Origin of the sequence: Wenzhouxiangella sediminis, assembly GCF_003410055.1 — a bacterium.
Lineage (GTDB): Bacteria > Pseudomonadota > Gammaproteobacteria > Xanthomonadales > Wenzhouxiangellaceae > Wenzhouxiangella > Wenzhouxiangella sediminis.
Genome location: NZ_QUZK01000022.1, coordinates 56,366 through 170,955 on the forward strand (window position 1 = coordinate 56,366; position 114,590 = coordinate 170,955).

Consider the following 114,590-nt stretch of genomic DNA (forward strand, 5'->3'; position numbering starts at 1 on the left):
CAGGTCACTTTCAGGCGCAGACTCTGCTCGTCGTGATCGATCAGTTCGAGCTCGTGGATCACGACGGCGCGCGGCGGCCGCTCCACCGTTTCGCCCTTGCGCGCCAGGTCGTAGAGCCGCTGACCCTTGTGCTTGAGCGCCGAATGCATGGGCGGGACCTGCTCGATGGCACCCCGAAAGCGCGCCAGCACGGCTTCGATGGCGGCCTCGTCCAGCGCCGGCACTGCCTTGCGCTCGAGCACCTCGCCTTCGGCATCCTCGCTGTCGGTGGTCACGCCCAGGCAAGCTTCGGCCTCGTAGGTCTTGTCGGCGTCGAGCAGGAACCCCGCTACCTTGGTGGCCTGTCCGAAACACAGCGCCAGCAGTCCGGAGGCCATGGGGTCGAGGGTGCCGGTGTGGCCGGCCTTCTTGATGCCGATGATGCGTTTGGCACGGCCCAGCGCGGCGTTGGAGGTGATGCCGGCAGGCTTGTCGAGAAGCAGGATGCCGCTGGGTGCCTGTTGATCCTTCATGGAGCGCTTGGGAGTCGGGAGCGGCCTGGAACTCAACCCTTCTTCCGGGCGGAGGCCAGGAGTTGCTCGATGCGGTCGCCGGTCTCCGAGGACGTGTCGTGCAGGAACTTGATCGTGGGAGTCACGCGCAGGCGAATGCGCTTGCCCAACTCGTGCCGAACCTGGCCGGCGTGCTCGTTGAGGAATTCGATGATTTCCGGGGCCTGCTCGATCTCGAGCACGGCGACGAAGACTTTGGCGTGCGAGAGGTCGCGCGCGACCTCCACGTCGGTGACGGTGATCAGGCCGCGCGGAATTTCGTACTCGAACTCGCTGTGGACGATGTCGGCCAATTCACGCCGCAGCAGTCCCGCGACGCGTTCCGAGCGGGGCGTGCTCATCAGTCCAGCGTGCGCTGCACTTCAATGCGCTCGAAGCACTCGATCTGGTCGCCCGGCTTGACGTCGTTGTACTGCTTGACGCCGATACCGCACTCGGTACCTGCCTGGACTTCCTTGGCGTCGTCCTTGAAACGACGCAGCGATTCCAGTTCGCCCTCGAAAATGACCACGTTGTCGCGCAGGACGCGAATCGGATTGTCGCGCTTGACAACGCCTTCGACGACCAGGCAACCGGCAACGGCGCCGAGCTTGGAAGAGCGGAACACGTCCTTGACCTCGGCCAGGCCGATGATCTCTTCCTTGGTTTCGGTGCCCAGCAGACCGGAAATGGCCTTCTTGACGTCGTCGATGGCGTCGTAGATGACGCTGTAGTAATTCAGGTCGAGATCGGCTTCCTGGATGATCTTGCGGGCCGAGGCGTCGGCACGCACGTTGAAGCCGATGATGATCGCACCCGAGGCCTGTGCCAGGCTGGCGTCGGACTCGGTGATGCCGCCCACGCCCGAAGCGATGACGTTGACCTTGACCTCCTGGTTCGACAGGCGGGTGAGCGAATCGCGCAGGGCTTCGACCGAACCCTGAACGTCGGCCTTGATGACCAGGTTGACGTTCTGCTGTTCGCCGGTCGACTCGCCCATCTGGTCGAACAGGTTCTGCAGCTTGGCGGCCTGCTTCTCGGCCAGGCGGCCCTCGCGGGCGGACTGCTTGCGCTGCTCGGCGGCTTCCCTGGCCTTCTTCTCGTCGGCCACGGCCAGTACGTCGTCGCCGGCGTTGGGCACGCCCGACAGGCCCAGCACCTCGGCCGGAATGGAGGGCCCGGCTTCGTCGATGGCCTTGCCCGTTTCGTCGAACATGGCACGAACGCGGCCGTACTCCTCACCGGCCAGGATCATGTCGCCGCGATGCAGCGTGCCGTCCTGGACCAGGATGGTCGCGACCGGGCCGCGCCCCTTGTCGAGCGAGGACTCGACCACCACGCCGCGGCAGCGACGCTTGGGATTGGCCTTGAGCTCGAGGACCTCGGACTGCAGCAGCACGGACTCGAGCAGCGTGTCGATGCCGTCGCCGCTAATGGCCGAAACGGGCACGAAGATTTCTTCACCGCCCCAGTCCTCGGGCACGACTTCCTCGGCGGCCAGTTCCGACTTGACGCGGTCGGGATCGGCCTCGGGCTTGTCCATCTTGTTGACGGCGACGATCAGCGGCACGCCGGCGGCGCGGGCATGCTGGATGGCTTCCTTGGTCTGCGGCATCACGCCGTCGTCGGCGGCCACGACCAGGATGACGATGTCGGTCGCCTGCGCGCCGCGGGCGCGCATCGAGGTGAACGCCGCGTGGCCCGGCGTATCCAGGAAGGTCACCACGCCGTTGTCGGTCTCGACGTGATAGGCGCCGATATGCTGCGTGATGCCGCCCTGCTCGCCGGAAGCGACCTTGGCGCGGCGAATGTAGTCGAGCAGCGAGGTCTTGCCGTGGTCGACGTGACCCATGACGGTGACCACCGGCGGACGCGTGACCAGGTCCTCCTCGTCGGCGGTCTCTTCAACCTCGGCAACCAGTTCCTGCTCGATGTCCGTTTCCTCGGCCGGCTTGGCCGTGTGGCCCATCTCCTCGACCACGAGGATGGCCGTGTCCTGATCGAGCGGCTGGTTGATCGTGACCATGGTGCCCATGTTCATCAGCACCTTGATCAGCTCGCCGGCCTTGACGGCCATCGCCTTGGCCAGTTCGCCGACGGTGATCGTCTCGGGCACTTCGATCTCTCGCTTGACCGGCGCGGTCGGCTTCTGGAAACCGTGCTCGCCGCTGACGCTGCTGGCAACCTTGGCCGCGCGTGCGCCGCCCTTGCGCTTGGGCTTGCGGCGCTTGGACTTGGGCGCGATGTGCAGTTCATCGCGGCCGTAGCGCGTGCCGGATTCACTCTTGCCCTTGGCGGCCTTGCGCTCGGCTTCCTTCTGGGCGGCCTGGCGGGCGACCTTTTCTTCGACCTTCTTGAGGGCCTCGGCCTCGGCGCGCTGACGATCTTCTTCCTTGCGCCGCTCTTCTTCCTCGGCCTCTCGCTTCTTGCGCTCTTCTGCTTCGACGCGTGCCTGCTCCTCGGCCTCCTTCTGGCGGCGCTCGGCCTCTTCGCGTTCGGCGCGTTCGGCTTCCTCGCGCTGGCGCTTGGCCTCCTCGAGGGCCTTGGCCGCGGCTTCGCGTTCGGGATCGCCCTTGTCCTGATCGGCGATCTCGCCGCGCTTGACGTAGGTGCGGCGCTTGCGCACTTCCACGTTGACCGTTCGCGAAGGCGCGGCGCCGCGCGAACGCGTGCGGCCGGCTCCGCCGGTGGGCACCTTCAACTCGCTCACGCTCTTGCGCGTCAGCGTCACCTTCTTCGGCTGGGTGGTGTCGTCGGTCTCGCCCTTGCCGTGGCTCGAGCGCAGATAGGTCAGAAGCTTGATCTTGTCCTCATTGGTCACCGCGGCATCGGGTTCGCTGACCTCGATTCCGGCCTCGTTGAGCTGGGTGATCAGGCGCTTGACGTCAACGCCCAATACGTCAGCAAGTTGTGAAACAGTGACCTGAGACATTTGTATTCCTCGAATCTCGTTTTATTCCTCGGCAAACCAGTGCGCGCGAGCCTTCATGATCAGGTCGGCGGCCAGCTCGGGATCGAGCCCTTCGATTTCCTCGAGCTCGTCGGTGGCGCACTCGGCCAGATCGTCGCGCGTGCGGATGCCCTTCTCGGCCAGGCGGTAGGCAATGGTATCGGTCATGCCTTCCAGATCAAGCAGATCCTGCTCCGGCTTGTGCTCCTCGAGCTCTTCCTCGGAAGCGATCATCTGCGTCAGCAGGGCATCGCGGGCGCGCTGGCGCAGTTCGGAGACGACGTTCTCGTCGAACTCCTCGACGTCGAGCAGTTCGCTCTCGGGCACGTAGGCCACTTCCTCGACGTTGGTGAAGCCTTCCTGCACCAGGATCGTGGCGACTTCCTCGTCGACGTCCAGCTTGGTCTTGAACATCTCGAGGATGGTGCGCGCCTCGGTCTCGCTCTTCTGCTCGGCTTCCTCGATGGTCATCACGTTGAGGTTCCAGCCGGTCAGTTCGGAGGCCAGGCGCACGTTCTGGCCGCCACGGCCGATCGCCTGCGAGAGATTCTCTTCCTCGACGGCGATGTCCATGCTGTTGGTGTCCTCGTCGACGACGATCGAGTGGACTTCGGCCGGCGCCATCGCGTTGATCACGAACTGCGCCGGGTTTTCGTCCCAAAGGATGATGTCGATGCGCTCGCCGGCCAGCTCGTTGGAGACGGCCTGCACGCGCGAGCCGCGCATGCCGACGCAAGCGCCGATCGGGTCGGTGCGGTCATCCAGGGCGTGCACGGCAATCTTGGCGCGCCGGCCCGGATCGCGGGCCGCGCCCTTGAGCTCGATCAGGTCCTGACCGATCTCGGGCACTTCGAGCTTGAACAGCTCGATGAGAAACTCGTTCATGGTGCGGCTGACGAACAGCTGCGGACCGCGCACTTCCGGACGCACCTCGTAGAGGTAGCCTCGGACGCGATCGTTGATTCGCGCAGTTTCGCCCGGAATCGTGTGCCGCGACGGAATGAAGGCTTCGGCGTTCTCGCCGAGGTCGAGCATGATGCCGCCCTTTTCCATGCGCTTGATCTGTCCGCTGATCAGTTCGCCGACGCGTTCTTCGTAAGCCTCGACCACCTTGGCGCGCTCGGCCTGGCGCACGCGCTGGACGATCACCTGCTTGGCGGCCTGGGCGGCGATGCGGCCGAACTCCGGCGGCTCCATCGGCTCTTCGATGTAGTCGCCGACTTCCAGATCGGCATCGTGCTTCCTGGCGTCAGCAAGGCGAATCTGGCGGTCTTCCGATTCCAGCTCGACCTCTTCCTCGTCCTCGCCCTCGCCGACGGTCTCGCCTTCGTCGGGAATCACTTCCCAGCGGCGGAAGGCCTCGTATTCGCCGGTCTCGCGGTCGATGGCGACGCGCACGTCGACGTCCTCCGGGTGGCGACGACGCGCAGCCGATGCCAGCGCGGCCTCGATGGCCTCGAAGATCGTCTCGCGGTCCAGGCCCTTCTCGTTCGAGACGGCCTCGACCACCTGCAGGATTTCCTTGCCCTTCTTCATCATTGCCAAGTTCCGCAAAAGCTCGTTACGAATCGGTTCTTAATGTCGCTTCTCCGCCAGCAGCGCATCCACGTCGGGAGCGAGGTTGGCGCGCTGGATGTCGGCGACGACCAGGGTGTGACGCTCACCGTCGACCTCGAGAATCACCTCGTCGTCGTCGGCGCTGACGATCACGCCCTTGAACTTGCGCCGACCCTCGACGGGCGCGGCCAGCATGACCTTCGCCATCTCGCCGACGAACTGCGCAAACTGCGCGCCGGTAAACAGCGGCCGCTCGATGCCCGGAGAAGAAACTTCCAGCGTGTACTGACCGCTGACCGGGTCTTCGACGTCGAGCAGGGCCGACACCTCGCGGCTGACACGCTCGCAGTCGTCGATGCCGATGCCGACTTCCGGCCGGTCGATGTAGAGCCGGATCAACCGATTCTTGGGATTGGACTGGTACTCGATGCCGACGAACTCGTAACCGAGATCCTCGACCAGCGGTGCCAGCAACGATTCCAGCTTGTCGCTCACTGCCACGGCTATCTCTCCGGCCCTGAAACGGCTTTCTTCGGCCCTGAACGAAAAAAGCCCCTTTGACCAGGGGCTTTTTTCTACTCCAAAAACCTGGTAGCGGGGGCAGGATTCGAACCTGCGACCTTCGGGTTATGAGCCCGACGAGCTGCCAGACTGCTCCACCCCGCAATCGAATTCGCAATTATAGGATCGACTCCGTTTCTTTGCAAGCCCGATCCCGAAAAATCGCGTGTCGGCCGGAGATCAGCCGCCCCGGTCGTCGACTTGCTCCGACTCGGGACGCGAGAGGATATCACGAAGGCCACCGACGATGTAAAGACTCCAGGTGACGGCGGTCACTTGGCCGATCATCGCCAGGCGCCGAGCCATCCCGCGCCGCCACCCGAATTTGCTCTCCTTGGTGCGATGCGTCACGCCAGTGACCAGATCGAAGCTCATGCCGCGCCCGTATCGCTTGGCGGTGTGATTGAGCGCCACTTCGATGCGATAGCCGCGCTTGTGACGCTCGGGCACCAGGTTCCAGATGCGCCGCGTCACCGCCCGTTCACCGCCGATGATGGGAAACACGTGCAGCAGGCGGTTGAGCCACAACGTCTTTCGGGCCCGCAATCCGACGTGCATGTCCACCCTGCCCTCTGCAACGGGGCGCACGATCCGCGTGATCGCTTCGTGGGTCAGTCCGGTCACGTCGGCGTCGAGGAACAGCAACAGGTCGCTGGCGGCTTGCGCCACCCCCGCCTCGAGCGCGGCCGCCTTGCCGCCGTTGTCCTTCAGGCGCAGGACCCGGGCGCCCGCCGCGGCCGCGCGCTCGGCGGTCTCGTCGCTCGAGCCGTCGTCGACCACGATCACCTCTTCCACTTCCGGATGCCCGATCACGTCGGAGACCGCCCGGCCCACCGTGGCCGCCTCGTTGAAAGCGGCGATCACGACCGAAACCATCGCTTCCTCATCATCGTTCCGACCAGCAGGTAGGCCGCAATCGCCAGAAGCAGGAACAGCAGGAAAGCCACCTCGATGTGCTCGACCAGTTGTTCGAGATGCTGCGCCGTGCCGACCACGCCCCAGGCCAGGCCGGCCATGGCCAGGGTGATGGTGACGACCGCTGCGAAATTGACCATGACCCACGTGCGAAACGGCATGTTCAGCGCTCCGGCCAGGACCTGGGCCGCAATCCGAGTGCCATAGACGAACTTGGACAGGAAGAGGAGCCGCGGCCCGTTGCGCGAGAAAAGGCCCTGCAGCCGATTGACCACCCGGCTGGAGTGCCGCTGCCGCATCTTCTCCACGGCGCCCGAGGGCGACCATCGGCCGATCATGAACCAGGCCAGGTCGGAGAGCATGGTGGCGACCACCGCCACCAGGATCACGGCGACGGGGTCCAGTCGACCGGTGGTCGCCAGGTAGAGCGCAGGCAAGAGTACGACTTCGCCGGCCAGCAGCAGGCCGACGAAAAGCATCAGGTAAGGATATGCGGCTACAAGGTCGAGCACCGGCTGGAAGATTCCGGCCGCCTCCTGCATCCCTCTCTCCCCGGAATTCACTTGTCGTTGATGACTGTCAACGGATTGTAACCGGCCCGTCACGGGGCGCAAGCGCGAGCAACCGGGCGTCGATCCATGTCAGGACCCCGACCCGGTCAGGCGGACGCCCCCGCCATCCCGTGTAGAATCCGGATTCGGAACTCAACACACCGCAATGATTCGATGAAGCGACTTTTCCTTGCAGCCGTTGCGCTGCTGGCCGGCAGCGCGCTGGCCGAGACCCCCGAACTGAAACAGATCATGGCCGACCCGCAGTGGATCGGGCCGCCCGTCGAGGCCGCCTGGTGGCAGCTCGACGGCGAGGCCGTCTACTACCGCGTCGAACGCGACGACAGCGAGCTGTTCGACATCCACCGCGTCGACCTCGACAGCGGCGAGGACAGCGTAGTGGCGTACGCCGACCAGGCCGACATCGATGGCGCGAACCCGATCCTTCATCCGCATACCGGCCGCATCGTCTTCGTGCGCGAGGGCAATCTGTTCGCCCGCCTGCCGGGCCGCGATGAACTGCTCCAGCTGACCCGCAATACCGAAGCCGACACCGACCCGGACTTCAGTCCCGAAGGCGACCGCGTCATCTTCCGCCGCGGCAGCCAGTGGTGGGTCCACGACCTGGTCGATCGCCTGAGCTGGCCGGTGACCGACCTGCGCTTCGAGGAAATGCCCGACGCCGAGCCCGAGGACGAACTGGCAAGCATGCAGCTTCGCCTGTTCGAGAGCCTGCGCGACGAGCGCGAAGACAAGCGGGAAGCGCGAGAGGCTGCCGAAAAGGCCGCCCGTGAGGATTCCAGCCGCGCCGCCGCGCCCTGGTACCTGGGCGAAGGCATGGAAGCGGCCGCCTCGAGCCTGTCGCCGAATGGACGCTGGCTGTTGCTCGCCGTGCAGCCGGCCGGCCACGAGGGCGGCCAGACCGGCCAGATGCCGCACTACGTGACCCAGTCCGGCTACATCGACGTCGAGGACGTACGCACCCGCGTCGGACGAAACGCCCCGGCCCCGCACAAGCTGTGGCTGCTGGACCTGGAGAACCGCGAAAAGCACGAACTGGCCCTCGACGGCCTGCCGGGCATCGACACCGACCCGCTGGCCGATCTGAAGAAGGAACAGGACATCGACCCGCTCGGCGAAGACGAAATTCGCGACGTCAGCCTCAGCGGCGTCGAATGGCACGCCGATGGCGAACTGGTCGCCGTGCAGCTGCGCGCCATCGACAACAAGGATCGCTGGCTCGCAGTGGTCGATACGACCGCGGAAGCGCCGGCCCTGGACGCCCGCCACCGCCTGACCGACGAAGCCTGGATCAACTGGTACTTCAACGAGTTCGGCTGGCTGCCCGAATCCGAGACTCTGTGGCTGCTGTCCGAGCAGAGCGGCTACAGCCACTTCTACACCGTCGACGCGCGATCCGGCGAGCCCGTGCAGCACACCAGCGGCGACTTCGAGATCTTCGACCCCGTCGTTGCCAGCGACGGCGAGACGGTGCTGATGCTGACCAACCGCTCGCACCCGACCGAGTACGACCTCTACCGCCTGGATCTGGGCAGCGACGAACTCGAACGCATCACCGAACACAAGGGCATCGAGTCCTTCACCGTCCTGCCGGGCGACAGCGAACGCGTGCTGGTTCGCTACTCGGAGGCCTACCTGCCGCCGCAGGCCGCCCTGGTCCGCCTCGATTCGGGCGAACTCGAGCCGCTTACCGACACTCGCACCGAAGCCTTCAGGAACGTGGACTGGCAACAGCCCGAAGTCGTTGCCGTGCCGTCGAGCCACGTGGACCGGCCGGTCTGGTCCAAGTTCTACCCTGCCCGCGCCGAGCCGCCGCAGGGCGGCGACCAGCATCCGGTGGTGCTGTTCGTGCACGGCGCCGGCTACCTGCAGAACACCTGGCTGCGCTATCCCAACTACTTCCGCGAGCAGATGTTCCACAACCTGCTCACCGAACGCGGCTACCACGTGCTCGACATGGACTTCCGCGCCAGCGCCGGCTACGGCCGCGACTGGCGCACGGCCATCTACCGGCAGATGGGCACGCCCGAACTGGAGGACCTGATCGACGGCGTCGACTGGCTGGTGGAAAACCACGACGCCGACCCCGAGCGCGTCGGCGTCTACGGCGGCTCCTACGGCGGCTTCATGGCCTTCATGGCGATGTTCAAGGCGCCCGATGTCTTCGAAGCGGGTGCCGCCCTGCGTCCGGTGACCGACTGGGCGCACTACAACCACTTCTACACCTCGAACATCCTCAATACGCCCGAGGTCGACCCGGAGGCCTACCGGCGCAGCTCGCCGATCGAGTTCGCCGATGGCCTCGAAGGTCACCTGCTGATCGCCCACGGCATGCTCGACTCCAACGTGTTCTACCAGGACGCCGTGCGCCTGGCGCAGCGCCTGATCGAACTGGAAAAGAACCACTGGGAAATGGCGTCGTATCCGATGGAAGGGCACGGATTCACCCGTCCGGACAGCTGGCGCGACGAATACTGGCGTATCCTGAACCTGTTCGAACGCACCATCGGGAGGGAATAAAAGACAATGAACGTGTTCATTACGGGTAACAGCAGCGGCCTGGGACTGGGGCTGACCGAAGCGCTGCTCGACCGCGACGCCATCGTCTGGGGCATGAGCCGACGGGGCTGCCCGCTGGCCGAGCACCAGGACGACGGCATCCGCGACCGCAAGCAGGACATCGGCAACCTCAATCATCTCGAGGAAGGGCTCGACCGCCTGCTTTCCGACTGCCTGCGGCTCGACCTGGTCGTGCTCAACGCCGGCATGCTGGGCCGCATCCAGGAGATCGCACACACCGACGTGCACGACCTCGAGCACATGATGCGCGTCAACGTGTGGGCCAACAAGATGATCCTCGACTGGTTCATCGAGCGCCAGATTCCCATCGACCAGGTGGTCGCCATCTCCTCGGGCGCGGCGGTCAACATGAACTACGGTTGGGGCGGCTACTCACTCTCGAAGGCTGCCCTCAACAACCTGATCAAGCTCTACGCGCCCGAAATGCCGGACACGCACCTGATCAGCCTGGCGCCCGGGCTGGTCGAAACCGGCATGCAGGACTACATCCGCGACGAGGTCGACAGCGAGGAATTTCCCTCCGTGCAGAAGCTCAAGGAGGCGCGCGGCACCGAGAACATGCCCAAGCCGCGCGAGGCGGCCGATCGCATCCTCGACCTGCTCGACGACCTGCGCGAAAACCACGAGTCGGGCGACTTCGTGGACCTGCGCAACCTGTAGCCGGCGAACCACGGCTTTCGGCGCGCCCGCCCCCGGGGCGGGCGCGCTGCGCTCCAGCGCGCCAGCCCAAAACACAAAAAAACCAAAGCACCAAAAAACAAACCCGCCTGGCACGATCCAGGCGGTTTTCCCGTAATATCAGGAACGACCCAACCTGGCTCAACGAGGGATACCGCCATGATGGATTTCAAGATCGGTGACGTGCTCGGCCTGATGGCCAAAACGCTGCCGTTTCTCGTGTTTCGCTTCCTGATCTACTTCGGCATCACGCTGGCCTACGTGCTGGTGACCGGCGTCGGGGCGGGTATCGGTTACTTCATCGGCCATATCGGCGACGATCCGGGCGCCTTCAGCGTCTGGGGCGGCCTGTTCGGCTTCGGCATCACTTCGGCCATCCTCTACTTCCTGCGCGAATACCTGCTCTACATGGTCAAGGCCGGCCACATCGCCGTGCTGGTCGAGTTGCTTGAGGGTCGGGAACTCCCCCAGGGCAAAGGCCAGATCGACTACGCCCAGGGCATCGTGCGCGAACGCTTCGTCGAGTCGTCGGTGCTGTTCGGCATCGACCAGCTCATCAAGGGTGTTCTCAAGGCGTTCAATCGCGCCTTTTTCACCATCACGTCCTTCCTGCCGATTCCCGGCATCCAGGGCCTGGTGAGTTTCATCAACACCATCATCAACCTGTCGCTGACCTATCTCGACGAGGTGATCCTGGCGCACAACATGCGCACCAAGGCCGACAACCCGTGGCGGTCGGGCCAGACGGCGCTGATCCTGTACGCGCAGAACTACAAGACCTTCCTGAAGAACGCCGTGTGGCTGGCCTTCTTCATCTGGGCCATGACCTTCATCGTCTTCCTGGTGGTGCTGCTGCCGGTCGCCGGCCTGGTCTCCCTGTTCCCGGGCACCGCCGGCATCCTGACCCTGGTCATCGCCCTGGTGTTCGCCTGGGGCATCAAGCAGGCCGTCATCGAGCCGATCGGCATGACCGCCCTGATGCAGGTCTACTTCAAGGTCACCGAGGGGCAGGAACCGAATCCCGAATGGGACGACAAGCTCAGCGGCGTCTCCAAGAAATTCGGCGAAATGAAGACCAAGGCCATGGACTGGGACCGCGAGAAGGGCACCAAGCCGCCCTCGTCCGACGAACCGCCCCAGGGCGGCGCGCCGCAACCCGGCCAGGGCTAGTTTCCAACAACAATAGCGATGTACCCGCGGGGTTCGTTCCCTGCACGACAACAAGAAACCGCACTGCCCGCAGCCCCTCCGGTTGCGGGCTTTTTTTGTGCGCATTTGAGTGTATCTGTCATGTCCGGCGGGAAAGTCTCGTAGGGTGGGAGACGCTTCAATCAACCAAGAGGACAACATGCCAGGATCTTCACCCCGCCTCCGCCGAATCGCAGCAAGCATTGCCCTGACCGCCGCGATACCGGTCGCAGTCGCGGAGACATCGCAACCCCTGCCCGACCCCTTCGGCGGCGGCTCGCCGACCGAGATTCGCTATGTCGGCCCGGGCACCGGCTGCGACCATGTCACGATCCAGGCCGCAGTTGACGCCGCGGCATCCGGCGCCGAAATCCGTGTCGTCGGCGGCTCGGGCTACGGCGCCGTGGATATCGGCGATGCCGGAAGCCTCGCCATCCGCGGCGGCTACGACGATTGCTCGGCCACGGCGTCCACCGGCCAGAGCATCCTGGACGGCGGCGGCAGCGCCACCGTCATGGACGTTTTCACCTTCCAGGATCCCGTCACGCTCGAACTCGAGAACCTCACCCTGCAAAACGGCGCGGGCGTGAGCCTCGCCGGCGGCCTGCAGATCGAGGGACCCGCCCACAGCGTGCTGCTGCGCGATGTGCGCATACTCAACAACGCCGCCAACGAGAGCAGCGGCGACGACACGACCGGCCACGGCGCCGGCATCCGCATCAAGAGCACCGCCGGCGCCCAGGTCTTCCTGGTCGACACCAGTCAGGTCTCCGACAACACGGCCGCGGGCGACGGTGGCGGCATCTACTGCGACGCCACCGGCGGCACGCCGGCGCTGGTCGTCTTCGGCGACGGCGCCATCCAGGGCAACCTCGCCGACAACGGGGGCGGGGTGCACGCATCGAACTGCGAATTCGTCTCCCGGGCGGGCGGATTTCTGCAGGGCATCTACAACAACGAAGCGCGATTCACCGGGGGCGGCATTTACGCCACCGCGGGAAGCGCCATCGGCCTGCTGGGAGACGCGCCGGGCGTCTATGTCGACGGCAACCCGGAAGCGCCGGCCAACCTGATCTCGAACACGGCCGGCGGATTCGGCGGCGGCGCCTATCTCGACGAGGCGGGGACCACGATGGTCTCGGTCGACGGCGTGATTTCCAACAACAGCGCGGGTGGCCCGGGCGGCGGCGTTTTCGTCGACTTTCAGGCCGCCTTCGAGATGCGCCGCGACAACGGCACCGACTGCGTCTCCTTCGACACCGCGCTGAGCCCGCCGCCCTGCTCGCGACTGGAGAACAACAGCGCCACCGGCGAAGGCGGTGCGGTCGGTGCCGCCGGCGCCACCGTGGACATCAGCCAGACCTTCATCTCCGGCAACAGCACCGACGCCGACGGCGCCGTGCTCAGACTGAGCGCGACTGATTCGATACTGGAAGGCAACGTCATTCACGATCACTCGGATGCATCGCTGTTCCTGGTCGAGAACAGCAGCGACCTCACCCTCGGCTGGTCGACCGTCGCGGGCAACACCCCCGGCGCCGGCAACCCCATCATCCGGGCCAGGGCCGGCAGCGGCGACAACACGCAGCTTGATCTGTACTCGAGCATCATCCGCCAGTCCGGCGGGAACATCCTCGGACAGGAAACCAGCGACGGCGGCCTGATCGACATTCAAACCGCCGACTGCCTGATCACGCACGAACTCGCCAGCATCCCCGGCGACACCCGCAGCCAGGTGGCCGACCCGCTGTTCAGGAACCCGGCCGCCGACGACTACCACATCGGCGCCGGCTCGCCGGCCATCGACTACTGCGACGACACCAACTCGCCCACGCGGCCGGACATGGACGCCCAGATCCGCGGCGTGGACGAAATCGCCGGCGGATTCCGCTGGGACGTCGGCGCCGACGAACTCCACGACGCGCTCTTTTCCGACCGCTTCGAGTCCTGAAGCCGCAGCCGGAACCCGGGCACCCCGCGGTGCGAGCCGCGGGGCGCCTCGGCCCCGGGAATACCTCCGGAGGTTTCGTTATCCCGCCCGCAAACGCCGCTTGTGCTCGTACATGTCGGCATCGGCCCGACGCACCAGTGAATCCGGCAACTCGCCGTCTTCCGGGTAGAGCGCCTGTCCGATACTTACCGAAAGCGAGACTTCCTGACCATCCAGCATCAGGGGGGCGCTGAGCGCCGCCCGAACCTTTCCGATCACGACATCGATACCGGAAGAATCGCTCAAACCGGCCAGCAGGATCGTGAACTCGTCCCCGCCCATGCGCGCCACGGTGTCCGATGCGCGCGTACACGCAACAAGTCGATCGGCGAGCTCGCACAGCAAGCGGTCGCCCGCCTGGTGACCCAGGCTGTCATTGACTGTCTTCAGATCGTCCAGGTCCAGGTAGAGCAGGCCCAGGCATTCCGCTTCGCGTCGGGCGCGGTGTAGCGCCATTCTCAGCCGATCGTAGAAGAGCGCGCGATTCGCCAGGCCGGTGAGGGCGTCATGATTGGCCATATGCAGCAAGCGCTCCTGTGCCTGCTTGCGCTCGATCGCTGCCGCGATCTGCGTCGATACGAACTGCAGCAGATCACGATGCTTGTCGGTATAGGGCTCAACTTGCGAGGCATTCTCGAGCACGACCACGCCCATCACGTCCTTGCCCGATACCAGCGGCACGCCCAGCCAGTCCCCCAGGGCATCCGACGAGGCTCGAACCGCGCCGGGCTCCAGGGATTCACTGCCCCGTCTGGCAAGCAGCGCGCCCCCGCCTGAGATCACATTGGCGATCGCCGAACCCGGGTCCAACGGCTCGGGCACGCGAGGCAGCTGCCGGTCATCGGCAAAGTAGGGCCAGGAGATCGTGTCGCCGGACGCGTCGTACAGCGCCACATAGAACTTGTCCGCCGGCAGCAAGTCCGCAATCACCCGGTGGATTGCCCCGCACAAGGTCGGCAGACTGTCGGCCGCGTGTGCGGCCTCGGATATCCGGTACAGCGCGGACCGCACGTTCTCCGCCCGCTTCAGCGAGCTCACGTCCCGCGCCACGGCGATCCGGACCCGATGTTCCTCGGACCAGCGGGCCGACCAGAGGATATGGACCACGCCACCGTCCTTGCGGAAATACCGGTTCTCGAAATCGATATGCGAGCCTCCACGCATGATGCGTTCAGCCGCTGCACGCGTCCGTTCCCGATCTTCCGGGTGTACGTGATCGAGCACCCTGGTACCCACCAACTCATCCGGTTGGTATCCAAGCAGACTCCGGCAGGCATCACTCACAAAGACGATCTGCCCCGTTTCATCCACGACAAAGACAGGGTCGAGGAGCAAATCCACGATCCTGGGGAACAGAGCTTCGAGGTCGATGGCCATCACTCGATTCTAGCAGCGGCCGGAAGGCATCTCGAAGAGTTCGTCCGACGCAGGACGCCTCGGAGGCCGGGACAGGGCTACCCCTACGAACTGCTGTTGGCGTTGCATGATATCGAGCACCGAGCCAGCAAGGTCAGGTCGCCGCGAACCAATGGCTTTGTAGAACGGACAAATAGGACGTTGCTCGACGAGCGCTTTCGGATCAAGGGGCGAGACAACTGGTACGAATCAGCCGAGCAGATCCAGGCTGATCTGGAGGAGTTCCTAGCCTTCTACAACCTCAAGCGCACCCACCAGGGCTATCGCTTGAAGGCCGAACACCGGCTCAGGCGTTGCGCGATGCGCTGGGCCGAAAGAAGTTGCCGCCGATCATTCCGAAGGAGCCTACAAGCGAGGTTGCAGAGCCGGCATAATCAGGGCTAATGGAGACCCGAGTGTCGGGAAATCACTCAACTTGTACGGTGAATGAATCCCTTTCACCACCCTAGCAATTAGCCGATACCATTTCTGAGAGCCGAGTATGTGCATTTTCATTTGTTGCATACTGATCCATCAAAGCAAGCAATGCAGCTGCGTTGTTGCACTCATGACCATGCCAATTCATGCGGCGCTTGCTAGAATAGATGGCGTCAACAATTTCGGTAACCCGAAGCTTTAACGAGCCAATCGCTAGATCAGGCGAATCACTATTAAGCTGCAGGATGGCGTTTGACATATGGATAGCACTCTGAAAGCCCAGGGATTGAACTGAAACACTGTTTCGACTTGGCACCAACTCTCTTAATGGCCCCGCACCCATAAACACTCCACCCGCAAACGCAAGGATTACTATCAGAGAAAAAACGCAGTTCTTTTCCCAGCTTCCAGCATCAAGGAATTTCCAAATAGACATCAGCACTCACGCTCCAAGTTACGCAACCCCTATCCCTCAAAGACAGTACGTGCACTTGTCTTCAGTACATTCCCTCAAACACCTATCGTATTCCTTGTTACAGGATACAAAATCAATGGCTGTCTTGGGAACACATATCAGCGCCTCACAGCCAAGCGCAACAAACGGATTCCAGAAAAAAAACCCGAGACCTAGGCAACCGGCGGTGCACCAGCCGGCACCGTACGCAACGTCATACGCACAAATAATGACCTCATCGCAGTACGTGTTACAGACCGTACCTGCACAAAACGTATCGACTACCTTTTCTTCGTTGGATCCGCAACACTCCGATCTCTTAAGGCCATATTCATCGAAGTAGGAAACTGGACTCGCCCGAACGTAAGCAAACGTCGTCAGATCACCGCGAACCCCAATCGGATCCCGCCTAGAATAACGCCCAACGTCCGGGCTGTAGTACCTCATGTAGTTGTACGCAAACCCATTTACTTGATCGTAGAGCTGCCCCGGAAACCGCAACCGATCCTCGACTCCCGCCTGTTGCGTCTCCCCGAAAGCCCTCATCTCCCTACTGTGAGAAACCGAGCCCGCCCCATCTACCAGCTGCTGCGGCGTCCCCAGATGATCTACCTGATAGTAGTAAAAGCTCGATCCAGATTTTCGCAGGATCGGATCAGTACTCCATAGGCCGTTGGGCGGGAACAGATAAAAATCGGATGAGTTTCCGAGTTCGTCCAACTCGGCCATCAGACCCTGATCGTTGTAAGCGTACCAGGTGGCTTCGGGGTTGTCTCCATCAGACTCGTAGATGATCTTGCAGACGCGCCGCCCAAACGGATCGTACAGGTACTCCGCGATCAGATCGTTATTCTCATCTCTGACCGCGCTCATCCGGTTCTCGGCGTTATACTCGAAGGTGCGCCCCAACCTCCCGCCTGGACCGTACTCGGCGACGAGGCTCCCGTTTTCATCGTATTCGTGGCTTTTATCGACGCTGTCGAGCAACTCGTTGTTGTCGTTGTACTGCCACTGTTCATCACCTGTTCGCAAATCGGTTAAACGGTTCCCCAGCGGATCATAAGTCCATTCCTCCGCCGAGAATGTGGGGTAGCTTGCTTCGGTCAGACGATCAGCATTATCGTAGCCATAGGCGTACGTGCCGTGCTCGGTGTCCTTTTTGGTGATGTTTCCCGTATCTTCCCAGGTGTAGTCGTAATCCATCAGCACCTGGTCACTGGCATTCACAACCTCAATCGTCCGGTGTCGCTGCAGACCGTCGTAGGAGGTTGTTCGAACCGTTCCGCCCGGGTACTCGACGCGGCTGGGCTGCTGCCAATCGTAGTCTGTGTAGGCAATCACGCCTTCGCCCGGGACGGTGACTGACTCCATCCGATTGGCATCATCCCAGGAAAAGCCATATTCGGTTCCGTCAGGTGCCGTCAGGCTGGCTTGGCGCCCGTTGGCGTGCCAGCTCTGCTCGTGGGTCTTGGAAAAGCCGGGATAATTGACGGTCTCTTCGGTTTTTCGCCCGAGGTCGTCATAAGTGTAGCTCCCGCTGAGCGTGCCGTCGTCGTAGCCGGTCAAGCGGCCACGCTCGTCGTAGCTGAAGGTGACTGTGCGTTCCGGAGTATTGAGGTTGCCAGCGGCGTAGTGCCGCACCTCGGTTCTGCGGCCGGCGTCGTCGTAGTCGTATTCAGCGCGGTTGCCGACGGGATCAGTGCGGGCAAAGAGTTGGCCTGCGTCATCATATTCATAGACGGTCGTCTCGCCCATTGGTCGGGCTTCGGTGTTCATCCGGTCCGCCCGGTCGAAGGTAAACACGTGGGTGTTGTCGTTGGCGTCGGTGAGGCCGATCAGGTTATCGCGATTGTCATAGTGGTAGGTCGTGGTGTGATCCAGGGCGTCAGTAGTCGTGATCATCCGTCCGAGCGGATCGTAAGCGAATTCGGTGGTGCGCTGGGCGGGGTCCTCGGTGGCGATCTGGTTGCCCCGGTCGTCATAGGTCGTGCGGGTGGTCTGCTCGCGCCACTGCGCGCCTTCGAGCCAACGGTCGGTCTGGGCGACGACGCGGCCGCGGCGATCGTAGGTCAGCAGTCGCTCGAAGGTTGGGTACTCGATCTTGACCGGTTGGTGGCGTGCGCCCTGCCCCGACCCGGGTTCATCTGGATAGTGGAAGGTCGTCTCGTTCCCGGCCCCGTCTGTGATCTTCTCCAAGCGGCGGTCGGCATCGTAGGCGTAGTGGGTCTGCTTGCCGGATGGATCGGTCTCCCGGGTCCGGTTTCCGGCCGCGTCGTAAGTGTAGGTCTGCTCGCCGCCGAGCGCATCGATCACCTTCTCCAGCCGGTCGGCGTCATCTTAAACCTGCTCGGTTTCGGTCAGGTCGGGGTGGATGATACGCACCCTATTACCGACTTCGTCGTAGATAAAGGTGGTGGTTTCCAATTCCGGGTTGGTTTCGCTGGTGAGATTGCCGGCTTCGTCGTAGGTGTAGGTCGAAGTCCGCTCCAGGGGATCTGTCCGCGTGAGCACGTTGCCCATTACGTCGTGCGTGCGGCTCTCGACGCCATTCTCCGGGCCCGTAATCTGCTCGAGATTACCCTTGTCGTCGTAGGCGAAGCTCGTCTCGGCGGTCTGGGTCTCTTCGTCACCGAGACGGCGGATGACCTCGAGGCGGCCTAGCGCATCGTATTCGAACTCGGTAACCCGCTCGACGGTGGTGCCCTCGGCTTCGATGGTGCGGATTCGGTTGCCGTTGGCGTCGTACTCGTGACGCGTGACAACTCCGGCCTCGTCGATCTCGCGGATGACGCGCGAGTGCGAGTGCTCATACTCGGTCACCGTCTGGCTGCCGTCGGGGAAGGTCATGCCGGTGAGGTTGTCGAACTCGTCGTAGTGATAGGTCGTGGCGTGACCGTTGAAATCGAAGTGAACGCGGTCCCGGCCGTCCTTTTCGACACGCTTGTCCAGTTGGCCGTTGACTTGGCGTCGGACCAGCTCGCCCTCTCGCTCCTACCAGGCCGAAGTCGCCCGCGTCAGCAATACGAGCCAATGCGCACTGGCTGTGACTTGACTCTGATCATCGTTCCAGCGCAGCCAGCGCCGTCCGCCAAGGTAGAAGAGCATTTCGGACACGGGCCGGAAATCCGCTCACCGCGCGCAGATGGTTGATGTCGCCCAAATCGAGGTCATCAGGCAGGGAGGAATCCCCGAGCAAGCGCTCGAACCGGCTGCACCCGAACTCGATGTCGCGCGCGGATTTACCCGGCAACCAGTCCATCAGCATGGAGGCACTGGCCGTAGTAATCGCGCAAGCCTCGCCGGAGAAAGCGGCTTCCTCAATCGTTCCGCCCGCCACGCGCAGCTCGACCAGGATATCGTCCCCGCACAGCGCGTCCTGGCCGCGGGCGCTGTGGGTTGCGCCTTCCAGGCGGCCGTAGTGGTGCGGGGAGCGGTTGTGGTCGAGGATGACCTGCTGGTAGAGCTTGTCGAGCGCCATGGGGCGGAATTCTACCAGCGGCCGGCGCGGGCCGCCGGATGATCAGGCCAGCATGTCGCGGGCCTTGCCCAGGGCCTCGAGGAAGATGTCGATTTCGTTGCGGATGTTGTAGGGCGCGAAGGACAGGCGGGCGGTGGCCGGCACGTTGAAGAACTGCATAACGGGCATGGCGCAGTGGTGGCCGGTGCGGATGGCCACGCCGTAGTGATCGACGATGGTGCCGATATCGTTGGGGTGGGCGCCTTCGAGGGTAAAGGAGACCACCGGGCCCTTGTGCTTCGCGGTGCCGATGATCTCGAGGCCGTCGACGGCCTGCATCTTCTCGGTGGCGTATTCGAGCAGGCGTTCTTCCTGCCATACGATGCCTTCGTAGCCGGTTTCTTCGAGGAACTCGACGGCCTTGCCGAAGCCGATGGCGCCGGAGATATTAGGCGTTCCGGCCTCGAACTTGTGCGGAAGGTCGTTGTAGGTGGTGCCCTCGAAGCTCACCCGGGTGATCATCTCGCCCCCGCCCTGCCAGGGGGGCATGTCCTCGAGAATGGATTCCCTTGCCCACAGCGCGCCGATGCCGGTCGGGCCGTACATCTTGTGCGCGGAGATGCAGTAGAAGTCGCAGCCCAGGGCCTGCACGTCGACAGCCATGTGCGGCGTGGCCTGGGCGCCGTCGACCAGCACCGGCACGTCGTGCTTTTTGGCGATGCGGCAGACGTCCTCGACCGGGTTGATCGTGCCCAGGGCGTTGGAGACGTGCACCATGCCGATGAGCTTCGTGCGCTCGTTGATCATCGAGGCCAGTTCGTCGACCAGCAGTTCGCCCTGCCTGTTGATGGGCGCGACCTTGAGCACCGCGCCGGTCTGTTCGCACAGCATCTGCCAGGGCACGATGTTGGAGTGGTGCTCCATGTGCGTAATCAGGATCTCGTCGCCTTCTTTCAGGCGCGGGCGCAAGTAGGCCTGGGCAACCAGGTTGATCGCCTCGGTGGTGCCCCGGGTGAACACCACCTCGCGAATGGAATCGGCATTGAGCAGCCGGCGCACGGATTCGCGCGCGCCCTCGAACTGCTCGGATGCTTCGACGGAAAGCTGGTGGACCCCGCGGTGAACATTGGCGTTGTAGCGGCGATAGAAGTCGTCCATCGCCTCGATGACCTTGAGCGGGCGCTGGGCCGTGGCTGCGTTGTCGAAGTAGACCAGGGGCTTGTCGTCGTGCACGCGACGCTCGAGCACGGGAAACTGCTCGCGCAGGGCGAACACATCCAGCTGGTCTTTTACCTTCGATTCGACTGTTTCCATCGTCTCTTCTCTGCCTTCGGACGGGAAAAGGTTTCAGGTTTCAGTGTTCAGGTTTCAGGCTGGCTCCGATCCAGTCTTTCCTGAAACCTGAAACCTGAACCCTGTAACCTACCCAGGTTCACAACTGCCCCTGCAATTCAGCCAGCAGCCAGTCCCGGACCGGAGCCTCGGCCTGCCCTTCGAGCGGCTCGGCGGCGAAGCCGTACTTGAGGAGGGTGTTGGCTTTCTCGGTCGGCAGGCCGCGCGAGCGCAGGTAGAACAGGGCGTCGTCGTCGAGCTGGCCGATGGTGGCGCCGTGGCTGGCGGTGACATCCTCTGAATAGATTTCCAGCTCCGGCTTGGCGTTGATGCGCGCCATCTCGCCGAGCAGCAAGCTGGCGGTGTTCAGGTCCGAGTGGCTGTCGTCACTGTCCTCGTGGATGTGGATGCGACCGTTGAACACGCCCACGCCCGTGCCGTCGGCCAGCAGGCGGAAGGCCTCGCGGCTGTTGGTGTGGCCGGTGCAGTGGTCGATCGAGGTGTGATAGTCCACGTGCTGTTTCGAATCGAGCACAACCGTGCCGTCGATTTCACCATGCGCGCCGGCTTCCTTCAGGTATACGTTGAGATCCTGCCGGCCGAGCCGCGCGCCGGTATCGAGCACGAAACTTCGGTACTCGGCGTCGCGAACGACGTCCACGCGCGTTCGGGACACGCGCACGATATCGCCGCCGGAGCGGCGCATGACGTGGTTCAGGGCCGCCCCCTGCCCGACCCGGATTTCATTGACGGCATTAACCATGCCTTCGCCGCCACCGGCCTGCCATTCGACCAGGGTGGCGCGGGCGTTGTCGGCCAGCTCGATGAACAGTCGCGGGTGGACGGCCGCAGCGAAATCATCCGCCGTTGTCGTGGCCAGAACCAGCGGCTTGTCCAGCTCGCCCTCGATCCTAATCTTCCAGGCCTGGCCGAAGCGGGCCAGGTTGAGCCAGGCAAACGCATCCTCTCGCCCGCCGTACTCGATGCCTTCGAAGTCGTCGCGCGTGGCCGCCTCCAGCTTCACGCCCGCGGGCAACTCGGCCGTGTCGGCGTTGAGAATACCGTTGTCGAAATGCAGCAAACAGGCGTCGAACGGCAACTCGGGCGCTTCGGCGCTCGAGGCGGCCCCGGTCTGAAACTCGCGCTTTTCAAGCAGGCGGATCGGCGTGTACTTCCAGGCCTCGGTCTTGAGGTCGGGGAAGCCGTGCTGCATCAGCGCCCGCTGCGCGGCCTGGCGCAGGTCGCTGAAATCGTCAGCGGCCAGGGCCGATTCAGGCGCGAGTCTTTCGGCAAGCTCACTCATAAACTACGCCTCGGCTGCTTCCGTCTTCAGGTGCTCATAGCCTTCCTTCTCGAGCCGTTCGGCCAGTTCCTTGCCGCCGGACTCGATGATGCGGCCGTTGGAGAGCACGTGCACATGATCGGGGGTGAGGTGTTCGAGCAGGCGCTGGTAGTGGGTGATCACCATAAAGCTGCGCTCGGGATCGCGCAGGCGGTTGATGCCTTCGGCCACGAGCTTGAGCGCGTCGATATCCAGCCCTGAATCGGTTTCATCGAGCACGGCCAGCTTCGGTTGGAGGATCGCCATCTGAACGATCTCGTTGCGTTTCTTTTCGCCGCCGGAAAAGCCTTCGTTGACGGCGCGCTTGAGCAGGGTGTCGTCCATCTTGAGCTGCTTGAGCGACTCACGCACGGTCTTGAGGAAAGTCATCGAGTCGACTTCCTCCTCGCCGCGCGCCTTCTTCTGCGCGTTGAGCGCCGAGCGCAGGAAATAGGCGTTGTTCACGCCCGGGATCTCGACCGGATACTGAAAGGCCAGGAACAGGCCGGCGGCGGCGCGCTCTTCGGGCTCCATGTCGGCCAGATCCTTGCCGTCGAACTCGATCGAGCCTTCGGTGATCTCGTAGCCTTCGCGGCCGGCCATGACGTAGCCGAGCGTCGACTTGCCCGAACCGTTGGGCCCCATGATGGCGTGCAGTTCACCGGCACCGATCTCGAGGTTCAGGCCCTTGAGGATTTCCTTGCCGTCGATGCTGACGTGGAGATTCTTGATCTTGAGCATAATTAGTCTAGGTTTCAGTTTTCAGGTTTCAGGTTTCAGGGCAGGCCTTTCGGACCTCAGGCGGCAAATCACGTAAAACAATGCCGTCCCTGAAACCTCGTTCACTAGCCGACCGCGCCTTCCAGGCTGATCTCCAGCAGCGCCTTCGCTTCCACCGCAAATTCCATCGGCAGTTCCTTGAAGACCTCCTTGCAGAAGCCGTCGACGATCAGGGCCACCGAGTCTTCCTCGTCCAGGCCGCGCGAGCGGCAGTAGAAGAGCTGGTCTTCGCCGATGCGCGAGGTGGTCGCTTCGTGCTCGACCTTGGCCGTGGGGTTGAACGACTCGATGTAGGGGAAGGTGTGTGCCCCGCAGGTCTTGCCGATCAGCAGGCTGTCGCACTGGGTGTAGTTGCGCGCGTTCTCGGCGCGCTTGGCCATGCGCACCAGGCCGCGGTAGCTGTTGTTGCTGTTACCGGCCGAGATACCCTTGGCGATGATCTTGCTGGTGGTGTTCTTGCCCAGGTGGATCATCTTGGTGCCGGTGTCGGCCTGCTGGTAGTTGCGCGTCAGCGCGACCGAATAGAACTCGCCGGCCGAGCGATCGCCGCGCAGGATGCACGACGGGTACTTCCAGGTAATGGCCGAGCCCGTTTCGACCTGCGTCCAGGTGATGCGCGAGTCATCCTCGCGGCAGTCGCCGCGCTTGGTCACGAAGTTGTAGATGCCGCCGACGCCGTTCTCGTCGCCCGGGTACCAGTTCTGGACGGTCGAGTACTTGATGTGGGCGCGTTCCTTGGCCACCAGCTCGACGACCGCGGCGTGCAGCTGGTTCTCGTCGCGCATCGGGGCGGTGCAGCCTTCGAGATAGCTCACCTGGCTGCCGGGCTCGGCAATGATGAGCGTGCGCTCGAACTGGCCCGTGTCGCGGGCGTTGATGCGGAAATAGGTCGAAAGCTCCATCGGGCAGCGCGTGTCCTTCGGGATGTAGACGAAGGACCCGTCGGTGAACACGGCCGAATTGAGCGCGGCAAAGTAATTGTCGGTGTGCGGAACGACCGAGCCCAGGTACTCGCGCACCAGGTCGGGGTATTCCTGCACGGCTTCGGAGAAGCTGCAGAAGATGACGCCGGCTTCCTTGAGTTCCTTCTGAAAGGTCGTGCCGACCGACACCGAATCGAACACGGCATCGACGGCCACGCCGGCCAGGCGCTCACGCTCGTGCAGCGGCACGCCGAGCTTGTCGAAGGTCTCGAGCAGTTTCGGATCGACCTCGTCGAGGCTCTTGGGCCGGTTTTCCTGCTTGGGCGCGGCGTAGTAGTGAATCTTCTGGAAGTCGATCGGCGGCAGCTTCAGGTGCGCCCAGTTGGGCCCGACCATCTTCTTCCACTGGTGAAAGGCTTTCAGGCGCCACTCCAGCAGCCACTCGGGCTCGTTCTTCTTCGCCGAGATCATGGCGATGATCTCTTCGTTCAGGCCGGCGGGTACCCGATCCTCGTCGATGTCGGTGTAGAAACCCGCCTTGTAGCGCTGCTGGATGTATTCCTGCACCTGTTCGGTGGTCTGACTCATGACATTTCCCGTTGCGATGAGGCCGCGACTTCCGCGCGGATGGCGATTCGGCGCGAGGACGGCTCGGCCAGGTCGGCGAGACTCAGGCCGGCCAGCGCACTCTCGACGGCCCGGCCGATCTTCTGCCAGTTGCCGCGGAGACTGCAGTCGGACTCGTGCGAGCAAAGGCCCGGCTCGAGCCCGCATTCGGTCAGGGCGATGGGCCCTTCCATGGCGCTGACGATGCCGGCCACGGAAATCTCTTCGGGCGGCTCGGCGAGCTTGTAACCGCCGTTGACACCGCGCACCGAAGTGACCAGGCCGGAGCGCGCCAGGGTCTTGAGCACCTTGGCCACCGTCGGCGTCTCCAGCTTGGTCAGTTCGGCCAGTCGGCTGGCAGGAACGCACTCGTCGGGGCGATGCGCGAGAGCCGCCAGGAGCACCGTGGCGTAGTCCGTCAATTTGCTGATTCGAAGCATTTTTCGCGCCCCGTCGAAAGCTCTTGTTAATTATGGCGTCGGAAGGACCTCGAAACAAGACCGATTTGGTATTAATTACTCGACGAGCCGGCCCCACGGCCGCTGTATCGCCGGGGGCGAAAGACTGCCAGACTGCTACACTCTTCGGCGTGAATCGACCGATTGGAACGCCGTGAGCAACGACAGCTTCAGTTTCTCCATGCCGCTGAGCGCCGGCACATCCTCAGGCACCGACGCCCCGCGTTATCTCGCGCCCCCATTTGATGCGCGCATGGCCGATTCGGGCCAGGCCTTGCTGCTGATTCAAGGCGATGCGGCGATCCGACGCGTGCCGGTACAGCTGGTGCAGGTCTTCGGTCAGTGCAACCGCTTTCGCAGCCTGGAAGAACACTCCCGGGAAATCGCCCGAGCCTTGCGCGTACCGCCCCAGCAGACCGGAGCCGTCCGCCAGGCGCTCGAGGAACTGGTTCGGCGGCAACTCCTGCTGACCGAGGAAGAGGCCCTCCAGCGGCTGCAGGCCTCGGCGAACGCAAGCGCCGGGCCCGCGAACGACTCGATCAGCTGCCTGTTCATCCGAACCTGCCAGCGGCCCGAAACGCTCGATCGCTTGCTGGCCAGCCTGGCGCGACGACCGCTACCGGATGGCCTGGAACGAGTGGTCGTCCTGGACGACGATGCCGATCCCGAAGGCCGCCGAGCGACGCGCGCGGTGGTCGAAAGTCACCGCGACGGGTTTCCCTGTGCTTTGACGCTCGTCGATCAAACCAGGCGACAGGGCATACTCGACCGGATTGCTCGCGAGGCCGGCGCAGAACCCGCGCGGCTGCGCTGGTGTATCGAGGGCGACCCGGAAAGCCCGGAGACCTCCTATGGAGCCAGTCTCAACTTTGCACTGCTGCTCGGCGCCGGCAAGCTGATTGCCTTGATCGACGACGACGCCACGCTCGACGCCTTCGAACTGCCCGGCAGCGACGAACGACCGGCCTTCCGCCGGCAGCAGTCGGCTCGCCTGCAATTCCCGGAGCCCGACGAAGACCTTCCGGGCGAGCGGTTCAACGCCGTCGATGGGCACCCGCTGGCGCTGCACGCTCACCTGCTCGGCGCGGGCACTCGCCGGCTGGGCGAACTGGCCGGCGACGACATCGCCGGGCTGCTCGACGACCTCGACCCCCAATTGCTGTCGGAACTGTCCGGCGCCAGCCGCATACGCCTGACGAGCAGCGGAACGCTGGGCGACCCGGGCACCGCCGGCCTGCAGTGGCTTTTCGACGAACGCCCCGAACATCTCGAGCCCTTGTGCGAGAGCGAAGATCGCTACCGGAGACTGATCGAGCAACGCCGCGTGGCCCGCGCCACGGCCCGACCGGAAGTCACCACGGCCTATGCCCTGATGACCACGACCTTGACCGGCATCGACAACCGCGACCTGCTCTTGCCAACCCAGCCAAGAGGCGCCAACGAAGACCTCTTGTTCGGCGCACTGGTGGACTTTCTCCACCCCGGCAGCCTGCAGGCCAACCTGCCGCATATGCTCTTCCACATGCGCCCGGAACCGAGACGATGGCAAGCTTCGGACGTCGATGAGCCGCGGGGCGTCAACCGCGGCGCGTTCCTGACAGCGAAGGTCGAATCGCTGCGTTCCCGCCTGCCGCAAGGGGACACCAGATCGCGCGTTAACCTGCTGGCCGGCGCACTGAAAGGGCTGGCGCAGGCCGGCCGCGACGAGATCGCCTGGCAGCTCCGGCAGGAATTGCTCGAGGTCCGCTCGCAGATGATCGAGCGGGTCACCTCGGTACGCGAAGCGCTCGAGCCGCCACCCTGGCTGGACCGCGACTTCGCGCGCGTGATCGAGCGTCACGGGCAAGTCGAGGAGGCACAGGATCGGCGACTGGTCGAAATCGCCGAACAACTGCCAGGCTTCCTGCGCCACTACACCGACGCCCTGCCCGACTGGACGGCCGGCTGGGAGCATTGCCGAAAGACAGGCATCGACAACCTGCTGGAGGGTGGCTCTTGAGCCCGCAAGACGAACGAAGGCGAATCGCCGAGACCTGGGCCGCAAAAGCGCTCGGCTGGAACGACTGGGACAGCGAAGCCATCTCCAGCGACGCCAGTTTCCGGCGCTACTTTCGCCTGCATCGCGGCGACGACACTCGGGTGGTCATGGACGCCCCACCCGAGCACGAAGACACCGGGACCTTCGTCGATGTCGCCGCCCGGCTCGCGAGCACCGGCGTGCACGTTCCGGAGATTCAGGCCCACGATCCCGGCCAAGGCCTGGTTCTGCTCGAGGACCTGGGATCTCGGCCCTTCCACCACGTGCTCGACGAGGACAATGCCGACGAGCTGTTCGGTGATGCCGTCGAGGCCCTGATCCGCTTCCAGCGCGAGGCCGACACGACAGGACTCCCGGACTACGACCCCGCGCTGCTGATGCGCGAACTGGCGCTGTTTCCCGACTGGTTTCTCGAGCGCCACTGGCGGGTCGAGGCCACCGACGGCGAACTCGACGCCTGGGACCTGGTCTGCGCGACGCTGATCCGCTGGGCCCTGGACCAGCCGCAGGTGTTCTGCCACCGCGATTACATGCCGCGCAACCTGATGGTGGCCGACCCCAATCCCGGCATCATCGACTTCCAGGACGCGGTTCGCGGGCCGATCAGCTACGACCCGGTCTGCCTCTACCGCGATGCCTTCCTGAGCTGGCCGAACGAACGCGTCGATGCCTGGCTGGAGGACTACCGGCGCAAGGCCGTCGCCGCCGGCTTGCCCGCGCCCGAAGATCCCGACCTCTGGCGCCGCACCTGCGACTTCATGGGCGTCCACCGCCACCTCAAGGTCATCGGCATCTTCGCGCGCATCCGCTACCGCGACGGCAAACCCAAGTATCTCGAAGACGCGCCGCGCTTCTTCGCCTACCTGGAACAGTCCATGGCGCGCAATCCGGAACTGGACGAGCTTGACCGTTTGCTCGAAAGCTGGCGACAGCGTCGGGTGGTGTGAACATGCGCGCCATGATCCTGGCGGCCGGCCGCGGCGAGCGGCTGAAACCGCTGACCGACACGACCCCGAAACCGCTGATCGAAGTCGGCGGCAAACCGCTGATCGTCCGTCACCTGGAGCGGCTGGCGGCGGCCGGTTTCGAGGAAGTGGTGATCAACCTGGCCTGGCTTGGCGAACAGATCGCCCGACATCTGGGCCGGGGCGAGGCTTTCGGGCTCGACATCCGCTACTCGCAGGAACCGCCCGGCGCGCTCGAGACGGCCGGCGGCATCGTGCAGGCCCTGTCCATGCTCGGCGACGCACCCTTCCTGGCCGTCAGCGCGGATGTACTCACCGACTATCCTTTCGAACGCGCCCTCGAAATCGACATCACCGACCCGGCACACCTCGTGCTGGTCGACAACCCGCCACACCATCCTTCGGGCGACTTCTCGCTCGATGCAGGACGAGTTCGCGCCGGCGGTGCCCAGCGGCTGACCTACAGCGGCATCGCGGTGTTCGACCCGGTGCTGTTCGCCGGCCTGTCGCCCGGGCGCCGGGCGCTACGCCCGGTGCTCGAGGAGGCTATCGCAGAAGGCCGGGTGGGCGGCGAGCGCTATAGCGGCATCTGGGCCGATATCGGCACACCCGAGCGCCTGGCCGAGGCTCAGCAGTCGGTGGCCGACGACGACTGAACGCGGCAGTTCAGCTTTCCGACATCGGGCAAGCCGTCTTCGCCGGCCAGTGAAGCGGCCGTTTCGCGCAGGGGCGCGACGGCCTGCACGATGGCATGAAAGATCGCGTTCTGCTCGAATACGCCATGGATGACACCGGCACCGGGACCCTGGGCGTAAACGGGCACGTCCTCGCCCGAGTGCGTTCCCGACCACAGGCCCACGGCCGATTCCTGCAGGTAGTCGGGATCACGGGGATCGATCTCGTCGAAGTCCGGCCGCTCGCCGTCACGGTAACCCGGGCCGTTGGCGTAACCGAGCACCGTCATCGGCCTGTCGTTTTCGTCGCGCAACAGGCCGCCGTCTCCCTTGCCGTCCTCTTTCGGGCGCTCGGCCAGCCCGACGATGGGATTGCCGCGTTTGCCGTAGCCGCCGAAAGTCAACGCATGGCCGTGATCGGCGGTGACGATGATCAGCGTGTCCTCGCCGGTCATCTCGTCGGCGGCCTGCACCGCCTCGGCGAAGGCGACGGCGTCGGTCAGGGCGCGCCAGGCGTTGTTGGCGTGGTGGGCGTGGTCGATACGACCGCCTTCGACCAGCATGAAATAGCCATTTTCGGAATCTTCGAGCAATTCGATGCTCTTGACCGTCATCTCGGCAATCGAGGGTTCGCCGGCCACATCGTCCGGCCGGTCGTGCTCATAGTTCATGTGGCTGGGTTGGAACAGACCCAACACCGGCCCGTCGGCGAAATCCGGCAGCGTCTCGAAGCCCTCGCGATTCCAGACGTAGCGGCCGTTTTCGTGCATGGCCTGCCATTCGGCGATCAGGTTACGCCCGTCGCCACGATGCCCGCGCTGGTCGGGATCCTCCGGATCGGTCTCGTCGGAGGGCAGGAATGCCCGGCGGCCGCCGCCGAAAACCACATCGATGCTGCCCGGGCGGTATTCGATGAGCTGGCGCGCGATATCTCGGCAGCCGGAATCGCGCTGCGAAGGCGGAATGCCGCGGTCGGTTTCCCACTCGCGGTCCACCGAGCGCGAGAAAAGGGTAGCCGGCGTGGCGTGCGTTATGCGCGTGGTCGTCACGATGCCCGTCTTCAATCCACCGAGTTCTGCGAGATCGAGCAGGGAGACGCGCTCGTGGCCGGCCATGGAAGCACAGTCGCCACGCACCGCCTCCGAATCCACCGAGATCGCCCCGGCAAAGCTCTTCACGCCGGTGGCCATGGCGGTCATGGTGCCGGCCGAATCGGGCGTCTGCTGGTTGGTGTTGTAGGTCTTCGACAGCCCGGTGTGGCGAAACCGCTCGAAATAAAGCAGGTTCTCCTCGCCGGTCTCGCCGCGAAGCTGCCCTTCGAGGATGCGCGCGGCGGCCACCGTGGCCAGGCTCATGCCGTCACCTACGAACAGGATCACGTTGCGGGCCTCGCCGGGCTCGTCGAGGGCGGCGCGACGCTCGGCAACCAGGGTCTTTCCGTCCTCGTACCAGCGTGCCGGGGATTCCTCGGCCGGGGCGGCCGCGGCGATCAGGGAGGCTGAAAGGACGAAAAGGCCGAAAAGCGAGAGGGAAAGATTCGTCTTGTTCATCTGTTTCAGTTTAAGTCATCCGAATGACGATCGGGTTGCGAAAACCAACTTCCAATCCCACCTCAATTGGACCCGTCAGGTGTGACGGGATACACTCCCCGGCAGCCATCGGAGAGAGTCCAACGTGCCCGTCGAGAGACACCAGGACAACAGCCGCCGCTTGACAAGTGTGTTGGTGTTGTATAACACTAGCACCACAAATCGACCGAAATCCCCGGGAGGGAACTGATCATGATCCGCAAGTTTGCCGTCATCGGCTTTTGTACCCTGCTCGTCGCCGGCTGCGGCCGCGATGAAGCGGAAACCGCGCCGCAGGCTGCTGCCGATTCCGGTGGCGGGCAGGCCGACGCCGCCTCTGCACTGTTCGAGCGCATCGACGCCGACACCCCCTGGCTGATGGCCAACGTCGAGACGATGCCCGAGGAGCTCGCCGAGAAGCTCTGGGCGCCGCTGTCTTCGATGTCGGAGCTCAATCGCCAGACCTACACCGCCGTGGCCGAAGAAATGGACGAGGCGCCGGTCGTCGCCGCCCTGCTGCGCGAGTTTGCCCAGATCGACAGCCGCGAGGCCTTCGAGGAGCGCGGCCTGCAGCCCAACGGCCACTGGGCGATCCACGCCGTGTCCATGTATCCCTTCATGCACTGGCAGCTGTCCGATGCGGAGGCCTTCCGCGCCACCATCGAACGCATCGCCAGCGAAGGCGGCGCCGAGCCGAACTGGCGCAGCGTCGAGGACGCCGAAATCCTCTGGATTCCCATGGAAGAACTGGGCCTGGCGCTGTCCTATGACGACAACTTCGCCACCGCCGCCTTCGTGCCCGACAACGCTGCCCTGCTGCGCCGGGTGGCCAACCTGGACCAGCCGACCACGGCCTACGACATCGCCGACCTGGAGAGCTTCTCCGACGAGCGCGGCTATACCGCCTACGGCAGCGGCTTCATCGACTTCGGCAAGGTGGTCGACCAGCTGCTCGACAGCGACGACGCCCTTCTGGCGGCCGCGCGCGAGTCCACGCCGCTGGGCGAAATCGCCGGCAACGAAGTCTGCCGCAATGAGCTGGGTGCCCTGGTCAACCTGTTCCCGCGCGCCAGCCTGGGCTACACCGACATCAGCGAGACCTTCATGGCGTTCGACATGACGCTCGAAACCGAGCCGTCCTTCGCCCAGCGCATGCAGGTCATCGCCGACACGCCGGTCGACCTCGAGAAGGCCGAGGCGGGCCTGCTGGAATTCGGCCTGGCGCTCAACATCGTCGGCGCCCGCGACTTTGCCCGCGAAATCGTGGCCGGCTGGGTCGAGGCGCCGCCGCAGTGCCAGCTCTTCGACAACATTCGCGAGAACGCCGAGGACTGGCAGCTGGCCCTCAACCAGCCGATTCCCCCGGTGGTGACCAATTTCCACGGCCTGCGGCTGAACGTCGAGGACGTGACCATGGGCGAGAACTCGCAAGTCGAATCGGCCGAAGGTTCCCTGGCCCTGTTCATGCGAAACCCGCAGATGATGCTGGGCATGGCCCAGATGTTCTCGCCAGAGCTGGCCTCCCTGCAGCTCGAACCGGGCGGCGAGCCACAGCCGGTGCCCGCCGGCGTCATCCCCAACATGCCCGAAGGCGTTTCCGCCTGGATGGGCCTGGGTGACGCTGCCCTCGGCCTGGCCGTTGGCGAGAACCAGAAGGACCAGCTCAGCGAGACGATGGATCCCGGCGAAGGCGGCGACGCCATCCTCAGCTACGGCATCAACTTCGAAAACTACGGCGACATTCTCGGCGGCGTGCTCGAAGACATGCAGAAGAAGTTCGAGGAGATGGGCGAGGAGCCCGCCATGAACAACCCGTCCGAAGCCATGAGCGCCATGGGCGAGGTCTACGAGTACACTCGCGCCAGCATGCACCTGACCGAGCGCGGCATCGAGTTCCGCAGCACGATGACGCTCAAGGACTAGCCCCGGACACCGACCACCATGTGCTCGATTCTCGGGCTCTTCGAGATCCCCGCAGGCCGCACCGGCCTGCGGGGTCTTGCGTTGAAGGCCTCGCGAAAGCAACGCCACCGAGGCCCCGACTGGAGCGGCATCTACGTCAACGACCGGGCGATCGTGGCCCACGAGCGGCTCGCCATCGTCGACGTCGAGTCGGGGTCCCAACCCCTGCTGTCCCCGGATGGGCACCAGGTACTCGGAGTCAACGGCGAGATCTACAACCACCGCCAGCTCCGCGCCGAATGCAGCGACTATGCGTTCCGGACGGGTTCGGACTGCGAGGTCATCCTGGCCCTCTACCGCCGGCACGGCGCCGATTTCCTGAACAAGCTCAACGGCATCTTCGCCTTCGTCCTCTACGACGAAGAAGCCGACCGGTATCTCATCGCCCGCGACCCCATGGGCGTGATGCCGCTCTACCACGGCCGCGACGAGGACGGCATGCTCTGGGTGGCCTCGGAGATGAAAGCGATCGAACCGTGGTGCCGGCAAGTCGAGATCTTTCCGCCCGGCCACCTGCTCGACTCCGCCGACGGCGAGATCCGCCGCTGGCACGAGCCGGCCTGGCGCGACTTCGAGAATGCGAACCGACCGCCCGATCCCGCCGCGTTGCGGCAATCGCTGGAGGATGCAGTCCACCGGCAGATGATGGGCGACGTTCCCTACGGCGTGCTGCTGTCGGGCGGACTGGACTCCTCGCTGATCGCCGCCATCGCCAAACGCTATGCCGACCACCGCGTCGAGTCCGACGACACCGAACAAGCCTGGTGGCCGCGCCTGCACTCCTTCGCGATCGGGCTGGAGGGCTCGCCCGACCTGGCCGCCGCGCGGGTCGCCGCCGCGGCGATCGGCACCCAGCACCACGAATTCCACTACAGCGTCCAGGAAGGCATCGACGCGCTCGACGACGTCATCGCCCATATCGAGACCTACGACGTCACCACGGTGCGCGCGTCGACGCCGATGTTCCTGCTCGCACGCCGCATCAAGGCGATGGGCATCAAGATGGTGCTCTCCGGCGAGGGCGCCGACGAGATCTTCGGCGGCTACCTGTATTTTCACAAGGCGCCCGATGCGCGTGCTTTCCACGAGGAAACCGTGCGCAAGCTCGACAAGCTCCACCAGTTCGATTGCCTGCGCGCCAACAAATCCATGGCCGCCTGGGGCGTTGAAGCGCGGGTGCCGTTTCTCGACCTGGAGTTCCTGGATGCGGCCATGTCGATCGACCCGACCGCCAAGATGGCCGGCCCCGGCCGGCCGGAGAAGGCCATCCTGCGCGAGGCCGGCGCGGGGCTGCTCCCCGACGAGATCCTTTGGCGCCAGAAAGAACAGTTTTCCGACGGCGTCGGCTACGGCTGGATCGATGCACTCAAGGCTTTCGCCGAACAGCAGGTCAGCGACCGCGAACTGGCCGAGGCGGCACGCCGCTTTCCGCTCAACCCGCCGGCGACGAAGGAAGCCTGCCTGTATCGGCGCCTGTTCGAACGCCACTTCCCCTCTCCGGCCGCGGCCGCCACGGTACCCGGCGGACCCTCGGTGGCCTGCTCCACGCCCGAAGCCCTGGCCTGGGATGCCACGCTCGAGAAGATGGCCGACCCCTCCGGCCGCGCCATGCGCGGGATTCACAACGAGAGCTATTGAACGATTGCAACCGGCCGGGTCAGCCGGCGCGGTCGTGCAGGATATCGCGCACCAGCGGCACCGAGAGCGTGCGCCTTTCGGTCAGCGCGCGATGGGCGGCCGCGACCGCCAGTTCGGCCATGCGCCCGGCGTTACGCGGCGCACGGCTGAGGATGTAGTCCACCACGCCGCGCCCCAGCAGCACTTCGTGCTCCGCCGCCAGGCTGCGCACGAGGTCGGCCAGTTCCGCTTCTTCGAGCGGCCTTAGCGTCAGGCGCGTGGCCTGCCCCAGGCGCGAACGCAAATCGGGCAACTCGAAGCCATCTCGCCCCGCACCGCTCATCAACACGCCCGTGCGTTCGGCGCGCCAGCGGTTGAGTGCATTGAACAGGGCCAGTTCGCCGGCTTCGTCGCCGGCGAGCCGATCAACGTCGTCGATCACCACCCAGTCGCCGTCGGCATGCTCGAGCAGCATCCGTTGCTCGGGTTTCCCGAGGGCGATGTAGTGCGCCCGCTCGCCGCGACGGCAGCGGTCGGCGAAGAACGCGGCCAGCAGGTGCGTGCGGCCCGTTCCCGGCGGCCCGGCCAGGAAGGTCCAGTCGCCCGGCTCGAGGCCCTGCGACAAGGTCGCCACCACCGCCTGATTGGGCCCGGCGATGAAGTTATCGAAGCGCGGTCGTCTTGGCGGCTTGAGCGCCAGGGGCAGCTGGGCACGGCTCACGACAACGGCCTCAGGAGTCGGAGCCCCGATCGTCGTCGCGACGCGAGCGGCTGACGCGGACCGCCCTGCCCGACCAGATCCAGACGTACTGGACCAGTGTCAGGAATGCCATGACGGCGACCAGCCAGACCAGCCCGATCTGGGCTTCCGGCGGCAGCGGAAACCCGGCCAGGCGAACCAGCACGAACCAAACCAGGAAGACCTGGCAGAAGGTATTGAAGCGCGACAACTGGGTGGGTTCGGCTTCAAAGCGCTCGAAACGAGTGTAGTAAACGTAGCCACCAACGACGATGACGAGATCGCGCAGGATGACCAGTCCGATCAGCCACCAGGGCAACTCACCCAGCCAGCCCAGGGTGAGGTAGCTGGCCATCATGAGCAGCTTGTCGGCCAGGGGATCGAAGATACCGCCCCAGCGCGACTGCCAGGAGAAGCGGCGCGCGAGCCAGCCGTCGAGCAGGTCGGATACCCCGGCGAAAACCGCCAGGGCCAGCGCCCACTGGTATTCGCCGGTCAGCAGCAGCCAGACGATGGGCGGCACGACCACCATGCGGCCGATCGTCAACAAGTTGGGGATAAAGCTGAGGTTCAACGTGCAAACCGGAAGTGAAGGTGTCGGTCCTCGCCGCGACGCTCCAGCTCCAGCAGTCCGCCCAGGCCGAGGTAGGTTTCGATGTCCTGTCCACCGGCGACGACCTCGAAGGTGACCTGACGACCCGCGGCGGAGACGACGCGGACATCGTCGACCACGCTGAGATTGCCGAGGTAACCGAGCACCTCGGCGTATTGGACCTCATCGACGATACCGTCGACCGTGACCAGCCAGGCGGACGACTCACCGCCAAGGTCGGCGACCGCGTAGCGGGCCGCCAGGGCCGAAGCCAGGCGCTCGATGCCGCTGCGGATCAGCCCCTCGGGATCTTCACCACTGTGGTTGAGTCCGGATTCCTGGCCCTCGACCCGCCAGCGCCATCGACCCGTCCACCACGGCGACTCCGGGTCGCTCTCCTGCAGGCGCAGATCCAGCATGGCAACCACGCCCGCGCCGTAGCGCCGAGCACTCGCCTCGGCTGAACCGAGAAATCCGCCGCGAACGTCCTGCAGGGAGATCTCGCCGAGGTCCATGGCGTCGCGCAAGGGCCGGACGAGATCCAGACCCACGCGTCGCGCCTCGTCACGAATCACGTACTCCAGGCGCGGCGCCTCGACGAAACGCGTGCCCGTATCGTCCTCGATCACCGCCCAAAGGAGCACCGCCGGCCGCTCCCGGCCCCAGCGCGGCAAGTCGTTGCGCTCGAGCAGCTCGTTGATCGAGGGCTCGTCGAAGTCCACCTGCAGTCGAAGCGACTCGTCCGGTTCACCTTCGGGATCGATCACGTTGCGTCGCACGAGCTGCTGCGAGAGCACCAGGTCGTCCAGGTCGCCGGCGCCCAGGCCAAGCTCGGCGACCAGCGAGCTGCCGAAACGGCCGGTCAGGCGCGCCAGCACCAGGTCGAGGGCGTCGAGCTGCTCGGCCGCGCTGGTTCGCGCATCGGTTTCGACCGGGACTTCACCCGTGTACAGGGAGGCCGTCGCTGCCGGGGCGGCGAACAGCAGGAAGCAGGCGAGAAATGGCAGTAGTCGAGGCATCACGCCGCAAAGATAGCACAGCGATTTGCTCGGAGTTGACCGGAACGCGCCGGGCTCAACCGCGCTGTGCGGCGAAGGCTTCGCGGGCTTCGGCGAACTGCCGCTGCGCTTTCTCCAGGTAGGCCATCACCTCGTCCACGTAGCCGTCGGCCGAAGCCGTCCAGACGCGGTTGATGTAGCGCTCGCCGGCGGCAAAGGCGCTCATGATGTCGGCATAGGCCTGAAGCCCGAAGGCATGCTGCATCGACTCGCGCGAGGCGGCGAAGGCGGTCAGGTCATTCCGGAAATGCCGGTCGATCTCGAAGCGGAACTCGTGCGGCGGAACTTTCTCGCGCCGCCCCACCAATTCGTCGAGATTGCGGCAGATACTGTCCAGCGAGGTCTGGAGGGTGTCGATGTTGCCGGCCACGTGATGCTCATCGGCGGCGCCGGCATACTTCGCCTTGCGGAAAAGCACGATGCCGGCGAAGCCGAGAAACAGCGAAAGGCCGTAGGGCAGCCAGTCGACGGTTTCGACCGAAAGCACGGCGAAGACGGCGCCGAGAATGAATCCGGCCGTGATCAAAAAGATTGCGAAAGCCTTCATCAGCCCATCCCCTGGTAGATCTTGGCCATGGCGAAACCGACGCCGACCAGCGCCTCGCCGACGATCAGGCCGGCGGCGACCGGAATGCCGACATCATCGGCGAATCGATGGCCCAGCCGCCAGTCGGTAATGACGCGGGCCAGCGTGCCGAGCGAATAGGTCAACACGATGGCGAACGGCAGATAGAAGCCCAGCCCGGCCGTGATGCCCAGGCCCGGCGAGGCCACGCTGAGCAGCGCGCCCAGGCCGGCGCCGGCGAGATACTTGTCGATCGGCACGTCGCCGCCGAGGATGCCCGACACCATGCTGGCCAGGGCCTGGCCCTGCGGCGCCGGCAGCTTGTCGCTGCCCAGGCCGTAAGCCTCGTGCAGGATGAAGATCAGCGACACGATCAGGATCGGTCCCAGCCAGGCGCCGAGGAACTGACCCATCTGCTGCACCCGGGGCGTGGCCCCGATCAGGTAGCCGGTCTTGAGGTCGAGCATCAGGTCGGTGGCCTGGCTCATGGCCACGCAGACCGCCGCACCCACCATGATCGCGGCGATGATGGCGGACGAGTCGTCCATCCCGCGGGTAATGAAGATCATGATGGTCACGGCGATCAGCGTCATCCCCGACAGCGGCGACCAGTTGGTGCGACCGATGGCCTCCGAAAGGATCACGCCGGCAATCCAGATCCACAGCGTGCCGACCACGCCCATGGTGATGCCGCGCACCCAGCCGGTCTGCTCGGTGGAGGTGACCGCCATGAAAACCAGCAGAAGGGTCGCGCCGGCGATGGCGAAGTAAAGCAGCTTGATCGGCATCTCGTCGCGCGCCAGCGCCGCCTCGCTCTTGGCGGCGTTCTGCATGCTCTTGATGGCGGTCACGATCAGCGGCAATGCCAGCAACACACCGGCGACCGCCCCGCCGATGAGCATGCCGATACCCACCGGCCGGTAGAGCAATCCCTGCAGGTTGCCCGGATCGCTCAGGGCCTGCCCGGTCTCGGGGTTGAGCGGCATCAGGCCGCTGATGCTGAGGAAGGGCGAGAGGATCCAGTAGCACAAGAAACCGCCGATGATGAAGGCCACACCGCCGCGCCCGGCGATGAAGCCCACGCCGACGGTCAGCAGCGACAGGTACCAAACGCCGTTCATGTATTCGGGCATGCCGATCCGGCTGCCGAGATCGTAATAGCTGGTGCCGCTGAGCTGGACGATGACATGGATGCCGGCGGCGAACAGCGCGGCGCCGATCAGATACATCGCCTTCTTCATGCCCGCGCCCGGCGACTTGAGGATGGTGGCCACGGCCACGCCACCCGGATAGGTGAGGCGCTCGTAGTCGATCATCTGTTTCCTGAGCGGGATGATGAACGCGATGCCCAGGAAGGCGCCGGCGATGCAGCCGAAGGTCAGCAGCAGCGGGTCGAAGTCCGTCTCGCCCAGGATGAAGAAGGCGGGCACCGAAAACATCAGGCCCGAGGCGGCTCCGTTGACCGCGCTGGCGACGGTCTGGACGATGTTGTTCTCGATGATGGAGTTGCGCCGCAAAATCCCCCGCAGGATGGCGAAGCCGAGAATGGCGGCCAGTTCGGAACCCTCGATCGAGAAGCCGAGGATCAGCGCGGCGTAGCCGATGGAAACGGCGATGATGGCGCCGAGGAAGTAGCCGACCAGCACGGCCGTGACGGTCAGTTCCGGATAGGGCCCGTGGCGAACGACGGGTTCAGCTTTCGAATTCAATGGCGTTCTCTCCGCTTGCTGGACGCGGCCGCCGGGCAACAGGTCCCCGCCCGTCGGCGCCGGGCAAGCCTAGCGCATATGAGGCCGCGGCTCAACGACGGTGTCAGTCGCGTGCGCGATCCGTCATAATACGCCCTTTCATTCACCCAACCCCGGCGACACGCGATGAGCGAGCGCAAATCCCCGTCCCTGAGCTACCGCGATGCGGGTGTCGACATCGACGCCGGCAATGCCCTGGTCGACCGCATCAAACCGCTGGTGGCGGCCACCTCCCGACCGGAAGTGCTCGGCGGCCTGGGCGGCTTCGGCGGCCTGTTCCATCTGGGCGAGAAGTACCGCGACCCGGTGCTGGTGTCCGGCACCGACGGCGTGGGCACCAAGCTGCTGCTCGCCCGCCAGCTCGGCCGGCACGACACCATCGGCATCGACCTGGTCGCGATGTGCGTCAACGACATCCTGGTCTGCGGGGCCGAGCCGCTTTTCTTCCTCGATTACTTCGCCTGCGGCAAGCTCGACGTCGATGCCGCCTCCGACGTGGTGTCCGGAATTGCAGAGGGCTGCAAGCAGGCCGGCTGCGCCCTGATCGGGGGCGAGACGGCCGAAATGCCCGGCATGTACGGCGAGGGGGAGTACGACCTGGCCGGCTTCGCCGTCGGCGCGGTCGAGCGCGAGCGCATCATCGACGGGTCGGCCATCGACACCGACTGCGTGGTGCTCGGGCTGGCCTCCAGCGGTCCGCACAGCAACGGCTATTCGCTGATCCGCAAGGTCATCGAACTCGGCGCCGAACCGCTCGACACGCCCTTTGCCGACGTCACCCTCGGTGATGCCCTGCTCGCCCCGACCCGCATCTACGTCGACGCGGTGCGCAAATTGCTCGGCAATCGCGATATCCGCGGCATGGCGCACATCACCGGCGGCGGGTTGACCGAGAACATCGTGCGCGTCCTGCCCGATGAATTCGGGTTGGAGATCGACACGCGCGCCTGGCGGGTGCCGGGCGTGTTCGAATGGCTGCAGAAAACCGGCGGCATCAGCGATGCCGAAATGCGCCGCACCTTCAACATGGGCATCGGTTTCGCGCTGATCGTGCCCGCGAACGACGCCGAGGGCGTGACCGAGCTGCTCGGAGAGCCGGCGCCGGTGATCGGCCACGTCGTTGCACGCGGCGACGGCGACCGCGTGCGCTATCTCTGACGTGCCGGCCGCCGACCTGCCCCGCCTGGTCGTCCTGCTGTCGGGCCGCGGCAGCAACTTCAAGGCCATCCACGAAGCCGTCGGGGCCGGCCGGCTCGATGCCCGCATCGCCGGCGTCGTCTCCGACCGGGCGCAGGCGGCCGGGCTGGCGCTCGCGGAGGCGGCCGGCATCGACACGGCCTGCCTCGAGCGCAGCCGCTTCGCCTCCCGCGAGGAATTCGAGGACAGCCTCACGACGACCATCGCCGGCTTCGCGCCGGACTACATCGTGCTGGCCGGATTCATGCGGGTGCTCGGCACCCCCTTCGTCGAACGCCATCTCGGGCGCATGATCAACATTCATCCGTCCCTGCTGCCGCGCCATCGCGGCCTGCGCACGCACCAGCGCGTCCTCGACGCCGGAGAGCGCGAGCACGGCGCGAGCGTACACTTCGTCACGCCGACCCTGGACGCGGGACCGGTCCTGAGCCGCGTGACCATCGAGGTCGGCGCCGACGACACCGCCGAAACCCTGGCCGACCGGCTCCTGCCCCTGGAACACGAGCTCTACCCGGCCACGCTGGCACTTTTGCTCAATCACCGAGTCGAACTACGCAATGAATGCATACATATCGACGACAAGCCGCTTGATCGTCCGCTGGAGCTTGGCCGCGACCTGGATGCTGGCGGCCGTCTGCACTGGCGCGGCGATGGCGGCTGACACGCCTCCCATTCCCGCCCATGAGGCGACCTACGAAGTGCTCCGCCACGGCAAGAAAGTGGGCGAGCTGTCGGTCAGCCTCGAGCAGCTCGACAACGGCGTGTGGCATTACCGTTCCGACACTCGCGCGACGGCCTGGTGGGTCAGGGCCCTGAACATGTCGGCCGAAGAGGCCGCCCACTTCGTCTGGCGCGGCGACCGCATCGTGATGTTGACCTACCATCACGCCCAGCACGCCCCGGCCAACAACCGCTACTTCCAGCACCGCACCGACTGGGAAGCGGGCACGACCAGGGTGCGCACCGAGGAAGGCTCGCAGACGATCGAGCTGGTCGACAACATGGTCGACCCGCTGAGCCTGCGCCTGCAGCTCGCCGCCAACCTGGCCGACGAGACCCGCCGGCGGGACACGCACGATTTCACCCTGCTCGACCGCAACGAGGTCAAGCACAAGCAGTACACATTCGACGGAGAAGAAACCCTGGATCTGCCCGCCGGCTGCTTCGAGACCGTCCGCCTCCGGCGCATCGAGGATCCCGGCTCGGACAAGAACAACCTGTCCTGGCACGCCGAGGACTTCAGTTGGATGCCGGTGCGCATCCTCCGCCAGGAGGACGGCAAGGACAAGCTGGATATCCGGCTTCTGAGCACCGACCTGCCCCTTAACGGTTGCTGACGGCCGTCGGTCGGGGATGCGACCCCGACCCACGGCTTCGTTCGGAACTAAGCGCGCCACGACCGTATAATCGAGGCCACACTCACCGCGGAGATCCCGATGCAACGTCTCGCCAGCATCACCGCCGTCCTTCTCCTTCTCGCCGGCTGCGCCACCAACCCGGTGACCGGCGAGCGCGAGTTCAATCTCTACGGTGAAAACTGGGAGCGGCAGGTCGGCGAGCAGCAATACGCGCCGATGCGCCAGGCCCAGGGCGGCGACCTGGTGATCGACCGGTCGGTCGTCGACTACGTCCAGTCGGTGGGCCAGCGTGTCGCGCAGCACGCCGACCGCGAATTGCCCTATGAATTCCAGGTCATCAACAGTTCGGTGCCCAACGCCTGGGCCCTGCCGGCGGGCAAGATCGCCGTCAACCGCGGCCTGCTGACCGAGCTGGGGTCGGAGGCGGAACTCGCCGCCGTGCTCGGCCACGAAGTGGTTCACGCCGCCGCCAGCCACAGCGCCCAGTCGGCTTCGCGCGCCGCGCTGGCCCAGGGCGCCGTCATCCTGGGCAGCGTCGCCGTGGGCGCGGCAACGGAAGACGATCAGTACACGCAGGTCGCGCTGCTCGGCGGCATGCTCGGCGCACAGCTCATCCAGCAGCGCTACTCGCGCGACGCCGAACGGGAATCCGACTACTACGGCATGCACTACATGAAGCGCGCCGGCTACGACCCGGCTGCCGCCGTCGATCTCCAGGAGACCTTCGTGCGGCTTTCGGAAAACCGCCAGCAAGGCTGGCTCAACGGCCTGTTTGCCTCACATCCCCCTTCGCCCGAGCGCGTCGAGAATAATCGGGAGACGGCCGACGAACTCGGCCGCGGCGGCCGCATCGGGCGCGAGGAGTACCAGGAACAAATGGCGTATCTCCAGCGTCTGCAGCCCGCTTATGAGGCGCATGACCAAGGACGCAAGGCCCTGCAGGAAGGCAACGCCGACGAAGCACTGAGAAAGGCCGAAGAGGCGATCTCGATCGAGGACGGCGAAGCGCTCTTCTACGCCCTGCGCGGCGACGCGCTGGCCACGCGCAAGGACTTCGGGGCCGCAGAGCGCGCCTTCACCGAGGCGCTGCAGCGCGACTCGACGTGGTTCTACCATCACCTGCGTCGCGGCATGGTGCGCGAAGAACGTAGCCGCTGGTCCGGTGCCCGCGCCGACCTGCAGGCCAGCCTGGAACTGCTGCAGACCGCCGACGGCCACCTCCACCTGGGCAACGTCGAACGCGCCAGCGGCAACCGGCAACAAGCGATCGAACACTACAAGACCGCGGCCCAGTCCGACACGCCGGCCGGCCAGAAAGCCCGCCAGCACCTGGTCGACATGGGCGTCGCCGAACCCGCGCAGCAGTAGACATTTCCGGGTTCAGGAAAGAAGGTTTCAGGTTTCAGGTTTCAGGTTTCGGGTTTCAGGAAAAACACGGGGTTCGGTGCTCGGGGTTCAGGGTTCCGGAGAACACAGGGCAATTCCGGGGCTAGGAGCTGGTGTCTTGCTCGTTGCTAGCGGCGAGCGAGGCATTCGGGTTATCGGCATCGGATGCTCGGCTTCGCCAAGCGCCCCTGAAACCTGAACCCTGAAACCTGAACCCTTTGTTCCTGTTCAGAAGGCCACCATCAACCCGACGCCGGAAAACGTCAGGCAGATGCCCGCCACGCGCCGCCAGTTCATCTCTTCTTTCAGGAACAGCCAGGCGAAGAGCACGATGAAGGCCGCGGCGGTTTCGTTGAGGACGGAGGCCACCGAGGCCTGGGTCAGCTTGTAGCCGGCCAACCACAGCATCATCGACACATAGCTGCCCAGCAGGCTGCCGACGACGATGACCGTCCACGGCTGCTTCGAACGATAGTGCAGCATGGCGCGCGCCCAGCCGCGGGTCATGTAGAGGAACAGGAACATGCCGATCGTACCGGCAGCCAGGCGCACGCCCATCGTCCACATGAACGACTCGCTCTCGAGCACCGGTTTGACCATGACGATGCCGGCGGCCATCATCAGCACCGAGCCCGCTCCGAAGGCGACGCCCAGGCGAATGGCCCGCAGCGAAACATCGCGCCGGTTCTGCCGCCAGGTCACCAGCAGGATCCCGCCGAGCACCAGCACGAAACCGAAATACTGCCACCAGATCAGCACTTCGCCGAGGAACAGGATCGACAGCACGATCACGAACGGCGAATAGAGGCTGGCGACCACGCCGGTGCGCGACGCGCCCATCAGGTTGAGCGCGCGCAGGTACCAGGTATCGGCCACGGCGATGCCGACCACGCCCGAGACGACCACGACCAACCACTCCATCGACGAGTAAGCGGGCCAGCTGACGCCGTCGACCAGCAGGATCGTCGGCACCATCAGCCCCGTCGCCAGCACGTTCTTGAACAGGTTCAGCTCGAACGCCGGCAGACTTTCCCCGGAGCGCCGGAACAGGACGACCGCCAATGCCCAGCAGGCCGCGCAGGCGACCGAGAAGAACTCACCCACGTCGAGCCACCACGCACCAGGGGACGAGAAGCGCCAGGGCGATGGCCACCTTGACGCCGTAGTCGCCGATGGCCAGCGTGACCCAGGGCATGGCGGTGCCCCAGAAAGCCAGCGCGAAGAACAGCGCCGTGTCCACCGCCGAGCCGATCACGCTCGAGAACAGCGGCGGCTGCCACCAGGCGCGCCTGCGCAGTCGGTTAAAGATGGCCACGTCCATCAACTGCGAAACCAGGAAGGCCGTGCCGGAGGCCATCGCGATCCGCGGGCTGGCCAGCCAGATCGAGGCCAGCACCGCCAGCGCGAAACCGATGTAGACCACCTTTCTCGCCGCCGCGGGCCCGAAGCGGCGGTTGGTCAGGTCGGTCACGAAATACGACACCGGATAGGTCAGCGCGCCCCAGGTCAGCCAGTCGTTGACCGGAAACTGGACGAGATAGTTGGCGCTGGCGACGACCAGCACCATGGCGAGAATCAGCAGGGGCATGATATCTGGGCACGGACGATCCGACAGGCGGCCATTCTACCGGCCCGCGCAGCGCGCCATCCAAGGGAATTCCTAGGGACGATCCTAGGGACGATGCGGTATCCTCGGCATGAGAACCGAGGGAAGGTTGACCACTGCCATGACGAACTGGCTGATCGTGTTGCTGGGACTGGTTGCGGCCTGGGTCCTGTTCTGGCTGCTGTGGCCGCGCCCGCTGGCGCGCCTGTTCATGGCCGCTGAGCGCAAGCAGGGTCGCCTGTCGATCCGTCGCGTGCGACAGGACGGATTCGACTGGCACGTTCTCGAAGGCGGCCACGGCGAGCCGCTGGTGCTCCTGCACGGTTTCAACGGCGACGGCTATCATTTCGCCCGCGTCTCGCGTCTGCTCGGCGCTCATTTCCGCGTCATCGCACCCGACCTGCCCGGCTTCGGCCAGACCACCTTCCAAGGCGAACTCGACTACGACGTGGAATCGCAGGCCCGGCGGGTCCTGGCCCTGCTCGACGAGCTGGGCATCGAACGCTTCTACCTCGGCGGCAATTCCATGGGCGGCTATGTGGCCTGCGCCCTGGCGAGACTTGCGCCGGAGCGGGTTCGCGCGCTGTGGCTGATGAATCCCGGCGGACTCCAGACCGCGACGCTTTCACCGCTTTTCGAGGTCGTCTATCAGGGCGGCCACAACGCCCTGGTCGTGCGGAATCGCGAGGACTTCCAGCGACTGATGGACTACTGCTTCGTGCGCCCGCCCTGGCTGCCCCGACCGCTGGCGCGCGAGCTGGCCGATCGCGCCGCGCGACACGCCGAACGGGCCCAGGACATATTCGACGCCATTCGCTTTCACTCCAAGCCGCTGGAGGACCTGGCCCGGGGCCTCGACATGCCGGCCCTGATCGTCTGGGGCCAGGCCGACCAGGTGCTGCACCCCGACGGCCTCAAGCTGCTTTCGGAGTGCATGCCCCAGGCTCAAACGCTGCTGATGCCGGCCACCGGCCACCTGCCGATGATCGAACAGCCACGGCCGACGGCCGAGGCCTGGATCAGCTTTGCCGAGTCGGCGGCCCGGCGGGAGACGCGCGAAGCGGCGCGAGTGTAGTATGGCCACAGTTCACGGGGGATTGGAGAACACGGGAGGCAACATGAACAAGCATAAGGGAAGGGCGTAACGTGGCCCGGCACGCGATTCCACCGGAACGCCTGCGATGGCAGCCCGACGGCAACGACATTCCCGGCGACTCGACCCGCGACATCCCGGTACTCGACGGCACGCTCGGCCAGGACGCGGCGCTCGAGGCCCTCCACTACGGCATCGCCAGTCCGGGCCACAACCAGCATGTGTTCCTGCGCGGCCCGCGCGGCAGCGGTCGGCGCAGGCTGCTCGATAGCCTGTTCGGAAGTTTGCGCCCCAAGGCGCGCCAGAATCGCGACTTCTGCTTCGTCCACAACTTCTCCAACCCCGACCGCCCCCGATTGATCATTCTGCCGCGCGGCGAAGGACGCCCTTTCCAGAAGCAGATGCATCGCATCGCCCTGTTCGTGCGCGAACGGCTGCCCGACATTCTTGCCAACGACCCGATTCGCGGCCGCCGCGAAGCCCGGCGCGAGGCGGCCGAGCGCGACATCCGTCTGTTGCTGCGGCCGCTGGAGAAGAAACTCGAGGCCGAAGGCCTGGCCCTGATCCGCAGCCAGGCCGGCCCGAACGCGCGCCTGCAGGTTTCGGTTCGCATCATGGGCAAGCCCGTCTCCCAGGAAGAGTTCCGCAACATGGTGGCGCGCAAGCAGGCCACCGAGGAAGACCGCAAGAAATTCGAAGAGCGGATCAAGTCCTACGACGAAGAGATCAACAAGATCTCGCGGCAGATCCGCAAGAAGTGGCAGCAGGCCCAGCAGCACATCGAGCAGATCGACATAACCGAAACCGCCCGCATCATGGGCGAGATGACCGCCGAGGTCTCGCAACGCTTCAAGGCCGACGGAATCGAGGTGTACCTGCGCGAAGTCATCGACGACGTGCTGGAGAAGCGCATCGGGCACGAAACCAGCCAGCTCGCCGATCCGACCGTGCTCTACGGCGTCAACGTGCTCAACATGGGCCGCGAGGACAGCGGCGCTCCCGCCATCTCGACCAGTTCGATCTCTCCGGCCAGCCTGTTCGGCACCGTCGATCCGGCCTGGCGAAGCGGCGGCAGGGCCGTCGCGTCCTTCCAGGGCATCCGCTCGGGCACCCTGATCCAGGCCGACGGCGGTTTCCTGATTCTCGATGCCGAAGACCTGGCCAGCGAACCGGGCGTATTCCGCCAACTGCTGCGCATCCTGCGCGCCGGCGAGGTTTCCATTGCCGCGCCGACGGCCGACTGGAGCCAGGCCGCCCAGTCCCTGCGGCCGGAGGCCGTGCCCATCGACGTGGGCGTCATCCTGGTCGGGGATGCGGCCGCCTACGCGCAACTGGAATCCATCAGCCGGGAGTTTTCCCGGCGCTTTCGCCTGCTGGCCGATCTCGAAGCCAGCGTTGAGCGCGACGGCGACGGAATCGACCGGACCTGCCGGTTCGTATCCGCCGTGGTGCAGCGCGAAGCCCTGCTGCCGCTGACGCGTCCGGGGCTGGCCGCCGTCGTGGAAATCAGCGCCCGTCTGTCCGACCAGCCGGGGCGGCTGACCACGCGCGTCGGCAGGCTCGCAGAAGTCATTCGCGAGGCCGCCTTTCTCGCTGCAGGAGACGACGAGACCGAAATAGGCCGCGAGCACGTCGAAGCCGCTTTCGGCAGGATTCGACACCGGGCCGGCCTGCCGGCGGCGGGAAGAATCCAGCACAGCGTCGACAGCGGCCTGATCCGACTGCGCGGCCGCTCGGCCGGCCAGCTCAACGTGATCAGCCGGGAGCGCCTGGCCGACGAGATGTTCGGCGCACCGGCCCGCCTGAGCCTGACCGCCGCAAGGGGCGCCGGCAACGGCATCTCCCTGGAAAGCGGCGAAGGCGAGTTGCCGGTTCGGCAATTCCTGCTGCCGATGCTCACCGAACTGTTGCACCTGGACGCCCTGCCCGACCTGCGCGTGGCGATGACCCTCGATCCCGCCGTGCTGCCGGATGATGCGGCATCGACCCTGCTCGGCCAGGCCTGCGGCCTGATCGCCGTGCTGGCCGGCCTCTCCGTCCGGCAGGAGCTGGCCGTGATCGGCAGCATCGACGCCCGCGGCCAGGTCGGACGGGTCGATTACCTGAATGAACGAATCGAAGGTTATTTCGACGCCTGTAACCGCGTGGGTCTGAACGGCCAGCAGGGCGTCATCATCCCGGCTGTGGACAAGGATCGGCTGGCCCTGGACAAGCGCGTCATCAAGGCCTGCACCAACGACCAGTTCCACATCATGGCCGCCGCCAGCATCGCCGAGGCCCTCGAACGCCTGACCGGCAAGACCGCCGGCATCTGGAAGGACGACGGCTTCCCCGAAGACTCCGTGCTGGGGATGGCGCGGGCGAGCCTGCAGGCCTAGCAGACTTCCAGGCAGCGCCCAGCCGAGTTATTGCGGAGCTCTCTCAGTCAATCTGACGCAAGAACGTCCGCTGGCCCGACACACCCAGCTTGTCGAGCGAGCGCTCGAGGCGTTTGAGCATCGGTTCGGGATCGACGGGCTTGTCATCGATTCGGGCTCGGTCGAAGTCGATGACGTGCCAGTGGCCGTCGCCGTCGATGAGCAGGTTGTGGGCGTTCAGGTCGGGATGGACGACGCCGGCGGCGAAGAAGCGGTGCAGGGTTCGGCCCAGGCGGCGCCAGTGGAATTCCTCGAGGATGTCGGCCGCCTGGGGCAGGCTGATGGTGTTCTCGATCAGTCGGGTCAATATGGCAGCGCGATAGGTCAGGCCCAGGCGTTGGCAGCCGGCCATCAGCGGTGTCGGCACCGGCAGATCCAGCTGGCGCAGGCGTGCGAGGATCCTGAACTCCCGGAAGCTGCGGCTGCGCGTGTAGCCGGTGAAGAAATACCGGTCCTTGCTGACGCGCGCCACCATGCCGCCGCGCAGGTAGCGGCGAAGGACGGCCGGGCCCGCCTCGGTGGTGACCGCCAGCGCCCGGCCTCGCCCACCGAATTCCGCCAGCACGGCGTCCCGTAATTCCCAGAACCGGGGTTGGAGCCACTCGGGGCTGACCGCGTCGAGGGCCGACGCGTCATATAGAATATGCAGTGAGCCTGCTTGCAGTTCCGATTCCGGCATATCGCCCCGGTCGCATTTCGATTGAGTTTCGCCGTATCGTGCCCGATCCACAGACGAACGAACCGCCCGGATCCCTCTGCCTCTTGCGCCTTTCGGCGCTCGGCGACGTCTGCAACACCGTGCCGCTGGTACGCGCCATCCAGCGCGCCTGGCCTGAGACGGCCCTGACCTGGATCGTCGGCAAGGCCGAACATCGGCTGGTTCACGATCTCCCCGGTGTCGAGTTCATTGTATTCGACAAGCGCGGTGCTTTCGCCGGCTTCAGGGACGCCCGCAGCCAGCTAGCGGGACGCCGCTTCGATACGCTGCTGCTCGCCCAGGTCTCGCAGCGCTCAACGATTCTTGCCAGCCAGGTGCGCGCCGACCGGCGCATCGGCTTCGACCGGGCGCGAGCCCGGCCGGGACACGGCCTGGTCATCAACGAGCGCATCGGCGCGGTCTCCTTCCAGCACCAGATGCACGCCTTCCTGGAGTTCGCCCGTTACCTGGGCTTGCCCACCGAGGGCGTCGACCGGCGCCTGCCCCTGCCCGAGGAAGCCCGCGCTTTCGCACGGCAGCACCAACCCGAGGCGCGCCGCGCCGTGATCATCAGCCCGGCTTCGAGCCACACCGGGCGCAACTGGCACGCTGAAGGTTACGCTGCCGTGTCCGACTGGATCGTGGATGAGACGGGACGCCCCGTGATCCTGATGGGCGGACCGGGGCCGGCGGAACAGGAACTGGGACGAGCCATCGAGGCGAAGGCCCGCAATGCCGTGCTCAACCTGATCGGGCAAGACACGATAAAGCAGGCCCTGGCGATGTTCGAGCGGGCTGCCTGCGTGATCGCCCCCGACTCCGGTCCGGCCCACTTCGCCGATGCCATGGGCACACCGGTCGTGGGGCTCTACGCGGCCACCTGGGCCCGGCGCTCGGGGCCCATCGACAGCCTGGAGCACACCGTCGACCGCTTTCCCCAGGCGGCCCGCGAATTCGCGGGCCGGGAACCGGAAGAACTGCGCTGGGGCAAGCGACTCGAGCGTCCCGGGGTGATGAGACTCATCACCCCGAAAATGGTGATCGATAGGCTCAAGCGCCTGCTCGACGCCTGACTACTGGCTGATCACCAGTTGCCGCACTCGATTTCCGACTGGGTCGTCTCGCCGCCGTCGAGGCGCGTGACCTCCACGTTGGCGGTCGCGGTGGCACCCGACGGGTCGCTGATCGTGTAGCGGAACCGGTTGCGGCCGTTGCAGGTTTCACTGACCTGGAAAGTGATCGTGCCGTCCCCGTTGACGGTATATTGCGCCGGACTTCCATACCACTGCTCTACGGAGATGATCTCCAGCGGGTCGCCGTCCGGATCGAAGTCGTTGGCCAGCACATCGACAGTCACCGCCTGGCCGGCGGGCGTGCTGGCCTGGTCCGGGTTGGCCACCGGGGCGCGGTTGGCGAAGGCGACATCGATGGTCACGGTCGCCGTTGCTTCTCCACCCCGACCGTCGCTGATCGTGTAGCTGAAGCTGTCGCTGCCGACGAATTCGTCGTTCGGCAGGTAGCGCAACGCGTCTCCGGACTGCGAGACAGTGCCGTTTCCGGGCTGCGTGAAGCCGGCAATGCTCAATGCGTCGCCATCGGGATCGCTCGCCGCTGCGAGCACGTCGATGTCGACCGGCTGGTTGCGCAGCGTCGCGGCGGTCAGGTCGCCCACCACGGGCGGCTGATTGGGCGACTGGACGGTCACGGTCACCGTCGCACTCGCCTCGCCGCCGAAGCCGTCCTCCACCGTGTAGCTGAAGCTGTCGGTTCCGGTGAAGCCTTCGTTCGGCGTGTAGAGCACCTGCCCGCCGCTGGCCGAAGCCTGGCCGTTGGCCGGCTGCGTGACTCCCACGATGGTGAGCGTGTCGCCGTCGGCGTCGCTGTCGTTGGCAAGCACGTCGAGCGCGTTGTCGGTGGAGTCGGTGTCGACCGTGTACTGGTCGTTACCGGCCTGCGGCGCCTCGTTGGCGAACTCGATTTCGCCCTCTGTGACCGTCGCCGTGCTTTCCTGGTAGCGGTAGTAGTCCACGATGCGCTTGTGGCGGACCGGGTTGCGCAGAGCGCGACGGATCCAGGGCGCTTCGACCGGCACCTCGACCTGGCGGATTTCGGTGGCCGGTTCATCCGGTCCGACGGTCACGGTCTCGGTGCTCGAACGCTCGGTCACGAAGCTGATTTCGACGCGGCGGTTCTTCGAACGGTTCTCGGGGCCGTCGTTGGGGAAGCGCGGCTCGGTCTCGCCTTCACCGCGCCAGTCGATCCGGTCGGCCTCGACACCGCGGGAGGTCAGGTAATCCACAACCGAGCGGGCCCGACGCTCGCTCAAGCCCTGGTTGTATTCCTCGGTGCCGATGTTGCAGGTGTGACCGACGATCTGAATGTCGCCGACCAGGCCACCGTCGTCGACCACGGCCAGGATTTCGTCGAGCGTATTCTCGGCCGCGGGCTTGAGGACCGAGCTGTCGAAATCGAAGGTCGTGCGATCGGTCAGGGTGACCTCGTTGACGACCATGCGTTCCTCAGTGCGCGATTCACCGGCGACCTCGACCTCCACGTCACGATACTGGCGAGACGGGCGGAAGGAATTCTCGGAGCCGCCGAAGCTGAAGCTGTAGACGATACTGCCGCGCAGGTCGTTGTCGTCGACCACGAAGTCGCCGTCCTTGTACGCATAGCTGGTGCGCAGGCTCAGGCTGTGCGGCGAATTGCGGAAGTGCTTGTCAAGAGAGAGCGAGGCGGTCGTCTGCGAGGAGCTGTAGTCACCCTCTTCATAGTCCAGCCCGCCGCGCAGGCGGATCAGGGGGTCGTCGAAGAATCGCTCGGCGCGCAGGCCCAGGCCCCACTCGTACGGCTCTTCAAACCACTCGGTGACGGTCTCGATCGTGTCCACGCGCGAAAATGCCCGGCCTTCGATCTCGCCGGTGACCAGCATTTCGTCGATGGTGGTGGCGCGATCGACCAGGCGCTCGTCGGACAGGGCGGTCATGCCGTAGCCCGAGAACGCCCAGTTGCGGCCTTCCCAGCCGGCGCCGAAGGTCAGCTTGCGATCCTCGAACTGGTTCTGGTCGGCGGCGATGAACAGCTTGGCCACGTTGCCGTCGGTGTACACCGGCCCGTCGGGGCCTTCCTCGGCGGTCTCGTTGATCAACCAGTGGTAATTGAGCTTGACGCCGCCGGCGCCCTCGCTGCCCAGCCAGCCGTCGCCGATGAAGCTGGAACGCTGCGACTCGTAAAGTGCGGCCTGGAACTCACCGACAACGTCGAACTCGCTGTCGAGCCCGATGCCGATACGGTAGCGGTCACCGATGAAATGGAAGGTGGGCGTGCCGGCCTGGCTGCGGGGTTCTTCCCCGTCGTCGACCTGGGCCACGGCCACGGTGGCGAGACTCTGGGCAAGCACCAGAGATAGTAGCAATTTGCGAAACATCGACCGCCCCTGCTGTTGTTATCGGGAAAACGGGAGCAATTCTACTCCCCTGGCAGGAACAAGACCACGGAAAGCGGGCGAAATTCCGATGTATTTCGCCTTCTTCTAGCGATAGTCGCTGTAGGACTTCTCCTCCACGATCTCGGAGCCGAGGCGCTCGTTGACCCGCTTCTTGAGCGCGGCACGCTCGTCGTTGCGGAGATAGACCGAACGGGCCAGCTCAACGAAGTGGTCGCCGAAACGCCCGTCGCGTTCTTCCTCGCGGATGGCGTCCTCGATTTCCCACAGGGCCTCATTGACCTCGCGCAGGCGCCCGCGCAGGGCGTCGATGTCGCCGTCCTCCAGCCCGGCGTCCTGCCAAACGCTCCAGAGCAGTTCATGCTCGCGCCGCACGTTGGCGAGCTTGGCCTCGTCGTCGATGCGCTCGAGCTTGATCTCGAGAATGGAGAGCTTGTCGAGCAGCTCACCCGGCGAGACGGGAATCAGCAATTCCATGGAGAATCCTCGGCTGTTCTGGCGAAAAAGCTAACGCAGAAAAAGAGAAACCGCAAAGACGCAAAGAGCGCAAAGTGTCATGAATGAAATCTCATCCATTATCCCTTCTTTGCGTTCTTCGCGCGCTTTGCGGTTAACCGATTTTCAGTCGAGCGACCGCCCGGTGTCCGAGCGGTCGTCAGAGCTCGATCAGGACTCGCCTTCTTCTTCCTTGAGCGCCTTCATGCTCAGGCGAATACGGCCCTGCTTGTCGACTTCGAGCACCTTGACCTTGACCTTGTCGCCTTCGGCCAGTTCGTCGGTGACGTTCTCGACGCGCTTGTCGGAGATCTGCGAGATGTGGACGAGGCCGTCCTTGCCCGGCAGGATCGTCACGAAAGCACCGAAGTTCATGATCTTGGTGACCGTGCCTTCGTAGACCGCGCCCACTTCGACATCGGCGGTGATCTGCTCGATGCGCTTGCGCGCGTCGTCGGCAGCGGCCTGGTTGACGGAGGCGATGGTGACCGTGCCGTCGTCCTGGATGTCGATCGTGGTGCCGGTTTCCTCGGTGATCTGGCGGATGGTCGCACCGCCCTTGCCGATCACGTCGCGGATCTTGTCCGGGTGCACCTTCATGGTGAACAGGCGCGGCGCGTACTCGCTCATTTCCTCGCGCGGCTTCTCGATGATCTTGTTCATCTGCTCGAGAATGTGGCCGCGGCCGGCGTTGGCCTGCTTGAGGGCGACTTCCATGATCTCCCTGGTGATGCCGGTGATCTTGATGTCCATCTGCAGGGCGGTCACGCCCTCGGCGGAACCGGCCACCTTGAAGTCCATGTCGCCGAGGTGGTCTTCGTCACCCAGGATGTCGGTCAGCACAGCGAAACGATCGCCGTCCTTGATCAGGCCCATGGCGATACCGGCAACAGGCGCCTTGATCGGCACACCGGCGTCCATCAGAGCGAGCGAGCCGCCGCAGACGGTGGCCATCGAGCTCGAGCCGTTGGATTCGGTCACTTCGGAGACCAGGCGCAGCACGTAGGGGAACTCCTCGCCCTGCGGCACCACGGCCGACAGCGCGCGCTTGGCCAGCTTGCCGTGGCCGATTTCGCGGCGCTTGGGCGCCAGCATGTGGCTGGTCTCGCCGACGCAGTACGGGGGGAAGTTGTAGTGGAGCATGAACGGCTCCTTGTACTCGCCCTCGATGGCGTCGATGATCTGCGCGTCGCGGCCGGTGCCCAGCGTGACCACGCACATCGCCTGCGTCTCGCCGCGGGTGAAGATCGCCGAACCGTGGGTGCGCGGCAGGAAGCCGACCGACATGTCCAGCGGGCGCACGGTGGTCAGGTCGCGACCGTCGATGCGGTTCTGACCGGACAGGATGCGCTCGCGAACCAGGTTCTTCTCGATCTTGCCGAACGCGTCCGACACGTCGCCTGCCGACGGCGCGTTCTCGTCGTTCTCGTCGCAGAGCTGCTCGACGACCTTGTTCTTGACCTCGGAAATGGCTTCCTTGCGCTCGACCTTGTCGGTCAGGTCGTAGGCCTTCTCCAGGCCATCGCCGATGGCGGCCTTGACCTTGCCTTCCAGGCCTTCCGGCGCTTCGGGCGCCTGCCAGTCCCACTTCGCCTTGCCGGCTTCGGCCGTCAACTCCTCGATAGCGCTGATGGCGGTCTGCATGTGATCGTGGCCGAAGGTCACCGCGCCGAGCATCTGCTCTTCGGTGAGCTGGTCGGCTTCGGACTCGACCATCAGGACGGCGTCCTTCGTGCCGGCGACAACCAGGTTGAGGCGCGATTCCTCAAGCTGGGTGGCGGTCGGGTTCAGCACGTACTCGCCGTCGACGTAGCCGACGCGGGCGCCGCCGATCGGGCCCTGGAACGGGCAGCCCGACAGCGAGAGCGCGGCCGATGCACCGATCATCGCCGGGATGTCGGCATCGACTTCCGGGTTCGACGACATGACGGTGGCGATGACCTGGGTTTCATTCAGAAAGCCCTTGGGGAAGAGCGGACGAATGGGCCGGTCGATCAGGCGCGAGGTCAGGGTTTCCTTTTCGGTCGGGCGCCCTTCGCGCTTGAAGAAACCGCCGGGAATGCGGCCGGCGGAATAGAATTTTTCCTGGTAGTTGACGGTCAGCGGGAAGAACGGCTGACCCGGCTTGGCTTCCTTCTTGGCCACGGCGGTGACGAGCACCACGGTGTCCGCCATCGTGACCATGACGGCCCCGTCGGCCTGGCGCGCGACGTGCCCGGTCTCGAGCGTGACGTCGTGTTCGCCATACTTGAACGTTTTACTGAACTTCTTCACTTTTCACTCCACTTTTGCACTTGCAATAGAAAACACCCCGGAACAGCTCGGAAGCTGCCGGGGTGTCGGTCTCAATCGGAATCGATCCGCTCTTAGCGGCGCAGGCCAAGGCGCTGGATCAGGTCGCGGTAGCGCTGGATGTCTTTTTTCTTGACGTAATCCAGCAGCGAGCGACGCTGATTGACCAGCTTGAGCAGGCCTCGACGGGAGTGATGATCGGCCTTGTGGTTCTCGAAATGACCGGTCAGATCCTGGATGCGCGCCGTCAGCAGCGCGACCTGGACTTCCGGGGAACCCGTATCACCCTCGGAGAGCTGGTATTCCTTGACAACTTCGCTTTTCTGTTCAGCGGTCAGAGTCATCTTTCAAAAATCTCCAAAATCAACAGTTTGGGCGACCGGGCTTTTCCAGAAAACCCCCTGGGCCGACCCCAGGACGGGCTTTGTGCAAAAGCCCCGATCGCCGGTTTTTCATCAAGCCCGGCATTATAACCGCCCCGGAAACGCCGTAGCAAGCTGTTTTCCACCCCGAACTCAGGATCAAAGGTCCCACCGACCACGGACGAATCCGGCGTCCGGTCGAGGCCGCAGGTCGGGGTCGCATCCCCGACGGACGACTCTCAGGCGTCGCTCGAAAGGAACCGCCGACAGACCGCCGGCACCACCAGCATATTGAGCAGAGTCGAAGACACCAGCCCCCAGAGAATGACCACCGCCATCGGCGCCTGGATTTCGCTGCCGGGCTCGCCGGCGGCCAGCGCCAGTGGCACCAGCGCCAGCGCCGTGGCCAGGGCGGTCATGAGGATCGGTACAAGCCGCTCTTCCGCGCCCTGGCGAATGGCCTGCTCCAAAGCCATTCCGCCACTACGAAGTCGCCCGATATGGTCCACGAGGATGACGCCGTTGCGCGTGGCGATGCCGAACAGGGTGATGAAACCGATCACCGCGGCAATGGTCAGGACACCGCCGGTCAGCCACACGCCCACGACGCCGCCGATGAGCGCTAGCGGCAGGTTGAGCATCACGATGAAGGCCGAGCGCGCGCTGCCGAAGGCGCCGACCAGCAGCAGGAAGATGCCGACGATCACCGCACCACCCAGGAACATCAGCCGCGTCCCGGCCGAAGCGGCGCTCTCGAACTGACCGCCGTACTCGATGTAATAGCCCGGCGGCAGCTCGACACTCTCGCCGAGCGCGCGGCGGATATCGTCGACCACGCTGACCAGGTCGCGATCGGCGACGTTGGCCATCACGACCATGCGCCGCTGCACGTTCTCGCGGCCGATGGTGTTGGGCCCGCGCTCGCGCTGGATATCGGCGATGGCGCCGAAGGGCACGCGCGCGCCCGAATCCAGCGTCAGCGGCGTCTGCCGAATGGTCTCGAGACTCTCGCGGACCGATTCGGGAAAGCGCACGACGAGGTCATGGCTGGCCTGCCCTTCCAGGATGCGGCCGACGGTGGTGCCGGTCATGGCCGTCTCCAGCGCCTCGGACGCCTCGTGGACGGACAGCCCGTAATTGGCCAGCGCCAGCCGGTCGAAGCGCACGCTCACGAAAGGAATCTCGCTTTGCTCTTCCATGGCCACGTCGACCGCGCCGGGCACTTCGGCCACGCGCGACTCGACCTGCGCACCGAGACGCCGCAGCTCGGCCAGGTCTTCGCCGAAGATCTTGATCGCGATATTGGCCCGCGTGCCCGAGAGCATGTGGTCGATGCGGTGCGAGATCGGCTGCCCGATGATCACGTTGGTGCCCGGCAGCAGCGCGAAGCGCGAGCGCAGTTCGGCCAGCAGCGCGGATTTCTCCCGGTCTTGCATCTCCAGGGTGACGTCGATCTCGGAGGCGAACACCTGCTGGGCGTGCGGATCGAGCTCCGCGCGGCCGGTGCGCCGGGCGGTGGCCACCACCTCGGGCTGCTCGAGCAGGATGCGCTCGACGCGCTGCCCGATGGCGTCTGACTGGTCCAGCGAGGTGCCCGGCAGGGTGACCACGCTCAGGGTCAGGCTGCCCTCGTTGAATTCCGGCAGGAACCCGCGACCGGCCATCGCCAGCGCGACGATGGACGCCACGAGCAGGCTCGCCGCGGCGGCGACGACCAGGCGCCAGTGGTCCATGGCGAAGTCCAGCGCGGGCCGGTAGACGCGCTTGAGCCCGGTGATCAGGCGGGTGTCGTGGTCCTGGTGAACGGCGCGGCTGCCCGGCAGCCCGAGCAGCGCCAGCACCGGCGTGACGGTCACCGCCACCAGCAGTGATGCCGCGAGCGAGATGACATAAGCCAGCCCCAGCGGCTGCAGCAGCCGCCCTTCGACGCCGTGGAGGAAGAACAGCGGCAGGAACACCAGGATAATGATCAGGGTGGCGAAGACGATCGAGGCCTCGATCTCGCGCGTGGCGTCGAACACGACGCTGAGGTTGGCGCGGCGTTCCCCGGCGGGTTCTCGCGCGTTCTCGCGTAGCCGCCGAACGATGTTCTCGACGACGATGATCGCGTCGTCGACCAGCGCGCCCAGGGCGATGGCCATGCCGCCGAGCGTCATGGTGTTGATGCTGCCGCCCAGGAAGCGGATGCCGAGCACCGCGACCAGCAGCGACAGCGGGATGGCCAGCAGGGCGATGCCGGTCGCGCGCAGGCTGAACAGGAAGATGAACATGATCGCGACGACCAGCACGGCGCCGTCGCGCACCGCTACGACCAGGTTGTCGATGGCCACCTCGATGAAATCGGCCTGGCGGAAGGCGTCGGTTTCGATCCGCATGCCCTCGGGCAGCGAGGCGTCGAGATCGGCGATGACCTCATCGAGGCGCTCGGTCAGCTCCAGGGTATTGACGTTGGGCTGCTTCTGGATGCCCAGCACCACGGCCGATTCGGCGTTGTAGGCCGCGGCCCCGCGCCGGGGCGCCGGGCCGATGGCCACGTCGGCCACGTCCTGGACGAGCACCGGCATGTCCTCGCGGTGGGTCACCACCGCCCGGCGAATGTCTTCCAGGCCGTCGGCGCGACCGATGCCGCGAATCAGGAACTCCTGGCCGTTTTCGGTCATGAAGCCGGCCGACGCGTTGGCGCTGGCCTCGCCGACGGCCTCGCTGAGCTCGTCGAGCGTGATGCCGTAGGCGGCCAGGCGCTCCGGGCTGGCCGTGACCTGGTACTGCCGGGTGCGCCCGCCGTTGGGAATGACCTCGGCCACGCCCGGCACCGCCAGCAGGCGCCGCCGGATGGTCCAGTCGGCGACGGTCTTGAGCGCCATTTCGTCGTGCTGGTCCGAGACCAGCGCGATAAACATCACCTCGCCCATGATCGAGGTCACGGGCGCAAGCTGCGGCGCCGGCAGGTCGGCCGGCAGGCTGCTGCGCGCGCCCTGCAGTTTTTCCGACACGATCTGGCGGGCGCGATAGATATCGGTGCCCCACTCGAACTCGACCGTGATCACGCTGATGCCGATACCGCTGTTCGAGCGCACGCGGCGCACGCCGCTGGCCCCGTTCATGGCCGTCTCGATCGGGAAGGTGACCAGCCGCTCGACGTCCTCGGGCGGCATGCCGTGGGCCTCGGCCACCACCGTCACCGACGGCGCGGTCAGGTCGGGGAAGACGTCCATGGGCGAGCGCAGCGCCACCCAGCTGCCCCAGACCAGCAGGAAGACGGCGGCGGCCAGGATGAGCAGCCGGTTGTTCAGCGAAAGGCTGATGATGCGATCGATCATGGTGCAGCTGCCTTCAGATGTCAGTGCGCGTGGCCGTGGCCGATGTCGTTGCCGCCGGCCGCCGCCAGGCGAACGGAATAGGCGCCGCGGGAGACCACGCGTTCGCCGGCGCTCAGCCCTGCTAGGACCTCGACGTAGTCACCGTCGACGATACCGAGCCGCACGGGCCGGCGGTCGAAGGTCTCGCCGCCGGTCTGCACGTAGACGACGTCGCGTCCGCCGTCCTCGATGACGGCCGAGCGCGGAACGGCCAGGCGGGGTTCGGCCGCCGCCACGAACACGTGAGCGGGCAATCGCGCGCCGATCAGCTTCGGCCCCTGGTCAATCGGATAGTCGAGCGTCACGCCGACGGTGCGGGTCGTCGGGTCGACCGCGGCCTCGGTCTGCACCACCCGCGCGCCGCTGGCCTCGTCGAGGACGACGGCGCCGCCGTCCTCGCCCTCGAGCCAGGCGCCCGATGACTGGCCGATATCGCCGGCGAAACGTTCGGGCAGGCGGATTTCCAGCCAGCGATGGTCCGGCGAGGCGATGCGGAACACGCGATCGCCCGAACGCACGAAGGCACCCGGACGCGTGGAGACCTCGACGACCTCGCCGGCCGCCGGGGAGCGCAGGGCAATACCGGCCTCGCCGTCGCCCTGCTCGTACTGCTGCAGCCGCGCGCGGGCGGCCTCGAATTCGGCCTGCGCGACCTCGACGCGCTCGCGCGCCTCGATCAAGCGCCGCTCGGGCACCGCGCCCTGCTCGAACAGGGGCGCGAGGCGTTCGACGTCGCGCCGGGCCAGTGCCAGGGTCGAGCGGGCCTGCTCGAGCTCGACGCGCAGGCTTCCGAAGTCGGTCTCCGCGCCCAGGCGCGGCACCACAAAACCCAGCACCTCGCCCGCTTCGACCCGATCACCGGCGCGCGCCAGCTCGCGATGCGTCATGTAGCCGTCGGCCGGCGCCCGCAGCTCTGCGCCAGCGTCGGCCGGCGCCGCCACGGTGGCGAACCCCAGCACCGACGGTCGCAGCGGGCGTTCGAAGACCGGTTCGGCGGCGAACACGTCGTTCCACTGCTGTTCCTTGAGATAGCTGATGTCGCCCTCGGCCGCCGGCGCCGTGACCCGGGCGGCCTGCCGCGATTCGTAGACCCGGAACGCGCCCAGGTCGTGCTCGACTTCCAGGCCCTCGCCGGCGACGCGCAGCAGCAGGCGGAACTCGCCCGCCTCGCGCGGGGTGACCGCCGGGGTAAACAGTCCGTCGCGGGCCGGTTCGTTGACGCGGAAGCGCGCCACCGTCCGGTCGCCCTGCGCCAGCACCACGTCCATGCGCCCGGAGCGCATGGGCTGGAAATCGCTCAGGCGCGTGACGTGCGCCAGGAACGTCGACGATTCACCGGCGACCAGCGGCGGGAATTCCACGAACAGCTCGGTCTGCGCGGTGTAGTCGGTGACGACGACCGGCTCGCCGGAAGATTCTTCCGCGTGCGCCCCGCCGGCGGCATCGCCGTGGGCATGACCGGCTTCGTCGCCGTGCTCGTGACCGTGACCGGCCTCCTCTACGCCACAGCCCGACAGGACCAGGAGGACCAGAAGGACCAGCACCAAAAGCGTGGTGCCGGTCCGGCCGGCCCGGGAGCGATCAGTGGTCATGCGGCTCCCCGCCGTCGTGACTGTGCTCGTCGTCCTCGTGCGCGTGGTCGCCGTCTTCGTGTTCGGCATGGTCTTCGTGGTGCGCTTCGCCGTCGTGAGCGTGCGCCTCGCCCTCGGCGTGGGCCTGGTCGTGGTGCGCGTCGTCCATCATCTCGCCGGACTGCATGTCGTCGCCCTCGGCGTCGGCCGCCTCATCACCGTAATAGGCTTCGGTTTCCGTGGCGGCGCCGTCGTCGTGGGCATGACCGTGGTCGTCGCCGGTTTCGCCGTCGTGGGCGTGATCGCCCTCGTGCGCGGCGCCTTCGTCGTGCGCATGCTCGCCGCCGTCGTCGTGGGCATGGCCGTGATCGCCGTTGTCGGCGCCGCAGGCGGTCAGGGCCAGGGCCAGCAGGCCCGCGAGAATGGTCAGCAGGGACTTGTTCATGGTTCACCTCTCATCAGTTGCAGTTCGATATGGGATTGTCTTGCCGCCAGCGCGCGGCGAATCCGCTCGCGGCTGGCGGCCAGCTCGGTCCGGTGGGCGTCGATCAGTTCGAGCACGCCGATCTCGCCGGCGCGGTAGGCGCTCTCGGCGATCCCGGCCAGGGATTCGGACGCCTGGATATCGCTCAGCGCCTGCGCGGCGCCTCGACGGGCCTCGAGTTCACGGGCGAGCGCGCCCATCTCGGCGCCGAGTCTCGAGACCAGCAACGAGCGCTCGGCGGCCAGGCGACGCGCCCGGGCGCTTTCGACCTGCGACTGGCCGACGCCGCGGTCGAACAGCGGGACTTCCAGGCCCACCATGAACAGGTTGCCGCTGGCCGACAGACCGGGCTCGTCGAGTTCGCGCCGGCCCACGCCCAGCGTGACTTCCGGCCAGCGTCCGCGCTCAGCCGCCCGGGCGGACAATTCGGCGGCGCGAATCTCCGCGTCCAGGGCACGCACTTGCGGATGGTCGGCCAGCCGATCTTGCGGCTCGGCAGCCTCCGCTCGCGGCGGCAGCAGCTCGCCTTGCAGATCGACCGGCTCGTGCTCGATCAGGGCAAACAGGCGATCGCGCGCCGAGGCCGCCCGGGCCCGCGTCTCCAGCCGTTCACCGTCGAGCGCGGCCAGCTCGTGGCGAAGCCGCAGCGCGTCGAAGCGTGAGGCGTCGCCGGCCTGCGCCCGCTGCTCGACGTCGGCTACCAGCTGCGCCAGGCGATCGTGCCAGCGGCCGACGGCCCGGGCCTGGCGGGAGGCGGCCAGGGCCGCGTAGAAGTGTCGGCGAATCAGCGCCGCCTGCTCGTCGCGATCGAGCTCGAATCGCGCGCCACTGGCCGTCCTTTCATACGTCGCCGAACGCTTCTCCAGGCCGTGCACGCCGGCGAGATTGACCCGCTGCCGGAGCCAGTAGAAATGGTCTTCCACCGAGCCGCCGGCCACATCGGCTTCTTCGTAGCTGTACTCGACTTCGGGGTTGTCCCAGCGTCCGGCCGAGCGCACGCGGCCCTCGGCCTGCGCCCGTCCGGCTTCGAGCCAGGTAGTGAAGTCCGACCGGTCGAGGCCGATGCGGACCGCATCGGCCTCGGTCAGCGGCGACTGCGCTTGCACCGTGAAGTAGCAGGCCAGCAGGCCCGCCAGGACAATCGATCTCATCATTTCAGCTACCCAGGATGACGCCGAGAACGGTTTCGATGGCGTGGTGCGCACCGGCCAGCCAGGCGGCCGGGACCAGGACAGCGAGTCCCAGCGCGACCGTGCTCCAGTCGCGCGAGACGGCGCTCGGTTCGCCAGCGGCCAGCAGCCGCTCGACGCGGCGCGCGATATCGGCACCGCCGGCCGCCAGGCCGACCGTGGCCGGAAACTGTTGCCGCCGGACCACCTTGAGCAGCGCCTGCGCCGTGTCCGCGCCGCCGAAGCGCCGCGCGACGCGATCGTCGGCGCGCTCCTCGATTGCCTGGCGCCAATGGGCGCGCAGACGCGCCGCGCTGGCCGGCAAATGAAAGGTCAGCAGGCACTCGAACAACGAGGACTTGATCAGGTCCCGTCCGCGCAGGTGCGCGGCTTCGTGGGCGATCACGATGCGCCGCTCACGGGCGTCGAGGCAATCGAACAGCCCGCGCGAAACCAGCACCACGGGGCGGAGCGGCCGGGCCACCATCGCCAGCGGACGCTCATCGTCGATCTTGCGGACCAGGCCGTTGGACGGCACCAGGCGCAGCAGCGCCGCGAGCCGCCCGCGGCGTGCCAGCGCGGCCCATGCATGCCGGACAACGACCGTAGTCACGGCCGCGAGCACCATCAGCAGCGCGGCGCCGGCCAGCGGTTCGATCTGGATCGCCGGGAAATGCTCGAAGCACAGATGCGGATGCCCGTCGCCATGGATGCGGCAGTGATCGTCGATCCAGCCGACGCGTTTGCTCAGCGCCACGCCAGCGAGGGCAGCCGCCCAACTCGCCGGCAGCAACCAGGGCAGCAGCGCGAGGAGGGTGAACCGATGCAGCCGGCGCTTCGGTGGTAACGCTTCGAACGAATAGCGACTCAGCCACTGCGCCGCACCCGCGGCCAGGGCCCAGGCAAGCGCGCACAGCGCCACGAACATGGCGAGCAGCCCGATCACCGGTCTTCCTCGCGGCGCCGCCGCTCCAGCGCGGCCTCGAGTCGTTCGAGCGTGGCCTCGTCCATGCCGTCGGCCGACTCGACGAAGGCGGCGATCGAAGCGGCCGGGTCACCGCCGAAGCGACCCAGCATGTCCTGCATGTAGGCGGCCACCAGCTCCTCGCGCCGGACCTTCGGCGAGTAGCGAAACGCATGGCCGCGCTTGAAGCGCTCGACAAGCTGCTTTCGGTGCAGGCGCTCGAGGGTCGACTGCACGGTATTGAGCGAGATGCCGCGCTGCGCCCCCATCAGCTCGTGCAGTCCCTTGGCCGTCCACTCGGGCTCGGACCACAGACGCTCCATGACCGCGACCTCGAGGTCGCCGAGCACGGGCATGGAAGTCCGGGGGACGCTGTCCTTGGTCACGGATCGAGGCCTGCTCTTGAAAGGAGCCATGGAGTCTACGCAGGCAAAAACCGACCGTCAATCGGTTTTTGCGCGGTCACGCCAACCAGCCAACCAGCCAACCAGCCAACCAGCCAACCAGCCAACGAACAAACGAACCAACGAACCAACGAACCAACGAACCAACAGGCTACAATGAAGCGCTTTGACCGACTGGAGCGTGCATGCCCCGCCTGGACAGCCACGTCAATCGCAAGGACGCCGATTTCGTCGCCCGCGACGAACATCACCGGCAACTGGCCGCCGACCTGCGCGAGAAGCTCGAGAAGACCGCCCTCGGCGGCTCCGAGAAGGCGCGCGAGAAGCACACCGGCCGCGGCAAGCTGCTGCCCCGCGAGCGCGTGCGCACCCTGCTTGATCCGGGCAGCCCCTTTCTCGAAGTCGCGCCGCTGGCGGCCAACGGCATGTACGACGACGCCGCGCCGGGTGCCGGAGCGATCGCCGGCATCGGGCGGGTCAACGGCGTCGAGTGCATGGTCGTGGCCAACGACGCCACGGTGAAGGGCGGCACCTACTACCCGATCACGGTCAAGAAACACCTGCGCGCCCAGGAAATCGCGCTGGAGAACAACCTGCCCTGCATCTACCTGGTCGATTCCGGCGGCGCCTTCCTGCCCCTGCAGGACGAAGTCTTCCCCGACCGCGACCATTTCGGGCGCATCTTCTACAACCAGGCCCGGCTGTCGGCCAAGAACATCCCGCAGATCGCCGTGGTCATGGGTTCCTGCACCGCCGGCGGCGCCTACGTACCGGCGATGTGCGACGAGGCGATCATCGTGCGTGAACAGGGCACGATCTTCCTCGGCGGCCCGCCGCTGGTGAAGGCCGCCACCGGCGAGGAAGTCGACGCCGAAACCCTCGGCGGCGCAGACGTGCACACCCGCCTGTCGGGCGTGGCCGACCATTTCGCCGAGAACGATACGCACGCCCTGGCAATCGCGCGCGACCTGGTCGGCAATCTCAACCGCCCTGCCCCGGCCTTCACGCCGAACGAGACGCCCGCCGAGCCCGCCTACCCGGCCGAGGACATCTACGGCATCCTGCCCGACGACACGCGCTACCCCTTCGAGGTGCGCGAGATCATCGCGCGCATCGTCGACGGCTCGGAATTCGAGGAGTTCAAGGCGCGCTTCGGCACCACGCTGGTGTGCGGCTTCGCGCGGATTCACGGCTACACCGTGGGCATCGTCGCCAACAACGGCATCCTGTTTTCGGAGTCCGCCCAGAAAGGGGCGCACTTCATCCAGCTGTGCAACCAGCGCAACATTCCGCTGGTGTTCCTGCAGAACATCACCGGCTTCATGGTCGGCAAGAAGTACGAGCAGTCAGGCATCGCCCGCGACGGCGCCAAGATGGTCACCGCCGTGGCCTGTTCGCACGTGCCGAAGTTCACCGTGGTCATCGGCGGCTCCTTCGGTGCGGGCAACTACGCCATGTGCGGCCGCGCCTACCAGCCGCGTTTTTTGTGGATGTGGCCCAACGCGCGAATCTCGGTGATGGGCGGCGAACAGGCCGCCAGCGTGCTGGCCACCGTCAAGCGCGACGCGATCGAGGGCCGCGGCGAGGAATGGCCGGAAGCCGAGGAAGAAAAGTTCAAGGCGCCGATCCGCGACCAGTACGAGCATCAGGGCCATCCCTATTACGCGTCGGCGCGGCTGTGGGACGACGGCATCATCGACCCGACCGACACGCGCCGCGTCCTGGGCCTGGCCATCGCGGCCTCGGCCAACGCACCGATCGAGCGGGAGCGCTTTGGCGTATTTCGCATGTAAAAAAATAAAACCTTTTTGTCCACAGATGAACACAGATAAACACAGATAAAAAAACAGACGAACGGAAAAAATGGGAAAGCGGAAGCGATCAACGTCTTGTTCGATCGGTGCCGACGAGCACATTCTTTTCGTTCTTTATCCGTGTTCATCTGTGTTCATCTGTGGACATTCCAGATTTTGACTTTGACTTTGAGAAGCCATGACTGACCTACTCAAACTCGACATCGATAACCGCGGCGTTGCCACGGTGACGCTGAACCGGCCCGAAGTGCACAACGCCTTCAACGCCGAACTGGTGGCCGAGCTGTCGGCGACCTTCGATAAGGTCGCCGCCGAAGGCGCGCGGGCGATGATCCTCACCGGCGAGGGCCACAGTTTCTCCGCCGGCGCGGATCTCAACTGGATGCGCTCGATGGCCGAAGGCTCGGAAGCAGAGAACCGCGACGACGCCAAACGCCTGGCGGCCATGCTGCGCAAGCTCGACCAGCTGCCCTGCCCCACCGTCGCGCGGGTCAACGGCCATGCCTTCGGCGGCGGCGTGGGCCTGATCGCCTGCTGCGACCTGGCCGTAGCGCTGGAGACGGCGAAGTTCGGCCTGACCGAAGTGCGCCTGGGGCTGGCGCCGGCGACCATCGCGCCCTTCGTGATCCCGCGCATCGGCGTCAACAACGCGCGGCACTACATGCTCACCGGCGAGCGCATCGACGCCGAACGCGCCGTGCGCATCGGCCTGGTCAGCGACACCGTGCCGACCGGCCAGCTCGACGGCCACGTCGACGACCTGATCAAGCTCCTGCTGGCCGGCGGCCCGCATGCCCAGGCCCACTGCAAGGAACTCATCCACACCATCGCCAGCGGCCGGCACGACGAGGCCGAAACCGACCGCCGCACCTCCGAGCTGATCGCCGCCCTGCGGGTCTCCCGCGAAGGCCAGGAAGGCCTGAACGCGTTTCTCGAAAAGCGCAAGCCCTCCTGGGTTGCGGGCGATTCCTGAGAAACCTTATTTGTCCACAGATGAACACAGATAAACACAGATTGAAAACAAGAGGCGCGCCCAGAAGACTGACATCGGTCGCTATTGCCCTGGCGGGTCAAGGTAAGCACGAAAACAATTTTTTATCTGTGTTCATCTGTGTTCATCTGTGGACAATTTTTTCTTTTAGAGAGCCATGTTCAAGACTGTCCTGATTGCCAATAGAGGCGAGATCGCCTGCCGCATCATCGCCACCTGCCGCCACCTGGGCGTGGAGACGGTGGCCGTCTATTCCGACGCCGACGCCAATGCGCGGCACGTCCGCCTGGCGGACCGGGCCGTGCATATCGGCGCCGCGCCGGCGCGCGAGTCCTACCTGGACATCGAACGCATCATCGCTGCGGCGAAGCAAACGGATGCGCAGGCCATCCATCCCGGCTACGGATTCCTGGCCGAGAACGCCGATTTCGCGCGCGCCTTGCGCGACGCCGGCCTGACCCTGATCGGCCCCTCGCCCGAGACCATGGACCTGATGGGCTCCAAGGCGGCGGCCAAGGCGAAAATGGAAGCCGCCGACGTGCCGCTGATTCCCGGCTACCACGGCGACGACCAGGCCGACGACACGCTCATGTCCGAAGCCGAGCGCGTCGGCTTCCCGCTGATGCTCAAGGCCGCGGCCGGCGGCGGCGGCAAGGGCATGCGCGTGGTTCACTCGAAGGATGATTTCGCCGAGGCGCTCAAGGCCGCCCGACGCGAAGCCTCCGGCGCCTTCGGCGACGACCGCATGATCCTCGAGCGCTACCTGCCCACGCCAAGGCATATCGAGGCGCAGGTCTTCGCCGACACCCACGGCAACACCGTGCACCTGTTCGAACGCGACTGCTCCAGTCAGCGGCGCCACCAGAAGATCATCGAGGAAGCGCCGGCGGCCCATCTCGACGAGGACGTGCGCCAGCGCCTGCTCGCGGCCGCCGTGCGCGCGGCCGAGGCGGTCGACTACGTCGGCGCCGGCACCGTGGAGTTCCTGGTCGACGGCGATGAATTCTTCTTCCTGGAGATGAACACCCGCCTGCAGGTCGAGCACCCGGTCACCGAATCGATCACCGGGCTCGACCTGGTCGAATGGCAACTGCGCGTCGCCTCCGGCGAAAAGCTGCCGCTTTCCCAGGACGAGATCCGCCTGGACGGTCACGCCATGGAGGCGCGCATCTACGCCGAAGACCCCGACCAGGGCTTCGTGCCCTCGACCGGTCGCATCGACGCGCTGGTGCTGCCCGAGTCGGGCTGGGTCCGAATCGATTCGGGCGTGGACGCCGGCGACGAAGTGAGCATGCACTACGACCCGATGATCGCCAAGCTCGTCGTCCACGACAGCACGCGAGAAGCCTGCCTGGCGCGCCTCAACCAGGCGCTGGCGGCCAGCTTCGTGGCCGGCCCGACCACCAACCTGGGATTCCTGCAGGCCCTGGCCGGCTCGGAGGTCTTCTCGGATGCGGCCATCGACACGGGGCTGCTCGACCGCGACCTGCCGTCGATCCTGGATGCCGGCGAAGTACCGGTCGAAGTGCTCGCGGCGGCCGCCGGTCGCTGGTTGCTGGCCCAGGAGACCGAGGCCACGGGCCGCACACCCTGGGACAGCTGCGACAGCTGGCGCCTGGGCGAACCGGCCACGCGCACGCTCGATATCGAATCGGCCGGCCGGCGCGTCACCGTCGAAGCGACCGGCTTCGGCGGCGACTACACGCTCCGGATGGAAGACGACGCCCACCCCGTTCGGATGAAACAACTGGCCGAAAGCGAGTTCAGCCTGACGCTCGACGGCCAGGGTCGCCGGCTCCAGGTCCACCTGGCGGGCGAGCACGCGCTGGAAGTCTGCCTCGACAACCGGCGCTGGCCGGTGAGCCGTCATGCCCGGTTCGAGGCCGCCGTCGAGGGCGGGGCCGGGGATGGCCGACTACTGGCCCCGATGCCGGGCAAGATCCTCGAAATCCGCGCCGAAGCCGGTCAGTCGGTCTCCGAGGGCGAGACGCTGCTGATCATGGAGGCGATGAAGATGGAGCTGGCCATCAAGGCGCCCATGGACGGCGAGGTGTCGGAGATTGCCGTAAGCGCCGAGGATGTGGTGGAAGCCGACACGCTCCTGCTCGCGATGGAGCCGGCCACAGATTAGGGCAATGTCAAGATGGTCGGAGTCCGGCGGTTCGCGGATAATCGCTCGCTTCACTTCGCAGCATCCTTGAACGATTGCCCATGACCGACGCCACCAATTCGCGCATCGCGCACCGCATCGCCGAGGAAATCGGCGCCCGTGCCAACCAGGTCTCCGCCGCCGTCGCCCTGCTCGACGAGGGCGCGACCGTTCCCTTCGTGGCGCGCTATCGGAAGGAAGTCACCGGCGGGCTCGACGACACCCAGCTCAGGAACCTCGAAACCCGCCTGGCCTATCTGCGCGAACTCGAGGATCGGCGCGCCACGGTGCTGGCCACGATCGACGAACAGGGCAAGCTCAGCGACGACCTGAAGGCCGCCATCGAGAACGCCGACACCAAGGCCCGCCTGGAAGACCTCTACCTGCCCTACAAGCCCAAGCGACGCACCCGCGCCCAGATCGCTCGCGAGGCCGGCCTGGAGCCGCTGCTCGACGAGCTGCTGAGCGATCCGGCGCAGGATCCGAAGTCGACTGCCGCCGGTTACCTGAACCCCGAACACAAGATCGACGACGCCGACGCGGCCCTCGACGGCGCCCGCCAGATCCTGATCGAGCGTGCCGGCGAACACGCCGACCTGCTCGGCGAGCTGCGCGAGTGGTACGCCGGCTGCGCCCGACTGGTCTCGCGCGTGATCGAAGGCAAGGAGAACGAGGGCGCCAAGTACCGGGACTACTTCGAGTACGCCGAGCCGCTGAACAAGGCGCCGTCGCACCGGATCCTGGCCATGCTCCGGGGGCGCAACGAAGGCATCCTCAACATGGAGCTGGAACCGGGCGACGATCCCGAAGTGGGCCACGACCATGCCATCGCCCGTGTCGCGGGCCACCTGGGAATCGAGGATCGGGGCAGGCCGGCCGACGGCTGGCTGACGACCGGTGCGCGCCTGGCCTGGAAGGCCCGCGTGCAGATGAACCTGCAGGTCGAGCTGATGGTTTCCGCCCGCGAACGCGCGGAGGCCGAGGCCATCCGCATCTTCGGCAGCAACCTCGGCGACCTGCTGCTGGCCGCCCCGGCCGGCGCACGCACCGTCATGGGCCTGGATCCGGGCCTGCGCACCGGCACCAAGGCAGTCGTCATCGACCCCACCGGCAAGCTGCTCGACACCGCCACGATCTATCCGCTGCCGCCGCAGAAACGACTCGAGGACGCCCTCGATACCCTGGGCGCGCTGTGCCGCAAGCACGAGGTCGAGCTGATCGCGATCGGCAACGGCACCGCCTCGCGCGAGATCGACCAGTTCGTGACCCACGCGCTCAAGCAGCTCGGCCTGCGCGGCATCCAGAAGCTGGTGGTCTCGGAGGCCGGCGCCTCGGTGTACTCGGCCTCGGAGCTGGCGGCGAAGGAGTTTCCGAACCTCGATGTCAGCCTGCGCGGCGCGGTCTCGATCGCGCGGCGCCTGCAGGACCCGCTGGCCGAACTGGTCAAGATCGAACCCAAGGCGATTGGCGTGGGGCAGTACCAGCATGACGTCGACCAGTACAAGCTCGCCCGGGCCCTCGACGCGCGTGTCGAGGACTGCGTCAACGCCGTCGGCGTGCACGTCAACACCGCCTCCAGCGCGCTGCTCGCGCGGGTCGCCGGGCTCAATTCAACGGTCGCCGAAAACATCGTCACCCACCGCGATGAAAACGGCCCCTTCCGTCGACGCAAGGATCTACTCAAGGTGCCGCGTCTGGGTGCGAAGGGCTTCGAGCAGGCCGCCGGATTCCTGCGCATCGCCGACGGCGAGGATCCACTCGACGCCTCGGCCGTCCACCCCGAGGCCTACCCGGTGGTCAAGCGAATCCTGGAGAAACTCTCCAGGCCGGTAACCGAAGTCGTCGGCGACACGAAGGCCCTGCGCGCACTCGACGCCCGGGAATTCACCGACGAGCGCTTCGGCCTGCCCACGGTCAGGGACATCCTCAAGGAACTGGAAAAGCCGGGCCGCGATCCGCGCCCGGAGTTCAGGACTGCGAAATTCGCCGAGGGCGTGGAAACCATCAAGGACCTGCGCCCCGGAATGATTCTCGAAGGCACGGTCAGCAACGTGGCCGCCTTCGGCGCTTTCGTCGACCTGGGCGTGCACCAGGACGGGCTGGTTCACATCAGCGCGATGAGCGACAAGTTCATCAAGGATCCACGCACCGTGGTCAAGGCCGGCGACGTGGTGAAGGTCAAGGTCATGGACGTCGATCTAGACCGCAAGCGAATCGCTCTGAGCCTGCGCCTGGACGATCCCCTGCCCGACGAGGCCGATGCGCCGGCGAAGAAGGAGAAAGGCGGGGCGAAAAAGCCGAAGGCCAGCCGAAACGGCGGGAAAGGCAAGAAAGCCGACAGGAAGCAGGGCGGTGCGCTGGCCGAGGCGTTCGCCCGGGCAAAGCGCTGATCCCACATCAAGAAATCATCCGGGACAAGCGGCGTGAGTCGCCGGACGGGAGACGACGATGGGCTGCAGGAGGATCTCCCCGCCCCCCCTGAGCCCTCGCCGAGCGGTGCGTCCCTGTCACTGCCAACAACAGCCCCATGACGAGACGAAGGCAGGCTAGCAAGCGACGATCGCGGCCGCATCCCCCAAATGGGTTATGGCCGGGCGAAAGCGCAGCGCGCTGTCAGGCTCGGAACAATGCTGCAGGCAACAGCGCCCGGAGCACATCCGCCACCATGTCCGGCTGTCGGCGCCAACCGTTCTTGCCCATGGCGGTTTTCAGCTGCGAGCGCGCCGTCTCGTAGGCGATGGCCTGGCGCTCGGAAAACCGCCTGAGCGGCTCACCGTCCACGATGGCATTCACCACCTCGGCCTCGGCCGGCGTCAGATGAAAACGCATCATCAGGCCTTGTCTCAAGTCGGGATGATTCCGGGCCGGATCGGTCACGACAAGAGCGGCGAACTTCGAGTCGAGGCGAAACAGGGTCGATACAACCTGGTTGCCGAGCGGGCCGGCCGAAAGGCGCAACAGGCGAGGCTCGCCCTCGAGCACGGTCAGGAGCTGCTTGCCGAAGGCCTGATCGTCGTCCAGATGCCGCATGTGCAGGCGCCCCACCCGGCTGATCCAGGCCCCACCGGCCGCCAGCAGGCCTTCCGCCAGCCGGTTGGCGAAGCGAATGCGTCGCTTCGCATCGATCACGACTACGGCGTGATCGAAACGATCCCAAAGCGAGCTGACGACGTCGAGCGAGTCCTGGAGCCGGGTGCGGTGCTGGTAGCCCTGCCAGGCCTGGAGAAGATGGGGCGCGATGGATCGAATGCGCTCGAGTTCGCGCTCGGAGTGATCCTTGGCGTCGAGTGCGCGCATGAAGGTGAATTCGGCAATGTGCCGATCGCTGACCTCGAGCCCCACGCCGGTGCCCCAGCGAATCCCCATGGGCTTGTAAACGTGGTTGTATACCCCGCTGCGCAGCAGTTCCTTTTGCGAAATGAAATCACTCGTCCTCAGAACCTTGCCAGGACGATAGTGCCGCGCACCGGCCTCGATCTGGAAATTGCCGCGACCGAACTCCCGGTTGTAGTCCTCGATGGACGGATCAGGCACCACGTTGGCGGCCAGAACCCGGCCAACGTGGGCATCCAGATCGTAGGTGTCCAGCGTCACCACGCGACTGTCGGCGAACCCGGCCAGCGCATCGAGCGCATCCGGCCAGGCGGCCGTTCCCATCGCGGCGCCGTAGAGCACCTGGAGAACTTCATCCCGGGTTGCTGCCATTCAACCCGCTCCCGGTGGAACCTGCTCCGCATTGTTTCACAGCCCGGCAGACGCAACAAATCGCGCACGGGTCCGCTCATGGAGCGCTCGCAATGGCAGTCCGGGCCTCCTGCCGGTTCAGCCGGCCCAGAACCCGCACGGCCTTGCGCGGTCACAAGGAATAGAGTCTTAATGGAGTTCGGCTATGCGATGGTTCATCAGCGCACTCGTCGTGCTGGCCCTTGTGGGCGGCCTGTGGTGGGTCGAACAGCGGCAGCAGGCCGAGCTCACGCCCGATCCCGCAACAGACCTCCCCTCCGAGCCAGAAGATCCCCAGCCACGTTATCCCCTGCCGAAGCCCGAACTGCACCCCGCTCCGGCAATCGAGGATCAAGTCGCTGACGACACAGAGGGCCGGACCGAAGAGCCGATCGAGCCGGAATCCGAGCCGCGGCCGCCGCTACCGGAACTGGCCGACAGCGACGAATCTGCCACAGGCGCCTTGTCCGACTCGCTGGGAAACGACTTCGTCGATAAGTGGATCAAGCCGGAGTTCGTCATCTCGCGCACGGTCGCCGTCGTCAACAATCTCGACGGTTCCGCACCCGCCCTGAAGACATGGCCGCTGCGCCCGCTCGGCTCCGAACCGATAACCCAGCAGCGCGGCAACGGAGACACGCTGCTCTGGACGGCCGCCAACGCCGAACGCTACACGGAACTGGTCGATGCCCTGGACGCCCTTCCCCCCGAACAGGCAGCCGATCTCTACGCACGCTACTACCCACTGTTCCAGCAAGCATGGGAGGAACTCGGCGAGAACGAGCCGTACTTCAACGACCGCCTGATCGACGTGATCGACCACTTGCTGGCCACACCCGAAGTGGCGCTACCCTTCGAAGTCGTGCCTTACGAGAGCCGGTTGCACTTCGCCGACGAGGCACTGCAGAAAGAAACCTGGGGCCGCAAACTTCTGATGCGCATGGGCGCGGCACAAGCCGGGATGGCAAAGGAGTGGCTGCGCAATTTCCGCAACGCGGTCGTGGAAGCGACCGATCCGCCGGCACCCTGAGTGCAGCAGATCCACCACAGCCGGCCGGTCTCGACCGTGCATTCACGCGCTCGGGCATAAATAATACCGAATGCGTTCCATCATCCGCATTGCCGTCCTCGCCGCCGCCGTCGTCCTGATGACGACCGGCTGCGGCGTCAAGACAGCCTACAACAACGCCGACTGGCTACTCATGCGTTCGATCAACGAGCGCGTCAGCCTGTCCGACGAGCAGGAACGGGAGGTGAACGCGCTGCTCGAGGAAAGCCTGGCCTGGCACTGCGCCAGCGAGCTGCCCGACTATGCCGCCTTCCTGCGACAGGTCGACGAAGACATGGTCGCCGGGCGCTTCAGCCGACCGACCCTTGAAGGCTACGGACAGACAGTCTCGGATTTCGGCCGGCGCCTGCTGGCAAAGCTCCGGCCGGCCGTCGTCGATCTGCTGGCCGGCCTGAGCGACGAGCAGGTCGACGAATTGGCGGCGAGCTTCGAGGAGCGCAACAACGAATTGATCGAGGAGGCCGAGTCGTATTTCGACGAGTCATCGATCACCGAGCGAGCCGAAGGCTTCGAGAAGGGCATGCGACGCCTTTCCGGACGCCTGACCGATGAACAGCGTGAGCGACTGATGACATGGTCGCGCGCACTCCAGCCCAGCGCGGCGCTGACGCTCCAGCGCCGGCTGCGCTGGCAAGCCGAGTTCCGGCGGGTGATGGCGATCCGCGCGGACCGCGATCGATTCGATCGCGCAATGACCGAACTGCTGCAACCGGACCTGTTCATGTCCGACGCGCTGGCCCAGCGCCGCGAACACAACCGGATCCTCACGCTCGAGGCCGCAGTCGACATCCACCGTCTCGCTCCCGAGGAACAGGTCGAAGCGCTGCGCGAGAACCTCGCCGGCCTGTCGGAAGACCTCGAACAGTTGAGTTGCTCGGGCTAGTCTCCCCGGTCCACCGCCACAAGTCGGGTTGCGACACAATCCCCTTGCGACCCGCTCGGTACGAGCGTGCGAGGCTGGGCTATTCTGTGTCACCGGTCGACTCCCGCCCCGGACAGCGGGAACTCGCCCCCGACTCATCCCACCGGGAGGATATCTGATCGATGGCCGTTGAGAACACGATGCCCCGAAGCATACCGTCCATTGTCGCCATGCTCCTGGGCGTCGCCGCGCTTTTCCTGTGCTCCTGGGCCCAGGCGGGCACCGAACGGTTCCGGATATACATCGACGAAGACGGCGTTTACCGCCTGCCGTTCGAGCTGCTACAGGCGACGGGACTCCAGGGCCCGGTCGCGCGATCATCGCTGCGACTCGCGAACAGGGGACAGGCCGTCGATCTCTGGTTCGGCGACGACCCGAACGAGCGGTTCGGCCCCGGCGACAGCCTGCATTTCGTCGCATCCCGCATCCGGAACGACGCCGGCCACCGTCACGATTATTCGTCGCACAACGTTTACGTGCTGGACACCGCTGCCCTCCCCGCGCAAGATCCGCACGACGCTTCGAACCCGATGTCTGCATCGACGAACAACCGCAAGACTTTGCGACCCGTGTCGCAACTGCACTTCGAAGAGGATCTCCTGAGGGTGCCGGTTTCCGGTCGCACCGACTTCTACCCCGAAGGCTCGCTCTGGTACTGGAAGCAGATCAACCACCTGGTCGCCACGCCCACGCAGGTGCCGATCGACCTCTCGCACTTCCGCCCTGACGGCGATTCGACGCTGACGCTCGGACTCCGATTCCTCGGCGGCTCGGACAGCGCCCGTTACGTCGATACGGTCGAAACGGATCACGCCATCGAGATCGGCTTGAACGGCCGACCGCTTGGCACCGCGCGCTGGAACGGCCGCACCGTGCATGAAATCACGTTCGACGATCTGCCCGGCGACATCGTTGAACCCGAGGGCAATGTAGTCGAACTCAAGATCCCGGCCAGGATTCCCGAGGGCGGCCGCGATCCGGTCGTGGACGTGATCTATCTCGACTGGATAAAGGCCCGGTTCCCGCGCGACGACCGCATCGGTTCGAAACAGGCCCTCATCCGCCTGCCCGCCTTCGATGGTTCTGTACGAATGAGCTTCCGCGCGTCCGAAGGGGAGGCCATTGAGCAGCTGGACGCCTATACCGATGACGGCCATCACCTGCAGCTGCAGCCCGGACCGGCCGAAACATCGGGACAAGTGCTTCGCTTTTCCCTGGATGTCGCTCAGCCAGTGGACTCGCTCTGGCTTGTCCCGAACGGAAACTACCGGGCGGTTGACCGCGTCGAGCGCGATCGGACCTCTTCGCTGCGGCAAGATGTCGGCCAGCGTGACTATTTCATCATCGCCCATGCTTCACTGCTCGACCCAGTCGCCCCGTTGGCCCGGTTCCATTCCTCCAGGGGCATGCGCACCGAGCTGATCGACGTCCAGGACATCTATGACGAGTTCAACCACGGCATCGCGCATCCGAAGGCCATTCGCGAATTTCTTGCGCACGCGCGCGAGCACCGGGACGGCCCGCCGGCCAGCCACGTCCTGCTGGTCGGGGACGCCAACTGGTTCATCGGGCCTTCCGCCGCAGAGGCCCTCGCCAGCGGGCAATTCGACACGGCCAACCTGATGCCGACCTGGCAGTTGCGCTCCAGAGACGGCCCGGCGGCCAGCGATCATCCCTACGTGATGCTCGAGGGCGAGGACCTGGTGCCCGATATGGCCATCGGGCGTTTTCCAGCCCGCAACGCCGCCGAGGCTCGCGCCATGGTGGACAAGACGATTCGCTACATGACCTCGGCACCGCCCGGAGAATGGCGATCACGCGTTCTGCTGGTCAGCGACGACGCCCGCAACCTGTCGGCCCGAAACACCCGGCTCAGGACCGAGGCCGAGTCGGCGGGTTTCCATGCAACCGAACTGCTGCCGGGCGACAAAACAAATCCCCTCGCTCATCAGGCCGCTTTGCGCTCCGCCATCGACCGGGGAGCGCTGCTCCTGCATTTCTTCGGGCATGGCGGTCGCTACATGTGGCAAACCACCGGGTCGGCCGGAGGCGGCTCGGGGAACCTCTTCGATATGAGCGATCTCGACGAGCTGCAGCCGAGTGGGCGACTGCCCATCGTCCTGAGCATGTCCTGCAACACGGGCCCATTCGACCACCCCTCGGCCGATTCACTGGCCGAAAAGTTCATGCGCATGGGCGATCGGGGCGCGGCCGCCGTACTGGCTGCCTCGGCGCGAAACAGCCCCTCCCTCAAGTTCACCAAGGCGATCATGACGGGCATCCTCGCCGGCGAAACGCTGGGCGATGCGATCCGCGCGGCCAAGAGCGGGCGACTGCATCAAGACAGCTACCTGCTCTACAACCTGTTCGGGGATCCCGCCCTCGTCCCAGCCCGGCCGATGATCGAGAGTCACTAGCTCACTTTGCAGCTGCGACACCAATCAGGCCGAACGTGACTCGAGAATCCCGGTCCTTCGCGCAGGCTGGACACGGAACCCAAAAAAAAGGCCGCCGAAATCCGGCGGCCTTTGGATGACTTGCGAGTCGCCTTAGCTGAACCGGCGCATCAGACCGGCCACGCCGAGGACGCCCATCATCATGATCATCAGCAGGATGGACCATGCGTCTAGGGTCGGGACCGGCAGGATCGGGATCAGCCCGGTGACGGCCGTAGCGCTGTCGTTGCCGCCCGCCGGATCGGTCATCGCAGCGGAGCTGATCGTCGCCGTGTTGGTGACCGTACCGGTGGCCGACGGATCGATATCGCAGGTCGCAACATACGTGACCGACGAGCCCGGCGGCATGTCGAGGATATCGTTCAGCGTACCGCTGGCGTTGCTGTGCCCGGTGGCACCGCCGCTGGCTGTCGAAGTCCAGCTGCAGTTCTGCAGCGGGGCCGGGAACAGATCGGATACCGTCACGTCGCTCGGCCAGGAAGGGCCGTTGTTGGTCGCCACAATGGTGTAGACCATCGGCTCGCCTACCAAGTGATCGGTTCCACCGGCGGTCTTGGTGATCTGCAGGTCGGCGCTCGGCTCCAGGGTGTTGGAGTCGGTGGCCGAATTGTCCGCCGTATTGGGATCGAGCCAACCGGTAGCGGGCACGCTGGCGCTCGCGGTGTTATCAAGCGTGCCGGTGGCCGCAGGATCGATATCGCAAGTCGCCGTGTACGTCGCCGTTCCGCCGTTGAGCAGGTTGACCGAATCGCTGATGTTGCCGGCCACAGGGCCCGCTGTGCAGGTCGAACCCGCCGATGCCGTGCAGGTCCAGGAGCAGGCGGACAATGCAGCGGGGAAGGAATCCTGCACCGTCGCAGCGGTGACGTCGTCGGGACCGTTGTTGGTCACCACGATCGTGTAGGTCACCGACGTACCCGGGGTGGACGCGGCTGCCCCGTCGGTCTTGGTAACTGCAAGGTCGGACTGAAGACTGCCGGCATTGGCGAAAGAGGCAACCAGGACAGCGGTGCACAGGGCAAGTGCATTGAGGGCTTTCATTATTATTCCTCCCTTCAGCGCGGGATTCCGTGCTGGATCCGTTTACTGTTATGGTTTCATCCGCAGGCCCGGTCGCTCTCGGTCAGCCGGAATGTCCCTTCGATATCCGATGACCGAGTCCTGATCGAACCCGTGGCAAATTGGTTGTAAGTCCGAGTATAGGGCGCCCCGGGGCGGAAGTACAGGTCGAATGCATTGGGCCTGCAGGGGGCAACGGGGCCGCCCGCTCAGTCACCTGCCAGCAGCTGGGCGGCAGCAGTTGCCTCGGAACTGTCCGGAGCAATACGCTGGAGCGCGGCCAGTGCTGCTTCGGCCCCGACACGATCGTGCCTTGCGTGGTGAACCGCAACCAGCGCGAAGTGTGCTTTCAGATAACGCGGCGCCAGTTCTCGAGCACGCTCGAAATATTCTTCGGCCTCCATCAGCCGGCCACTTTCAAACAGGAAAGCGCCGTAGTTGTAGCTGCCCTTGGCATAGTACGGTCCGTCGCGCAGTGCACGAACAAATGCCGCGTCGGCCTTTTCGAACTCGCCCAGCCTCGCCCAGTGCACCGCCTTGTCGACGCGCGCCGGCACGAATTCCGGGTCGAAATCCAATGCGCGTTCGAGCGCCTTCAACGCTTCGCCGTCCTGGCCGACGACCTTGAAAAGGTCGGCCAGCAACCACGACGCACGGGCGCTTTCACGCCGATCCGAAAATTCTCGGAGAAATGCGATCGCGGCTTCACGATCGCCCTGCTGAAATCGTTCAACCGCAAGCGTGAGCACCAGAGACTCCGATCCGACATTGCCCGAGCGCGTGTCGGTCACCATCTCCCAGGCTTCGTCTATCCGGCCCGTTCCCGCCAGGGCCGCCGCATGCAGTTCCCGGTACAGGGGACTTTCGGAGCCCCCCTCGATGAGCGCCTCGGTGTAATTCAGCGCCTCGGCCGGGCGGCCCTGGAAGAGCAGATGCTTCGCCGCGCTCATCCGATTGATGTCGGAGACACGCTCGTGGGGTGGAACACCGTCGTCCTGGAGTTCTTCTCGCACTTCCAGGCCGCCCTCACCGCTGCCGTGAAGGTAGCCCAGGGACTGGAGCCGTTGAACCAGCTCGGGGTCCAGGGCCTGAGTCTGGGTCGGCTCACTGGCCGCGTGTTCGCGAATGAAAGTTGCCAGATTGCCGCGCATCTCGCGCGCTTGCTCGGAGCGGTCCGCCACCAGGTTCTCGAGCTCATGCGGATCGACGCTCAGGTCATAGAGCTCGGGGCGCGGCCCGTGGATGTATTTCATGTCGCCTTCGTAGAGCACCCGGAGTTCGCCCCAACCGTGCGTCAATCGGGGAGACAGATTCTCGGCATAGTAACGAGGCTCGTAGGCCACCTCGGGCTTGTCCTCTTCAACGACATCTCGCCACAGCGAAGCAAGCGATTGCCCATGAAGCTCCGCGGGCACATCCAGGCCGAGCACGTCGAGAACGGTCGGAACGATATCGACGGTTCCGACACGCTCGTCGATCACACGGCTCACGCGCCCGGTGGCGTCGCCCGGGGGCCGCACGATCAGGGGAACGTGGAGCGTTGAATCGTAGGCCAGAACGGCATGCGTGATCTCGTTGTGTTCCCCGAGACCCTCGCCGTGATCGGCAGTCATCACGATCAGCGTGCGTTCGAGTTCACCCATCTGCCGCAATTGCTCGATCAGATGGCCCAGTCGGGAGTCGGCATAAGCGATCTCGCCGTTGTAGAGATCATCGGCGTAGAGCTGATCATAGGGCGGCGGCGGCTCGAAGGGCTGGTGCGGGTCGAAGTAGTGAACCCATAGGAAGAACGGGGAATCGCCTTGCTGCTGGAGCCAGGGAATCACCGCTTCGTTGACCTGCGCGGCCCGCCGCTCGTCGAAGAACAACTCCTCCTTCGGCACGGCCCGTTCACCCTGATAGTCCTCGAACATGCCGGTGAGGTGGTCGTCGAACAGGTCGAAGCCCTGATCGAATCCGAAGCGGGACACGACGGGGAACGCTCCGACCGCAGCGGCCGTGGCGTAGCCTTCATCCTTCAGAATCTCGGCAAGCGTTCGATTGCGGCCCTCGAGGACGAACAAACCGTTGTCCCTGAAACCGTGAGCCGTGGGATACAGGCCCGTCAGGATGCTCGAATGCGACGGTGCGGTGATCGGTGCGACGCTGACCGCGTTGGCAAATCGGACGCCCTCGGCCGCCAGGCCGTCCAGCGTTGGCGTGTTGATACGGTCATTGCCGTAACAACCGATGCGATCGGCGCGGGTCGTATCGAATGTGACGAGCAGAACGTTCCAGCGTTCAGGCTCCTGCTTGCAGCCGGTGGTCGACACGAGCAACCCCAGCAGGGCCGTCAACGCAAAAAAGCGAATCGAGCCGTGCTGCATGGTCAGGAACCGCTCAGCAGGGCGTCGAGCTCGTCGACGGTCACGTCCGGACTCGGGAAGCCGACATTCCGAAGGGCCTCCAGCCGCTCCGGGTAGAGCTCGAAACTCGCCCGCTCGAGCAAATCCGCCTCGAGCCCTTTGTAGACTTCGCTCGTGTACTGGCGCAGATAAGCGGACGCAACGCGGTCGATAACCGCCTGCAAGGGCCGCGGCTCGGGATCCTGCCGCCCGTTGACACGATAAATCTCGAGGACGTCGTTGACGCGCAGGGGAGCGATCAGGGCTTCACCATCCACCGCCGCAACGCGTGAGGGCAACTTGACGTTGATCATGCGCAGCTGCTGCCGCGTCAACCAACCCAGTTCCTCGACATCTCCTCCGAATTCGTTCTGCAGCGAATCCAGGCCGACGCCATTGTCGGCGGCGGCCTCTTCCAGAGCGGCCATCATCGCCATTCCCGCTTCCGCCTCGTCGAAAGGAATGCGAAGGCGTGCAATGCGCCATTCCACCGGAGGCGTGAACTGCCCGATATTGCTCTGATAATAGAGTTCCAGGCGATTCTCATCGGCCATCGCGCGATCATGCAGCAGCTGCTGGCGCATCTGCTCGATCCCGGCCCGCTCTACCCAGGCCTGAGCCTGGCGGGCCACCGCCTCCTCGGCCACCAGGCCTTGGTCCCGGCAGTATTCGAATGCCGCTTCGTGACGCCGCAATCGGGTCAGGTAGTCCCAGGCACTGTCGTTGGAAATTCGGCCTTCTCCCCCTGGACGGGCACCTGACCCTTCACCCAGCACGCGGCCGAGACGCTGCCTGAACTCCCTCAGGCTCACTTCGTGATCTTCGGCGAACAGAACGATTGCATCTTCAGAGTCACCCGCGACGTACTGCTCGAGCGTTTCCCGATCGACGATTCGAACCGAGGGTGACGGGTTCATTGCAGCCATCTCATCGAGCGCTTCGGACACCTGCTCGGCCTGCAATTGCTCGACCAGAACCGGCTCGGCTTCCTCTTGCGAGAGCTGCCTCTCGACCAGGACCGCCTCGACCATGAACAAATGGACTCCGTCGCGGGTCACGATCGGCTCGGAGGGAACGCCTTCCTGCAGGCCAAAGATCGCCTGCTCGAAGCGCTCGGGGAGATCGCCGCGCTGGATCCAGCCGAGACCACCCTGACGATGGCGGCTTTCCGACTCCGATTCACGTCTCGCCAATCGCTGAAAACTCTCGCCCCGCAGGATTCGATCGCGAATGCCCCGCATTCGTTCTTCCAGGGCATCGAGCGATTCTCCGGCATCCTTCCTGAGGTAGAGATGGTAGGTCGACCGTCGCTCCGGGATCTGGAAGGAAGCCCTTCGGGCTTCGTAGGCAGCGTCGATCGTCTCCCGGGTGATCTCGCCGGCCTCCGGCCTGGACTGGAGCAGGCAGGACTGAACCGCCAGCTGGCGGTGCACCGCCGTGCGCCGCTGGCGAAGCTCATCACCGTCTCGCAATTCGCCGTCACGTACCCGCTCGAGCAGGAGTCGTTCCACGACGATGCCCCGAAGCAGCGCGCTGTACCAGGCTTCGAGGTCGGAGCCGGGCGCGGGCCGATCGGCCGCAGGCAGTGCGAGAATGTGCGCATCGACGTCGTCGACGGTTATGGTGCCACCGTCGTAACGCGCCACGACCCCCGGAGCGGGGGCCGTGTCTTCAGATGCGGGAAGGGGAGCGCGCTCGCCGTCCTGACACCCCGACAGGAGCATCAGCGCCCCGAGCGGGGCCAACAATCTTGTCATGTAACGTCTTCTGGATTACTGGACGTCGTACTCGATCAACTCGACGGGCAGGATGTTGCCGGTCGCCCGAACCAGGGCGTTCAGCGTCTCGCCGAAATCGAAAGTGCCGGTGATGTCCGGACCCATGCCGCCGGTGTAGCCGACCACACCGTGGTGCCCCTGCCCGGCCGTACTACCCGAGCCGAAAGCGGGCACGTAGACGCTGGCGAAGTCACCGAAGATCACGAAGAAGCTGCTCCCGGTGTAGTTCACACCCAGGCCTGCAAACGTCACGGTATCGGTAGAGCCAGTCAGGCCAGCAGTAAACGTGCTGAAGATGGCCTGGGCACCGCCGCCCGTGGTCTGGGGGCCTTCAATCACGAATCCGGCGGAACTGGTCGTTACCGCAGGTCCTTCAACGACGACGGCCTGGATCGTGTCGATCGTGCCGCTGGCGGTGATGTTGATGCCGCCATCATGTGTGTTGAAGCGATTACCGACAAGGGCGCCGCCGCCGAAGCTGTTGGTGATGACGCCGTCGTCGTAGGTGATCGTGCCCATGGCACGCGGGCTGGCGTTCGCCGTTCTCGGGTTGGCATTGCTGTCCAGGTTGGCGACAGCGTCGCGGTAGAAGCCCTCGGCGGAGCCACTCCCCCCGCGGTTTTCCTGCCAGTCCATGCGCTTGGCCTGCAGCCAGAGTCCCTGGCGCTTCTCCGGCGACAAGGCCTTCAGGGTGGCGCGACGCTCCTCTGAAGACATCGCGCGCAGTTCTTCGACGGTGACTCCGGCGGGCTCGTCGGCCCAGGCTGGCGCCAGGGACAGGACAAAAAGGGCGCCTGCAGCAAGAATCTTGTTCGTTGTCATTATTGTTCCCCTCAATTCGACCCGGTCGCATGCCGGACAAATCGGTCAGTTGGTTCGTAAAGCCGATTGATGTGCGCCTGCGCCGGCGGCGGCAGACGGTTTGGCCTGAATGTAGCCGATGCCCCACGTAGAGTCAATTTGCTTTCACCCGGCCATCCTTGCGCCGGAGGACTGCCGTGGCGCGCCTGCGCCGGAAAGGCTCGGACCAACAGGTGAGGGAAATACCAATGGGGACGCTTTTTTTCTACAATCGCTGCTCGCTCCGACCATTGCTCACTCTCCAGGCCGCCTCCTTGCTCGAATCGATTCCAAGCACTCGCCGACTTCGACATGCTACTCCCGGCATCTGGCGAGATGTCGTCTTGGCGACCCGGCTTGCACTGGTCGTCATCCTCTTGATGATGGGCGCCAGCTGCACCGAGCCCCAACAGGGCAGTCGATCGGCGTTCGATGTCGAGCAGCCGCCGAGATTCGAGGAACTCGAGCCCGCGATCAAGGACCAGTACGCTCGGCTCAGGGAAGAGCTCGATCGATTGCATTCTGCCGGCGCACCGGAGGCGGCCAGGGGGAAAGCCTGGGGCGAAATGGGGCGCTGGTTCCATATCTACCGCTATCCCGACAGCGCAATGCTTGCCTATGGCCAGGCGGCCCGGCTCGATCCCCGCGAGCCGCGCTGGCCCTACTACCGGGGCATGCTGGCGGTTGAAGCGGGCCGACTCGATCAAGCGGCGGATTCGTTCCGGGCCGCCGCGGAACTCGCTCCCAGGTCTTCGGCCACACGCGTTCGTCTGGCCGATCTGTGGCTGGAACAACGAGAAAGCGGGACGGCCGAGGCCATGTTCGAGGCCGCTCTGGAAATCGACCCTCGGAACCTCTCCGCCGGGGTGGGCCTGGCACGGATCCACCTGCAGCGGCAGCAGCCGAAGGCGGCGATCGAACGGCTGACGCCCCTGCTCGGCCGGAACGATCGCGGGGACGGCCATATCCACTACCTGCTGGGCCAGGCCTATCGCATGCTTGGCCGTGTCGAAGAGGCCCGAACGCACCTGGCGCAGGTTGCCGGACAGGAAATGCCGCCACTACCGGTGGCAAGCGTCGATCCATGGCTCGATGAGCTACTGGCGATCAATCTCAGCTCGAACCATCTGACTCGCCTGGGGCAGCGAGCCTACCGGCAGGGCAATTACCAATTGTCGGCCCACCACTCGGGCCGCGCCGCACGCCTCAATCCGGACAATGCCGAGCTGCGAGCAAACTACGCCGCGGCATTACTCGCTCTCGGGCGGACCATTGCGGCGAGGCGTCAGATCGAAGCGACCTTGCGCCAGGCACCCGACCTGGCCCGCGCGCATCTGATTCTGGGCGGCATCGAACAAAAGGAGGGCAACTGGCTCGAGGCCGAAAACGCCTTGCTGCATGCGCTCGAACTCGACCCGGGCATGAGCGATGCGCGCAAGCAGCTGGGTCGCCTGTACCAGAGGACCGGACAGCTCGACAAAGCCGTCGAGAGCTATTCAGGACTGCGTACGCGTTTCTCCGAATCCGGTCAGGTTCGTTTCTGGCATGCGGCTCTGCTCACGGCTGCCGGGCGCCACCGTGAAGCACTGGCGGCTCTTGAAGAAGACCTTGAAATCGCCAGCGGCAATACGCGTCTCGAGCTCCTGAGGATCAGGCTTCTTGCAGCCGCCAACGATCCCGGCTTGCGTGATCCGCGGCGAGCTGAACAGCTGCTGTCGGCACTGAGCCAAGACAGTGCCCATGTCTTCTACGCCGAGACCGCCGCAATGGTCGCGGCCGCCAACGCACAGCCGCAGCGCGCCGTGAACTGGGAACGCCGGGCACTGGCGGCACTGGAAGCCCTGCAGATCGCGCCTGCCACGCAAATCGCGCGCCGGCGGCTCGTACTCTACAGCGAGAACCGAATCACCCCCTCTCCCTGGGAACGGGAGGAAGTGCTGGTCGTCAAACCGGCGCCGCCGCTCCCGTCTCCTCAAAGCAGCCGATGAGGCCCATGCCGCGACTTAGACTGATCTACCTGCTCGCCCCGACCCTCTGCGTGACGGTTGGATGCGACCGCAACGCCGGAGAAGCCGGCCACCAGCCCGAACCCGCAGCCCACGGCCACGTACGCTTCGTCGATGCAGCCGAAGAAGCCGGCCTGAACTTCTACCACAACAACGGCATGAGCGGCGAGCTGTACTTTCCCGAGCCCGTGGGCTCCGGCGCCGCCCTTGCCGACTTCGACGGCGACGGCGATCTCGATGTACTCCTGGTGCAGGGTCGTAGCCTTCCGCTTTCGGCAGAACTGGGCAGCGATCAGGCCATGTTTCGATCCCGGGTCTACCGCAACGATCTCGACCGAACCGCCCCGGACACGGACATTCCCCGCTTCACCGACATCACCGACTCTAGCGGCCTCGTGGCCAATGGCTACGGCATGGGCGTGGCTACCGGCGACGTCGACAACGACGGGCGCATCGATGTCTACCTGACCAACTACGGCAGCAACCAACTCTGGCGCAATGTTTCGGACGACGAGGGCATCCGGTTCGAGGAAGTCACCTCGGCTTCGGGCTCGGACGACCCGCGCTGGTCGACGAGCGCAAGCTTCTCGGACCTGGACGGCGACGGCTGGCTGGATCTCTACGTCGCCAACTATGTCGACTTCCGGTTCGAGAACCACAAGGTCTGCCGCATGCCCGGCGGGCAGCCGAACTACTGCGGCCCGCAATCCTACGACGGGCTGAGCGACAGCCTGTTCAGAAACGAGGGCGACGGCCGCTTCAAGGACGTGACCGGACCGGCCGGAATTCTCGATTCGCCCTCCAGCGGCCTGGGCGTGGTCGCCGCCGACCTGGACCAGGACGGCCGTACCGATCTCTATGTCGCCAACGACATGCGACCGAACTTCCTGTGGTCCAACCTCGGCGGCGAACGCCTGCGGTTCGAGGACTCGGCGTTGCTCAGCGGCAGCGCCGTGGCCATGGACGGCCGCGCCCAGGCCTCGATGGGACTGGTCGCCGGAGATCTCGACAACGACGGCGACGACGACCTGTTCATGACTCACCTGCGCGCCGACACCAACACGCTCTACCTCAACGACGGCCGCGGGGGGTTCATCGACGCCTCGGCAAGCAGCGGGCTCGGCGCCGCCAGCCTGTCATATACCGGCTTCGGCACCGTGCTCATCGACCTCGACAACGACACCTGGCTGGACCTCGTCGCGGCCAATGGCGCGATCAGCATCATCGAGGAACAGGCCCGTCAGGGCAGCGACTATCCCCTGGCCGAGCGCAACCAGGTCTTCTACAACCGGGGCAACGCCGACTTCGTGGACATTACCGAATCCGCCGGCGGCCAGCTCACGGCGCTGGAAGTCAGCCGCGGCCTGGCCGTCGGCGACATCGACAACGACGGCAAGAGCGACCTTTTACTGACCAACAACCGCGGGCCGGCACGCCTGCTCATGAACCGAACGCAGACGACCAATCACTGGCTCGGACTGCGTCTGCTCACATCCGATGGCAAACGCGACGCGCTCGGTGCCACCGTTACGGTCTTCATGCCCGACGGGCACCGCCTGCTGCGGCGCGCAGCCACCGACGGCAGCTACCTGTCGGCCAACGACCCACGCGTCCTGGTCGGTCTCGGCGACAGCAAGCGACCGGCCTCGATCGAGGTCCGCTGGCCCGACGGTGCCGTCGAGCGCTGGGAAGGCCTGGCCGTCGATCGCTACCACACGCTGATCGCCGGCACAGGCCGGCCTGCAGGAGACCTGACCCCGTGACCGGCAATCAACTCCCCGCTTGTACCACTTGGCTGATCGGCGCCGCGCTTGCCGCCCTGGCAGGCTGCGGCGACAGCAGCCCGGATTCGTCCAAGGTGGCCACCTGGAACGACGGCGGCTTGCCCCGAGCCGAGTACGAGCAGTGGATCGAGCACCAGAACCTGGAACGATCGCCTGCCACGGTGCGCGAGCTGGCCCTGATCACCGAACTCGCCGATGCAGCGCGGCAGCGGGGTGCGGCCGAACGGCCCGAAATTCAGCTGGCCATCGAGAGAGAACGTCAGCGAATTCTGCTCGCTGCCCTCGACGATCACCTGAACGCTCAGATTGCCATCACCCCCGAGGAAATCGACCGATTGCAGGAAACCTATCCCGATGCATTCCAAAGGCCGCGCAAGTTGCTCCTCCGCGGGATCTACAAGCAGCTGCCCGAAACCCCCGAGGAGCAAGCGGCGATTCGGTCGAGAATGGCTGAGCTGCGGGACCTCGTCCTGGACGGTGCCGACCTGGAGCGCCTCGCGCAAGAGGAATCGGAATCCCAGAGTCGCTTCCGAGGGGGCAGCATCGGCTGGGTCGACCCCTCGTCCTTGCCCGAAGCGGTTCAGCGAGGCGTCGAAAGTCTCGACACAGGCGAAGTCAGCCCCCTGATCGAATTGTCCGCGGGCGTGACGTTCTATGCCTGCGAAGGTGTGCGGCCGGCGGTCGAACCCGGCCCGGAAGAAGTCCGCTCCAAGTTCCGGCAGAATCTCTATCGACAGAAACGGGATGAACTCAATCGGCAATTGCGCGAGGAACTGACCGGGCGTGTGCTCGTCAGCCTCGCCCAGGATCCCGTCCTCACCGTGGGCAGCTATCGGCTGCCCGCCGGCTGGCTCGACGCCCTCATTGCCCTGCGCCTCCCCAGACGCGCTCCCGAGTCACTTGACATGCGCCAGAAACAACGGCTTCTGGCCGAGTGGGGCATGGGAGTCGCCATGGCCGACCATGCCGAATCGCTCGGACTGGACAACTCGGACCACCGCGCCGAGGCGCTTCGCTGGCGCCTGACCCACGCGCTGGCACAGTGGGAACTAAGGCATCGCGTCGATTCAAGGCTGACTCCGCCGACCGAAGCGGCGCTGCGGGCAGAGTTCGAGCAGAACCGCGACCGCCTGCGCAATCCGCCGGCGTTTCGCCTGCTCGCCATTCAGTTCGCGAACGCCGAGAACGCCACGGAACCGGACGCCGTCGCCGCCGCCCGGCGAGTCGTGGCCCGCGTTCGCTCCGGAGAACTGCCTTTCGAACAGGCCGCTCGCATGCATTCCCTCCATCCCTCGGCTCGCACCGGGGGCGTGCTCGGGTGGAAGACGCGGCGCCAGCTCGGCTCGCTGGACATGAAGTTGCTCCAGGCCGTGCGCCAGCTTTCTCCCGGCGACGATACCGGGCTGATGCGCTCCCAATCCGGGCTCTGGATGGCCAGGCTGCTGGAATCACGCGAAGCCGGGCCGATGACTTTCGACGAAGCCCGCGAGACGCTGACCGAAAGGCTCCGTCGGTCCCGGATCGAGCGGCTGGAAAGCGAGGTGCGCGAACAGGCATTCAGCGAGATGCAGCTCCGCATCGCGCTCGACTGAATCGGGTCGCTAGTTCGAGCCCGGGTACTTCGGCGCCGCGCGCATGATCGGCGTGAATCGCCGCCGCTCGCCACTGAGCGAGACGCTCTCGACATAGTAGAAGTACTCGACACCCGGTTCGACCCGCTCGTCGACGAACCGGTAGTCCCTGGGCAGATCGGTCGTGCCGCCGCCTTCGAGCGGCTGGGCGGTGATTCGTTCGTATGGCCCCTCCCGCCGCTCCGCCCGGTAGACGTCGAAACCGAAGTTGTCGGATTCGCTGGCCGTCGACCAGGTGACTGTGTTGGTCAGCGGCTCGACGGCTCGGCCGGCTGGCACGGAGCACGCCGAAACCAGGATCACCCAAGCAACCGCGACGATCGGCAGGACGGATGACAGCGCCTGACGGCTCACCGGACGCTACTCGGCCAGTGAAAGCCGGGTGACTTTCTGGAACCCGCGCGGCAGCTTGCGCCCGCGCTGGGCCCGCTCGCCCCAGTAGTTCTCGGTGTCGGCCCAGCCCAGGCGCAGGTAGCGCTGTCCGGCCCACACGAGACAGTCCTCGCCAGCGGCAATGACGATGGCACCGGCCATCTTCTCGCCGGCCTTTTTCGCCTTGGGCGGAATGTTGATCAGCTTGTTGCCCTTGCCCTTGGCCAGCTCCGGGACTTCACTGAGGTAGTAGGCCAACAGGTAGCCCTCAGTGGTGGCGCAGACGATGACGGCTTCTTCGTCCTCGGTAACCGGGGCGATGGGCAGCACGTCCGAGCCGGCAGGCACCGTCAGCATCTGCTTGCCGGCCTTCTGGCGCGTGTGCAGGTTTTCCAGTTGCGTGACGAAGCCGTAGCCGGCGTCGCTGGCCATCAACACCCGGTCCTCGGGTGCGCCGATGGCCACGCTCTTGAATACGGCATCCGACTTCGGGCTGAAGCGCCCGGTCAGCGGCTCGCCCAGGCTGCGCGCCGAAGGCAGTTCGTGCGCGATCAGGGAATAGCTGCGGCCGTTGGAATCCAGGAAGCAGGCCGTCTGCGTGCTGCGCCCGCGAGCGGCGGCAAGGAACTCGTCGCCGGCGCGGTAGTTGAGCTCCTCGGGCTTGGTGTCGTGGCCCTTGGCCGCGCGCACCCAGCCGTTCTCGCTCAGGACCACGGTCACCGGTTCGGAAGGCACCAGGTCCGTTTCCTTCAGGGCCTGGGCAGCGGAGCGCTCGACCAGCTGCGACCGGCGTTCGTCGCCGTACTTCTCGGCATCTTCCATCAGCTCGTCGCGAATCAGGCGAGTGAGCTTCTTCGGTGATTCGAGGATGGCCTCGATCTGCTTGCGCTCGGCTTCCAGCTCGTCTTTCTCGCCCTGGATCTTCATCTCCTCGAGCTTGGCGAGGTGGCGCAGCTTGAGTTCGAGAATGGCCTCGGCCTGAGTGCCGGTCAGCCCGAAGCGCTCCATCAGCACCGGCTTGGGCTCGTCCTCGGTGCGGATGATGTGGATCACTTCGTCGATGTTGAGATAGGCGATCAGCAGGCCGTCGAGAATGTGCAGGCGATCGACGACCTGGTCGAGGCGGAACTCGAGGCGCCGGGTGACCGTTCGGCGGCGGAACTCCAGCCACTCGACCAGGAGATCCTTGAGGTTGCGCACGCCCGGCCGGCCGTCGAGGCCGATGACGTTGAGGTTCATCCGCGCGCTCTTTTCCAGGTCGGTGGTCGCGAACAGGTGGTCCATCAACTGATCGACGTCGACGCGGTTCGAGCGCGGCACGATCACCAGGCGGGTCGGATGCTCGTGGTCGGACTCGTCGCGCAGATCGGTCACCCAGGGCAGTTTCTTGGCCTGCATCTGCCCGGCGATCTGCTCAAGCACCTTGGCCGGAGAGACCTGGTGCGGGAGTGCCGTGACGATGACCTCCTCGCCCTCCTTCTCCCACTTGGCGCGCTGGCGGATGCCGCCGGATCCGGTCTCGTAGAGGTTGAGCAGGTCTTCGCGCGAGCTGACGATCTCCGGCCCGCCGGGAAAGTCCGGCGCCGGAACGTGCTCGCAAAGCTCGGCCACGGTCGTTCTCTTCGGCGCCTCGAGCAGGCGAATGCAGGCCGAGACCACCTCTCTGAGGTTGTGCGGCGGAATGTCGGTGGCCATGCCCACGGCGATGCCCTGGCCGCCGTTGAGCAGGACGTTGGGCAAGCGCGCCGGCAGCAGCTTGGGTTCCTTGAGCGTGCCGTCGAAGTTGGGCACCCACTCGACCGTGCCCTGCCCCAGCTCGGCCAGCAGGGTCTTGGCATACGGCGCCAGGCGCGACTCGGTGTAGCGCATGGCTGCGAAGGACTTGGGATCGTCGGGCGACCCGAAATTGCCCTGCCCGTCGACCAGCGGGTAGCGGTAGGAGAAGGGCTGGGCCATCAGCACCATGGCCTCGTAGCAGGCCGAATCGCCGTGCGGATGGAACTTGCCGATCACATCACCCACCGTGCGGGCCGATTTCTTGTGCTTGGAAGCGGCCGACAGGCCGAGTTCGCTCATTGCGTAGACGATGCGCCGCTGCACGGGCTTGAGACCGTCGCCCACGTGCGGAAGGGCGCGGTCGAGCACCACGTACATGGCGTAGTCGAGGTAGGCGCGCTCGGCGTAGGTGCGCAGGGGTTGCTGTTCGAAGTCGCCGGAAACGGGTTTGATTTCGCTCATGGCGGGGAATTGTCGCCGAAGACGGGCGACCTTGCCACAGCGATTCGGACCAAAAGCGCAGGCGCCGGCGACCGGCGCCCGGTCTATCGGGAAAGTGCCGCCAAGCTCAGATGACCAGCCAGGCGATCAGCGCGAACGTCACCAGAACGCTGCCGGCGGCGATCATGTAGAGCTTCACCGGCGTGGCGTCGTTGGGCACCTTGGGCTGGGGCCGGTCGCCCTGCGGAACCGGCGCCTCGGTGGAGGCCTTGAGCACCTCCAGGACTTCGTCGGTCGTCTCGTCGTCGAAGCGGAACGGGTCGAAGCGGTCGTGACCGTGCTGCTTGAGCTTGTCGCGCAGGACACGATCGAGCGTCAGGTACTTCATGGCCCAGAGCTTGAACCGGCGGCGCTCGATCGGGCGCTTGCGCAGCAGCGTCACGTCGCGATGGCGCGGGTCGTCGTGCAGCTTGTTGTAGAGCTTCTCGACAGCTTCGCGCTCGCCCTCGAGGCACTGGAAGAAGGTGTCGTTGCCGAAGCACAGCACGCCGCCGATCTCCAGCGGCTCGTTGTTGCGGCGCGATTGCGTGAGAATGCGGCCGATTTCGGGCTCGACGCCAGTGCCGCCCTTGCTGCGGGCAACATTGGAACGGCTGGCATAGACGAGTTCGATGAGCTCCGACATGGTCGTCTCCCCTGTTAGGCGTTGAAATCTCGCCAAAGCTTACGGAGACGAGGGTCGGCGGGAGGTGAAGACGGGGCATTCGGGCAACGATGCAGGGCCGGATCGGGGCGGTGCCCCGTCCGGCTCCGATAAGGTTTGTTGCCTCTCCCGGGGAGGTCCCGGCTCTCCGCTTCGCTGCGGCCGGGACGTTAAGACGCTCGCGCAGCGAGCGTCTTAACGCTTGACGAACTTCAGGGTGAAGCGATCGCTTTCTCCGATCTCACGGTACTTTTCCTCGTCCTCGCCCTCGGGCACGTTCAGGCCCGGCGGCAGGGTCCAGACGCCGTTGGGATGGTCGGCGGTGTCGGCCGGGTTAGCGTTGATCTCGGAGGCTTCCTCGAGCACGAAACCGGAGGACTCGACGATGCCCACCACCCAGCTCTGCTTGACGTAGCCGGTGGACGGATTCTGCTCACGATCTTCCGGCAGGCGATGGCCAACGACACCAAAGACGCCGCCGGTCTTGAGCACCGCGGCGGCCGCTTCGGCCACGTCGCGGAAATTGTCGTCGCCTGCGTAGCTGTGCACGTTGCGGAAGGTCAGCACCATGTCGGCCGAACCCGCTTCCCCGAGGTCGGTCATCTCCGGCGGGTCGAAGGCGATGATCTCGACATCACCGAAGCGTTCGGCCGAGATGCGTTCCTTGTAGGTGGCCATCCCGCGCTCGTAGTAACCCGGCAGGTCTTCCTGGTCCATGTTCCAGTGGGCGGCGACCAGCTTGCCCTCTTCAGCCAGGTAGGGCCCGAGGATTTCCGTGTACCAGCCGCCGCCGGGGGAGATCTCCACCACGGTCATGTCCGGCTCGATGCCGAAGAAGGTCAGCGTCTCGTAGGGGTGGCGGTATTGGTCCCGCTCGGCCTCGGCCGACGGGCGCTCCGGGCTCTCGATCACGCTCTTGAGCTTGTCGTCGGCCAGGGCCGGGGCGGCCAGCATCAGGGCCGAGATCGCGAGAGAGCCTGCACGCAGTGCTTTCATGGTGGTCACTCCAGGGTTGCGGTGAGTTGGAACAAACGATGCCCGCTATTGGCGTACTTGCGCTCGAACGGGCTGATCGGTTCGTCAGCCCGGAAAGATACCACTTTCACGTCAAGGACTCCCGCCAGGGCGAGGGCCCGCGCGAACTCGTCGATGTAGAGTTCGAAATTGCTGCGCAACTCCAGTCGCCCGCCCAGCGCGAGCAGGGCCGGGAAAACGGGATGGGCATGCCATCGGCGCTTCAGATGCCCGGGCTTGGGCCACGGGTTGGGATAGAGCAGGTAGTGATGGGCGGGTCGCCATCCGGCCTCGACCGCGAGACGCCAGAAATCGGCCAGCTCCGCTCGAACCAGCCGGGCGTTGTCCGGCAGCGCCGCCGCGCGGCGCAGCCTGTCCTCGCTCTTGTCGATTCCGACCACCAGGGAGTCCCGATGCAGACGGGCGAGTCCAGCCGTCGAGGCGCCCGTGCCGCAGCCCGAGTCCAGCACGAGCGGGGTGCCGGCGTCGATCGAATCGGCCAGTTCGGCGAACGCCAGTCGGCTGTGATCGTGAATCGGCGATTGCCAGTCGTGGCGAAGGTGGCGCAGCACCGTTTCCTCGAGCCGCCGGTGCGGTCCGGGCTGCGAGGTCTGCGGGATGCGCGATTCAGCCATGGGGCATGGCCTGGCAAAGGATGGTGGGCCGTGAAGGACTCGAACCTTCAACCAATAGGTTAAAAGCCTACTGCTCTACCATTGAGCTAACGGCCCGAAAATCGAGCCGCGTATGATACCCCCGCTTTACACATCTCTCAATACCCGGTTTCGCGCCAGGTGCGAATCCGATGTCCGGTTTCGACCGGATTTCCCGTAACAGTGGCGAACAACCAGGAATTCACGGGAAGCGCCACTACCATGACCAAGGAAAATCAGCTCCACTCCCGCAAGTATCAGGTCCGCCAGCGCCTCAAGCCCACCATCGCGCCCCTGACAGCCGCAATCGGCGGCGCGCTGGCCGCCGGCTCCCTGCAGGCGGCAACGATTACCGTCGACACGCTCGACGACGGCATCCCCAGCGAACAGTGCAGCTTGCGGGGAGCCTTGTATGCCGCCACAACGAACTCGTCGTCCTACGGCGGCGGCTGCCCCGCTGGTGACAGCGGCCAGGACACCATCGTCTTTGCATCGGGCCTGAGCGGCACGATCAACCTCGATTTCGCCTCCGGTATCTATTACGACGGCACGACCCTGCCGATCGGCGAGTCGGTCATCATCGACGGCGAGGGGCGCATCACCATCCAGGGCAGCGGCGCGGCGCCGGCGATGTACCAGAAGTACCAGGTCGACGGATTCCACGCCGAGGAGGTGGAGCTCCGGGGCCTGACCATTACCGGCGGCGGTGGGGACTACGGCGGCGCCATCCGCTCGCACGGCCTGGAGCTGGCGCTCTCCAACTGCACCCTGACCGGCAACTCCGCCACCGAGGGAGGAGGAGCGATCTGGCACAGCTCTCCGGCCGATGGCAGCTCATGGTTGACTATCGCCGCTTCGGAGATCTCCGGTAATGAAGTTACCGCTAACGGTGGTCGCGGTGGCGCCATCGCTGTGGACAGGTCCTCTCACTCCCTGGTTATTACGTCAACGACCCTGAACGATAACGAATCCCAGGGCAGCGGCGGCGCCATCGACTGGCGCGCTTCGAACGGCACGGTCGGTTTCTACAATAACTCCAGCTTCTCGAACAACACTGCCAAATACGGCGACGGCGGTGCGGTCAACATCGTCTCTCAAGGTGCATACGGCGCCAGCGTATTCTTCCGCGACACGGACTTCTACGGCAATCTCGCCACAGGTTATGGCGGCGGCGCGGCCGTCAGCGACAGCGGCAGCGGCGTCAACGGCTTCGGACAGTTCCGCCTGAGGGGCTCCAATTTCGAGCAGAACACGGCCGGCGAAAGCGGTGGTGGCTTGTGGCTGTCGCGCGGCGATGGTTCCGGAACCGCGGGCACGCCGGAAAACTACGTGGATTTCGAAACCAACTCCTTCAACGGCCGTCCGACGGCTTTCATCGGCAACACAGCCGCCTACTCCGGCGGCGGCGCCGAAATCATCGTCGGCGACGCCACGCCAGTGAATTTCATCGGCGTCGATTTCACCGGCAACTCAGCCAATGACGGAAACGGCGGGGGAGCCCTTATCACGACCGGCAACGCCGGCCTGTCCATGAGCCAGGTCACCGTCGCAGGCAATACCGCGCAAGGCTCTGGCCAGGGCGCAGGGTTCCGTATCGCCGCCAACAACGGCGGGGACGTCGAGGGCCGCCAGGTCGATGTGAACGACAACTACGGGAACTACGGCGGCGGTATGCGCATCATCGCGTCCGGCGGCGACGTTCTGTTCGAAGACGCCCGGTTCGTCGACAACACTGCCGACCAGTCCTTCGGAGGCGGGCTGCAGGTCAGCGGCACCCTGAATCAGTTCGGGATCGGCTCGTCGATCTTTTCCGGCAACATTGCCGGACAGGGCGGCGCCGGGCTGGATCTGTACTCACCGTATTCGGAGAACATCCTGGCCGAGGTAAAGTACAGCGAGTGGTCCGGCAACGAAGCCGGCAACAGCGGTGGCGCGATCAATCTCGAGCTCGGGGCCGGCAGCCAGCTCTTCCTGGAAAACTCGACGCTTTCCGGAAACACCTCGGGAAATAACGGGGCCGCGCTCAACACCTACGGCGACCAACAGCTGACGGTCAAGTATTCGACGGTGGCGAACAATATTGCCACCAACGAAGGCGGCGGCATCTTCAACAGCCAGACCGGGGACTGCAACGTCTACAACTCGTTGTTCGACGGCAACACGGGCGCAGCGGGAGCGGAGGAGCAGGACCTGCGAGCGACAACGACCGACTGCGGGGTCCAGAACTCGCTGCTCTCCGGTGCCGATTCGCAATTCACCGACGACGGCGGCAACATCCTGTACCAGGATCCGATGCTGCTCCCCCTGGCCGACAACGGCGGCGCAAATGGCCGCACGCATGCGCTGGCCGATAGCAGCCCGGCCGTCGACGCCGGCAGCGCGGGCAGCTACGTCCCGGATTCCGACCAGCGCGGCAGTCCCTTCCAACGCGTCTTCGGCAGCGCGCTCGACATGGGCGCCTACGAACTGCAGACCCTGGAAGACGCCATCTTCAGCGATCGCTTCGAAGCGCCGTAAGCCCTCCCGGGAGGGCGGCCTTCAACCGCCGTCCTCCCGCCCTTCCGCCAGGTCCAGGACAACTTCCCGAATGCCGTCCTCGTCGATCGGGCCCAGCCGGAAACCCAGGTCCTCGGCCAGGCCCAGCATCCGCGTGTTCCGCTGCAGCACCTGGCCGACCACCTCGCGAACGCCGGTTTCCCGGCAGTGGTCGATGAGCTTCTGCAGCAGGATGCGGCCCAGGCCGCGCCCCTTGATGTCGGAGCGCACGACGACCGCGAACTCGGCACGATGCCCGGACGAATCCTTCGCGATCCGCGCCACGCCCAGGGTGCGGCGCGCGTCGTCGACGGCGATGAAGGCCATCTCGCGCTCGTAGTCGATCTGAGTGAAACGCGCCAGCTGCGAGTGCTCCGGCTCGCGGATCACGCCGAAGAATCGGAAGCGGACATCCTCGGCCTCGAGGCTGTTGAAGAAGTCGCGGTGGGCCGGCTCGTCCTCCGGCCGGATGGGCCGGATGGTGATCTCGCCGTCGCCGAAGGGCAGGCTTTCGGCCAGGTGTGTGGGATAGGGCGCGATGGCCGGACGCCTCCGTGGGCCGCCCTCGGCGGGCCGCAGTTCGATGCGGGCATCCAGCGCCACGACGCCATCGTCGTCGGCCAGCAGCGGATTGATGTCGATCGACTCGACGGACTCGAGGTCGGTCATCAGGCGCGCGGCCCGCACGAGCACGTCGCAGACCAGGTCGATGCGCGCCGCCGGCCGATGGCGGAAACCGGCCAGCAATTTCGCGACCCGGGTCCGGTCGACCATCTGGCGCGCCAGGCTCATGTTCAGCGGCGGCAGGCCGACGACCGTGTCGCCGACGACTTCCACCGCCGTGCCGCCGCTGCCGAAGAGCATCACCGGGCCGAAGACCGGGTCCGTGCTCGCACCGACGATCAGTTCCGCGCTGTGGGCGCGGCGCACCATCTGCTGCACCGAGAACCCGTCGAGCCGCGCGTTGCCGTGCATTGCGACCCGGCGGGCGATGCCTTCGGCGGCTTCGCGCACGGCGTGCTCGGACTCCAGGTCGAGCACGACCCCGCCGACGTCCGACTTGTGCGAAATATCGGGTGAAATCACCTTCAGCGCCACCGGAAAACCGATCTCGGTCGCCAGGGTCGCGGCTTCCTCCGGCGAGCCGGCCTGGCGGGTCTTCACCACCGGGATGCCGTAGGAAGAGAGCACGCACTTGGCCTCGACCTCGCTGAGCCAGCGGCGGCCCTCGTCGTGGGCCCGCTCGATGATGACCGTGACCGAATCGGGATCCATCACCGCCGAAGTCGGCATCTCCGAGGGCGTCTCCATCAGCGCCACCTGGTTGGCGCGGTATTCCTGCAGGGCCAGGAAGGCGGCCACGGCGTCGGCCGGCGACAGGAAGCCCGGCAGGTCGGCGGCGGCGAAGGCCTCGTAAGCCTCACGCGCCGATGCGCCACCCAGCCAGCAACCGAAAACCGGCTTGGGGGCCGCGGCGGCAACGGGCGCGAGTTCTTCGGCGACCGTGCGACTGTCGGCCAGGGCCGTGGGCGCATGCACGACCAGCACGGCATCGACTTCCTCCGAGGCCACCAGGATCTTCAGGGCTTCGATGTAGCGCCCGGCCGGGGCGTCGCCGATGATGTCGACCGGGTTGCCGCGCGACCAGTTGTGCGGCAGCACCTTGTCGAGCTTGTCGAGCGTGGCCTCGTCCAGCTCGGCCAGCTGCCCGCCGCCCAGCACCAGCTCGTCGGTGGCCAGGATGCCCGGCCCGCCGCCGTTGGTCAGGATGGCCAGGCGGTTGCCCTCGTGCGGGCGCACACGGGCCAGGAACTCGGCGGCACGGAACAGGTCCTCGATGCCGTACACGCGCAACGCGCCGGCGCGGCGAATGGCCGCGGCGTAGACTTCGTCGCGGCCGGCCAGCGCGCCAGTGTGCGAGGCGGCCGCCCGCGCGCCCTCGGGTACTCGGCCCGACTTGACCACCACCAGCGGCTTGTTGCGCGAGGCCGCGCGCGAGGCCGACATGAACTTCCGCCCGTCTTTCAGCGCTTCCATGTAGAGCAAGATCGAGCGCGTGCGCGCATCCGAACCCAGGTAATCGATGACGTCGCCGATATCGACGTCCAGGCAATTTCCCAGGGAAACGAAGGATGAAAAACCGATCTCGCGCTCGGCCGCCCAGTCCAGCACCGTGGTGGCCAGTGCTCCGGACTGCGTGACGAAAGCGACCCGCCCGGGCACCGGCCTGCCGGGGGCGAAACTGGCGTTCAGCCCGCTGCCGGGCACCATCAGCCCGACGCAGTTGGGCCCGAGGAAACGCAGGCCGTGGCGCCCGGCGTGCTCGAGCATTTCGGATTCCAGGTCGCGGCCGGAGACCTCGCTGGCCTCGTCGAAACCGGCGGTGATCACCACCGCAGCTCGCGTGCCGACGGCACCGAGGTTCTCGATGATGCCGGGCACAGTTATCGGCGGCGTGCAGATCACGCCCAGGTCGGGCACCTCGGGCAGGTCCTTCGCCTTGCGGAAGACCGTGCGGCCCGCCACCTCGCGGTGATGGAGATTGACCGGATAGATCGAGCCCGGAAAGTCACATTCGAGCAGGTTGGAGAAAACGGCACGGCCGACGCTGCCCGGCCGGTCCGAAGCGCCGAAGACCGCGATGGACCGCGGCCTGAACATCCTTTCGAGATGGCGAATCGACATTCCCGGCTCCCTCGCAGGGCTCGTGGTCGCAGGGGAAGATTATCATGCAGGCGCCGGGGCCATACCCGGCCCCGCCCGCGCCTTCAGCCGCTTTCCTTGAGGCGAGCCTTGGCCGCTTCGTAGACGGCTTCGAGTTCGTCGGGGTCGAGGTCGGCGAGATCGAGCGCGCGCTCGCGCGCCATGTCTTCCATGGTGCGGAAACGCCGTTCGAACTTGTGGTTGCAGCGCCTCAGCGCCGCCCCCGGATCGACGTCGAGCTTGCGCGCCAGGTTGGTGATCACGAACAGCAGGTCGCCGATCTCTTCCTCGATGTTGTCGGTGTCCTTTCGCTCCAGCGCCGCGCGAAGCTCATCGGCTTCTTCGTGGAGCTTCTCGAAGATGGGCTCGGCGCCGGGCCAGTCGAAACCGGCGCGGGCGGCGCGCTTCTGCAGCTTCACCGCGCGCCGCAAGGCAGGCAGGCCGCGCGACACCCCGTCGAGCAGGCTCTCGTCGGCCCGCCCCTTCTCGGCGCGCTCGGCGGCCTTGATGTCCTCCCAGTTGGCGGACTGCTGCTCGACGTTGTCGAAGCGCGCGTCGCCGAAGACGTGCGGATGGCGCCGCACCAGCTTGTCGGAAATGGCCGCGGCCACATCGTCGAAATCGAACAGGGACCGCTCTTCGGCCATGCGGGCGTGGAAGACCACCTGGAACAGCAGGTCGCCGAGTTCGTCGCGCAGGTCCTCGAGATCGTCGCGTTCGATGGCGTCGGCCACCTCGTGCGCCTCCTCCACGGTGTAGGGCGCGATAGTCCGGAAGGTCTGCTCGATATCCCAGGGGCAGCCACGCTCGGGATCACGCAGGCGCGCCATGATCTCGATCAGCCGGTCGACGGCGGCCCGGTCGTTGGAGGACGAATCACTCATCGTGGCGGCAGGATAACCCGAAAGCGCGCGCCGCCGAGTTCGCTTCGGTCGACTTGCAGACGGCCGCCGTTGGCCTCGACGAGTTCGCGCACGATCGACAGCCCCAGGCCCTGCCCGTCGCGCCGCTCGTCGCCGCGCTGTCCGCGCTTCAGGAGTCGCTCGACCTGCTCGACTTCGATGCCCGGCCCGTCGTCCTCGATCTCGATGATCAGGCCGTCGCGGCGCAGCCCGCGCTCGCCGGCGCGCACCGAGGCGCGCAGCGAACCGTTGCCGTACTTGGCGGCGTTCTCCATCAGGTTGCCGCAGACCTCCCAGAGGTCGCGCTCGTCCATGTGGGCGACCAGGCCGGCATCGCCGGCGACCTCGACCCGCAGACCCGATTCGACGTGCAGTCGCTCGAGCGAGTCGCCCATGCGCTCGAGGATGGGCCGCACCGCGACGGCGCCCGGCAGGGCCCGGCGCGTCGAGCGCTGGGCGCGCTCGAGCTGCCGGCGGATGATCTGTTCCATGTCGTCGAGATGGCGGGACAGGTCGCTCGGCCGGGCCGGCTCGCTGGATTCCAGTCGGGCACGCAGGACCGCCACCGGGGTCTTGAGTGCGTGCGCCAGGTCGGCCAGGGCTTCGGAATAGCGCCGGGCGTTGTCGCGCTCGGCGGCCAGCAGGGCGTTGAGGTTGTCGGTCAGCGGCCGCAGCTCGCGGGGATAACGCCCCTCGATGCCGCCGCGCCGGCCGGATTCGATCTCGCCCACTTCGGCGGCGACCCGCCGCAGCGGCCGGAGAATGACCAGCAACAGCCCCACCTGCCCGGCAATGATCAGCACCCCCGCCAGGCCCAGCCAGCGCCACAGATCCTCGCGGAACCCCGCCAGCTCCATGCGCAGTCGGTTGGGATCCTCCGCCGCCCAGATGGTCAGGTCGACGATCTCGCCGTCGGGAAGCTCCCAGCCCAGGCCGATGGCGAAGACGTTCCAGTTACCGTCGGCCTCGAGGCCGCGGAAAAGCTCCGTGCCGCGCTCGATCAGGCGGGCGTTGGGCTGCGGCGCCACCCCCACCAGCGAGGGTGAGCGCCACTCGCCCCGCGGCGTCATGGCCCCGCCGTGCAGGCTCGAACCGGGGCGGTTGAGGCGCGGCTCGGCGAGGGATTCGGGCATGACCGGTTGCCCGGTCTCGTCGACCTCGATGGTCGACAGGATCAGGTAGACCACCGCCTCGAGGCGCTCGCGCATGTTCGCCTCGGCGGCGTTGGTGAAGACCCGGTCGATGGCGCCGCCCACGGCGGCCAGGGCGATCAGCAGGGCCAGCCCGGCGCCGACGAGCAGGCGGACCAGCAAGGAAGGCGAGGCAGCGTTGCGCGCGGCCACGGCCGGTGGTCAGTCTTCGTCCCGGCGAAAGCGGTAGCCGCGCCCGCGCAGGGTCTCGATGGGCTGCCAATCGCCCTGCGGGTCGAGCTTCCTGCGCAGCCGGCCGATGATTACCTCGATGACGTTGCTGTCGGGATCGGCATCCTCGTCGTAGAGGTGCTCATTGAGCTCCATCTTGGACACGACCTGGCCGGGATGCAGCATGAAGTACTCGAGCACCTTGTACTCGAAGGTCGTCAGTTCCATCGTCTCGCCATCGAGACGTACGTCCTGGCTGGAAAGATTGACCTGCAGCGGTCCGACGCGAACCTCGGGCGCGGCATGGCCGGCCGACCGCCGCAGCAGGGCGTTGACCCGCGCCATCAGTTCCTCGATGCGGAAGGGCTTGGTGACGTAGTCGTCGGCACCGATCTCGAGCGCCTCGACCTTGTCCTGCCAGTCCGAGCGGGCGGTGAGGATCAGGACGGGATACTTCAGGTCGCGCTCGCGCACCCGGCGCACGATCTCCATGCCGCTCTCGCCCGGCAACCCGAGGTCGATGATCGCCAGGTCCACCGGGTACTCGGTGGCGAAGTGCAGGCCGTTGGTGCCGTCGGCGGCCAGGTCCACGGCATGGCCCTGCCGCTTGAGCGCGCGACCGAGCAGTTCGCGCAGTTCGGTTTCGTCCTCGACCACCAGGATGCGCATCAGTCGTCTCCAGCCGGCACGCGCACGGTGCGCACCACGCCGTCCTTCGTGACGATGCGGATGACGTGGATGCGGCGCCCGTTCTGCTCGACGGTCTGGGCCGAGACCACGCGCGCGTCGTATTCCTCCGCCACCCGCCGCGCGGCTTCCTCCAACGTGATCGCCCAAGCCGAAACCACCAGCGTGGCGACCAGGGTCAGCGCGATCAGGACTTGGCGGAGCGTTCGTTGCATGGCGGTCTTTCGGTCAGTGACGGCCCGATTCTAGCGCGGGGGGATTAATCGATGCTGAACCCCAGGGTTGATGTTTTGGTGTTTTGGTGGTTTGGTGTTTTGGTGGTTTGGTGTTTTGGTGTTTTGGTGTTTTGGTGTTTTGGTGTTTTGGTGGGGGCGCCTTAGCCTGCCGCGCCCGATCGGGATCCGCCGAGCCGTCGAGCAACCAAAGAACCAAAAAACCAAAAAACCAAAAAACCAATCAATAAATCTCCGCAACACAACACCGCAGACTGCCGCCCGCCTTCTCGATCTCGTCGAGCTCGATGCCGTGGATGGTGAACCCCCATTCCTCGAGCTTGGCCAGTTTCTCCGGCGGCAACGCATCGACGGCGGTCTGGCTCATGAACAGGTCGCTGAAGCTGAGCGCGATCACGTTGCCGGCGAAGGCTTCCTTCTCCTCGGTGGTGATCTCGAGGACGTGGCCGGGGAAGGCCTCGCCGATGGCCTTGGGCACCTCGGGGTCGGCGAAGGCATCCGGGCAGATGATCAGGGCGCGCGAGGCGAGCACGGCCATGACCACGTTGGTGTGGTACTCGTGCTCGTCGAGATCGAACTGGAAGGTCAGGCCCAGGTCGAAGGCCTCGTGCATGGCCTTGCAGCCGGCCTCGTCGACGCGCTGGGTGATGCCGCAGAAACCGATGCGCCGGGCGCGGTCGAGCACCAGCGAACCGGTCAGCTCGGCCACCAGGTCCTGCCCGGACAGGTCGATCGTGTCGTAGTGCATCAGGTCGGTGAAGAAGGCGCGGATATCGGCGCGTTCGGCCTCGCGCTGGCGCTCGGGATGCAGCATCGCGCCGATGATCAGGCGCCCGGGCGCTGTCGCGAAGACGTTGTTGGGAAACACGTCGTCGGGCGTCTCCGGCTTGCCGGGGAAGCGCACCAGCGGGATGCCGCAGGCGGTGATCCGCTCGCTCAGGGCCCGGTGCTGGTCGAGTGCGCGGTGCGGATCCACGTCCACGCCCGTGTCCATGTACTCGTTGTCGCGCGCCGTCTGGTCCGACACGCGGAATCCGCTGGGCTCGACCAGGAAGACCGCGCGCGGCACCGCCGGACCGTCGGCGTTCAGCCAGCCTGCCGAAATCTGTTTTCTGAATTCTGCCGGAGTTTTGACGATCACCTTGAAATACTCTCTGCGGGGCGTGCGGGCTGCACAATATGCGGGCCGTACACGCACGGGTCAAGCGTCGGAGCCGGAACGATTGAAAACGGCTGGCGGAAGGGATTATTCTTCACTCAGGGTCGTTGCGTTGCGGGTGGTTTTCCTTGCTGACCGAACTCCTGTCGCTGAAATTCCTGGTCGTCTACGTACTGGTCGGCTCGGCCGCCTTCGTGCACTACCGCGGCCAGGTACGCCATCGCTTCCTGCGCCAGCTCACCGACCACTCGACCTTCATCGCGCCCTACAACGCGCTGATCTACCTGTTCTCGGGCGTGCCCAACCGGCCCTACCTCGAACGGCGCGACTTTCCGGAACTGGACCTGCTGCGGGACAACTGGGAGACCATCCGCGACGAGGCCCGCGCGCTGTTCGATCAGGGCCACATCCGGGCCGCCGACGGGCGCAACGACCTGGCCTTCAACAGCTTCTTCAAGCGCGGATGGACCCGTTTCTATCTCAAGTGGTACAACGACGGCTATCCCTCGGCCCAGGAACTCTGCCCCAAGACCGTGGACCTCGTGCGCCGGATTCCCAGCGTCCACGCCGCGATGTTCGCCGTGCTGCCGCCGCACGGCCGGCTGGGCGCGCACCGCGACCCCTTCGGCGGCTCCCTGCGCTACCACCTGGGCCTGATCACGCCCAATTCGGACGACTGCCGCATCTACGTCGACGGCGAGCGCTATGCCTGGCACGACGGCGAGGACATCCTGTTCGACGAAACCTACATCCACCGCGTCGAGAACGACACCGACCAGTACCGGGTGATCCTGTTCTGCGACGTGGAACGGCCGATCCGCAACCCGGTGGTGCGCGCGATCAACCGTTTCATGATCCACCACGTGGTCAAGGCCTCGGCCACCCGCAACGTGCCGGGCGAGAAGGTCGGTTTCCTGAATCGGATATTCGCCGGGATCGCCGCCGTCGGGGAGATGTTCCAGCGCGTCAAGGCCTGGAACCGCACGGTCTACTACACGGGCAAGTACCTGCTCTTCGCCCTGCTGGCCTGGTGGCTGCTGGTTCGGCCGCTGATCGGCGCGCTGGGCGCCGGGTAGGCTTCAGACCGCTGCCGCCCGACCGCGATCGGCGGGCGGACCCATGGCTTCGAGCAACAGCTCCGGCTCGGCACCGTCGAGGTGCATGTTCTGGCTGAGATGCCGGCGCCAGTGCCGCGCGCCGGGCTGGCCGTGGAACAGGCCGAGCATGTGCCGGGCGACGTGATTGAGCCGGCCGCCGGCGTCGATATGCCGGCGGGCGTAGTCCACCATCGCCTCGACCACCGCCTCACGCGATTCGGCGGCCGGCCAGCCGAGTTCCCGGCTCAGTTCGGCGAGAATCCAGGGGTTCTGGTACGCCGCACGACCGAGCATCACGCCGTCGACGTGCTCGAGATGGCCGAGCGCAGCATCGATGTCGGTGATGCCGCCGTTGACGACGATGGTCCGTTCCGGGTGCCGCGCCTTGAGCGCGTGAACGCGATCGTGGAACAGCGGCGGGATCTCGCGGTTCTCCTTCGGGCTCAGGCCGGACAGCCAGGCCTTGCGCGCGTGCACGATGACCGTGTCGATGCCGCTTTCGACCACCGTGTCCACGAACTCCCGCAGGAAAGCCTCGCTGTCGAGTTCGTCGACGCCGATGCGCGTCTTGACGGTGACCGGAACCTCCACCGAATCGCGCATCGCGGCCAGGCAGTCGCGCACCAGCCCCGGCTCCTTCATCAGGCAGGCCCCGAATCGCCCCTTCTGCACCCGGTCGGAAGGACAGCCGACGTTGAGATTGATCTCGTCGTAGCCGAAACCGGCGCCGATCCGCGCCGCCTGCGCGAGCTCTTCGGGATCGCTGCCGCCCAGCTGCAGGGCCACCGGGTGCTCGGCCGGGTCGAAGCCCAGCAGGCGCTCGCGATCGCCGTGGATCACGGCACCGGTCGTCACCATTTCGGTGTACAGCAGGGCGCGCGGCGCCAGCAGGCGATGGAAGTACCGACAGTGGCGGTCGGTCCAGTCCATCATCGGGGCCACGCTGAGGGTTTCGGGTCGGGTCGGGAACACGTCGATCGAGACTCGCTTCATTTCGGTTTCCATTGTAACCGCTCCGGGTTCGGGGCCACGGCAGCATGCTTGCCGCAAGTCGTTGTGCTGTGGCATATTTCAGAACATCATTGATTTGCGATCGGCCCACCGAAGCCGGTCGTGCAGGGGGGTCGACATGCCGTCTCCGAAGGATTCCGAGCAGCAGCCCGCGGAACGGAACCATCCGTCGCTCGAGTGGCCGGTCGGAATGGCGCGGCGCAGCATCGAAATGACGGTGATGAACTACTGCGGCCTCACGACCGTTCTGGTGGTGGCCGGCTTCGTGGTCTACCGCTTCTTCACCGGCGACACCACGGGTGCGCTGATCAACGCCGTGATCGTGGCCATGCTCGCCACCGTGCTCGCGCTCGGCCGGGTGCCCCGGTTCCGGCAAACGGCGCTGATCCTGTTCGGCTTCATCATCAGCCTGTCGTGCCTGCTCAGCGCCATGCTGGTCAGCCCCAACGGGCTGCTGTGGACCTACCTGGTGCTGTGGATCAACTTCCTGGTGCTGCCGCGCAACCTGGCCATCGGCTGCAACCTGATCATCACCATCACGCTGACAGCGAGCTTCGGGCTGTTCGACAGCTTGCTGCACCAGATCAGCTGGGTCACCGTGGCCGTCCTGATTTCCGGCTTCGGCCTGGTGTTCACCAACCAGCTGCGCGAGCAGCGGCGCATGCTCTCGGAACTGGCGACGCTCGACCCGCTGACCGGCGCGGGCAACCGTCGGCTCATGCAGCACGACCTGGAGAAGGCCGTGGCCGAGCGGCGACGGGGCCGGCGTCCCGCAACGCTGATGGTGCTCGACCTCGACCACTTCAAGCGCATCAACGACGAGTTCGGCCACGAGGCCGGCGACAGGGTGCTGGAACGCTTTGTCGAGGTCCTGCGCGACGAGCTGCGTACCGAAGACGGCCTCTACCGCCTGGGCGGCGAGGAATTCGTGGTGCTGCTCCGCGACATGGACGTCGAAACCGCCGAAGCCAACCTGGACGAACTGCACGGTCGCCTCAGCGGCAAGGTCCAGGGGCCGGACAGCCCCCTGCACTTCTCCGCCGGCGCGGCCGCGCTCAAGGACGGGGAAAACTGGTCGAGATGGCTGGCGCGGGCCGACCGCGCGCTCTACGAAGCCAAGCGCGCCGGCCGCGACCGACTGATCATCGCCTGAAGGCCACGGCCTCAGCTACTCGCGCTAACGACTCTCGATTCCGTTTTCGGTCGCCACGAGTACGACGTCGGCACCCCGCTTGGCGAAGAGACCACAGGTCACGACCCCGGGGATCTGGTTGATTTCGTTCTCGACACGGACCGGATCGACCAGGTCGAGGTTGCGCACGTCCAGGATCAGGTTGCCGTTGTCGGTGGTGAAACCTTCGCGCAGTTCGGGCCGGCCGCCCATGCCGACGAGCTTGCGCGAGACCATCGCGCGCGCCATCGGGATCACCTCGATCGGCAGCGGGAACTCGCCCAGGACACCGACGCACTTGGAAGCATCGACGATGCAGACGAACTTGCGGCTGGCCGCGGCGATGATCTTCTCGCGGGTGAGCGCACCACCGCCGCCCTTGATCAGGCGCTTGTGCTCGTCCACCTCGTCGGCCCCGTCGATGTAGAGCTCGAGGTCGCCGGTCTGGTTGAGGTCGATCACCCGGACGCCGATTTTCTCGAGGCGCTGGGTGGTTTCTTCCGACGACGAAACGGCGGCTTCGAGGCGAACCCCGGATGAGGCCAGCTCGTCGATGAAGGCATTGACGGTACTGCCCGTGCCCACACCGAGCGTCATGCCATCCTCGACGTACTTCAGGGCCGCGCGGGCCACCTCGATCTTGAGTCGCTGCTGGCTCATGGGGAACCTCTGAACAACTCTGCCCGGGCGCGACGGGTCTTTGCGCGAGGCTCCGGTCTGGCTTCGGCGAGCGAAGTTTGGTTGTTCCAAATGAGCGAGGCGAAACGGAGCGGAGACCGCGCAAAGGCCCGTCCCGTTAGGGTTTCGCCGGGAAAGCCGCATCTCGTGCGTTGCGCCACTCGGCCGTAGCTACGGCTACTGTCGCTCGCGTCGCACCGCACGATCTGCGGCTTTTCCGACTGAAACGCGCTCCGGGCAGAGTTGTTCAGAGGTTCCATGACTTCTCCATACCCAGGATGTAATCCCAGTGTTGTTTGTCGATCGGCATGACCGACAGGCGGTTGCCGCGCTTGATCAGCTGCAGGCCCTCGAGCGCGTCACCGTGGTCCTTGATTTCGCGCAGAGGAATGGTGCGCTTTGTGTGGCGCTTGTACTTGACGTCGACCAGCATCCAGCGCGGGTCGTCGGGATCGCTCTTGGGATCGTGGTACTTGGAATCCGGATCGAACTGCGTCGGGTCCGGGTAGGGCTTGCTCGCCACCTCCGCGATGCCGACAACGCCCGGCTCCTTGCAGTTGGAGTGGTAGAAAAAGATCTTGTCGCCGACCTTCATCTCGTCGCGCATGAAATTGCGCGCCTGGTAGTTGCGCACGCCGTCCCAGGGCTCGACTCCGACGCGCTCGAGATCATCGATGCCGAAGACGTCGGGCTCGGATTTCATCAGCCAGTAGTTCATATCAGGTTTCAGGTTTCAGGTTTCAGGTTTCAGGTTTCAGGGACAGCATCAGTCTAAGGCATGGCGCCGTGGTTCCGCGTCGTGGTGCGGAGTTATTCGAACCAGCGCAGGCCTTGTTCGGTGATGATTCCGTCGAGCGGGACGTCCCAGTCGTCGACCGGCAGGGATTCGGCTTCCTGGACGGCGTAGGCCACGCCGACCAGGCGCGGGAGGTCGTCGGGCCGTCCGTGGCGGAATGCGAAAGCGCGGTCGTAGAAGCCCGCGCCCATGCCCAGGCGGGCGCCGTCGGCAGCGAAGCCGACCAGGGGCATCAACACCAGGTCGATCTGCGCGGGCGCGAACCCCTCGGAGCCGACCGGCTCGGGAATGCCGAAGCGATTGGCCTTCATGGCTGCATCCGGGCGCCAGCGGCGGAAATGCATGTCGAGATCGCGCACGACCGGCAGCAGAACGGCCCGGTCTTCTTCGTCCAGCCAGGAGAGCGCGGCGGACAGGTCGGGCTCGCCGCGATGCGCGACGAAGCCCGCGATGATACCGAAATCGAGCTCATCGACCAGGCGCCGGACCGCGCCCGAGATGGCGGCGTCGGCCCGTTCTCGCTGGCCTTCGTCGAGCGCCAGGCGGCGCCGGATCAATTCACGACGCTGCTCTTCCTTGCGCTCGCTGGCGGTCATGGCGATGACTGGAATCGGTGGAAATGGTCAGTGGGGCATCGAGGGAGCGGCGCTCTCCGCATGTGCCGCTGCAGGTCGGTGACCTTGAACCAGAGGTTCAGGTGGGTTGGCTCTTCCAGCCTTCAGGCAATTCGCGTCAAGCGGACTGCACACCAGCTGAAAAGTCGCCATCCCGAGGTCGATAAGTAGGGACAAGGCATATTACGTTCCTGCTGGCGAACACCGCAGAGAGCGCCTGGTTCCCAGTCTAGTCCCGCTCCAGGGCCCGATCAAGCCGATCGGCCAAATCGCGGACCCTCGAGTCGACCTGGTCGCGCCGTTCATGCATCTGCTGACGCAATTTCAGCACTTCCTCGGCCAGGTTGAGGGCGGCCATCACCGCGATCTTGTCCATCGAGGAAACCTTGCCGGAATCGCGGATCTCGCGCATCTGCTGATCAAGAAACAGGGCCGACTCCATCAGGGTGCGGCGCTGTTCGGGCGTGCACATCACGCGATACTCGCGGTCGACGATGCGAACCGTCACCGGCTCGGGAGACTGACTCATGGTTTTATCCCGCGTTTTCCAGCGCCTTGAGACGCTCGATCATGGCCTCGACCCGCGTGCGGGCCTCCTCGTTGCGCTGCACCAGCGTGGCGCGTTCGGCGACCAGCGACTCCTGGCGCGCCAGCAGCGAACTGTTCTCGTCTTCCAGGCGTTCCAGTCGCTCGAACATCTCCGAAAGACGCTGCTCCAGGCGGTCGATGGTCCGGACCGTTTGCTCCAGCGAATCCATGATGAGGTCCCCGTTTCGAAAACTTTCAAGGGCTTAATCATAGAACCTGTCAAGCCGCTTCACAACTGCCGGATCGAAAGCCCCTCCCGGTGATAAACTTGACGGTCTGTCTTGCAGTACCCGAATTCATGACGAGCGAACAGGAATCCAAACTGGCCTGGCTGCTGGCCGTGGCCGCCGACAGCGCGCCCGAATCCGTTGCCGAGACCCACGCGGTGGTGACCGGACTGCTGTGCGGAAAGCCCGACCAGGACGAGAACGAGCTGGCCACCCACCTTGCCGCCCTGCAGGTCGGCGACTGGACCTCGGAGCGAATCCTCGACCAGCTGGGTCCGGCCCTGAAGCAGCTGCGCAACGAGCTGGCTTCCGAGAACATGGACTTCCAGCTCCTGCTGCCCACCGAGGACCGCCCCCTGGAAGAGCGCACGCGCTGCCTGGCGCACTGGTGCTCGGGCTTTCTGACCGGATTCGGCGCGGCTTCCCCGACGATCCGCTCCGAAGAGGCCAGCGATGCCCTGCGCATGGTCGAACAGATCGCGCGCGCGGCCACCGACCCGGATTCCGACCAGGAGGCCGAGGAAGGCGCCTACATCGAGCTTGTGGAGTTCGTGCGCGTCGCCATCCTGATGCTGCGCGAGGAATGCCGCTCGGGCGTCACCAAACACTAAGAACGACGGTCTGAGATGATTCGAAGCGAGGAGTTTGCCAGGCGCCGCCACAGGCTGATGGAAGAAGCCGGACCGGGCGCCCTGATCGTGCTGGCCGCCGCACCCGAGCGGCTCCGCAACGGCGACACCTTCTACCCGTATCGCCAGGACAGCGACTTCCTCTACCTGACCGGGCTGGACGAGCCCGAGGCCGTGCTGGTACTGCGCCCGGGCAGCGAAAGCGGCGAGCAGATCCTGTTCCTGCGCGAGCGCGATCCCGACCGCGAGCGCTGGGACGGACCGCGCCTGGGCCTCGACGGCGCCATCGAACGGCTGGGGATGGACGACGCCTTCCCGATCGGCGACCTCGACGACATCCTGCCGGGCATGATGGAAGGCTGCGAGCGCATCTACCACCTGGTCGGCAAGGATGTGCAGCTCGACCAGCGCATCATCGGCTGGCGCAACCGCCTGCGCGCCGAGCAGCGCGGCAGCCACGGTCCCGGCGAGATCGTCGCGCTCGAACCCCTGCTGCACGAACAGCGCCTGATCAAGTCACGCGACGAGATCCGCTGCATGCAGCGGGCGGCGAAAGTCTCGGCCGCCGCCGTCTCGCGCGCCATGCGTGCTTGCCGGCCCGGCATGAACGAAACCGAGCTCATGGCCGAGCTGCATTACGAATACACCCGCAACGGCTGCCCCGCCGCCTATCTGCCGATCGTGGCTGGCGGCGACAATGCCTGTGTGCTGCACTACATCCGCAACGACCAGGCGCTGCCCGACGAGGGCCTGGTGCTGATCGACGCCGGCTGCGAGCTCCACGGCTATGCGGCCGACATTTCGCGCACCTTTCCGGTCGGCGGGCGCTTCAGCTCGGCCCAGCGCGATCTCTACGACGTGGTGCTGGCCGCACAGCACGCCGCCATCGACCAGGTCCGTCCCGGCAGGCCCTTCGAGGCTTTTCACGACGCCGCGGTGCAAACGCTCACCCGCGGCCTGATCGACCTCGGCCTTCTGTCCGGCAGCCTGGACGAGAACCTCGAGGAAGGTCACTACCGCCGCTTCTACATGCACAAGACCGGCCACTGGCTGGGCCTGGACGTGCACGACGTGGGCGACTACCGCATCGACGAACAGTCGCGCGTGCTCGAGAAGAACATGGTCACCACCGTCGAGCCGGGGCTCTACATCGACGACCGCGTGGATATTCCCGAGCATTTCCGCAACGTCGGGATTCGCATCGAGGACGACATCCGCGTCACCGACGACGAGCCGGAGAACCTGACCCGCGCCGTGCCCACCGATCCCGACGAGATCGAGGCGCTGATGCAGTCATGAGCCGGGCATGAACGACTTCCACTTCGACGTCATCATCGTCGGCGGCGGACTGGCCGGTTCCGCGCTGGCACTCGGGCTAGCGCAGGCCGGCAAGCGCGTCGCGCTCGTCGAGGCCTTCGAGCCGAAGGCCGACTCAAGGCCCAGCTTCGACGACCGCACCCTGGTGGTCAACGCCGCTTCGCTCAACATCCTGGCCAACCTGGGCGTTCTCGAAGACGGCCTGACCGCCTGCCCGCTCAGGCACATCGAAATCAGCCGCGCCGGGGCGCCGGGGCACCTGAGCCTGCATGCGTCCGAACACGGCTGCGAGCGCTTCGGGGCGGTCATCGTGGCCCGCGAGCTCGGTGCCGCCATGCTCAGGCGGCTCGAATCGACCGCCGGCATCGAATCCTTCTGCCCGGAGAAACTCGCCGGTGTCGAAGCCAACGAAGACCGCGTGACCATCCATCTCGAAAGCGGCAGGCAGTTGAGCGGCCGGCTGCTCGTGGGCGCCGACGGCACGAACTCCACCGTCCGCCGACTGAGCAGCATCGACAGCGAGCGATACGACTACGGCCAGTCGGCCATGATCTTCAACGTGCGCTGCCCCGAGCGAGCGGCCGAAACCGCCTGGGAGCGCTTCACGCCGGCCGGTCCACTGGCCTTCCTCCCGCAGCCCGAAGACCGCCTGGGCGTAGTCTGGATCGATCGAAACGAGGCGATCGAAGCCACCCAGACCCTGGATGACGAACAACTCGTCGAACGCCTCGAATCGCGCAGCGGGCGCACGCCCGGCGGCTTCACGTCGCCCGGCAAACGGGCGAACTATCCGCTGGCCCTCACCCGCACGCCGCGCCCGTTCGCCCCGCGCGTGGTCCTGGTCGGCAACGCCGCCAACACCGTCCACCCGGTTTCTGCCCAGGGCTTCAACCTGGGGCTGCGCGATGTCGCCGCCCTGGTCGATCACGCCGGCGCCGCCGAAGATTCCGGCCGCAGTGAGGTGCTCGGCGCCTGGTTCGACGACCGCCGCGACGACCAGGCGGCCACCGTGCGCTACACCGACACGCTGGCACGCGCCTTCTCCAACCCCTCGACGATTGTGCAAATGGGAACCGCACTGGGCCTGTTCGCCCACGCCGCCGCGCCCGCGCTCTCCAGGCGCCTGGTACGTTCGGCCATGGGCTTTCGAGAGCCGGTCAGCACGCTGGCCCGGGACCGAACGTCATGAGGGTCGATCACGACATCGTCGTCGCCGGCGGCGGAGTCGCCGGGGCCACGGCGGCCGCCCTGCTGGCGCAATCGGGCCACAGCGTCGCGCTCGTCGACCGGCGCCGGCCCGACATGCCCGACCCCGATTCGGACTTCGATCCGCGCGTCGTGGCGATCGCGCCCGGCTCCGCGGCGGTGCTGGGCGCCGCAGGCGCCTGGGAGCGGCTGCCGGAGAACCGGCTCGGACCTTACGACCGCATGCAGGTCCATGCCGACGGCGGCGAGATCGTGTTCCGCGCCTCCGAGCACGGCCTCGGCAAGCTGGGCTGGATCGTGGAAGTGCCCTGGCTGCAGGCATCCTGCTGGCAGGCCCTGGAAGCCATCGACGGCGTCGAGCTGATCGCACCGGGCAGCGTCAGCGGCTTCAGCCAGCGAGAGGACCATATCCGCCTGGAAATCGAAGGCGGCAAGACGCTTCGGTCCCGCCTGCTGGTCGCCGCCGACGGCGCCCGCAGCCGCCTGCGTCGCCTGGCCGGCATCGAAACCGACCTGTGGCACTACAACCAGCAGGCCCTGGTCACCCACGTCGAAACCGAGCGACCCAACGACGGCATCGCCTGGCAGCGCTTCACCGAGCACGGCCCGCTCGCCCTGCTGCCGCTGGCCGACGGGCGCTCGTCCATCGTCTGGTCGCAGCCCGAGCGGCGCGTGAGCGAGCTGAAAACGCTCGACGACGAAGGCTTTCTGGCCGAACTCAACGCCTGCCAGGACAGTCCCTTCGGCGAGGCGACGGCAGCGACGAAGCGCTACGCCTTCCCCCTGATTCGGCGCCAGGCGAAGAACCTGGTCAGCGGCCGCGTCGTCCTGCTGGGCGACGCCGCCCGCAATGTGCACCCACTTGCGGGACAGGGGCTCAACCTGGGCCTGATGGATGCCGCGGCCCTGGCCGAAGTGCTGGCCGACTGGCGCGGCGAATCCGACCCGGCACGCGCCCTGGCCCACTACCAGCGCTGGCGCATCAGCGGCGGCAGCCTGGTCGCCGGCGGCATCCACGCCATCAACGAATTCACCCGCGCCGGACCCGGCCGCTCCCTGGCCGGCCTGGGCTTTTCGCTGGCCGGCAGGCTCTGGCCCCTGCGCGAGGCCTTCGTCGAGCACGCCTGCGGCCTCGAGCGCGACAGCCCCAAGCTGGCCCGCAGCGCACGATGACCCGCTGAGATGACCACGCCTTCGCCCCTCAAGGCCGCGCTGCTGGTCCTGGCCGGCGCGATCATGCTCAGCTTCGCGGCGATCTTCGCGCGCCTGACCGGCATGCCGCCGACGACGTCGGGCTTCTACCGCATGGTCTTCGGCTGCCTGGCCTTCGCCGGCCTGCTGGCGCTGCGCCCGGAAATGCGCGTGGGCTGGCGCGACAACTGGGCCGGCTCCTTCCTGATCGGCGCCTTCTTCGCCGCCGACATCTGGTTCTGGCACCGCGCCATCGAATACATCGGCCCGGGCCTGTCGACCCTGCTGGCCAATTTCCAGGTCTTCCTACTGACCGCCATCGGGGTGATCTGGATGCGCGAGCGCGTGGGCTGGCGCTTCGCAACCGGTCTCGGGCTGGCCATGGGCGGCCTGTGGCTGCTGTTTGGGCGCGACTGGGCCAACCTGCCGCCGGACTATCGAATGGGCGTGATACTCGGCCTGCTCACCGCCCTGGCCTACGCGCTCTACCTACTCAGCCTGAGGGGTTTCCAGATTCGCCACGGCCACATCCGGCCGGAAGCGAGGCTCCTGCAGTCCACGTTCTTCTGCGCCCTGATCCTGGGTGCCGCCAACCTGGTCGAGGGCAACAGCTTCGACATTCCGACCTGGAACGCCCTGGCAGCGCTGATCGGGTTGGGCCTGGTCTGCCAGGTACTCGGCTGGCTGTCGATCACCCGCGGCATGCCCTTCCTGCCAGCCGGCCTGGTCGGCCTGCTGCTTCTCATCCAGCCGGCCTCCTCGGTACTCTGGGATTACCTTATCTTCGGCCTGCGCCTCGACGCCTGGCAACTGACCGGCATCGGCCTGGCCCTGGTCGGCATCTACTTCGGCCTGCGGTCGGCCTCGAGACGGAAGCTGGGCTGACCGCCATGCGTCGGGGGCGGCGCAAGAGCCGGTTTGCACAGACATCCCGAGCCGCTAGAATCGGCGGCGGGAAGGGTGTCTGGCTTGAAGCAATCGGGGAGGAAGTCCCATGTCCCGCTATCGCTGGCTATCACGCCTCTTTTTCTGCTCGACCCTGTTGACGCTCCTGGCCTCGGCCGCGGCACCGGCACCGGCACAGGATTCCGAGTATTGCCCGGGACCGGTCAGGAGCACGGACACGCTCACGGCACGCGTCTCGGCAGAGAACAACAGCCGGGGCGACCTGCTGGTGCTGCTCGACACGGATGAAGACGACGGACCCGAGCACGCGCTGCACGGCGCGACGCGCCAAAGTGCAGAGCTGGCGTCCGCCGTCGAGAAGATTCAGAATCTCTCCGGTCCAGCCCGGGTTTCGCTGATGTTCCGAACTTCGGCGGGACCGAGCGCCTTCGAAATCGGTGTTGACCAGGACGGCGCTGACCCCATCCGCATGCTGACCGGACCGAGCGAGTGCTTTCCCGAAGAGACGGATACCGACCTCTGGCTCACCGGCCTGGCGCACTACGCGCTCTCCAGCTTCGAGCCGCTAGCCCGATCGAGAGTTGAAGGTCTGAGACAGGCCTCGCTCCTGAGGTAGACGATCGAAAGCAAGGTTGGCCGCGATTGCAACCAGAACCCGGGCGAGCTGCGGAGATTCCTGCAGACCCTTTTTTCGCTTGCCTCCGCGAACTCTGCGTTTTCTGCGACTCTGCGTGAGCCCTAATCCACTTGGGCTCTAGAGACTCCAGTCGATCGGCGTCACCCCGCGACTGGCCAGCCATTCGTTGGCCTTCGAGAAATGCCGGCAGCCTAGGAAGCCGCGGTGGGCCGACAGCGGTGAGGGGTGCGGGGCCTTGAGCACGAGATGGCGCCGGCGGTCGATGCCGGCGCCCTTTTTCTGGGCGTGGCTGCCCCAGAGCAGGAAGACCACGTTGTCGCGCTGCTCGTTGACCGCGCGCACCGCCGCGTCGGTGAATTGTTCCCAGCCCTTGCCCTGGTGCGAACCCGCGTTGCCCTTCTCGACGGTGAGCACGGCGTTGAGCAGCAGCACGCCGCGGTCGGCCCAGGCTTGCAGGCAGCCGTGGGCGGGCGGCGAATAGCCGAGGTCGGACTCGATTTCCTTGAAGATGTTGACCAGCGAGGGCGGCGGGCGCACGCCCCTCTGCACCGAAAAACACAACCCGTGCGCCTGCCCCGGCCCGTGGTAGGGATCCTGGCCGAGGATCACCGCCTTGACCTTCGACAGGGGCGTGGAATCGAGCGCGTTAAAGATCTGCGGACCCGGCGGGTAGATAGTGGCCCCGGCCTGCTTGCGTTCCACCAGAAAGCGCTTCAGGCGGCGCATGTAATCCTTCTCGAATTCCCCGCCGATGGCCTCGAGCCACTCGGATTGGAGTTGGATGTCGCGTTGCTCTTGCATGGAGGGGTTCGGGGTTCGGGGTTCGGGGTTCGGGGTTCGGGGTTCGGGGTTCGGGGTTCGGGGTTC

Annotated in this window: 94 protein-coding genes, 2 tRNA genes, 1 other RNA gene and 1 pseudogene (1 of these 98 cut by a window edge); 36 read left to right on the forward strand and 62 right to left on the reverse strand. The window is 65.8% G+C overall.

The window, feature by feature from the left end; all coding sequences use genetic code 11:
* The 8 genes from truB to DZC52_RS05160 form a co-directional block, all read right to left on the reverse strand.
* Positions 1-512 carry the 5' portion of a tRNA pseudouridine(55) synthase TruB gene (gene truB, locus DZC52_RS05125; protein WP_116650052.1) on the reverse strand. 382 nt of this gene lie to the left of the window's left edge, so the window shows 512 of its 894 coding nt (coding positions 1-512); the start codon lies at positions 510-512; the stop codon falls past the left edge of the window.
* A gap of 32 nt (positions 513-544) precedes the next feature.
* Positions 545-892 carry a 30S ribosome-binding factor RbfA gene (gene rbfA / locus DZC52_RS05130; RefSeq protein ID WP_116650053.1) on the reverse strand — a complete coding sequence of 116 codons (348 nt, stop codon included), beginning with the start codon at positions 890-892 and terminating at the stop codon, positions 545-547.
* Positions 892-3,462 carry a translation initiation factor IF-2 gene (gene infB, locus DZC52_RS05135; protein WP_116650054.1) on the reverse strand — a complete coding sequence of 857 codons (2,571 nt, stop codon included), beginning with the start codon at positions 3,460-3,462 and terminating at the stop codon, positions 892-894. Before infB ends, rbfA begins: the two co-directional genes overlap by 1 nt.
* Positions 3,463-3,483: 21 nt before the next feature.
* Positions 3,484-5,019, reverse strand: a complete 1,536-nt coding sequence (nusA, locus tag DZC52_RS05140; RefSeq protein WP_245960765.1) for a transcription termination factor NusA — start codon at positions 5,017-5,019, stop codon at positions 3,484-3,486.
* Between the two features lie 36 nt (positions 5,020-5,055).
* Entirely contained in the window at positions 5,056-5,532 is a 477-nt protein-coding gene (gene rimP / locus DZC52_RS05145) for a ribosome maturation factor RimP (protein WP_116650055.1), read from the reverse strand.
* A 94-nt stretch (positions 5,533-5,626) separates the two neighbouring features.
* A tRNA-Met gene (locus DZC52_RS05150) sits at positions 5,627-5,703 on the reverse strand.
* 75 nt (positions 5,704-5,778) lie between these two features.
* A complete protein-coding gene (locus tag DZC52_RS05155) occupies positions 5,779-6,474 on the reverse strand; it encodes a glycosyltransferase family 2 protein (RefSeq protein WP_116650056.1) in 696 nt (231 codons plus the stop codon).
* On the reverse strand, positions 6,459-7,055 hold the full coding sequence (locus tag DZC52_RS05160) for a DedA family protein (protein ID WP_116650057.1): 597 nt from the start codon (positions 7,053-7,055) through the stop codon (positions 6,459-6,461). Before DZC52_RS05160 ends, DZC52_RS05155 begins: the two co-directional genes overlap by 16 nt.
* A 183-nt stretch (positions 7,056-7,238) precedes the next feature.
* On the opposite strand from DZC52_RS05160, the gene DZC52_RS05165 reads away from it, so the two are divergent.
* From DZC52_RS05165 to DZC52_RS05180, 4 genes are all read left to right on the forward strand, one after another.
* Positions 7,239-9,605, forward strand: a complete 2,367-nt coding sequence (locus tag DZC52_RS05165; RefSeq protein ID WP_116650058.1) for a prolyl oligopeptidase family serine peptidase — start codon at positions 7,239-7,241, stop codon at positions 9,603-9,605.
* A 6-nt stretch (positions 9,606-9,611) separates the two neighbouring features.
* Positions 9,612-10,325 (forward strand): SDR family NAD(P)-dependent oxidoreductase, encoded by a 714-nt coding sequence (locus tag DZC52_RS05170; protein ID WP_116650059.1) that lies wholly within the window; start codon positions 9,612-9,614, stop codon positions 10,323-10,325.
* A gap of 177 nt (positions 10,326-10,502) precedes the next feature.
* Complete coding sequence (locus tag DZC52_RS05175; RefSeq protein ID WP_181918787.1) at positions 10,503-11,513, forward strand: hypothetical protein; 1,011 nt, start codon at positions 10,503-10,505, stop codon at positions 11,511-11,513.
* A 178-nt stretch (positions 11,514-11,691) separates the two neighbouring features.
* Positions 11,692-13,482, forward strand: a complete 1,791-nt coding sequence (locus tag DZC52_RS05180; RefSeq protein WP_116650060.1) for a hypothetical protein — start codon at positions 11,692-11,694, stop codon at positions 13,480-13,482.
* A 78-nt stretch (positions 13,483-13,560) separates the two neighbouring features.
* Here DZC52_RS05180 and DZC52_RS05185 read toward each other — a convergent pair whose 3' ends face one another.
* Complete coding sequence (locus DZC52_RS05185; protein WP_116650061.1) at positions 13,561-14,898, reverse strand: sensor domain-containing protein; 1,338 nt, start codon at positions 14,896-14,898, stop codon at positions 13,561-13,563.
* A gap of 78 nt (positions 14,899-14,976) precedes the next feature.
* Between DZC52_RS05185 and DZC52_RS05190 the strand changes: the two are divergent.
* Positions 14,977-15,204 (forward strand): annotated as a pseudogene (locus DZC52_RS05190) (integrase core domain-containing protein); the annotation flags it as partial.
* Between the two features lie 178 nt (positions 15,205-15,382).
* Here DZC52_RS05190 and DZC52_RS15365 read toward each other — a convergent pair.
* The 9 genes from DZC52_RS15365 to DZC52_RS05230 all read right to left on the reverse strand — a co-directional run bounded on the left by DZC52_RS15365 (position 15,383) and on the right by DZC52_RS05230 (position 24,667).
* Positions 15,383-15,790 carry a hypothetical protein gene (locus DZC52_RS15365; RefSeq protein WP_147307614.1) on the reverse strand — a complete coding sequence of 136 codons (408 nt, stop codon included), beginning with the start codon at positions 15,788-15,790 and terminating at the stop codon, positions 15,383-15,385.
* Positions 15,791-15,826: 36 nt separating this feature from the next.
* Positions 15,827-18,121, reverse strand: a complete 2,295-nt coding sequence (locus DZC52_RS05195) for an RHS repeat domain-containing protein (RefSeq protein ID WP_116650062.1) — start codon at positions 18,119-18,121, stop codon at positions 15,827-15,829.
* Between the two features lie 24 nt (positions 18,122-18,145).
* Positions 18,146-18,655 carry an RHS repeat protein gene (locus tag DZC52_RS05200; protein WP_116650063.1) on the reverse strand — a complete coding sequence of 170 codons (510 nt, stop codon included), beginning with the start codon at positions 18,653-18,655 and terminating at the stop codon, positions 18,146-18,148.
* A 211-nt stretch (positions 18,656-18,866) separates the two neighbouring features.
* Positions 18,867-19,286 carry a Fe-S cluster assembly sulfur transfer protein SufU gene (sufU, locus tag DZC52_RS05205; protein WP_116650064.1) on the reverse strand — a complete coding sequence of 140 codons (420 nt, stop codon included), beginning with the start codon at positions 19,284-19,286 and terminating at the stop codon, positions 18,867-18,869.
* Between the two features lie 42 nt (positions 19,287-19,328).
* Positions 19,329-20,579, reverse strand: a complete 1,251-nt coding sequence (locus tag DZC52_RS05210) for a cysteine desulfurase (RefSeq protein WP_116650065.1) — start codon at positions 20,577-20,579, stop codon at positions 19,329-19,331.
* A 118-nt stretch (positions 20,580-20,697) separates the two neighbouring features.
* Entirely contained in the window at positions 20,698-21,900 is a 1,203-nt protein-coding gene (locus DZC52_RS05215) for a SufB/SufD family protein (protein ID WP_116650066.1), read from the reverse strand.
* 3 nt (positions 21,901-21,903) lie between these two features.
* On the reverse strand, positions 21,904-22,659 hold the full coding sequence (gene sufC, locus DZC52_RS05220; protein ID WP_116650067.1) for a Fe-S cluster assembly ATPase SufC: 756 nt from the start codon (positions 22,657-22,659) through the stop codon (positions 21,904-21,906).
* A gap of 104 nt (positions 22,660-22,763) precedes the next feature.
* The gene (gene sufB, locus DZC52_RS05225; protein WP_116650068.1) at positions 22,764-24,209 is read right to left on the reverse strand and encodes a Fe-S cluster assembly protein SufB; all 1,446 of its coding nucleotides are present in this window, start codon (positions 24,207-24,209) and stop codon (positions 22,764-22,766) included.
* Positions 24,206-24,667, reverse strand: coding sequence for an SUF system Fe-S cluster assembly regulator (locus tag DZC52_RS05230; protein WP_116650069.1), 462 nt, complete (start codon positions 24,665-24,667; stop codon positions 24,206-24,208). The genes sufB and DZC52_RS05230 overlap by 4 nt, the downstream gene beginning before the upstream one ends.
* A 172-nt stretch (positions 24,668-24,839) precedes the next feature.
* On the opposite strand from DZC52_RS05230, the gene DZC52_RS05235 reads away from it, so the two are divergent.
* The 3 genes from DZC52_RS05235 to murU are packed head-to-tail and all read left to right on the forward strand — an operon-like array spanning position 24,840 to position 28,344.
* Complete coding sequence (locus DZC52_RS05235) at positions 24,840-26,684, forward strand: glycosyltransferase family 2 protein (protein WP_116650070.1); 1,845 nt, start codon at positions 24,840-24,842, stop codon at positions 26,682-26,684.
* On the forward strand, positions 26,681-27,670 hold the full coding sequence (locus DZC52_RS05240; RefSeq protein ID WP_116650071.1) for an aminoglycoside phosphotransferase family protein: 990 nt from the start codon (positions 26,681-26,683) through the stop codon (positions 27,668-27,670). Before DZC52_RS05235 ends, DZC52_RS05240 begins: the two co-directional genes overlap by 4 nt.
* Positions 27,671-27,672: 2 nt before the next feature.
* Entirely contained in the window at positions 27,673-28,344 is a 672-nt protein-coding gene (gene murU / locus DZC52_RS05245; RefSeq protein WP_181918788.1) for an N-acetylmuramate alpha-1-phosphate uridylyltransferase MurU, read from the forward strand.
* On the opposite strand, the gene DZC52_RS05250 is transcribed toward murU, so the two are convergent.
* A complete protein-coding gene (locus DZC52_RS05250) occupies positions 28,317-29,912 on the reverse strand; it encodes an alkaline phosphatase family protein (RefSeq protein ID WP_116650072.1) in 1,596 nt (531 codons plus the stop codon). The two genes, murU and DZC52_RS05250, sit on opposite strands and share 28 nt — an antisense overlap.
* A gap of 231 nt (positions 29,913-30,143) precedes the next feature.
* On the opposite strand from DZC52_RS05250, the gene DZC52_RS05255 reads away from it, so the two are divergent.
* Positions 30,144-31,853, forward strand: a complete 1,710-nt coding sequence (locus tag DZC52_RS05255; RefSeq protein ID WP_116650073.1) for a hypothetical protein — start codon at positions 30,144-30,146, stop codon at positions 31,851-31,853.
* 18 nt (positions 31,854-31,871) lie between these two features.
* Positions 31,872-33,530 carry an asparagine synthase B gene (asnB, locus tag DZC52_RS05260; protein WP_116650074.1) on the forward strand — a complete coding sequence of 553 codons (1,659 nt, stop codon included), beginning with the start codon at positions 31,872-31,874 and terminating at the stop codon, positions 33,528-33,530.
* A gap of 19 nt (positions 33,531-33,549) precedes the next feature.
* On the opposite strand, the gene DZC52_RS05265 is transcribed toward asnB, so the two are convergent.
* Genes DZC52_RS05265 through DZC52_RS05285 form a run of 5 tightly spaced genes read right to left on the reverse strand, consistent with a single transcriptional unit; the run spans position 33,550 to position 38,172 of the window.
* Positions 33,550-34,230, reverse strand: a complete 681-nt coding sequence (locus DZC52_RS05265) for a hypothetical protein (RefSeq protein WP_116650075.1) — start codon at positions 34,228-34,230, stop codon at positions 33,550-33,552.
* Positions 34,231-34,240: 10 nt separating this feature from the next.
* Positions 34,241-34,822, reverse strand: a complete 582-nt coding sequence (locus DZC52_RS05270; protein WP_116650076.1) for a CDP-alcohol phosphatidyltransferase family protein — start codon at positions 34,820-34,822, stop codon at positions 34,241-34,243.
* A complete protein-coding gene (locus tag DZC52_RS05275; RefSeq protein ID WP_116650077.1) occupies positions 34,819-35,859 on the reverse strand; it encodes a DUF2066 domain-containing protein in 1,041 nt (346 codons plus the stop codon). Before DZC52_RS05275 ends, DZC52_RS05270 begins: the two co-directional genes overlap by 4 nt.
* Before the next feature lie 55 nt (positions 35,860-35,914).
* On the reverse strand, positions 35,915-36,445 hold the full coding sequence (locus tag DZC52_RS05280) for a hypothetical protein (protein WP_116650078.1): 531 nt from the start codon (positions 36,443-36,445) through the stop codon (positions 35,915-35,917).
* On the reverse strand, positions 36,445-38,172 hold the full coding sequence (locus DZC52_RS05285) for an OPT family oligopeptide transporter (protein ID WP_116650079.1): 1,728 nt from the start codon (positions 38,170-38,172) through the stop codon (positions 36,445-36,447). Before DZC52_RS05285 ends, DZC52_RS05280 begins: the two co-directional genes overlap by 1 nt.
* Before the next feature lie 165 nt (positions 38,173-38,337).
* On the opposite strand from DZC52_RS05285, the gene purM reads away from it, so the two are divergent.
* The 4 genes from purM to DZC52_RS05305 all read left to right on the forward strand — a co-directional run bounded on the left by purM (position 38,338) and on the right by DZC52_RS05305 (position 42,134).
* Positions 38,338-39,369 (forward strand): phosphoribosylformylglycinamidine cyclo-ligase, encoded by a 1,032-nt coding sequence (purM, locus tag DZC52_RS05290; protein ID WP_116650080.1) that lies wholly within the window; start codon positions 38,338-38,340, stop codon positions 39,367-39,369.
* A 1-nt stretch (position 39,370) separates the two neighbouring features.
* Positions 39,371-40,069, forward strand: coding sequence for a phosphoribosylglycinamide formyltransferase (gene purN, locus DZC52_RS05295; RefSeq protein ID WP_116650081.1), 699 nt, complete (start codon positions 39,371-39,373; stop codon positions 40,067-40,069).
* Entirely contained in the window at positions 40,059-40,745 is a 687-nt protein-coding gene (locus DZC52_RS05300) for a DUF3108 domain-containing protein (RefSeq protein ID WP_181918790.1), read from the forward strand. Before purN ends, DZC52_RS05300 begins: the two co-directional genes overlap by 11 nt.
* Positions 40,746-40,844: 99 nt before the next feature.
* Positions 40,845-42,134 (forward strand): M48 family metalloprotease, encoded by a 1,290-nt coding sequence (locus DZC52_RS05305; RefSeq protein ID WP_116650083.1) that lies wholly within the window; start codon positions 40,845-40,847, stop codon positions 42,132-42,134.
* A 246-nt stretch (positions 42,135-42,380) separates the two neighbouring features.
* On the opposite strand, the gene DZC52_RS05310 is transcribed toward DZC52_RS05305, so the two are convergent.
* The gene (locus DZC52_RS05310; protein ID WP_116650084.1) at positions 42,381-43,256 is read right to left on the reverse strand and encodes a DMT family transporter; all 876 of its coding nucleotides are present in this window, start codon (positions 43,254-43,256) and stop codon (positions 42,381-42,383) included.
* A complete protein-coding gene (locus DZC52_RS05315; protein WP_116650085.1) occupies positions 43,249-43,740 on the reverse strand; it encodes a queuosine precursor transporter in 492 nt (163 codons plus the stop codon). The genes DZC52_RS05310 and DZC52_RS05315 overlap by 8 nt, the downstream gene beginning before the upstream one ends.
* A 139-nt stretch (positions 43,741-43,879) precedes the next feature.
* Between DZC52_RS05315 and DZC52_RS05320 the strand changes: the two genes are divergently transcribed.
* Both DZC52_RS05320 and DZC52_RS05325 read left to right on the forward strand, forming a co-directional pair.
* Positions 43,880-44,833, forward strand: coding sequence for an alpha/beta fold hydrolase (locus tag DZC52_RS05320; RefSeq protein ID WP_181918791.1), 954 nt, complete (start codon positions 43,880-43,882; stop codon positions 44,831-44,833).
* Positions 44,834-44,904: 71 nt separating this feature from the next.
* The gene (locus DZC52_RS05325) at positions 44,905-47,229 is read left to right on the forward strand and encodes an AAA family ATPase (protein ID WP_181918792.1); all 2,325 of its coding nucleotides are present in this window, start codon (positions 44,905-44,907) and stop codon (positions 47,227-47,229) included.
* Between the two features lie 43 nt (positions 47,230-47,272).
* Here the strand turns inward: DZC52_RS05325 and DZC52_RS05330 are convergent, their stop codons facing one another.
* Entirely contained in the window at positions 47,273-47,947 is a 675-nt protein-coding gene (locus DZC52_RS05330; protein ID WP_116650144.1) for a 3-deoxy-D-manno-octulosonic acid kinase, read from the reverse strand.
* Positions 47,948-48,030: 83 nt separating this feature from the next.
* Here DZC52_RS05330 and DZC52_RS05335 point away from each other — a divergent pair, with 83 nt between their 5' ends.
* On the forward strand, positions 48,031-49,038 hold the full coding sequence (locus DZC52_RS05335) for a glycosyltransferase family 9 protein (RefSeq protein ID WP_245960766.1): 1,008 nt from the start codon (positions 48,031-48,033) through the stop codon (positions 49,036-49,038).
* Positions 49,039-49,049: 11 nt separating this feature from the next.
* On the opposite strand, the gene DZC52_RS05340 is transcribed toward DZC52_RS05335, so the two are convergent.
* From DZC52_RS05340 to DZC52_RS05385, 10 genes are all read right to left on the reverse strand, one after another.
* Complete coding sequence (locus DZC52_RS05340) at positions 49,050-51,392, reverse strand: Ig-like domain-containing protein (RefSeq protein WP_147307615.1); 2,343 nt, start codon at positions 51,390-51,392, stop codon at positions 49,050-49,052.
* Between the two features lie 105 nt (positions 51,393-51,497).
* Entirely contained in the window at positions 51,498-51,887 is a 390-nt protein-coding gene (locus DZC52_RS05345; RefSeq protein WP_116650089.1) for a DUF6165 family protein, read from the reverse strand.
* 189 nt (positions 51,888-52,076) lie between these two features.
* Positions 52,077-54,179, reverse strand: a complete 2,103-nt coding sequence (pnp, locus tag DZC52_RS05350) for a polyribonucleotide nucleotidyltransferase (protein WP_116650090.1) — start codon at positions 54,177-54,179, stop codon at positions 52,077-52,079.
* A 92-nt stretch (positions 54,180-54,271) separates the two neighbouring features.
* Positions 54,272-54,541 (reverse strand): 30S ribosomal protein S15, encoded by a 270-nt coding sequence (gene rpsO / locus DZC52_RS05355; RefSeq protein WP_116650091.1) that lies wholly within the window; start codon positions 54,539-54,541, stop codon positions 54,272-54,274.
* A 257-nt stretch (positions 54,542-54,798) separates the two neighbouring features.
* Complete coding sequence (locus tag DZC52_RS05360) at positions 54,799-57,879, reverse strand: efflux RND transporter permease subunit (protein ID WP_116650092.1); 3,081 nt, start codon at positions 57,877-57,879, stop codon at positions 54,799-54,801.
* 20 nt (positions 57,880-57,899) lie between these two features.
* The gene (locus DZC52_RS05365; RefSeq protein WP_181918793.1) at positions 57,900-59,510 is read right to left on the reverse strand and encodes an efflux RND transporter periplasmic adaptor subunit; all 1,611 of its coding nucleotides are present in this window, start codon (positions 59,508-59,510) and stop codon (positions 57,900-57,902) included.
* Positions 59,500-59,934, reverse strand: a complete 435-nt coding sequence (locus DZC52_RS05370) for a hypothetical protein (RefSeq protein ID WP_116650094.1) — start codon at positions 59,932-59,934, stop codon at positions 59,500-59,502. The genes DZC52_RS05365 and DZC52_RS05370 overlap by 11 nt, the downstream gene beginning before the upstream one ends.
* Complete coding sequence (locus DZC52_RS05375; protein WP_181918794.1) at positions 59,931-61,124, reverse strand: TolC family protein; 1,194 nt, start codon at positions 61,122-61,124, stop codon at positions 59,931-59,933. Before DZC52_RS05375 ends, DZC52_RS05370 begins: the two co-directional genes overlap by 4 nt.
* 4 nt (positions 61,125-61,128) lie before the next feature.
* Entirely contained in the window at positions 61,129-62,088 is a 960-nt protein-coding gene (locus DZC52_RS05380) for a M56 family metallopeptidase (RefSeq protein WP_116650096.1), read from the reverse strand.
* Complete coding sequence (locus DZC52_RS05385) at positions 62,085-62,492, reverse strand: BlaI/MecI/CopY family transcriptional regulator (protein ID WP_245960767.1); 408 nt, start codon at positions 62,490-62,492, stop codon at positions 62,085-62,087. The genes DZC52_RS05380 and DZC52_RS05385 overlap by 4 nt, the downstream gene beginning before the upstream one ends.
* A 203-nt stretch (positions 62,493-62,695) precedes the next feature.
* Here DZC52_RS05385 and DZC52_RS05395 point away from each other — a divergent pair, with 203 nt between their 5' ends.
* From DZC52_RS05395 to DZC52_RS05410, 4 genes are all read left to right on the forward strand, one after another.
* Complete coding sequence (locus tag DZC52_RS05395) at positions 62,696-64,303, forward strand: carboxyl transferase domain-containing protein (protein ID WP_116650099.1); 1,608 nt, start codon at positions 62,696-62,698, stop codon at positions 64,301-64,303.
* Positions 64,304-64,502: 199 nt separating this feature from the next.
* Positions 64,503-65,297, forward strand: a complete 795-nt coding sequence (locus DZC52_RS05400) for an enoyl-CoA hydratase-related protein (RefSeq protein WP_116650100.1) — start codon at positions 64,503-64,505, stop codon at positions 65,295-65,297.
* Positions 65,298-65,472: 175 nt separating this feature from the next.
* Positions 65,473-67,446 (forward strand): acetyl/propionyl/methylcrotonyl-CoA carboxylase subunit alpha, encoded by a 1,974-nt coding sequence (locus tag DZC52_RS05405; protein ID WP_116650101.1) that lies wholly within the window; start codon positions 65,473-65,475, stop codon positions 67,444-67,446.
* Between the two features lie 80 nt (positions 67,447-67,526).
* Entirely contained in the window at positions 67,527-69,854 is a 2,328-nt protein-coding gene (locus DZC52_RS05410) for a Tex family protein (protein WP_116650102.1), read from the forward strand.
* Positions 69,855-70,077: 223 nt separating this feature from the next.
* Here DZC52_RS05410 and DZC52_RS05415 read toward each other — a convergent pair whose 3' ends face one another.
* Positions 70,078-71,169, reverse strand: coding sequence for a helix-turn-helix transcriptional regulator (locus DZC52_RS05415; RefSeq protein ID WP_116650103.1), 1,092 nt, complete (start codon positions 71,167-71,169; stop codon positions 70,078-70,080).
* 184 nt (positions 71,170-71,353) lie between these two features.
* On the opposite strand from DZC52_RS05415, the gene DZC52_RS05420 reads away from it, so the two are divergent.
* From DZC52_RS05420 to DZC52_RS05430, 3 genes are all read left to right on the forward strand, one after another.
* Complete coding sequence (locus DZC52_RS05420; RefSeq protein WP_116650104.1) at positions 71,354-72,217, forward strand: DUF3014 domain-containing protein; 864 nt, start codon at positions 71,354-71,356, stop codon at positions 72,215-72,217.
* Positions 72,218-72,287: 70 nt separating this feature from the next.
* Complete coding sequence (locus DZC52_RS05425; protein ID WP_116650105.1) at positions 72,288-73,139, forward strand: DUF6279 family lipoprotein; 852 nt, start codon at positions 72,288-72,290, stop codon at positions 73,137-73,139.
* Between the two features lie 179 nt (positions 73,140-73,318).
* Positions 73,319-75,595, forward strand: coding sequence for a C25 family cysteine peptidase (locus tag DZC52_RS05430; RefSeq protein ID WP_181918795.1), 2,277 nt, complete (start codon positions 73,319-73,321; stop codon positions 75,593-75,595).
* A gap of 132 nt (positions 75,596-75,727) precedes the next feature.
* Here the strand turns inward: DZC52_RS05430 and DZC52_RS05435 are convergent, their stop codons facing one another.
* From DZC52_RS05435 to DZC52_RS05450, 4 genes are all read right to left on the reverse strand, one after another.
* Positions 75,728-76,675: a DUF11 domain-containing protein gene (locus DZC52_RS05435; RefSeq protein WP_116650107.1), complete on the reverse strand. Its 948-nt coding sequence runs from the start codon at positions 76,673-76,675 to the stop codon at positions 75,728-75,730.
* Positions 76,676-76,902: 227 nt separating this feature from the next.
* Positions 76,903-79,059 (reverse strand): sulfatase family protein, encoded by a 2,157-nt coding sequence (locus DZC52_RS05440; RefSeq protein ID WP_116650108.1) that lies wholly within the window; start codon positions 79,057-79,059, stop codon positions 76,903-76,905.
* Between the two features lie 2 nt (positions 79,060-79,061).
* Positions 79,062-80,834 carry a peptidylprolyl isomerase gene (locus DZC52_RS05445; RefSeq protein WP_116650109.1) on the reverse strand — a complete coding sequence of 591 codons (1,773 nt, stop codon included), beginning with the start codon at positions 80,832-80,834 and terminating at the stop codon, positions 79,062-79,064.
* A 15-nt stretch (positions 80,835-80,849) separates the two neighbouring features.
* Positions 80,850-81,677, reverse strand: coding sequence for a hypothetical protein (locus tag DZC52_RS05450; RefSeq protein WP_116650110.1), 828 nt, complete (start codon positions 81,675-81,677; stop codon positions 80,850-80,852).
* Between the two features lie 362 nt (positions 81,678-82,039).
* Here DZC52_RS05450 and DZC52_RS05455 point away from each other — a divergent pair, with 362 nt between their 5' ends.
* The 3 genes from DZC52_RS05455 to DZC52_RS15485 are packed head-to-tail and all read left to right on the forward strand — an operon-like array spanning position 82,040 to position 87,077.
* Positions 82,040-83,683 carry a tetratricopeptide repeat protein gene (locus DZC52_RS05455; protein WP_181918796.1) on the forward strand — a complete coding sequence of 548 codons (1,644 nt, stop codon included), beginning with the start codon at positions 82,040-82,042 and terminating at the stop codon, positions 83,681-83,683.
* 5 nt (positions 83,684-83,688) lie between these two features.
* Complete coding sequence (locus DZC52_RS05460; protein WP_181918797.1) at positions 83,689-85,464, forward strand: CRTAC1 family protein; 1,776 nt, start codon at positions 83,689-83,691, stop codon at positions 85,462-85,464.
* A complete protein-coding gene (locus tag DZC52_RS15485; RefSeq protein WP_181918798.1) occupies positions 85,461-87,077 on the forward strand; it encodes a peptidylprolyl isomerase in 1,617 nt (538 codons plus the stop codon). Before DZC52_RS05460 ends, DZC52_RS15485 begins: the two co-directional genes overlap by 4 nt.
* A 9-nt stretch (positions 87,078-87,086) precedes the next feature.
* Here DZC52_RS15485 and DZC52_RS05475 read toward each other — a convergent pair whose 3' ends face one another.
* The 6 genes from DZC52_RS05475 to DZC52_RS05500 all read right to left on the reverse strand — a co-directional run bounded on the left by DZC52_RS05475 (position 87,087) and on the right by DZC52_RS05500 (position 92,153).
* The gene (locus tag DZC52_RS05475) at positions 87,087-87,470 is read right to left on the reverse strand and encodes a hypothetical protein (protein ID WP_116650113.1); all 384 of its coding nucleotides are present in this window, start codon (positions 87,468-87,470) and stop codon (positions 87,087-87,089) included.
* 6 nt (positions 87,471-87,476) lie between these two features.
* Entirely contained in the window at positions 87,477-89,726 is a 2,250-nt protein-coding gene (gene parC, locus DZC52_RS05480) for a DNA topoisomerase IV subunit A (protein WP_116650114.1), read from the reverse strand.
* Between the two features lie 106 nt (positions 89,727-89,832).
* Entirely contained in the window at positions 89,833-90,390 is a 558-nt protein-coding gene (locus DZC52_RS05485) for a BLUF domain-containing protein (protein ID WP_116650115.1), read from the reverse strand.
* A gap of 213 nt (positions 90,391-90,603) precedes the next feature.
* A complete protein-coding gene (locus DZC52_RS05490; protein ID WP_116650147.1) occupies positions 90,604-91,404 on the reverse strand; it encodes a class I SAM-dependent methyltransferase in 801 nt (266 codons plus the stop codon).
* A gap of 5 nt (positions 91,405-91,409) precedes the next feature.
* Positions 91,410-92,057, reverse strand: coding sequence for a tRNA (guanine(46)-N(7))-methyltransferase TrmB (gene trmB / locus DZC52_RS05495; protein WP_116650116.1), 648 nt, complete (start codon positions 92,055-92,057; stop codon positions 91,410-91,412).
* A 21-nt stretch (positions 92,058-92,078) separates the two neighbouring features.
* Positions 92,079-92,153, reverse strand: a tRNA-Lys gene (locus DZC52_RS05500).
* Between the two features lie 144 nt (positions 92,154-92,297).
* On the opposite strand from DZC52_RS05500, the gene DZC52_RS05505 reads away from it, so the two are divergent.
* Entirely contained in the window at positions 92,298-94,592 is a 2,295-nt protein-coding gene (locus DZC52_RS05505) for a choice-of-anchor Q domain-containing protein (protein ID WP_147307616.1), read from the forward strand.
* A gap of 21 nt (positions 94,593-94,613) precedes the next feature.
* On the opposite strand, the gene DZC52_RS05510 is transcribed toward DZC52_RS05505, so the two are convergent.
* From DZC52_RS05510 to DZC52_RS05535, 6 genes are all read right to left on the reverse strand, one after another.
* Positions 94,614-97,295 (reverse strand): bifunctional acetate--CoA ligase family protein/GNAT family N-acetyltransferase, encoded by a 2,682-nt coding sequence (locus tag DZC52_RS05510; RefSeq protein WP_116650118.1) that lies wholly within the window; start codon positions 97,293-97,295, stop codon positions 94,614-94,616.
* An 83-nt stretch (positions 97,296-97,378) separates the two neighbouring features.
* Positions 97,379-98,197, reverse strand: a complete 819-nt coding sequence (mazG, locus tag DZC52_RS05515) for a nucleoside triphosphate pyrophosphohydrolase (protein ID WP_116650119.1) — start codon at positions 98,195-98,197, stop codon at positions 97,379-97,381.
* The gene (locus DZC52_RS05520) at positions 98,194-99,558 is read right to left on the reverse strand and encodes an ATP-binding protein (protein WP_116650120.1); all 1,365 of its coding nucleotides are present in this window, start codon (positions 99,556-99,558) and stop codon (positions 98,194-98,196) included. The genes mazG and DZC52_RS05520 overlap by 4 nt, the downstream gene beginning before the upstream one ends.
* Positions 99,559-99,567: 9 nt before the next feature.
* On the reverse strand, positions 99,568-100,245 hold the full coding sequence (locus tag DZC52_RS05525; RefSeq protein WP_116650121.1) for a response regulator transcription factor: 678 nt from the start codon (positions 100,243-100,245) through the stop codon (positions 99,568-99,570).
* Positions 100,245-100,478, reverse strand: coding sequence for a PepSY domain-containing protein (locus DZC52_RS05530; protein WP_116650122.1), 234 nt, complete (start codon positions 100,476-100,478; stop codon positions 100,245-100,247). Before DZC52_RS05530 ends, DZC52_RS05525 begins: the two co-directional genes overlap by 1 nt.
* Before the next feature lie 241 nt (positions 100,479-100,719).
* Positions 100,720-101,637, reverse strand: a complete 918-nt coding sequence (locus tag DZC52_RS05535; RefSeq protein ID WP_116650123.1) for an arginine deiminase-related protein — start codon at positions 101,635-101,637, stop codon at positions 100,720-100,722.
* A gap of 146 nt (positions 101,638-101,783) precedes the next feature.
* Between DZC52_RS05535 and DZC52_RS05540 the strand changes: the two genes are divergently transcribed.
* Positions 101,784-102,731, forward strand: coding sequence for an aspartyl/asparaginyl beta-hydroxylase domain-containing protein (locus DZC52_RS05540; protein WP_116650124.1), 948 nt, complete (start codon positions 101,784-101,786; stop codon positions 102,729-102,731).
* Positions 102,732-102,734: 3 nt separating this feature from the next.
* On the opposite strand, the gene dusA is transcribed toward DZC52_RS05540, so the two are convergent.
* On the reverse strand, positions 102,735-103,757 hold the full coding sequence (dusA, locus tag DZC52_RS05545; RefSeq protein ID WP_281268742.1) for a tRNA dihydrouridine(20/20a) synthase DusA: 1,023 nt from the start codon (positions 103,755-103,757) through the stop codon (positions 102,735-102,737).
* A 124-nt stretch (positions 103,758-103,881) separates the two neighbouring features.
* On the opposite strand from dusA, the gene DZC52_RS05550 reads away from it, so the two are divergent.
* Entirely contained in the window at positions 103,882-104,916 is a 1,035-nt protein-coding gene (locus DZC52_RS05550) for a GGDEF domain-containing protein (protein ID WP_116650125.1), read from the forward strand.
* Between the two features lie 24 nt (positions 104,917-104,940).
* On the opposite strand, the gene rpiA is transcribed toward DZC52_RS05550, so the two are convergent.
* The 6 genes from rpiA to DZC52_RS05580 form a co-directional block, all read right to left on the reverse strand.
* Entirely contained in the window at positions 104,941-105,594 is a 654-nt protein-coding gene (gene rpiA / locus DZC52_RS05555) for a ribose-5-phosphate isomerase RpiA (RefSeq protein ID WP_116650126.1), read from the reverse strand.
* 265 nt (positions 105,595-105,859) lie between these two features.
* Positions 105,860-106,330, reverse strand: a complete 471-nt coding sequence (locus DZC52_RS05560; protein ID WP_116650127.1) for an EVE domain-containing protein — start codon at positions 106,328-106,330, stop codon at positions 105,860-105,862.
* 92 nt (positions 106,331-106,422) lie between these two features.
* A complete protein-coding gene (locus DZC52_RS05565; RefSeq protein WP_116650128.1) occupies positions 106,423-107,004 on the reverse strand; it encodes a 5-formyltetrahydrofolate cyclo-ligase in 582 nt (193 codons plus the stop codon).
* 49 nt (positions 107,005-107,053) lie between these two features.
* Positions 107,054-107,238: non-coding RNA, 6S RNA (ssrS, locus tag DZC52_RS05570), on the reverse strand.
* Between the two features lie 13 nt (positions 107,239-107,251).
* Positions 107,252-107,551, reverse strand: coding sequence for a cell division protein ZapA (locus DZC52_RS05575; RefSeq protein ID WP_116650129.1), 300 nt, complete (start codon positions 107,549-107,551; stop codon positions 107,252-107,254).
* 4 nt (positions 107,552-107,555) lie between these two features.
* Positions 107,556-107,780 (reverse strand): TIGR02449 family protein, encoded by a 225-nt coding sequence (locus tag DZC52_RS05580; protein ID WP_116650130.1) that lies wholly within the window; start codon positions 107,778-107,780, stop codon positions 107,556-107,558.
* Between the two features lie 128 nt (positions 107,781-107,908).
* Here DZC52_RS05580 and DZC52_RS05585 point away from each other — a divergent pair, with 128 nt between their 5' ends.
* From DZC52_RS05585 to DZC52_RS05610, 6 genes are all read left to right on the forward strand, one after another.
* Positions 107,909-108,448 carry a UPF0149 family protein gene (locus tag DZC52_RS05585; RefSeq protein ID WP_116650131.1) on the forward strand — a complete coding sequence of 180 codons (540 nt, stop codon included), beginning with the start codon at positions 107,909-107,911 and terminating at the stop codon, positions 108,446-108,448.
* Between the two features lie 15 nt (positions 108,449-108,463).
* Complete coding sequence (locus tag DZC52_RS05590; RefSeq protein ID WP_116650132.1) at positions 108,464-109,765, forward strand: aminopeptidase P N-terminal domain-containing protein; 1,302 nt, start codon at positions 108,464-108,466, stop codon at positions 109,763-109,765.
* A 7-nt stretch (positions 109,766-109,772) separates the two neighbouring features.
* Positions 109,773-110,972, forward strand: a complete 1,200-nt coding sequence (locus DZC52_RS05595; protein WP_116650133.1) for an FAD-dependent oxidoreductase — start codon at positions 109,773-109,775, stop codon at positions 110,970-110,972.
* Complete coding sequence (locus DZC52_RS05600; protein ID WP_116650134.1) at positions 110,969-112,162, forward strand: FAD-dependent monooxygenase; 1,194 nt, start codon at positions 110,969-110,971, stop codon at positions 112,160-112,162. The genes DZC52_RS05595 and DZC52_RS05600 overlap by 4 nt, the downstream gene beginning before the upstream one ends.
* A 9-nt stretch (positions 112,163-112,171) precedes the next feature.
* The gene (locus tag DZC52_RS05605) at positions 112,172-113,065 is read left to right on the forward strand and encodes a DMT family transporter (protein WP_116650135.1); all 894 of its coding nucleotides are present in this window, start codon (positions 112,172-112,174) and stop codon (positions 113,063-113,065) included.
* 109 nt (positions 113,066-113,174) lie between these two features.
* Positions 113,175-113,702, forward strand: a complete 528-nt coding sequence (locus DZC52_RS05610) for a hypothetical protein (RefSeq protein WP_116650136.1) — start codon at positions 113,175-113,177, stop codon at positions 113,700-113,702.
* Positions 113,703-113,840: 138 nt separating this feature from the next.
* Here the strand turns inward: DZC52_RS05610 and ung are convergent, their stop codons facing one another.
* A complete protein-coding gene (gene ung / locus DZC52_RS05615) occupies positions 113,841-114,524 on the reverse strand; it encodes a uracil-DNA glycosylase (protein WP_116650137.1) in 684 nt (227 codons plus the stop codon).
* Positions 114,525-114,590: the final 66 nt, after the last annotated feature.

Excerpts from the sequence above, each read along its gene's own strand:
- rbfA (WP_116650053.1), bottom strand. The coding sequence starts at position 892 with ATGAGCACGCCCCGCTCGGAACGCGTCGCGGGACTGCTGCGGCGTGAA.
- infB (WP_116650054.1), bottom strand. The coding sequence starts at position 3,462 with ATGTCTCAGGTCACTGTTTCACAACTTGCTGACGTATTGGGCGTTGAC.
- nusA (WP_245960765.1), bottom strand. The coding sequence starts at position 5,019 with ATGATGAAGAAGGGCAAGGAAATCCTGCAGGTGGTCGAGGCCGTCTCG.
- DZC52_RS05155 (WP_116650056.1), bottom strand. The coding sequence starts at position 6,474 with ATGGTTTCGGTCGTGATCGCCGCTTTCAACGAGGCGGCCACGGTGGGC.
- DZC52_RS05160 (WP_116650057.1), bottom strand. The coding sequence starts at position 7,055 with ATGCAGGAGGCGGCCGGAATCTTCCAGCCGGTGCTCGACCTTGTAGCC.
- DZC52_RS05165 (WP_116650058.1), top strand. The coding sequence starts at position 7,239 with ATGAAGCGACTTTTCCTTGCAGCCGTTGCGCTGCTGGCCGGCAGCGCG.
- DZC52_RS05170 (WP_116650059.1), top strand. The coding sequence starts at position 9,612 with ATGAACGTGTTCATTACGGGTAACAGCAGCGGCCTGGGACTGGGGCTG.
- DZC52_RS05175 (WP_181918787.1), top strand. The coding sequence starts at position 10,503 with ATGATGGATTTCAAGATCGGTGACGTGCTCGGCCTGATGGCCAAAACG.
- DZC52_RS05180 (WP_116650060.1), top strand. The coding sequence starts at position 11,692 with ATGCCAGGATCTTCACCCCGCCTCCGCCGAATCGCAGCAAGCATTGCC.
- DZC52_RS05185 (WP_116650061.1), bottom strand. The coding sequence starts at position 14,898 with ATGGCCATCGACCTCGAAGCTCTGTTCCCCAGGATCGTGGATTTGCTC.
- DZC52_RS15365 (WP_147307614.1), bottom strand. The coding sequence starts at position 15,790 with ATGTCTATTTGGAAATTCCTTGATGCTGGAAGCTGGGAAAAGAACTGC.
- DZC52_RS05200 (WP_116650063.1), bottom strand. The coding sequence starts at position 18,655 with ATGACCTTCCCCGACGGCAGCCAGACGGTGACCGAGTATGAGCACTCG.
- sufU (WP_116650064.1), bottom strand. The coding sequence starts at position 19,286 with ATGGCGCTCGACAAGCTCTACCAGCAGGTCATCCTCGACCACAACCGC.
- DZC52_RS05210 (WP_116650065.1), bottom strand. The coding sequence starts at position 20,579 with ATGGAAACAGTCGAATCGAAGGTAAAAGACCAGCTGGATGTGTTCGCC.
- DZC52_RS05215 (WP_116650066.1), bottom strand. The coding sequence starts at position 21,900 with ATGAGTGAGCTTGCCGAAAGACTCGCGCCTGAATCGGCCCTGGCCGCT.
- sufC (WP_116650067.1), bottom strand. The coding sequence starts at position 22,659 with ATGCTCAAGATCAAGAATCTCCACGTCAGCATCGACGGCAAGGAAATC.
- sufB (WP_116650068.1), bottom strand. The coding sequence starts at position 24,209 with ATGAGTCAGACCACCGAACAGGTGCAGGAATACATCCAGCAGCGCTAC.
- DZC52_RS05230 (WP_116650069.1), bottom strand. The coding sequence starts at position 24,667 with ATGCTTCGAATCAGCAAATTGACGGACTACGCCACGGTGCTCCTGGCG.
- murU (WP_181918788.1), top strand. The coding sequence starts at position 27,673 with ATGCGCGCCATGATCCTGGCGGCCGGCCGCGGCGAGCGGCTGAAACCG.
- DZC52_RS05250 (WP_116650072.1), bottom strand. The coding sequence starts at position 29,912 with ATGAACAAGACGAATCTTTCCCTCTCGCTTTTCGGCCTTTTCGTCCTT.
- DZC52_RS05255 (WP_116650073.1), top strand. The coding sequence starts at position 30,144 with ATGATCCGCAAGTTTGCCGTCATCGGCTTTTGTACCCTGCTCGTCGCC.
- asnB (WP_116650074.1), top strand. The coding sequence starts at position 31,872 with ATGTGCTCGATTCTCGGGCTCTTCGAGATCCCCGCAGGCCGCACCGGC.
- DZC52_RS05275 (WP_116650077.1), bottom strand. The coding sequence starts at position 35,859 with ATGCCTCGACTACTGCCATTTCTCGCCTGCTTCCTGCTGTTCGCCGCC.
- DZC52_RS05280 (WP_116650078.1), bottom strand. The coding sequence starts at position 36,445 with ATGAAGGCTTTCGCAATCTTTTTGATCACGGCCGGATTCATTCTCGGC.
- purM (WP_116650080.1), top strand. The coding sequence starts at position 38,338 with ATGAGCGAGCGCAAATCCCCGTCCCTGAGCTACCGCGATGCGGGTGTC.
- DZC52_RS05300 (WP_181918790.1), top strand. The coding sequence starts at position 40,059 with ATGGCGGCTGACACGCCTCCCATTCCCGCCCATGAGGCGACCTACGAA.
- DZC52_RS05305 (WP_116650083.1), top strand. The coding sequence starts at position 40,845 with ATGCAACGTCTCGCCAGCATCACCGCCGTCCTTCTCCTTCTCGCCGGC.
- DZC52_RS05315 (WP_116650085.1), bottom strand. The coding sequence starts at position 43,740 with ATGCCCCTGCTGATTCTCGCCATGGTGCTGGTCGTCGCCAGCGCCAAC.
- DZC52_RS05320 (WP_181918791.1), top strand. The coding sequence starts at position 43,880 with ATGACGAACTGGCTGATCGTGTTGCTGGGACTGGTTGCGGCCTGGGTC.
- DZC52_RS05330 (WP_116650144.1), bottom strand. The coding sequence starts at position 47,947 with ATGCCGGAATCGGAACTGCAAGCAGGCTCACTGCATATTCTATATGAC.
- DZC52_RS05340 (WP_147307615.1), bottom strand. The coding sequence starts at position 51,392 with ATGTTTCGCAAATTGCTACTATCTCTGGTGCTTGCCCAGAGTCTCGCC.
- DZC52_RS05345 (WP_116650089.1), bottom strand. The coding sequence starts at position 51,887 with ATGGAATTGCTGATTCCCGTCTCGCCGGGTGAGCTGCTCGACAAGCTC.
- rpsO (WP_116650091.1), bottom strand. The coding sequence starts at position 54,541 with ATGACTCTGACCGCTGAACAGAAAAGCGAAGTTGTCAAGGAATACCAG.
- DZC52_RS05360 (WP_116650092.1), bottom strand. The coding sequence starts at position 57,879 with ATGATCGATCGCATCATCAGCCTTTCGCTGAACAACCGGCTGCTCATC.
- DZC52_RS05365 (WP_181918793.1), bottom strand. The coding sequence starts at position 59,510 with ATGACCACTGATCGCTCCCGGGCCGGCCGGACCGGCACCACGCTTTTG.
- DZC52_RS05370 (WP_116650094.1), bottom strand. The coding sequence starts at position 59,934 with ATGAACAAGTCCCTGCTGACCATTCTCGCGGGCCTGCTGGCCCTGGCC.
- DZC52_RS05375 (WP_181918794.1), bottom strand. The coding sequence starts at position 61,124 with ATGAGATCGATTGTCCTGGCGGGCCTGCTGGCCTGCTACTTCACGGTG.
- DZC52_RS05395 (WP_116650099.1), top strand. The coding sequence starts at position 62,696 with ATGCCCCGCCTGGACAGCCACGTCAATCGCAAGGACGCCGATTTCGTC.
- DZC52_RS05400 (WP_116650100.1), top strand. The coding sequence starts at position 64,503 with ATGACTGACCTACTCAAACTCGACATCGATAACCGCGGCGTTGCCACG.
- DZC52_RS05405 (WP_116650101.1), top strand. The coding sequence starts at position 65,473 with ATGTTCAAGACTGTCCTGATTGCCAATAGAGGCGAGATCGCCTGCCGC.
- DZC52_RS05410 (WP_116650102.1), top strand. The coding sequence starts at position 67,527 with ATGACCGACGCCACCAATTCGCGCATCGCGCACCGCATCGCCGAGGAA.
- DZC52_RS05415 (WP_116650103.1), bottom strand. The coding sequence starts at position 71,169 with ATGGCAGCAACCCGGGATGAAGTTCTCCAGGTGCTCTACGGCGCCGCG.
- DZC52_RS05420 (WP_116650104.1), top strand. The coding sequence starts at position 71,354 with ATGCGATGGTTCATCAGCGCACTCGTCGTGCTGGCCCTTGTGGGCGGC.
- DZC52_RS05425 (WP_116650105.1), top strand. The coding sequence starts at position 72,288 with ATGCGTTCCATCATCCGCATTGCCGTCCTCGCCGCCGCCGTCGTCCTG.
- DZC52_RS05430 (WP_181918795.1), top strand. The coding sequence starts at position 73,319 with ATGCCCCGAAGCATACCGTCCATTGTCGCCATGCTCCTGGGCGTCGCC.
- DZC52_RS05435 (WP_116650107.1), bottom strand. The coding sequence starts at position 76,675 with ATGAAAGCCCTCAATGCACTTGCCCTGTGCACCGCTGTCCTGGTTGCC.
- DZC52_RS05440 (WP_116650108.1), bottom strand. The coding sequence starts at position 79,059 with ATGCAGCACGGCTCGATTCGCTTTTTTGCGTTGACGGCCCTGCTGGGG.
- DZC52_RS05445 (WP_116650109.1), bottom strand. The coding sequence starts at position 80,834 with ATGACAAGATTGTTGGCCCCGCTCGGGGCGCTGATGCTCCTGTCGGGG.
- DZC52_RS05450 (WP_116650110.1), bottom strand. The coding sequence starts at position 81,677 with ATGACAACGAACAAGATTCTTGCTGCAGGCGCCCTTTTTGTCCTGTCC.
- DZC52_RS05460 (WP_181918797.1), top strand. The coding sequence starts at position 83,689 with ATGCCGCGACTTAGACTGATCTACCTGCTCGCCCCGACCCTCTGCGTG.
- parC (WP_116650114.1), bottom strand. The coding sequence starts at position 89,726 with ATGAGCGAAATCAAACCCGTTTCCGGCGACTTCGAACAGCAACCCCTG.
- DZC52_RS05485 (WP_116650115.1), bottom strand. The coding sequence starts at position 90,390 with ATGTCGGAGCTCATCGAACTCGTCTATGCCAGCCGTTCCAATGTTGCC.
- DZC52_RS05490 (WP_116650147.1), bottom strand. The coding sequence starts at position 91,404 with ATGAAAGCACTGCGTGCAGGCTCTCTCGCGATCTCGGCCCTGATGCTG.
- trmB (WP_116650116.1), bottom strand. The coding sequence starts at position 92,057 with ATGGCTGAATCGCGCATCCCGCAGACCTCGCAGCCCGGACCGCACCGG.
- DZC52_RS05505 (WP_147307616.1), top strand. The coding sequence starts at position 92,298 with ATGACCAAGGAAAATCAGCTCCACTCCCGCAAGTATCAGGTCCGCCAG.
- DZC52_RS05510 (WP_116650118.1), bottom strand. The coding sequence starts at position 97,295 with ATGTCGATTCGCCATCTCGAAAGGATGTTCAGGCCGCGGTCCATCGCG.
- mazG (WP_116650119.1), bottom strand. The coding sequence starts at position 98,197 with ATGAGTGATTCGTCCTCCAACGACCGGGCCGCCGTCGACCGGCTGATC.
- DZC52_RS05525 (WP_116650121.1), bottom strand. The coding sequence starts at position 100,245 with ATGCGCATCCTGGTGGTCGAGGACGAAACCGAACTGCGCGAACTGCTC.
- DZC52_RS05530 (WP_116650122.1), bottom strand. The coding sequence starts at position 100,478 with ATGCAACGAACGCTCCGCCAAGTCCTGATCGCGCTGACCCTGGTCGCC.
- dusA (WP_281268742.1), bottom strand. The coding sequence starts at position 103,757 with ATGGAAACCGAAATGAAGCGAGTCTCGATCGACGTGTTCCCGACCCGA.
- DZC52_RS05550 (WP_116650125.1), top strand. The coding sequence starts at position 103,882 with ATGCCGTCTCCGAAGGATTCCGAGCAGCAGCCCGCGGAACGGAACCAT.
- rpiA (WP_116650126.1), bottom strand. The coding sequence starts at position 105,594 with ATGAGCCAGCAGCGACTCAAGATCGAGGTGGCCCGCGCGGCCCTGAAG.
- DZC52_RS05560 (WP_116650127.1), bottom strand. The coding sequence starts at position 106,330 with ATGAACTACTGGCTGATGAAATCCGAGCCCGACGTCTTCGGCATCGAT.
- DZC52_RS05565 (WP_116650128.1), bottom strand. The coding sequence starts at position 107,004 with ATGACCGCCAGCGAGCGCAAGGAAGAGCAGCGTCGTGAATTGATCCGG.
- DZC52_RS05575 (WP_116650129.1), bottom strand. The coding sequence starts at position 107,551 with ATGAGTCAGTCTCCCGAGCCGGTGACGGTTCGCATCGTCGACCGCGAG.
- DZC52_RS05580 (WP_116650130.1), bottom strand. The coding sequence starts at position 107,780 with ATGGATTCGCTGGAGCAAACGGTCCGGACCATCGACCGCCTGGAGCAG.
- DZC52_RS05585 (WP_116650131.1), top strand. The coding sequence starts at position 107,909 with ATGACGAGCGAACAGGAATCCAAACTGGCCTGGCTGCTGGCCGTGGCC.
- DZC52_RS05590 (WP_116650132.1), top strand. The coding sequence starts at position 108,464 with ATGATTCGAAGCGAGGAGTTTGCCAGGCGCCGCCACAGGCTGATGGAA.
- DZC52_RS05595 (WP_116650133.1), top strand. The coding sequence starts at position 109,773 with ATGAACGACTTCCACTTCGACGTCATCATCGTCGGCGGCGGACTGGCC.
- DZC52_RS05600 (WP_116650134.1), top strand. The coding sequence starts at position 110,969 with ATGAGGGTCGATCACGACATCGTCGTCGCCGGCGGCGGAGTCGCCGGG.
- DZC52_RS05605 (WP_116650135.1), top strand. The coding sequence starts at position 112,172 with ATGACCACGCCTTCGCCCCTCAAGGCCGCGCTGCTGGTCCTGGCCGGC.
- DZC52_RS05610 (WP_116650136.1), top strand. The coding sequence starts at position 113,175 with ATGTCCCGCTATCGCTGGCTATCACGCCTCTTTTTCTGCTCGACCCTG.
- ung (WP_116650137.1), bottom strand. The coding sequence starts at position 114,524 with ATGCAAGAGCAACGCGACATCCAACTCCAATCCGAGTGGCTCGAGGCC.